The organism is Methylobacterium aquaticum (genome assembly GCF_016804325.1).
Lineage (GTDB): Bacteria > Pseudomonadota > Alphaproteobacteria > Rhizobiales > Beijerinckiaceae > Methylobacterium > Methylobacterium aquaticum_C.
In genome coordinates this window covers 399,465-511,705 of record NZ_CP043627.1, presented here as the reverse complement: position 1 = coordinate 511,705, position 112,241 = coordinate 399,465, and the positions used below count along the sequence as shown (strand labels likewise).

General features: G+C 70.5%; 103 protein-coding genes, 1 tRNA gene and 4 pseudogenes (2 of these 108 cut by a window edge). 56 read left to right on the top strand and 52 right to left on the bottom strand.

Translation table 11 applies throughout. From position 1 onward, the window contains the following. Together F1D61_RS02320 and F1D61_RS02315 are read right to left on the bottom strand one after the other, a co-directional pair. Positions 1-152, bottom strand: the 5' portion of a protein-coding gene (locus F1D61_RS02320; RefSeq protein WP_203156351.1) for a hypothetical protein. 124 nt of this gene lie to the left of the window's left edge; the window shows 152 of its 276 coding nt (coding positions 1-152); its start codon is at positions 150-152; its stop codon lies off the left edge, out of view. Positions 153-359: 207 nt separating this feature from the next. Continuing rightward, positions 360-815 carry a molybdenum cofactor biosynthesis protein MoaE gene (locus tag F1D61_RS02315; protein WP_203156350.1) on the bottom strand — a complete coding sequence of 152 codons (456 nt, stop codon included), beginning with the start codon at positions 813-815 and terminating at the stop codon, positions 360-362. Positions 816-946: 131 nt separating this feature from the next. Here F1D61_RS02315 and F1D61_RS02310 point away from each other — a divergent pair, with 131 nt between their 5' ends. Next, positions 947-1,981 (top strand): gamma carbonic anhydrase family protein, encoded by a 1,035-nt coding sequence (locus F1D61_RS02310; protein WP_203156349.1) that lies wholly within the window; start codon positions 947-949, stop codon positions 1,979-1,981. Positions 1,982-2,012: 31 nt separating this feature from the next. Here the strand turns inward: F1D61_RS02310 and F1D61_RS02305 are convergent, their stop codons facing one another. From F1D61_RS02305 to F1D61_RS02290, 4 genes are all read right to left on the bottom strand, one after another. Continuing rightward, positions 2,013-3,530, bottom strand: a complete 1,518-nt coding sequence (locus tag F1D61_RS02305; RefSeq protein ID WP_203156348.1) for a sensor domain-containing diguanylate cyclase — start codon at positions 3,528-3,530, stop codon at positions 2,013-2,015. Between the two features lie 405 nt (positions 3,531-3,935). After that, positions 3,936-5,615, bottom strand: a complete 1,680-nt coding sequence (locus tag F1D61_RS02300) for a methyl-accepting chemotaxis protein (protein WP_203156347.1) — start codon at positions 5,613-5,615, stop codon at positions 3,936-3,938. Positions 5,616-6,361: 746 nt separating this feature from the next. After that, a complete protein-coding gene (gene msuE / locus F1D61_RS02295; RefSeq protein WP_203156346.1) occupies positions 6,362-6,940 on the bottom strand; it encodes an FMN reductase in 579 nt (192 codons plus the stop codon). Positions 6,941-7,079: 139 nt separating this feature from the next. Further along, positions 7,080-7,793, bottom strand: a complete 714-nt coding sequence (locus tag F1D61_RS02290) for an HAD family hydrolase (protein ID WP_203156345.1) — start codon at positions 7,791-7,793, stop codon at positions 7,080-7,082. A gap of 179 nt (positions 7,794-7,972) precedes the next feature. On the opposite strand from F1D61_RS02290, the gene F1D61_RS02285 reads away from it, so the two are divergent. Both F1D61_RS02285 and F1D61_RS02280 read left to right on the top strand, forming a co-directional pair. Continuing rightward, positions 7,973-8,293 (top strand): PetM family of cytochrome b6f complex subunit 7, encoded by a 321-nt coding sequence (locus tag F1D61_RS02285; protein WP_203156344.1) that lies wholly within the window; start codon positions 7,973-7,975, stop codon positions 8,291-8,293. Between the two features lie 60 nt (positions 8,294-8,353). Beyond that, positions 8,354-9,400, top strand: a complete 1,047-nt coding sequence (locus tag F1D61_RS02280; protein ID WP_203156343.1) for a YeiH family protein — start codon at positions 8,354-8,356, stop codon at positions 9,398-9,400. A 6-nt stretch (positions 9,401-9,406) separates the two neighbouring features. Here F1D61_RS02280 and F1D61_RS02275 read toward each other — a convergent pair whose 3' ends face one another. The 3 genes from F1D61_RS02275 to F1D61_RS02265 form a co-directional block, all read right to left on the bottom strand. Further along, positions 9,407-10,780: a TadE/TadG family type IV pilus assembly protein gene (locus F1D61_RS02275; protein ID WP_203156342.1), complete on the bottom strand. Its 1,374-nt coding sequence runs from the start codon at positions 10,778-10,780 to the stop codon at positions 9,407-9,409. A gap of 640 nt (positions 10,781-11,420) precedes the next feature. Further along, positions 11,421-13,235: a L,D-transpeptidase family protein gene (locus tag F1D61_RS02270; RefSeq protein WP_246775679.1), complete on the bottom strand. Its 1,815-nt coding sequence runs from the start codon at positions 13,233-13,235 to the stop codon at positions 11,421-11,423. Between the two features lie 69 nt (positions 13,236-13,304). Beyond that, on the bottom strand, positions 13,305-13,844 hold the full coding sequence (locus F1D61_RS02265; protein ID WP_203156341.1) for a TetR/AcrR family transcriptional regulator: 540 nt from the start codon (positions 13,842-13,844) through the stop codon (positions 13,305-13,307). Positions 13,845-13,928: 84 nt separating this feature from the next. Between F1D61_RS02265 and F1D61_RS02260 the strand changes: the two genes are divergently transcribed. Both F1D61_RS02260 and F1D61_RS02255 read left to right on the top strand, forming a co-directional pair. Further along, entirely contained in the window at positions 13,929-14,465 is a 537-nt protein-coding gene (locus tag F1D61_RS02260; protein WP_246775678.1) for a PaaI family thioesterase, read from the top strand. Next, positions 14,462-15,160: an SDR family NAD(P)-dependent oxidoreductase gene (locus tag F1D61_RS02255; RefSeq protein WP_203156339.1), complete on the top strand. Its 699-nt coding sequence runs from the start codon at positions 14,462-14,464 to the stop codon at positions 15,158-15,160. The genes F1D61_RS02260 and F1D61_RS02255 overlap by 4 nt, the downstream gene beginning before the upstream one ends. Before the next feature lie 283 nt (positions 15,161-15,443). Here the strand turns inward: F1D61_RS02255 and F1D61_RS02250 are convergent, their stop codons facing one another. The 3 genes from F1D61_RS02250 to F1D61_RS02240 form a co-directional block, all read right to left on the bottom strand. Next, the gene (locus F1D61_RS02250; protein WP_203156338.1) at positions 15,444-16,487 is read right to left on the bottom strand and encodes a hypothetical protein; all 1,044 of its coding nucleotides are present in this window, start codon (positions 16,485-16,487) and stop codon (positions 15,444-15,446) included. A gap of 1,020 nt (positions 16,488-17,507) precedes the next feature. Next, positions 17,508-19,499, bottom strand: a complete 1,992-nt coding sequence (locus F1D61_RS02245; protein WP_203156337.1) for a methyl-accepting chemotaxis protein — start codon at positions 19,497-19,499, stop codon at positions 17,508-17,510. 250 nt (positions 19,500-19,749) lie between these two features. Then, positions 19,750-20,535, bottom strand: a complete 786-nt coding sequence (locus F1D61_RS02240) for an SDR family NAD(P)-dependent oxidoreductase (RefSeq protein WP_203156336.1) — start codon at positions 20,533-20,535, stop codon at positions 19,750-19,752. Positions 20,536-20,735: 200 nt separating this feature from the next. Between F1D61_RS02240 and fliF the strand changes: the two genes are divergently transcribed. The 7 genes from fliF to F1D61_RS02205 all read left to right on the top strand — a co-directional run bounded on the left by fliF (position 20,736) and on the right by F1D61_RS02205 (position 29,567). Continuing rightward, complete coding sequence (gene fliF, locus F1D61_RS02235; RefSeq protein ID WP_203156335.1) at positions 20,736-22,439, top strand: flagellar basal-body MS-ring/collar protein FliF; 1,704 nt, start codon at positions 20,736-20,738, stop codon at positions 22,437-22,439. A gap of 292 nt (positions 22,440-22,731) precedes the next feature. Next, positions 22,732-23,355: a hypothetical protein gene (locus tag F1D61_RS02230; RefSeq protein WP_203156334.1), complete on the top strand. Its 624-nt coding sequence runs from the start codon at positions 22,732-22,734 to the stop codon at positions 23,353-23,355. 1 nt (position 23,356) lies between these two features. Then, the gene (locus tag F1D61_RS02225; protein ID WP_203156333.1) at positions 23,357-24,673 is read left to right on the top strand and encodes a MotB family protein; all 1,317 of its coding nucleotides are present in this window, start codon (positions 23,357-23,359) and stop codon (positions 24,671-24,673) included. Then, complete coding sequence (locus F1D61_RS02220; RefSeq protein WP_203156332.1) at positions 24,670-25,983, top strand: chemotaxis protein MotC; 1,314 nt, start codon at positions 24,670-24,672, stop codon at positions 25,981-25,983. Before F1D61_RS02225 ends, F1D61_RS02220 begins: the two co-directional genes overlap by 4 nt. Then, entirely contained in the window at positions 25,980-27,686 is a 1,707-nt protein-coding gene (locus F1D61_RS34760; protein WP_203156331.1) for a hypothetical protein, read from the top strand. The genes F1D61_RS02220 and F1D61_RS34760 overlap by 4 nt, the downstream gene beginning before the upstream one ends. Positions 27,687-27,844: 158 nt before the next feature. Beyond that, positions 27,845-29,011: a flagellar hook-length control protein FliK gene (locus F1D61_RS02210; protein ID WP_203156330.1), complete on the top strand. Its 1,167-nt coding sequence runs from the start codon at positions 27,845-27,847 to the stop codon at positions 29,009-29,011. Then, entirely contained in the window at positions 28,968-29,567 is a 600-nt protein-coding gene (locus F1D61_RS02205; RefSeq protein ID WP_432443284.1) for a transglycosylase SLT domain-containing protein, read from the top strand. The genes F1D61_RS02210 and F1D61_RS02205 overlap by 44 nt, the downstream gene beginning before the upstream one ends. Before the next feature lie 152 nt (positions 29,568-29,719). On the opposite strand, the gene F1D61_RS02200 is transcribed toward F1D61_RS02205, so the two are convergent. The 9 genes from F1D61_RS02200 to F1D61_RS02160 form a co-directional block, all read right to left on the bottom strand. Continuing rightward, positions 29,720-30,439, bottom strand: a complete 720-nt coding sequence (locus tag F1D61_RS02200; RefSeq protein ID WP_203156328.1) for a response regulator transcription factor — start codon at positions 30,437-30,439, stop codon at positions 29,720-29,722. 442 nt (positions 30,440-30,881) lie between these two features. Further along, entirely contained in the window at positions 30,882-31,322 is a 441-nt protein-coding gene (locus F1D61_RS02195; RefSeq protein WP_203156327.1) for a hypothetical protein, read from the bottom strand. Next, positions 31,319-32,383, bottom strand: coding sequence for an EscU/YscU/HrcU family type III secretion system export apparatus switch protein (locus tag F1D61_RS02190; protein WP_203156326.1), 1,065 nt, complete (start codon positions 32,381-32,383; stop codon positions 31,319-31,321). The genes F1D61_RS02195 and F1D61_RS02190 overlap by 4 nt, the downstream gene beginning before the upstream one ends. An 83-nt stretch (positions 32,384-32,466) precedes the next feature. Then, on the bottom strand, positions 32,467-33,504 hold the full coding sequence (locus F1D61_RS02185) for a flagellar motor switch protein FliG (RefSeq protein WP_203156325.1): 1,038 nt from the start codon (positions 33,502-33,504) through the stop codon (positions 32,467-32,469). A 4-nt stretch (positions 33,505-33,508) separates the two neighbouring features. After that, complete coding sequence (gene fliN, locus F1D61_RS02180; RefSeq protein ID WP_246775677.1) at positions 33,509-33,862, bottom strand: flagellar motor switch protein FliN; 354 nt, start codon at positions 33,860-33,862, stop codon at positions 33,509-33,511. 466 nt (positions 33,863-34,328) lie between these two features. Continuing rightward, a complete protein-coding gene (locus F1D61_RS02175) occupies positions 34,329-34,622 on the bottom strand; it encodes a hypothetical protein (protein ID WP_203156324.1) in 294 nt (97 codons plus the stop codon). Then, positions 34,606-35,553, bottom strand: a complete 948-nt coding sequence (locus F1D61_RS02170) for a flagellar motor switch protein FliM (protein WP_203156323.1) — start codon at positions 35,551-35,553, stop codon at positions 34,606-34,608. Before F1D61_RS02170 ends, F1D61_RS02175 begins: the two co-directional genes overlap by 17 nt. A 45-nt stretch (positions 35,554-35,598) precedes the next feature. Then, the gene (motA, locus tag F1D61_RS02165; protein WP_203156322.1) at positions 35,599-36,471 is read right to left on the bottom strand and encodes a flagellar motor stator protein MotA; all 873 of its coding nucleotides are present in this window, start codon (positions 36,469-36,471) and stop codon (positions 35,599-35,601) included. A 79-nt stretch (positions 36,472-36,550) separates the two neighbouring features. Further along, positions 36,551-36,979: a flagellar biosynthesis repressor FlbT gene (locus tag F1D61_RS02160; RefSeq protein WP_203156321.1), complete on the bottom strand. Its 429-nt coding sequence runs from the start codon at positions 36,977-36,979 to the stop codon at positions 36,551-36,553. 377 nt (positions 36,980-37,356) lie between these two features. Between F1D61_RS02160 and F1D61_RS02155 the strand changes: the two genes are divergently transcribed. The 4 genes from F1D61_RS02155 to F1D61_RS02140 all read left to right on the top strand — a co-directional run bounded on the left by F1D61_RS02155 (position 37,357) and on the right by F1D61_RS02140 (position 44,949). Beyond that, positions 37,357-38,781: a flagellin gene (locus F1D61_RS02155; protein WP_203156320.1), complete on the top strand. Its 1,425-nt coding sequence runs from the start codon at positions 37,357-37,359 to the stop codon at positions 38,779-38,781. Positions 38,782-39,223: 442 nt separating this feature from the next. Continuing rightward, complete coding sequence (locus F1D61_RS02150) at positions 39,224-40,648, top strand: flagellin (protein WP_203156319.1); 1,425 nt, start codon at positions 39,224-39,226, stop codon at positions 40,646-40,648. 559 nt (positions 40,649-41,207) lie between these two features. Next, the gene (locus F1D61_RS02145) at positions 41,208-42,632 is read left to right on the top strand and encodes a flagellin (protein ID WP_203156318.1); all 1,425 of its coding nucleotides are present in this window, start codon (positions 41,208-41,210) and stop codon (positions 42,630-42,632) included. A 538-nt stretch (positions 42,633-43,170) separates the two neighbouring features. Further along, the gene (locus F1D61_RS02140; protein WP_203156317.1) at positions 43,171-44,949 is read left to right on the top strand and encodes a flagellin; all 1,779 of its coding nucleotides are present in this window, start codon (positions 43,171-43,173) and stop codon (positions 44,947-44,949) included. Between the two features lie 107 nt (positions 44,950-45,056). On the opposite strand, the gene F1D61_RS02135 is transcribed toward F1D61_RS02140, so the two are convergent. The 5 genes from F1D61_RS02135 to F1D61_RS02115 all read right to left on the bottom strand — a co-directional run bounded on the left by F1D61_RS02135 (position 45,057) and on the right by F1D61_RS02115 (position 48,620). After that, positions 45,057-45,740, bottom strand: coding sequence for a response regulator transcription factor (locus tag F1D61_RS02135; protein WP_203156316.1), 684 nt, complete (start codon positions 45,738-45,740; stop codon positions 45,057-45,059). A 469-nt stretch (positions 45,741-46,209) separates the two neighbouring features. Beyond that, positions 46,210-46,917, bottom strand: coding sequence for a glutathione S-transferase (locus tag F1D61_RS02130; protein ID WP_203156315.1), 708 nt, complete (start codon positions 46,915-46,917; stop codon positions 46,210-46,212). Positions 46,918-46,969: 52 nt separating this feature from the next. Continuing rightward, positions 46,970-47,566: a YidB family protein gene (locus tag F1D61_RS02125; RefSeq protein WP_348649416.1), complete on the bottom strand. Its 597-nt coding sequence runs from the start codon at positions 47,564-47,566 to the stop codon at positions 46,970-46,972. A gap of 183 nt (positions 47,567-47,749) precedes the next feature. Beyond that, positions 47,750-48,046, bottom strand: a complete 297-nt coding sequence (locus tag F1D61_RS02120) for a hypothetical protein (protein ID WP_203156314.1) — start codon at positions 48,044-48,046, stop codon at positions 47,750-47,752. Between the two features lie 310 nt (positions 48,047-48,356). Beyond that, positions 48,357-48,620, bottom strand: a complete 264-nt coding sequence (locus F1D61_RS02115; protein WP_203156313.1) for a hypothetical protein — start codon at positions 48,618-48,620, stop codon at positions 48,357-48,359. A 311-nt stretch (positions 48,621-48,931) separates the two neighbouring features. Between F1D61_RS02115 and F1D61_RS02110 the strand changes: the two genes are divergently transcribed. The 6 genes from F1D61_RS02110 to F1D61_RS02085 all read left to right on the top strand — a co-directional run bounded on the left by F1D61_RS02110 (position 48,932) and on the right by F1D61_RS02085 (position 53,612). Next, positions 48,932-49,327 (top strand): VOC family protein, encoded by a 396-nt coding sequence (locus F1D61_RS02110; RefSeq protein WP_203156312.1) that lies wholly within the window; start codon positions 48,932-48,934, stop codon positions 49,325-49,327. A gap of 110 nt (positions 49,328-49,437) precedes the next feature. After that, positions 49,438-49,986 (top strand): twin-arginine translocation signal domain-containing protein, encoded by a 549-nt coding sequence (locus F1D61_RS02105; protein WP_203156311.1) that lies wholly within the window; start codon positions 49,438-49,440, stop codon positions 49,984-49,986. A 100-nt stretch (positions 49,987-50,086) separates the two neighbouring features. Then, positions 50,087-51,655, top strand: a complete 1,569-nt coding sequence (locus F1D61_RS02100) for a GMC family oxidoreductase (RefSeq protein WP_203156310.1) — start codon at positions 50,087-50,089, stop codon at positions 51,653-51,655. Continuing rightward, positions 51,655-52,014, top strand: a complete 360-nt coding sequence (locus F1D61_RS02095) for a hypothetical protein (protein ID WP_203156309.1) — start codon at positions 51,655-51,657, stop codon at positions 52,012-52,014. Before F1D61_RS02100 ends, F1D61_RS02095 begins: the two co-directional genes overlap by 1 nt. Before the next feature lie 233 nt (positions 52,015-52,247). After that, a complete protein-coding gene (locus tag F1D61_RS02090; RefSeq protein ID WP_203156308.1) occupies positions 52,248-52,730 on the top strand; it encodes a nucleoside deaminase in 483 nt (160 codons plus the stop codon). 297 nt (positions 52,731-53,027) lie between these two features. Then, positions 53,028-53,612 (top strand): hypothetical protein, encoded by a 585-nt coding sequence (locus tag F1D61_RS02085; RefSeq protein ID WP_203156307.1) that lies wholly within the window; start codon positions 53,028-53,030, stop codon positions 53,610-53,612. Positions 53,613-53,976: 364 nt separating this feature from the next. Here the strand turns inward: F1D61_RS02085 and F1D61_RS02080 are convergent, their stop codons facing one another. Then, complete coding sequence (locus F1D61_RS02080) at positions 53,977-55,545, bottom strand: NAD(P)H-hydrate dehydratase (protein WP_203156306.1); 1,569 nt, start codon at positions 55,543-55,545, stop codon at positions 53,977-53,979. Between the two features lie 202 nt (positions 55,546-55,747). Between F1D61_RS02080 and F1D61_RS02075 the strand changes: the two genes are divergently transcribed. Together F1D61_RS02075 and glnA are read left to right on the top strand one after the other, a co-directional pair. Beyond that, complete coding sequence (locus F1D61_RS02075; RefSeq protein ID WP_048427121.1) at positions 55,748-56,086, top strand: P-II family nitrogen regulator; 339 nt, start codon at positions 55,748-55,750, stop codon at positions 56,084-56,086. A 104-nt stretch (positions 56,087-56,190) separates the two neighbouring features. Next, positions 56,191-57,603 (top strand): type I glutamate--ammonia ligase, encoded by a 1,413-nt coding sequence (glnA, locus tag F1D61_RS02070; protein ID WP_203156305.1) that lies wholly within the window; start codon positions 56,191-56,193, stop codon positions 57,601-57,603. Positions 57,604-57,777: 174 nt separating this feature from the next. Here glnA and F1D61_RS02065 read toward each other — a convergent pair whose 3' ends face one another. Beyond that, positions 57,778-59,328 (bottom strand): FAD-binding oxidoreductase, encoded by a 1,551-nt coding sequence (locus F1D61_RS02065; protein ID WP_203156304.1) that lies wholly within the window; start codon positions 59,326-59,328, stop codon positions 57,778-57,780. A gap of 393 nt (positions 59,329-59,721) precedes the next feature. Here F1D61_RS02065 and rnr point away from each other — a divergent pair, with 393 nt between their 5' ends. From rnr to rpmG, 5 genes are all read left to right on the top strand, one after another. Beyond that, positions 59,722-62,034: a ribonuclease R gene (rnr, locus tag F1D61_RS02060; RefSeq protein ID WP_246775676.1), complete on the top strand. Its 2,313-nt coding sequence runs from the start codon at positions 59,722-59,724 to the stop codon at positions 62,032-62,034. 95 nt (positions 62,035-62,129) lie between these two features. Continuing rightward, positions 62,130-62,561, top strand: coding sequence for a DUF983 domain-containing protein (locus F1D61_RS02055; protein WP_203158885.1), 432 nt, complete (start codon positions 62,130-62,132; stop codon positions 62,559-62,561). After that, positions 62,524-63,255 carry an NUDIX hydrolase gene (locus F1D61_RS02050; protein WP_203156302.1) on the top strand — a complete coding sequence of 244 codons (732 nt, stop codon included), beginning with the start codon at positions 62,524-62,526 and terminating at the stop codon, positions 63,253-63,255. Before F1D61_RS02055 ends, F1D61_RS02050 begins: the two co-directional genes overlap by 38 nt. A gap of 314 nt (positions 63,256-63,569) precedes the next feature. After that, positions 63,570-64,739: an MFS transporter gene (locus F1D61_RS02045; RefSeq protein ID WP_203156301.1), complete on the top strand. Its 1,170-nt coding sequence runs from the start codon at positions 63,570-63,572 to the stop codon at positions 64,737-64,739. A gap of 128 nt (positions 64,740-64,867) precedes the next feature. Beyond that, complete coding sequence (gene rpmG / locus F1D61_RS02040) at positions 64,868-65,035, top strand: 50S ribosomal protein L33 (RefSeq protein WP_048427126.1); 168 nt, start codon at positions 64,868-64,870, stop codon at positions 65,033-65,035. A 72-nt stretch (positions 65,036-65,107) separates the two neighbouring features. Here the strand turns inward: rpmG and F1D61_RS02035 are convergent, their stop codons facing one another. Both F1D61_RS02035 and F1D61_RS02030 read right to left on the bottom strand, forming a co-directional pair. Further along, complete coding sequence (locus tag F1D61_RS02035) at positions 65,108-65,572, bottom strand: hypothetical protein (protein WP_203156300.1); 465 nt, start codon at positions 65,570-65,572, stop codon at positions 65,108-65,110. A gap of 246 nt (positions 65,573-65,818) precedes the next feature. Continuing rightward, a complete protein-coding gene (locus F1D61_RS02030) occupies positions 65,819-67,249 on the bottom strand; it encodes a multicopper oxidase family protein (protein WP_203156299.1) in 1,431 nt (476 codons plus the stop codon). Between the two features lie 175 nt (positions 67,250-67,424). On the opposite strand from F1D61_RS02030, the gene F1D61_RS02025 reads away from it, so the two are divergent. The 7 genes from F1D61_RS02025 to F1D61_RS01995 all read left to right on the top strand — a co-directional run bounded on the left by F1D61_RS02025 (position 67,425) and on the right by F1D61_RS01995 (position 75,574). Continuing rightward, positions 67,425-67,509 (top strand) — tRNA-Leu (locus tag F1D61_RS02025). A 143-nt stretch (positions 67,510-67,652) separates the two neighbouring features. Further along, positions 67,653-69,059, top strand: coding sequence for a trigger factor (gene tig / locus F1D61_RS02020; protein ID WP_203158884.1), 1,407 nt, complete (start codon positions 67,653-67,655; stop codon positions 69,057-69,059). Between the two features lie 113 nt (positions 69,060-69,172). Beyond that, entirely contained in the window at positions 69,173-69,802 is a 630-nt protein-coding gene (locus tag F1D61_RS02015) for an ATP-dependent Clp protease proteolytic subunit (protein ID WP_048427128.1), read from the top strand. A 311-nt stretch (positions 69,803-70,113) separates the two neighbouring features. Further along, positions 70,114-71,385, top strand: a complete 1,272-nt coding sequence (clpX, locus tag F1D61_RS02010; RefSeq protein WP_048445376.1) for an ATP-dependent Clp protease ATP-binding subunit ClpX — start codon at positions 70,114-70,116, stop codon at positions 71,383-71,385. A 270-nt stretch (positions 71,386-71,655) separates the two neighbouring features. After that, positions 71,656-74,079: an endopeptidase La gene (gene lon, locus F1D61_RS02005; protein WP_203156298.1), complete on the top strand. Its 2,424-nt coding sequence runs from the start codon at positions 71,656-71,658 to the stop codon at positions 74,077-74,079. A gap of 819 nt (positions 74,080-74,898) precedes the next feature. Continuing rightward, positions 74,899-75,243 carry a hypothetical protein gene (locus F1D61_RS02000; protein ID WP_203156297.1) on the top strand — a complete coding sequence of 115 codons (345 nt, stop codon included), beginning with the start codon at positions 74,899-74,901 and terminating at the stop codon, positions 75,241-75,243. 166 nt (positions 75,244-75,409) lie between these two features. Beyond that, positions 75,410-75,574: a hypothetical protein gene (locus tag F1D61_RS01995; RefSeq protein WP_203156296.1), complete on the top strand. Its 165-nt coding sequence runs from the start codon at positions 75,410-75,412 to the stop codon at positions 75,572-75,574. A gap of 80 nt (positions 75,575-75,654) precedes the next feature. Here F1D61_RS01995 and F1D61_RS01990 read toward each other — a convergent pair whose 3' ends face one another. Further along, positions 75,655-76,827: an acetate/propionate family kinase gene (locus tag F1D61_RS01990; RefSeq protein ID WP_203156295.1), complete on the bottom strand. Its 1,173-nt coding sequence runs from the start codon at positions 76,825-76,827 to the stop codon at positions 75,655-75,657. A gap of 60 nt (positions 76,828-76,887) precedes the next feature. Further along, complete coding sequence (locus tag F1D61_RS01985) at positions 76,888-77,925, bottom strand: ABC transporter ATP-binding protein (RefSeq protein WP_246775675.1); 1,038 nt, start codon at positions 77,923-77,925, stop codon at positions 76,888-76,890. 186 nt (positions 77,926-78,111) lie between these two features. Between F1D61_RS01985 and F1D61_RS01980 the strand changes: the two genes are divergently transcribed. Beyond that, positions 78,112-78,927 (top strand): universal stress protein, encoded by an 816-nt coding sequence (locus tag F1D61_RS01980; protein ID WP_203156294.1) that lies wholly within the window; start codon positions 78,112-78,114, stop codon positions 78,925-78,927. 114 nt (positions 78,928-79,041) lie between these two features. On the opposite strand, the gene F1D61_RS01975 is transcribed toward F1D61_RS01980, so the two are convergent. Next, positions 79,042-79,359: a phasin family protein gene (locus F1D61_RS01975; RefSeq protein ID WP_203156293.1), complete on the bottom strand. Its 318-nt coding sequence runs from the start codon at positions 79,357-79,359 to the stop codon at positions 79,042-79,044. A gap of 284 nt (positions 79,360-79,643) precedes the next feature. Next, positions 79,644-80,369, bottom strand: a complete 726-nt coding sequence (locus tag F1D61_RS01970) for a CBS domain-containing protein (protein ID WP_203156292.1) — start codon at positions 80,367-80,369, stop codon at positions 79,644-79,646. 177 nt (positions 80,370-80,546) lie between these two features. Between F1D61_RS01970 and F1D61_RS01965 the strand changes: the two genes are divergently transcribed. Then, positions 80,547-82,517 (top strand): heavy metal translocating P-type ATPase, encoded by a 1,971-nt coding sequence (locus F1D61_RS01965; RefSeq protein ID WP_203156291.1) that lies wholly within the window; start codon positions 80,547-80,549, stop codon positions 82,515-82,517. 39 nt (positions 82,518-82,556) lie between these two features. Here the strand turns inward: F1D61_RS01965 and F1D61_RS01960 are convergent, their stop codons facing one another. Further along, on the bottom strand, positions 82,557-82,766 hold the full coding sequence (locus tag F1D61_RS01960; RefSeq protein ID WP_203156290.1) for a hypothetical protein: 210 nt from the start codon (positions 82,764-82,766) through the stop codon (positions 82,557-82,559). Between the two features lie 16 nt (positions 82,767-82,782). Beyond that, positions 82,783-83,643 carry a universal stress protein gene (locus tag F1D61_RS01955; protein WP_203156289.1) on the bottom strand — a complete coding sequence of 287 codons (861 nt, stop codon included), beginning with the start codon at positions 83,641-83,643 and terminating at the stop codon, positions 82,783-82,785. 318 nt (positions 83,644-83,961) lie between these two features. Between F1D61_RS01955 and F1D61_RS01950 the strand changes: the two genes are divergently transcribed. The 5 genes and pseudogenes from F1D61_RS01950 (at position 83,962) to F1D61_RS01930 (ending at position 86,479) form a co-directional block, all read left to right on the top strand. Then, positions 83,962-84,348 carry a response regulator transcription factor gene (locus F1D61_RS01950; protein WP_203156288.1) on the top strand — a complete coding sequence of 129 codons (387 nt, stop codon included), beginning with the start codon at positions 83,962-83,964 and terminating at the stop codon, positions 84,346-84,348. A gap of 277 nt (positions 84,349-84,625) precedes the next feature. Continuing rightward, the gene (locus F1D61_RS01945; protein WP_203156287.1) at positions 84,626-85,318 is read left to right on the top strand and encodes a helix-turn-helix domain-containing protein; all 693 of its coding nucleotides are present in this window, start codon (positions 84,626-84,628) and stop codon (positions 85,316-85,318) included. Between the two features lie 43 nt (positions 85,319-85,361). Next, positions 85,362-85,706, top strand: a complete 345-nt coding sequence (locus F1D61_RS01940) for an ATPase inhibitor subunit zeta (RefSeq protein WP_203156286.1) — start codon at positions 85,362-85,364, stop codon at positions 85,704-85,706. 73 nt (positions 85,707-85,779) lie between these two features. Continuing rightward, a pseudogene (locus F1D61_RS01935) lies at positions 85,780-85,965 on the top strand (BON domain-containing protein); the annotation flags it as partial. A gap of 37 nt (positions 85,966-86,002) precedes the next feature. Further along, positions 86,003-86,479 carry a hypothetical protein gene (locus F1D61_RS01930; RefSeq protein ID WP_203156285.1) on the top strand — a complete coding sequence of 159 codons (477 nt, stop codon included), beginning with the start codon at positions 86,003-86,005 and terminating at the stop codon, positions 86,477-86,479. A gap of 494 nt (positions 86,480-86,973) precedes the next feature. On the opposite strand, the pseudogene F1D61_RS01925 reads toward F1D61_RS01930, so the two are convergent. Next, positions 86,974-89,582 (bottom strand): annotated as a pseudogene (locus F1D61_RS01925) (phosphoketolase family protein). Positions 89,583-89,726: 144 nt separating this feature from the next. On the opposite strand from F1D61_RS01925, the gene F1D61_RS01920 reads away from it, so the two are divergent. From F1D61_RS01920 to F1D61_RS01910, 3 genes are read left to right on the top strand one after another with little or no spacing between them, the layout of a single operon-like run. Continuing rightward, on the top strand, positions 89,727-90,542 hold the full coding sequence (locus F1D61_RS01920) for a universal stress protein (protein WP_203156284.1): 816 nt from the start codon (positions 89,727-89,729) through the stop codon (positions 90,540-90,542). Then, a complete protein-coding gene (locus F1D61_RS01915) occupies positions 90,542-90,868 on the top strand; it encodes a c-type cytochrome (protein ID WP_203156283.1) in 327 nt (108 codons plus the stop codon). Before F1D61_RS01920 ends, F1D61_RS01915 begins: the two co-directional genes overlap by 1 nt. Before the next feature lie 16 nt (positions 90,869-90,884). Further along, positions 90,885-91,745 carry a universal stress protein gene (locus tag F1D61_RS01910; protein ID WP_203156282.1) on the top strand — a complete coding sequence of 287 codons (861 nt, stop codon included), beginning with the start codon at positions 90,885-90,887 and terminating at the stop codon, positions 91,743-91,745. Positions 91,746-92,268: 523 nt separating this feature from the next. Here F1D61_RS01910 and F1D61_RS01905 read toward each other — a convergent pair. Then, the gene (locus tag F1D61_RS01905) at positions 92,269-92,862 is read right to left on the bottom strand and encodes a PepSY domain-containing protein (protein WP_203156281.1); all 594 of its coding nucleotides are present in this window, start codon (positions 92,860-92,862) and stop codon (positions 92,269-92,271) included. A 167-nt stretch (positions 92,863-93,029) separates the two neighbouring features. Between F1D61_RS01905 and F1D61_RS01900 the strand changes: the two are divergent. From F1D61_RS01900 to F1D61_RS01890, 4 genes and pseudogenes are all read left to right on the top strand, one after another. Then, positions 93,030-93,382 (top strand): annotated as a pseudogene (locus tag F1D61_RS01900) (SDR family oxidoreductase); the annotation flags it as partial. Continuing rightward, complete coding sequence (locus F1D61_RS35200; RefSeq protein ID WP_432443334.1) at positions 93,343-93,504, top strand: hypothetical protein; 162 nt, start codon at positions 93,343-93,345, stop codon at positions 93,502-93,504. The pseudogene F1D61_RS01900 and the gene F1D61_RS35200, both read left to right, overlap by 40 nt. Before the next feature lie 73 nt (positions 93,505-93,577). Next, positions 93,578-93,877 (top strand): nucleotidyltransferase family protein, encoded by a 300-nt coding sequence (locus F1D61_RS01895; RefSeq protein ID WP_203156280.1) that lies wholly within the window; start codon positions 93,578-93,580, stop codon positions 93,875-93,877. Then, positions 93,877-94,248, top strand: coding sequence for a HepT-like ribonuclease domain-containing protein (locus tag F1D61_RS01890; protein ID WP_203156279.1), 372 nt, complete (start codon positions 93,877-93,879; stop codon positions 94,246-94,248). The genes F1D61_RS01895 and F1D61_RS01890 overlap by 1 nt, the downstream gene beginning before the upstream one ends. 30 nt (positions 94,249-94,278) lie before the next feature. On the opposite strand, the gene F1D61_RS01885 is transcribed toward F1D61_RS01890, so the two are convergent. Continuing rightward, the gene (locus F1D61_RS01885) at positions 94,279-94,497 is read right to left on the bottom strand and encodes a DUF6894 family protein (RefSeq protein ID WP_203156278.1); all 219 of its coding nucleotides are present in this window, start codon (positions 94,495-94,497) and stop codon (positions 94,279-94,281) included. A 170-nt stretch (positions 94,498-94,667) separates the two neighbouring features. Between F1D61_RS01885 and F1D61_RS01880 the strand changes: the two genes are divergently transcribed. From F1D61_RS01880 to eutC, 3 genes and pseudogenes are all read left to right on the top strand, one after another. Continuing rightward, the gene (locus F1D61_RS01880) at positions 94,668-95,534 is read left to right on the top strand and encodes a transglutaminase-like domain-containing protein (protein WP_203156277.1); all 867 of its coding nucleotides are present in this window, start codon (positions 94,668-94,670) and stop codon (positions 95,532-95,534) included. 21 nt (positions 95,535-95,555) lie between these two features. Then, the gene (locus F1D61_RS01875; RefSeq protein WP_203156276.1) at positions 95,556-96,926 is read left to right on the top strand and encodes an ethanolamine ammonia-lyase subunit EutB; all 1,371 of its coding nucleotides are present in this window, start codon (positions 95,556-95,558) and stop codon (positions 96,924-96,926) included. After that, positions 96,923-97,699, top strand: a pseudogene (gene eutC, locus F1D61_RS01870) (ethanolamine ammonia-lyase subunit EutC); the annotation flags it as partial. The gene F1D61_RS01875 and the pseudogene eutC, both read left to right, overlap by 4 nt. Before the next feature lie 191 nt (positions 97,700-97,890). Here eutC and fliP read toward each other — a convergent pair. From fliP to F1D61_RS01820, 10 genes are all read right to left on the bottom strand, one after another. Next, positions 97,891-98,673, bottom strand: coding sequence for a flagellar type III secretion system pore protein FliP (fliP, locus tag F1D61_RS01865; protein ID WP_203156275.1), 783 nt, complete (start codon positions 98,671-98,673; stop codon positions 97,891-97,893). A 101-nt stretch (positions 98,674-98,774) separates the two neighbouring features. Next, the gene (locus tag F1D61_RS01860; RefSeq protein WP_203156273.1) at positions 98,775-99,266 is read right to left on the bottom strand and encodes a flagellar basal body-associated FliL family protein; all 492 of its coding nucleotides are present in this window, start codon (positions 99,264-99,266) and stop codon (positions 98,775-98,777) included. A 126-nt stretch (positions 99,267-99,392) separates the two neighbouring features. Continuing rightward, positions 99,393-100,100, bottom strand: a complete 708-nt coding sequence (flgH, locus tag F1D61_RS01855; RefSeq protein ID WP_203156272.1) for a flagellar basal body L-ring protein FlgH — start codon at positions 100,098-100,100, stop codon at positions 99,393-99,395. Next, positions 100,100-100,684: a MotE family protein gene (locus tag F1D61_RS01850; protein ID WP_203156270.1), complete on the bottom strand. Its 585-nt coding sequence runs from the start codon at positions 100,682-100,684 to the stop codon at positions 100,100-100,102. Before F1D61_RS01850 ends, flgH begins: the two co-directional genes overlap by 1 nt. Continuing rightward, complete coding sequence (gene flgI / locus F1D61_RS01845) at positions 100,681-101,817, bottom strand: flagellar basal body P-ring protein FlgI (RefSeq protein WP_203156268.1); 1,137 nt, start codon at positions 101,815-101,817, stop codon at positions 100,681-100,683. The genes F1D61_RS01850 and flgI overlap by 4 nt, the downstream gene beginning before the upstream one ends. After that, positions 101,817-102,344, bottom strand: a complete 528-nt coding sequence (gene flgA / locus F1D61_RS01840; protein WP_203156267.1) for a flagellar basal body P-ring formation chaperone FlgA — start codon at positions 102,342-102,344, stop codon at positions 101,817-101,819. Before flgA ends, flgI begins: the two co-directional genes overlap by 1 nt. A 195-nt stretch (positions 102,345-102,539) precedes the next feature. After that, positions 102,540-103,328, bottom strand: a complete 789-nt coding sequence (gene flgG, locus F1D61_RS01835) for a flagellar basal-body rod protein FlgG (protein ID WP_203156265.1) — start codon at positions 103,326-103,328, stop codon at positions 102,540-102,542. A 13-nt stretch (positions 103,329-103,341) separates the two neighbouring features. Next, the gene (locus tag F1D61_RS01830) at positions 103,342-103,695 is read right to left on the bottom strand and encodes a flagellar hook-basal body complex protein FliE (protein WP_203156263.1); all 354 of its coding nucleotides are present in this window, start codon (positions 103,693-103,695) and stop codon (positions 103,342-103,344) included. Between the two features lie 7 nt (positions 103,696-103,702). Then, entirely contained in the window at positions 103,703-104,116 is a 414-nt protein-coding gene (gene flgC / locus F1D61_RS01825) for a flagellar basal body rod protein FlgC (RefSeq protein ID WP_203158883.1), read from the bottom strand. Next, positions 104,116-104,496 (bottom strand): flagellar basal body protein, encoded by a 381-nt coding sequence (locus F1D61_RS01820; RefSeq protein WP_203156261.1) that lies wholly within the window; start codon positions 104,494-104,496, stop codon positions 104,116-104,118. The genes flgC and F1D61_RS01820 overlap by 1 nt, the downstream gene beginning before the upstream one ends. A 233-nt stretch (positions 104,497-104,729) precedes the next feature. Between F1D61_RS01820 and F1D61_RS01815 the strand changes: the two genes are divergently transcribed. Further along, positions 104,730-107,441 (top strand): heparinase II/III domain-containing protein, encoded by a 2,712-nt coding sequence (locus F1D61_RS01815; RefSeq protein ID WP_246775674.1) that lies wholly within the window; start codon positions 104,730-104,732, stop codon positions 107,439-107,441. 312 nt (positions 107,442-107,753) lie between these two features. Here F1D61_RS01815 and F1D61_RS01810 read toward each other — a convergent pair whose 3' ends face one another. Further along, entirely contained in the window at positions 107,754-108,329 is a 576-nt protein-coding gene (locus tag F1D61_RS01810) for an SH3 domain-containing protein (protein ID WP_432443198.1), read from the bottom strand. A gap of 302 nt (positions 108,330-108,631) precedes the next feature. Here F1D61_RS01810 and F1D61_RS01805 point away from each other — a divergent pair, with 302 nt between their 5' ends. After that, positions 108,632-109,636, top strand: coding sequence for a 2-hydroxyacid dehydrogenase (locus F1D61_RS01805; protein ID WP_432443283.1), 1,005 nt, complete (start codon positions 108,632-108,634; stop codon positions 109,634-109,636). A 230-nt stretch (positions 109,637-109,866) separates the two neighbouring features. On the opposite strand, the gene F1D61_RS01800 is transcribed toward F1D61_RS01805, so the two are convergent. Next, the gene (locus F1D61_RS01800) at positions 109,867-110,292 is read right to left on the bottom strand and encodes an OsmC family protein (protein WP_203156258.1); all 426 of its coding nucleotides are present in this window, start codon (positions 110,290-110,292) and stop codon (positions 109,867-109,869) included. Positions 110,293-110,357: 65 nt separating this feature from the next. After that, on the bottom strand, positions 110,358-110,891 hold the full coding sequence (locus tag F1D61_RS01795) for a regulatory protein RecX (protein WP_432443282.1): 534 nt from the start codon (positions 110,889-110,891) through the stop codon (positions 110,358-110,360). Positions 110,892-110,978: 87 nt separating this feature from the next. On the opposite strand from F1D61_RS01795, the gene F1D61_RS01790 reads away from it, so the two are divergent. Next, positions 110,979-112,241: the 5' portion of a TAXI family TRAP transporter solute-binding subunit gene (locus tag F1D61_RS01790; protein ID WP_203156256.1), read on the top strand. 159 nt of this gene lie beyond the right edge of the window; 1,263 of the gene's 1,422 nt are visible here — the first part of the coding sequence; the start codon lies at positions 110,979-110,981; its stop codon lies off the right edge, out of view.

The window sequence follows — 112,241 nt, the reverse complement described above, 5'->3', positions numbered from 1 at the left end:
TCGGGGCGCCGGGGCGCCCATTCCTGGACCTCGACGATCTCGATGACCGGTTCGGGCCGCGGGCGGATCTTGCGGCGCGCCGGCTGCGCCGGGCGGCGGCCGAAGACGCGCAGCAGCACCCAGCCGATCAGGCCGGCCCAGGCGAGGAGCACCCCCCGGGCGTCGGCCGCTCGGAGAGGAGGAGGGTGACGAGCCCGATGAGCGCGCAGGCCATCGCGAGGCTGCGCGCGCTCAGCGGGTCGAACGGCAAAGGGTCGGGGTGTCTGTGGTCGCGGAGCATGACCGCGATCGTGCCGCAGGCCCGTCAGCGATTCCTCTGTCCGATCGCTCGAATTCTCCGTAATCCCCGTTTCACACCCTCACCACCGCGCCGCCGCCGCCGCATCGTGCTCGGTCGCCTCGACCCAGCCGCCGATCGTGCCGTCGGCGTGGTGTTCGCGCTTCCAGAACGGCGCGCGGGTCTTGAGGTAGTCCATCAGGAAGCTCGCGGCCTCGAAGGCGGCCGTCCGATGGGCGGAGGCCGCCAGCACCAGGACGATGCCCTCGCCCGGACGGACGAGGCCGTGGCGGTGGATCGCCAGCACCCCCTGCAGCGGCCAGCGCTCCGCGGCCTGCGCGAGCACGCGGCCGATCTCGGCCTCGGCCATGCCGGGGTAATGCTCGAGCTCCAGGGCGGCGAGCCGGCCGCCCTCGTCGCGGCACAGGCCGGTGAAGCTCACGATGGCGCCCGCCCGCCCGCCGAGCTCCGCCGTGAGGGCGGCGATCTCCGCCGCGACGTCGAAGGGCTCGGACTGGATCGAGAGGCGAGGGGTCATGGCGGGTCCGGACGAAGGAAAGAGTGGGGTTCTAGCATGAAGGATCGGCGCCGGGATCCGGGGCTGGCGGCGGCGGCGGAACGGCGGCAATGTCGCGGGCTCGAGCGACCGGCCCGATGGAGGAACGCCCCATGACCCCCGACCTCCTCCTCCCCTTCGACGACACCGAGCCGACCTTCGCGGCCCGGCCGGTCTGGTGCGGCCGCGGCAGCGCGGTGATCGGGCGGGCGAGCCTCGGCGCGCAGGCCTGGCTCGGCGACGACTCGGTGATCCGCGCCGACGGGCACGACGTGGTGGTGGGCGACCGGTTCTGGCTCGGCGCCCGCTCGACCCTGCACATCGCCGCCGAGATGTACCCGTGCATCGTCGGCGACCGGGTCACGGTCGGGCGCGACGCGGTGGTGCATGCCTGCACGGTCGGCGACGATTGCGTGATCGAGGACGAGTGCGTCGTCCTCGACGGCTCCCTGATCGAGGACGGGGTTCTGCTGGAGGCCGGCAGCACGGTGTTTCCCCGCACGACCCTGCCGTCGGGCTTCGTCTGCGCCGGCAGCCCGGCACGGCCCCTGCGCCGCCTCGAACCGGGCGAGCTGGCCGAGCGCGCCGAGCGCCTGCGCGAGGCGGCGGCGAGCGAGCCGGCCGTCGGGTCCGGCGACGATTTCGCGCCCGATCCCGCGGTCTTCGTCGCCCGCACCGCCCGGCTGCACGGCCGGGTCGCCCTGGCACCGGGGGCGAGCGTGTTCTTCTCCTGCATCCTCGATGCCGCGGTCGGGCCGATCGTGATCGGGGCGAACGTGAACGTGCAGGACAATTGCGCGATCCACGCGAGGGCCGACGGCCTGGTGATCGAGCGCGACACCACGCTCGGCCACAACGTGACCGCGGGCGATGGCCGCATCGGCCCGAACTGCCTCATCGGCATGGGCGCACGGCTGAGCCCCGGCACGGTGGTGGAGGCCGACGTGCTGCTCGCCGCCGGCAGCGCCACCGATCCCGGGCAGGTGCTCGAATCGGGCTGGCTGTGGGGCGGGCGGCCGGCCCGGGCCCTGTCGCGCCTCGATGCGGAGCGGCGGGCGATGATGGCGCGGGTCGTGGCGGGCTACGCGGCTTACGGCCGGGCCTATCGGAGGTTGCAGGCAGGAGGGGAGACGGGAGCGGGCCGCTGAGGAGAGAGATGGGGGCGTGGGCCGCGGGATCCTACGCCGCCAGGCTGCCCCTCGCCGTCATGACCGCGTAGCAGGTCCGGTTGCGCCCGGCCGCCTTGGCCTCGTACAGGGCGGCGTCGGCCATGCAGAACAGGTCGGGGAGCGTGCCGATCTCGCGCGGCAGGCCGAAGGCCAGGCCGACGCTCACCGTGATCCGGCCGACGCTCTCGCCGTCCGCCTCGACGACCAGTCCGGCGACCGCCTCGTGGACGCGCTCCGCGACGTGGGCCGCGCCCTCGGCGTCGGTGCCGGGCAGCAGGACCGCGAATTCCTCGCCGCCGATGCGGGCGACCAGATCGCCCGGCCGGCGCGCGACCGACGACAAGGCCCGCGCGAGCATCTGCAGCACCCGGTCGCCCACGGCGTGACCGTACAGGTCGTTGTAGCGCTTGAAGTGATCGGCATCGATCACCAGCAGGGTGACGGGATCGCCCCGGCGGCAGGCCTCGGTGAAGACCCGTCCGAACGCATCCTCGAAGGCGCGGCGGTTGGGCAGGCCGGTGAGCGCGTCGGTGCGCGAGAGCCGGGCCAGCTCCGCCTCGACGGCGGCGCGCCGGCGCAGCTCCCGCCCGGCCAGCAGCGCCAGCCCGATCGCCACCCCGCACAGGGCGAGCACGAGGAGGCCGATCACCAGGGCCTTCCGGCGCCACTCGGCCTCGATCTCGTCCGTCGAGAGCGCCACCGTCAGGTAGAGCGGCGTGTCGCCGACCTTGGTGAAGGTATAGAGGCGCTCGATCGCGTCGCTCGGGGTGACGCCGATGAAGCTGCCGCGCTCCTCGCGCAGGAAGCGCTGGACGTTGGGCGAGTCGGCGAAGTTCGGGGCGAGGACCGGGTTGGGGACGGGATGGCGCACGATGCGGGTGCCGTCCTGGTGGAACAGGTTGATCGTGCCGTCGCGCCCGAGCTTGATGTGCTGGAACAGGCGGTCGAAATAGGACAGGGACAGGCTGCCGAGGACCACGCCGCCGAACGACCCGTCGGGCTTGTCGATCCGCCGGCTGAGCACGACGATCGGCTTTGCCGTCAGAGTCGAGATCAGCGGCTGGCTGACGTGCAGCCCGAGCGCGGGATCGGCCTTGTGCGCCTGGAAATAGGTGCGCCCGGCATTGTTGAGGCGCCGCGCCGGCCAGTTGGCCGCGTCGTAGGCCGCATCGCCGTTCTCGTCCAGGACCAGCATGACGCCGAGATCCTTGGCGTTGACGGCGCGGTCGAACAGGATGCGCTGGCGATGCTCGGGAGCGATCTGCTCGAGATCGGGCAGCGCGAGGCTCTCGATCACGCTCCTGAGCGCCAGGTCGATGATCTCGACGTTGCGATCGACGTCGCGCTCGATGACCTGGAGCAGGTTCTGCGAGGTCCGCTCGGCCTTGTCCCAGGCGTCGCGGCGCAGATCGAGCAGCATGGCCGCGCAGACCGCGACCATGCCGAGGGGAGCCAGGATCCCGAGCCCGATCCACGCCCGGGTCGAGCGCAGCCGGTCATGCCAGCGGGTGAGGAGGGGCGGGCTCATGGCGTCACTGGCAAACGAGGGACGAGTCCCGCGGCGCGCATGGGCGAGGCGGCCACGCGGACGAGGGTCGAGGCGGGTCGCGACGATATCCCGGATCGCGACGCGGCCGTGCCCGCCGCGATCGAGGTTCTTGATGTTGCCCCAACGTCATTTTGTCGCTTCGTCCGTGAAGAACCGGTATCCGCGTCGTCGAAAAAGACTCCAGAGCATTGTCCTGCGCAATGAATGCCGGTTCGTCGCGGACAATGCGGCAGGATCACAGATCGAGAGAGCGTCGCGATTGCAGCGCGATCGCGACGTGCTCCAAGCAGATTTCGCCGAAGTGGTGGCCGGTTCGGCGCGAAAAATCTGCGACACAACAAAAACCCAAGCGGGCGAAGCGTTGGCCTGCCAACGCAAGTCTGCTCAGGCCGCACGCACGGTCGCGAGAAACCGGCCGACCTCGGAGGTCAGGTGCTCGGAGTGGCGCGACAGCTCCGAGGACGCCGCCAGAACCTGGGCGGCGGCCGCCCCGGTCTCCTCGGCCGCGCCCGCGACGCCCGTGATGTTGCCGGTCACCTCGCTTGCGCCGATCGCCGCCTGGCTCACGTTGCGGGCGATCTCCTGCGTTGCCGCGCCCTGCTGCTCCACCGCCGCGGCGATCGAGGCCGCGACCGCGTCGATCTCGCGGATGCGCGCCGTGATGCCCTGGATCGAGCCGACCGCATGCCCGGTCGAGGCCTGGATCCGCTCGATCTGGCTGGAGATCTCGCTCGTCGCCGTGGCGGTCTGGCCGGCCAGCGCCTTCACCTCGGCCGCCACGACGGCGAATCCCTTTCCGGCCGCTCCCGCCCGCGCCGCCTCGATCGTGGCGTTCAGGGCCAGAAGGTTGGTCTGATCGGCGATGGACGAGATCAGGCCGGCCACGTCGCCGATCCGCGCGACCGCGGCGTTGAGTTCCTGAACCAGGGCGCCGGCCTGGTCGGCCTCCATGACCGCCCGCCGGGCCAGGTCGGCCGAGCCGCCGACCTGCCGGCCGATCTCCTGGACCGAGGCGCCGAGTTCTTCGGCGGCGACCGCCACGGTGCCGACGTTCGAGGCGGCCTGTTCGGCCGCCGCCGCCACGGCCGTCGATTGCACGGCGGTCTCCGTGGCGGTGCCGCTCATCGAGGCGGCGGTGGCCTGCAGCTCGGTCGCGGCGGCGGCGACCATGCCGATGACATCGCCGACCGCAGCCTCGAAGCCGGCGGCCATCTCGCGGATCGCGCGCTTGCGCTGCTCCTCGGCCGAGGCGCGGGCGCGCGCCGCGTCGTCCTCGAGCTGGCGGGTGCGGGCGAGGTTGGTCCTGAACACCTCGACGGCGGCGGCCATCTCGCCGATCTCGCTGCGCTCGCCGGCGCCGGGCACCGATGCGCCGAGGTCGCCCATCGCGATCCGATGCATCACGCCGGCCATGTGCCGGACGGGACGGGATACGGTGGCGATCACCATCCAGGAAATCGCCAGGGTGACGGCAACGACGACCGCGAGCACGACGACGATGGCGGTGCGGGCGTCGTCACCCAGCGCGTTGGCCGTCGCGGCGGCCTTGCGGCCGAAGGCGTCGTTGAACTGAACGTCGGCCCTGATGGCGGCGCGGGCGGCGTTGAGGGCCGGCAGCATGCCGTCGAGGAGGTACTCCGAGCCGCCCTTCTCGTCGCCTGCCTCCAGGCGGCGCAGGTATTCCTCGCCCATCCTGGAATAGGCCGGAACGGTCTTCTGGATCGCCTGCCAGAGCGCCTCCTCGCCGGGGCTGACGAGGGGCGCGTAGTCCTTCAGGTCGATCTCGATGCTCGCCATGGTCTCGCGCAGGCGGCCCAGCGATTGCGGTCGGCGCTGCGGGCTGGAGAGCAGGTAGGCGAGCTGACGGCTGCGCAGGGCCTCGAAGTTGGCGGCGAGCCGGCCGACGATCCTGGACGACGGAAGCGCAGTGTCGCCGAGGTCGCCGACCGCGACGCGCAGCTCGCTCAGGCGGTAGTGGCAAAAGCCGCCGAGGCCGAGCGTCAGGGAGAGCAGGACGAGCAGCGATGCGACGAGCCGGACGCGGACCGAGACGTTGAGGTGCATGTTTCCTGCCCTTGGACTTATGGACGAACCCTTGCTGAGTGAACCTTAAACGAAAGTTTATTTTCCGACTAAATCCGTCAAATGGGCGATTTATATGCCTATCAAACGGGCAAAGGCAGGATGCCGGAGCATGTGTTCCAGGATCGTGGAGACCAGTGTTGATTAAAATGGAAGCGCTACCATCCTAGCTTTCGATATTTTTTAGTTCTGAAAAATCTCCTAAACGCGTAGAATCGATATCCGACCCTGGATCTCGCAAGAAGAGCGCGGATATCTGTGGTGTACTGCGCCGCAGCACCGCATTGTCTGAATGGGTGTCCGGGGACTGTGATTGGTATGTTTATGCAATGAATATTTCTGGAAGTATCGTGTCGGAGAAATCGAGGATGCAAGAAATTTGGCGACGCTGGCGAATGGGCCGGATCGCCTGTCGGATCAAGTCGCGGCAAAATATCCCGGCGGGGCGATCGAACGTCTCGGGATCGCACGCGACGATCCGGGATTGGCCGGCATGGATCCGGGATCTCGGCCGGACATCGCTCACGCGCGTCGATGTGAGGGAATGGCCGAGACCGGCGTGAATCCGGCGCCGACGGGACGGTTGCCGATGGCGTCGACGGCCGGACCCGCGTCGGGCGGCGCGGCGAAGAGGCCTGCGCCGGTTGCGACGCGCGGCGTCAGGCCGCTGTCGTGGGCGGTGGTGCAACGAAGATCGGACAGGGCTCCCGGTCGATCGCGCGGTGATCCTACAACCCCGCCACCGCCCGGCCGCCCCCGGCGCGCCTGGCCGCCTCCGCCACGTCGAGGAGATGGGCGAGTTCGCCCGCCGCCGCCGCGACCCGCTCGGCCACCCGCGGATCGCTGACCGCTCCGTCCGCGATCTCCGCCTCGCCGGCATAGACCGCGGTCGGCGCCACATGGGCGGTGAAGAAACCGAAGAGCGGGCGCAACTGGTGCTCGACCATCAGGGCGTGGCGCGGGCCGCCGCCGGTCGCGGTGATCGCCACCGGCTTGCCGGCGAGCGACGCGGGGTCGAGGAAATCGATCACGTGCTTGAACAGGCCCGAATAGGAGCCGTTATGCACCGGCGAGCCGACGATCAGCCCGTCGGCGCCCTCCATCGCCTCGATCATGTGGCCGATCGGTAGGGGCAGGGCCTGCCGGGATGTGACGCCGAGCCCGGTGCCGATCTCGGCGAGGTCGTAGACCTTCAGGTCGATCGGACGGCGGCGGGCGAGCTCGGCGGCGACGGCCTCCACCAGCACGCGGGTCCGGGACGGGCGGCGGACGTTGCCCGAGAAGGCGACGATGCGGGCTGGTCTCACGGCGGGCTCCGGTTGGCTCGGTCAGGGCGACGGGAATCTGGAACGGTCTTCAGGGCGGATCTCGGCCGGTCGCGTCCGCCCCGCAAGGGCCGGGCGCGCGGCAAGTCGATGCGAAACCGGTGCCAGGGCTCCCCGTCCCTCAACGGGACGCGGCGTCCCCGGTCTCCACCGGATCCCAGTTTTCCAGAAGATGGGGCAGGGTGGCGAATTCGTCGAAGACCCGGAGCGCCCCTGCGGCCAAAAGGTCCGCTCCGGCCCGGTCGTGGGCCCAGTGGCCGCCGCCGCAGAAGCCCAGCACCGGCATGCCGGCGGCCCGCGCCGCGGTGACGCCCGGCACGCTGTCCTCGATCACCACGCAACGCCCGGGCGCCACCCCCATCTGCTCGGCGGCGTAGAGAAAGAGGTCCGGGAACGGCTTGCCCCGCGCCACCATGGTGGCGCTGAACACGTGGCCGTCGAAGTGGTCCAGGAGCCCGGTGAGCGAGAGCGCGTGGCGCAGGCGCTGCGGGTCGCTGCTCGACGCGACGCAGCGCCGGTCGGGCATCGTCGCCAGCACCGCGCTCACGCCGGCGATGGCCTGCAGCTCGGCATCGAAGGCCCGCAGGGTGTCGGCCCGCACCGCGTCGACGAAGCCCTCGGGCGTCGGCACGCCGTAATCGGCGGCGACATGCGCCATGATCGAGGTCATGCTGGTGCCGGTGAAGCGGCGGGCCACCGTGGCGAGGTCGATCGGCACGCCGATGCGCCGAAGGTTCTCCGTCAGGCGCGCGAGGCTGATCGGCTCGCTGTCCACCAGCACGCCGTCGCAATCGAAGATCACCAGTTCCGGCCGTGCGCCCGTCCTGCCGTTCATGCCGATCTCCTCGGACCGCTGACCTTGTCGGTCGTGAGCGCCGTGGCACGCGGGGGCGGCCGGGATCAACCCACCCCGGAACACCCTGCCACGATGCCGCGCTCAAGCTTGCGCGGGCCGGGGGCTCTCTCTACTCAAGGTCGCGTGCGTCCCGCCCGGGGCGCGGTCCGGAGCCCTGGATGATCCGCTTCCTGTGCCGCAGCCTCGGCCTTCTGCTTCTCGCCGCCGGCTTCGTCGGGATCGTCTATGACGGCGCCCGCTCGATCGCCAACAACGCGGTGCTCGTCACCTCGGTCAGCGACGTCGCGGTGGCGTTGATGAAGGACCGGGCCGCGAACCTCCAGGCGATGGCCGAGGGCGGGCAGCCGACCCTGTGGAAGCTCCTCGGCCTGCCCTTCACCCTCTCGCCGGCGGCCCCGATCGCCGTCCTCCTCGGCCTGGTCCTGCTCTGGCTCGGCCAGAGGCCGCGGACCGGCATCGGCACGAGCTTCCGTCCGTGAGACCTCCCGCGACGCGCGGCGGGAGCCCGCGCCCTCCCTCCTTCACGAGCATGCCCGGCGATGCGGCCTGACACGTTGGGGCGGACCGCCGTCGCGGTCCTGCCCGGCCTCACCCTCTGCGTCGTCGTCACGGCGGCGGCGAGCCTGGTCCAGGCGGCGGAGGAGCACCTCGTCCACCACCCCTATGTCGAGGCGCTGGTGATCGCGATCCTCGCCGGCATCGCGATCCGCTCGGTCTGGGAGCCGGGGCCGCGCTGGCGCATCGGCATCGCCTTCAGCGCCAAGCAGCTCCTGGAGGTCGCCGTGATGCTGCTCGGCGCCTCGATCAGTCTCAAGGCCCTCGTCGCCTCGGGGCCGGCCCTGCTCACCGGCATCGTCGCCACCGTGGTGATCGCGCTCGCCGCCAGCTACGGCATCGGCCGCCTGCTCGGGCTGCCGGCCCGGATGTCGATCCTGATCGCCTGCGGCAACGCGATCTGCGGCAACTCGGCCATCGCCGCGGTGGCCCCGGTGATCGGGGCGAAGGGCGACGACGTCGCCTCCTCGATCGCCTTCACGGCGATCCTGGGCGTGCTGGTGGTGCTCGGCCTGCCGCTCCTGATTCCGCTGCTCGGCACCAACCCGACCGAGTACGGCGTGCTCGCCGGCCTCACGGTCTATGCGGTGCCGCAGGTGCTCGCCGCCACCGTGCCGGTGAGCCTCGTCAGCACCCAGGTCGGCACGCTGGTCAAGCTCGTGCGGGTGCTGATGCTCGGGCCCGTGGTGCTCGGCCTGTCGCTGCTCGCCCCGCGCCTGCGCGACGAGCCCGGTGCGGCGGCCGGGGCGCGAAAGAGGCTCGGCTTCTTCAAGCTGGTGCCGTGGTTCATCCTCGGCTTCCTGGTGCTGGCCACCGCCCGCTCGCTCGGCCTCGTTCCCGACGCGGCGCTCGCGCCGCTCACGCGCGTCGCCGGCATCCTCACGGTGATCGCCATGGCGGCTCTGGGGCTGGGCGTCGACGTGCGGGTGGTGGCCCGGGTCGGCGGCCGGGTGACGCTCGCGGTCACCGCCTCCCTGGCGGTGCTCCTCCTCGTCAGCATCGCCCTGGTGCGGGGACTGGGCATCTCCTGACGGCGTTCAGTTCCGGAGCGCCGCCTGGCCCGATCTCGGTCCGACACCGTCCGGGACCGGCACCGAGGTCGCGCCGTAATTGGCGTTGAGAGTCAGGTTCGGCCCCTCGTAGAGGTTGACCTGCCGCGCCACGATCACCGTATAGGCCGATTGGTCGGCGACCGGGCGGCTGCTGTCGATGACGAGCCGGCCCGCCGGCAGGTAGATCGTCCCCAGCATCGTGCGGGCATTGTCGCTGATGATGCGGTATTCCCGCATCGCCTTGGCGCCGCCCGGCGGGGGAGGCGGCGGCGGCGTGATGGCGGTGTCGATCGGGACGGGGACGGGACTGGCGACGGTCCGGCTCTCGGCCATCAGCAGGCCGGCCATCAGGCCGCTCGTCGGCGCGGTGAGGCTGACCGTGGTGTCCTTGTCGAACAGCATCCCGCCCCTGTCGCCGGTGAAGAAGAACCCGACCCCCTCGCCCGACACGCTCGCCTTCTTGTCGACGATCAGCGGGCCGTCCTTCATCACGTAGGTCCCGGCGCGGAGCCGGACATTCGCGGTCTCGGTGATGCGCAGGCCGCCGCAATAGGTGCCGGGATCGAGGGTGACGATCCCCGTCACCACGTTGGGAGGGCCTGGGGGCGCCTTCGCGAGCGGGTTGACCCACGGCCCCAGGATCACGCAGTTCACGTCCGGCGCCGGCAGCGGGCGGTCCTTCAGCGGATCGCCGATCGGCGCGCAATCGGTGATCGGCGCCGGGGTGAACAGGGCCTTCGCCCCGTCGAAGCCGCCCGCCGAGCAGATCGAGAGCGCCCGGGCCGTCGCGCTGTCCCTGCCCTGGATGCCGCTCGGACTGGTGGAGTTCGAGTAGAGCGAACAGCCCTCGGCGGTGATCTGCGCCTTCTTCTCGAGGTCGAAGGCGCCCTTGGCCGAGGGGTCGAGGGCGAGCAGGCACAGCCGGACCGAGCCGACGAGCTGCGCCGTCGCCCGGACGATCAGGGTGGTGGAGGGCAGGCTGAGCAGCTTGCCCATGAGCGAGGGCACCGTCTCCTCGATCACCGTCGATACCGAGCTGCGCCGGTCGCCGACCGTGACCACGATGCCGCTGCTGCGGTCGGCCGGGCTCCGCGCCTGCGCCTCGATCGTCTGCCGGGCGATGCTCGCCACCGAGGCCTCGTCCGCATTGGCGAGCTTGAGCATGTTGGCGCCGGCCAGCACCCCGGCATCGGCGGCGCTCTGCAACTGGCTCTTGCGGTAGAGCAGGCGGCTGTACTCGACGGCTGCGCTCACCGATCCGAGCAGGACCGGCAGGGCGACCGCGAAGGCGACGAGGAAGGTCCCGCTGCTGTCGCGCGCGAAATGGCGAGGCGGGTGGGCGCCGGGAAACGACGTCATCGTCGGGGTGTCGCGCGTCGCGGGACGGGGTGGTGCTGCATGGCTGCTCGACGCCTGGTCGCGGAACGCTGTCGGGCAGGGAGCGCGCACCGGGCGTGCCTCGTGCACCGTCTCGGGCACGAGGTGTCACAGGAATGTCTGAATGATATATACTCAGCTTGTGTATATTGGCGAGGCCACGCAGGGAATCCGCCTCGCGCGCGAGAGCCGGATTCTTTCCCGCCCGCCGTCGGTCCCCGGACATGACGGCTCGACCCAGCCGTGGTCTCGGCCGGCAGGGGCGGCGACGGCTCATCCGCCCGTCGCGGCCCGTCCACGCGGTCGGGCGGCACGGTAACGCGTCAGGTGGAGACCCTGTTCGAGTTGGCCGACGGCTCGACACCGTCGATGTCATACCAATGGCCCAAGATGCTGACGCATCGGGCCATTGAGCCATCTCGAATTGTCTATGCCAAGCCAGAGGCTTGACGAAAATTCGAGAACGGAACCAAAGGTCGTTTCCAATGACCGTTGGTATCATTCCCCGGGCCTCGCGGCGCAACCAGGGATCCGTAACCGCTGACGATGCAGGACGAAGCGGTTGCGTTCCGCCTTGGTCTGGACGGGCAGGGGCTCCGGCTCCGAGCACTGCCGTACCGGGTCAGGTCGGCGAGTCGGCTTTCCGGCTCTCGGCAGCCGGCGCCGGCTTTTCGGCCGGCCGGGCCTTGGCGGCGGGTTTCGGCGCCGGCTGCTCCGTCGCCGGGACCTTCCCGGCCGGCGGAGCCTTGGCGGCCGCGGGCTTGGTTCCGGCGGGCTTCGCGGCCGCGGGCTTGGTCACGGCGGGTTGGGCGGCCGCGGCCCCGGGTTGCCCCGCGGTGCCTGCCGCAGGCTTTGAGGTCCCCGGCTTGGCGGTCCCCGGCTTGGGCAGGGCCCCGGTCACCGCGACATCGGCCGGCTTGCCCGTGTCCTTGCCGGTATCGAGGCCGTAGACGTCGTCGCGAAAATGCACCCGGCCGTCCGGGGTGGCGTAGCCGGTGAGATAGACGAAGGTCACCGGAATGGGCTTCGCCAGCTTGATGTCGCGGCGCTCGCCGGTGGCGATGCCGGTCTCGATCTCCATCGGCCCCCAGGCCGAGCCGGCGCCGTTCGGGCCCGGCGTGCCGTCGAGCAGCCAGCCGACCAGCGCCTTCACGTCGGCGACGCGCACGCAGCCCGAGGAGTGGAAGCGCACGTCGCGGGAGAACAGCCCCTTCGACGGCGTGTCGTGCATGTAGACCGCGTGGCGGTTCGGCATGTCGATCCGCACCTGGCCGAGCGAGTTGTCGAAGCCCGGATCCTGGCGCAGGGTGTAGTTCACCGCCCGCTCGGTCGACCAGTCGACGGCGGTCGGCTGCACCTCCTGGCCCTGGGCGTCGAGCATGCGGATATGCATCTTGGCGAGGTAGCCCGGATCCTTGCGCATGTGCGGGATGATGTCCTTCTTGATGAGGGACACCGGCACGGTCCAGGTCGGGTTGAAGTTGATGTTCGTGATCTTCGTCTCGACCGACGGCGAGGCGCGCTCGGGCTTGCCCACCACCGCGACGTAGCGGCGCGCCACGCTGCCGTGATCCACCGCCTCGACCGCGGCCGAGGGGATGTTGACCACCACGTAGCGCTCGCCGAACGGGAAGCTCGATCCGATCAACCGGTTGGCGGAGGCCGAGAGCTGGCGCTGGCGCACGCCTGCGGGCACGTTGAGGGCGGCCACGGTCTGGCGGCCCAGCAGCCCGGTCTCGGGCAGGTTGTGCCGGGACTGGTAGCGCTTGAGCGCCGCGACGAGGCCGGGATCGAGCTGGTCGGTCTCCGGGCCGCCGGGGGCCAGATCCTCGGTCAGGACGAGATGGCGCCGCAGCAGCGGGATCGCCGGGTTGCGCTCGCCGGGCTTCACCGAGAGGTCGGCCGGCAGGGACGGCCAGCCCCCGGCCTCGACCAGCGCCTGGTAGCGCTCGGCCGCCCGCAGGGTGTCGAGGAAGGTCGCCGGGGTCAGGGTCGGGGTCGTGTCCTGCGACATCCGCGCCACCACCAGCGGCGGCAACTCGCGCGAGACCTTTTTCGGGCTCGGCTTCCCGTCGGCCGGTTTGGGTTCGGCCACCTTGGGCTCGGCGGGTCTGGGCTCGGCCGGCTTTGGTTCGGCCGGCTTGGCATCGCCCGTCTTCGGGGCGGCGCCGGGCTTGATCGGGCCGACCGGCAGCGGCGTCGCGCCGCCCGGCAGGGGATCGGGCGTATTCGTCACCTCGCGCCGGGCGGGCTCGACCTGGGCCGGCGGAACGGGCGGATTCTGAGGTTGGGCGGCCTGGGCCTGGGGAGACTGGCCCGGCACCGACCCGGGCGGCAGCGGGACCGGGGATTCGGCCGCGACGGCGAGCCCGGTGCCGACCATCCAGGCCAGGACCGCCGCCGAGGGCAGGTACGGAAACGCAACACGCAACACCATCACCGGCCTCGGGCAAGGACGCCCCCCAGGATGGTCACGCGAGGGTTACCAAAAGCCTGCCGGCCTGCCTCAAGCTTCCGTGAGCGCTCCCCGCCCGGCCGCCAGGATCTCGTCGGACAGGGCGGGATCGTCCACCGCCCGGGCGAGCATCACGGCGCCGACGAGCTGGGAGATCGCTGCGAGCGCTGCCGCCCGGTCGCGGTCGGGCATGGCCTCCTGCATCCGGGCGAGCCGCGCCTCCACCCCTTCCGTAAAGGCGCGTCGCACGGGGGCCGGCTGGCGCGCCGCCTCGCTGCCGAGCGCCGCCAGCGCGCAGCCGCTGCCCGGCCGGTCGCGGTGCGACGCCGACAGGTAGGCGGCGACGAAACCGGCGAGATCCTGCGCCTTTCCGGGCTCCCGCGGCGCGGGCGCCAGCGCCTGGGCCAGGGCCTGGGCGGCGAGATCCTCCTTCGAGGCGAAGTGGCCGTAGAAGCCGCCATGGGTCAGGCCGGCGGCCTCCATCACCTCGGCCACCGTCACGGCGGCGAACCCCTTCTCGCGAAAGAGGCGGCCGGCCGCCTCGAGGATCCGGCGCCGGTTCTCCTGGACCTGCTCGCGCGTCACCCGCATCCTGCGATCCGCTCCGTTGACTTCATTGAGGACGACGATCATCAATATCGTATCATGATTGATGTCATGTCAGAAGGAGGGAGCATGGAATCCAGCGCGGTTCCGGAAGCGCCTTTGCGGGAGCGCCGCGTGACCTGGTCCGATCCGCGGGCGATCGCCAAGGCCGGGCAGGGGCTCGCCGGGCTCGATTTCCTGCGGGCGCTGATTGCCGGCGCGGTGCCGCCGCCGCCGATCGTGGCGCTGATGGGCATCACGCTGGCCGAGGCCGAGCCCGGCCGGGTGACGATGCGGATGCCGGCGGGCGAATACCTCTACAACCCGATCGGCAGCGTCCATGGCGGCGCGCTGGCGACGTTGCTCGACAGCGTCATGGGCTGCGCCGTCCACAGCACCCTGCCGGCCGGGCGCGGCTACACCACGCTCGAGATCAAGGTGAACTACCTGCGGGCGGTGACGGAGGTCTCCGGCACCGTCACGGCGACCGGCCGGGTGGTCCATGCCGGGCGCCGCCAGGCCGTGGCCGAGGCGAGCCTCACCGACGCGGCCGGCCGGCTCTGCGCCACCGCCAGCACCACCTGCCTGGTCTTCGATCTGCCCCCCGCCCGGGAGGAACGTCCGTGAGCCTGCCCTACCGCACCGCCCTCATCGTCGGCGCCGGCGCCGGCATCAGCGCCGCGCTCGCCCGGCTTCTCGCCGTCGAGGGCTTGCGGGTCGGCCTCGCCGCCCGCGACACCGGAAAACTCGCCGACCTCGCCGCCGAGACCGGGGCCGCGACCTTCGCGACTGACGCCGCCGACCCGGGGGCGGTCGAGCGGCTGTTTTCGGAGGCCGATGCCCGGATCGGCGAGCCCGACGTGGTGATCTACAATGCCAGCGCCCGGGCTCCCGGCCCGCTCGCCACCCTCGATCCGGAGGCCGTGCGGCGGGCCATCGAGGTCACCGCCTTCGGCGCCTTCCTGGTCGCTCAGGCCGCGGCGCGGCGCATGGAGACGCGCGGCCACGGTGCGCTCCTGTTCACCGGCGCCACCGCGGGGGTGAAGGGGTTTGCGAACTCGGCCGCCTTCGCGATGGGCAAGTTCGCCCTGCGCGGCCTCGCCCAGAGCGCGGCGCGCGAACTCGGCCCCAAGGGCATCCACGTCGCCCACATCGTCGTCGACGGCGTGGTCCGCAGCGCCCGCCGCCCCGACCCGGCGGACAAGCCCGACAGCACCCTCACGCCGGGGGGCGTGGCCCGCGCCTATCTCGATCTGCTGCGCCAGCCGCGGGATGCGTGGTCGTTCGAGGTCGATTTGCGGCCGTGGGTGGAGCGGTTTTGAGGGGTGGGGGCCAGCCGGCGCGGCTCCTCGCGGTTCGCTTAAGCAATCGCGAGAATCTTTGAAGCAACATGGTCGGTCTGCTTATCGCGGGCCTCCAACGCATGCGCAGCACGCAGAGTGTGCTCCATGACTTGGCGCAGTTAAAGGCTCTCGACGCTCCTCATCCGCTTTCGACTTCATGCGTTCAATCGGCGTATCAGTCCTCTGCGCGAAAATTATGTGGTTGTCGGCGTCATTCTCGTTCCGAAAGATTGTTTCTGCTCTTCGCATTGCTGGAGCCTCGTCACCGGCATGCTTCCATCGTGGTGCGGTGCCAGCAGCCATCGGCCTGCCGATCCCAGCCCCAGTTATTGGGTGGACGTTCAACATTGCAGATGAATTGTACGGTTTTATTTTTGGAACAGAACGTACCGCCTTTGTATTGATCGAGCTTGGGATTGCTCCACCTTGTTGTACTGATCGTCTTTCCTTGAAGGATTTCGCCAAGATATATTGACGTGATTCGCCAATGCGATAGCTCTGGATCAAGGCGGACGCTGGAACCGGCTCCGACCTTCCGATGGTTGGACTGAATGATTGCCTTCAAGCGCGGCAAGAGCTCAAAATCTACCACGCCCCCCTTCTGCCCGAATACGATGTGGCCAGTGTTCAGATTGCGCACGTCGTCATCCGCGCAGAACTCCTGTGTAGCCCGATCGTCGTAACCGGGGCACCAACCAGGATTGGCCTGTTTTTCGAAAGGCGCATTGCGACCTACGTTGACTTGGTAGAACCATGTCTGCGGCGGATAACCATTTCCTCCGGTCGAGCTGAGAATGAATGAGTATACGTATTGACCATATTGATTTTGACAATCTTTAGAAGTAGAAAAATACTGTGGTTGCAACGTGATCGAGGCAAATAACGAGCCAACTTCGCTGAGTGGAGCGGACGCCTGCAAGCCCTGAAGGTCGTCTGATCCGGCACCCAAGAACATATCACGTTCCACGCCACAGACGTTGCCAGCTTGCGCAAGTTCGTAGACGTTCGTGAAACCGTCCTGCGTCGGTGAAAAAACCACTCGGCCGTAACCGTTGGCAGTGGTCCAGCCCGAGGCTGGTGCATTGACGGCCGGTGCAAGGTTCTTGGGGATACTCCACTGGGCCAGGCTCCAGCGCGGCGGCACGTTGGCAGGACCGCTGATGCCAAGATTGGTGCCAGGCTCGGGTGTCCCTATGATCTTCACGGTCGGCCCGAATGGCTGCAACAGCGGCGACTGCTGAGCAATCGCAACTGTAGAGCTGAGCACAGCAATAGAAATTACTGGAAAGACCAAGAATTTCCGCATGTCTTCTCCTCAAGGTGCGCAGATTCTGGAAAAAGCGCTTTCATATTAAATCGGCAAACTGTTTTTGTGTTCAAATTCAGGAATTTTGACAAATTCGAGATCTCGCATCTGTTAACTCCCTGTAAGCAATTTGCGCGAACCAGAAAATGGTTCCCCCGCTGTGGAAAATAGATAAAACATCGAAAGTGCGGACCCTATAATGGGAATTGCCGTGCAAATTAGCGACACGTTTTTTGTACCGGCTGCGCCCTGTCATACTCCACCGTCATCGCCTTATACCTCTGGCCCGCAAAGGCTCCAGCCTACCGGTGACGATGCGACGACGTGTTCATTTGGGATCCTCCCGGACGGGCGACGCTGACCGCCCAGGCCTGTTTGGAGCCGACCCTTTCTTGACATGGCAGTTCGGCCTGTTCAAATCTAGGGCACTTCACGATGGCGTCGCAATCACGAAGCTCTCTAGATCTTTGGTTTTCATGCATTTTCTGCGACGAAACAGCACTGTTTTGTCGGGATATACTCTGGTTTCCGCGAGTTCCTGACAGGCGGTGAGTTTCGGTCTGGTTTTCGGACAAGTCTGTCTCATGCTGCGCTTCTTGGCCGACCTCCGCGTCTCGACTCCCAGCCAAACCACCAAAACAACTCACCGAGACCCAGGCCGCCGGGTTAATCATCAAGCCGCACCGCCTCGTCACCGGGACGGTTTCGGGGTCCACCGATGTCGGGCAAGCGCCCAGGGTTCTCATGCCTGCTCGACTGGTTCGGCCGCAACGACATGGAGGCGCGCGCGACCGTTGCAAAAGTTCGAGGAGCGCGGCGTGCGGTAATTTGCCCGGCGCTGGGCGGGGCGACCTGGCGAGTTCGCTGGGCAAGCTGACGATTGGGTTTGATCACCGGGGTCGCGGAGTTCGGGCGCCTCTACTGATCGAGCCGACCCGGGCCGGGTTGAGCCGACTGTCGATTTCCATCCAGAGCAGCCCCTCGCACAGCCAACTGACTTTGATCCCAAACGGACAACTCTCACGCCGCCCGCACCGCCTCCAGAAATCCCTGCACCTGGCCACGCAAACGCTCGGCTTGACCCGCGAGTTCCGAGGAGGTCGAGAGCACCTGGGTAGCAGCGTGGCCGGTCTCGCGCGCGGCCTGCGACACGCCCGCGATCGTCGCGGTGACGTCGCCGGTGCGGGTCGAGGCTTGGTCCACCGATGTGACGATCTCCCGGGTCGCGCAGCCCTGCTCGCGCACGGTGCCGGCGATGGCCTCGGCGGTGTCGCTCACCGCGTGGATCGTCGCGGTGATCCCGGCGATCGCCGTCACCGCCCGCCCGGTCGAGGCCTGAATCCAGGCGATCTGCTCGGAAATCTCGGCCGTCGCCTTGGCGGTCTGGCCGGCGAGCTGCTTGACCTCGGCCGCCACCACGGCAAAGCCCCTTCCCGCCTCGCCGGCCCGCGCCGCCTCGATCGTGGCGTTGAGCGCGAGCAGGTTGGTCTGCTGGGCGATGCCTGAGATGAGCGCGAGCACGTCGCCGATCCGGTTGGCCGCGCCAGCGAGGTCGGCCACGATCGTGCCGGCCTGCGCGGCCTCGGCGACGGCGGCCTTCGAGCGCTCAGCCGAGGCCGCGGCCTGGCGGTCGATCTCGGTCACCGAGGCGCCGAGCGTGCCGGCCGCGGCGGACACCATCCGGACGTTCCGGGCCGCATCGCCCGCGGCCTCGGCGACGCAGGCCGAGCGCCGGGCGGATTCGCCCGCGGTGGCGGTGAGCTGGGCTGCGGTCGCCTGCATCTCGGTCGCCGCCGCCGAGACCATGCCGACGACCTCGCCCACCGCCCGGTCGAAGCCCCGCACCAGGTCGTCCACCGCGCCGGCCCGGCGCTCGCGCTCGGCCTGGCCGGTCGCCTCGGCGGCGCGCAGGCGCTCGGCCTCGGCGAGGCCGTCACGGAACAGCCGGACCGAGCGGGCCATGGTGCCGACCTCGTCGCGCCGCTCCGTCGCCGGCACGTCGGCGTCGAGATGGCCCTCGGCGAGGGCCTGCATGGTGCGGTCGAGGGCGGCGAGCGGCCGGCCGATATGCCGGGCCAGCGCCCAGGCGACGGCGAGCGCCGACAGCGCGGCGAGGCTGAGCACCCCGAGCAAGGTCAGCGCGGCCCGGTGCCGGGCGGCGACCAGGTCCGCGATGTCGAGCGCCACCTCGATCGTGCCGATCGCCTGGCCGGCATAGGTGACGAGCGGGCCGGCCGTCACGGCGGTCTCCCGGCCCGAGAGCAGGGTCTCGCGCCAGGCGATCGGCCTGGACGTCGCTTTGGCCGCCGCCTCGGCATGGCCGGCGGGGTCGAGCAGGGTTTTGTCCGAAAACGTCGCCGCCAGGGTCGCGGGCATGCCGTCCTTGACCAGGTGGACGGCGAGATCGACGCCGAGCCGCTGCTTCAGGTCGGCGAGGAAGCCGGCACCGATCGGGCTGCCGACATCGACGATGCCGACCGTCGCGCCGTCCCGCATGACCGGCACCGTCGCGAAGAGCGAGATCGTGTCGCGCCCGGGCTCGAGGCCGGTGGCCGGCCGGCCGCTCTGCAGCACCGCCCGCACGGTGGCGCGGCGGGCGAGCACCGAATCACCGTGGGCGTTCGGCGTGTGCAGCCGCGCCAGCGCGAGCCCGTCCGGGCGGAAGAAGCTGACGAGCCGCAGGTTCAGCCGCTCGGCGAGCGGCGTCCCGAGCGCCGCGTAGCGCGCGAGGATCGCCGGGCGGTCGCCGCTCCGCAGCGCCTCGCCGATCGCCGGATCGTGGGCGAGGCTCGTCGCGGCCGCGAGCGCCCGCTGGCCCTGGTCGGCCATCGCATCCGCCACCGCCCGGTAGCGCTGGTCCAGCGCGGCGGCGATGGCGGCGTCGGCGGCCTGTTGCTGCTGCCGATAGGACATCCAGCCGAGAAGCGCGGTCGCCGTCAGCGAGCAGGCGAGCAGGGCGGCGGTGAGCTTGCCTCCGATGGAGCGCAGAGCGGGCAGGCGTCGCGAGATCATGGCAGGGGCGAGTGGCCTCGACAGGTCGGGGGCGACCGATTCGAACCTGTCGATCCGACGTTAAGGGCGCGTGAAGACTGGATCGTGTCAGGTCATGACCGGCGGACTGACCGTCGGTCGACTGCGTCGGTCATTCCCCGGGGGAAGCCATTGCAGGGCGAAAGCCTGCTTCGCCCGGGCCCAATGCCGAAGCGCGATCCATATCCCGCGCCTCATCTTCCCGCGGGCGGGTCGCGATGCCGCCTCGTCCTCACGCGCGGTAGCGCGCCGCGGCGTGTGCTTGCGCGAAGTTCGGCACCATCGCCCGGCGCGCCGCCTCGAAGGCCTGCCATTGTCCCTCGTCCGGCAGGGACGGGATCGTCACCGCCTCGCGCCGGTCGAACCCCTTGAGCGCGGCATCGACCATCTCTGCGACCTCCATCACGCCCGGCAGGCTCTCCACCGCCCGCCCCGAACGCTCCCAGATCTCGGTGCGGGTCGCGGCCGGCAGCACCGCCTGGACGTAGACGCCGCGCGGCCCGAGCTCCGACTGGAGCGCCTGCGACAGGGTCAGCACGTAGGCCTTGGTCGCCCCGTAGACGCCGGGCAGCCATTCGGGGGCCAGCGCCACCACCGAGCCGATATTGACGATGGCGCCCCCGCCCCGGGCCAGGAAGCCTTGCGCGGCGGCGCCGGCGAGCCGCGTCAGCGCCACCACGTTGAGGTCGACGAGGCGGTATTGCGGCGTGAGGTCGGGGTCGGAAAAGCCCGCCGGCGCCGCCGCGCCGGCATTGTTCACGAGCAGCCCGATCCGGGCATCGTCGCGCAGCCGCGCCTCCACCGCGGCGAGGCCCGACGGATCGGTAAGGTCGGCTGCCATCACGTCGACCGCGACGCCGGTCTCCGCCGTCAGGCGCGCCGCGAGCGCCGCGAGCCGGGCGGCGTCGCGGGCCACCAGCACCAGGGGATGGCCGCGCCGGGCGAGGCGGTCGGCATAGGTCGCGCCGATGCCGGACGAGGCGCCGGTGATCAGGGCGGCGGGCTTGTGGTCGCTCATGGGTCATGCTCCGGATCGGCGGTGTTTCATGATCACCGTCATGAAAATATTGATGACAATCATCATCGAAACCGTCAAGCGACCGGCCCGCGGCCGCGTGCGCCGGCGCACAAGGGTGCCGCAACCTCCGCACAAGGCAGGGGCGGCAAGAGAGCGATGAGGCAGTGTCGCCTGCGCTGGGACGGGATTGGCGAAAACAGATGTCCGGTCGCGAGCAAGCCGAGAGGCTCTGGAGCAACATCGTCGAACTCGGGCCCCGGCGCCTCGCCGCGCTCGGGGTGATCGGCCTCGTGGTGTTCCTGGCGGTGGGCCTGGGGGCCTATTACCTGAGCCGTCCGGCGCAGGAGACGCTCTATACCGGCCTGTCCCGCGAGGACGTGGCGCGCATCGGCGGCGTGCTCAAGGATGCGGGCATCCGCTTCGACGTGAGCGCCGACGGCGCCGCCGTGCTGGTGCCCTACGGCAATACCGCGCAGGCCCGGATGCTGCTCGCCGAGAAGGGCCTGCCGCAGAGCTCGAAGTCGGGCTACGAATTGTTCAACGACCTCGGGTCGCTCGGCATGACCTCGTTCATGCAGGAGGTCACCCGGGTCCGCGCGCTCGAGGGCGAGATCGCCCGCACGATCCAGGGCATGAAGGGCGTGCGCGCGGCGCGGGTCCACATCGTGCTGCCGGAGCGCGGCTCGTTCCGGCGCGACCAGCAGCCGCCATCCGCCTCCGTGGTGGTGCGCACCGAGCCCGCCGACGACCGCAGCGGCGCCCAGGCGATCCGCCAGCTCGTCGCCTCGGCGATTCCCGGCATGAAGCCCGACCGGGTCACGGTGATCGGCTCCGATGGGACGCTGCTCCTGTCGGGCGACGACGGCGCCCAGGCCCCGACCGGCAAGATGGCGAGCCTGGAGAAGGACATGAGCCGCGAGGTGCAGGACCGCATCCGCCGGGCGCTCACGCCCTATCTTGGCCTCGGCAACTTCGAGGTCAGCGTCGCGGCCCAGCTCAACACCGACAAGACCTCGACCAGCGAGACGATCTACAACCCCGACCAGCAGGTCGCCCGCTCGGTCCGCTCGGTGCGCGAGAACGAGAACAGCCAGAACCGCAACTCCCAGCGGCCGACCAGCGCCCAGCAGAACCTGCCCGACCAGCGCACCCGCTCGGACGGCAACGACACCGCCAGCAACGAGACCTCCAAGAAGGAGGACCTCACCAACTACGAGATCGGCCAGAAGGTCGTGCAGACGGTGAGCGACGGCTACGCGCTGAAGCACCTCTCGGTCGCGGTGCTGGTCAACCGCTCGCGCCTCGCGGCGCAGGCCGGCCAGCCGGGCCAGGACGCCGCCACCGTCAACCTCGACAAGCAGATCGCCGAGATCGAGCAGATCGTCGCCTCGGCGGCCGGCGCCAGCAAGGATCGCGGCGACACGGTCAAGGTCGCGGCGGTGGGCTTCATCAACGACGGCCAGTCCATGGAGCCGGTGCCGCCGCTCAGCATCGCCGACGTGATGATGCGCCAGTCCGCGACCCTCATCAACGCGGCCACCATCCTGGTGGTGGCGGGCCTGCTGATCTGGTTCGGCCTGCGCCCGGCGCTCCGCGCCATCCTGGCGGTGCCGGAAGCCGCCCAGACCGAGATCGCCGCCCTGGAGGCCGCGGGGGCCGCCGCCGCGCTGCCGGGCGCCGCGATGGCCGAGGCCGGCGCCCTGCCGGCACCCGGGCAGGCGATCCCCGGCCAGGCGGCGCTCGCCGGCCCCGACGGGGTGCCCGCCATGGCAAGCCTCATCGAGGACATGGCCGAGAAGGCGAAGAACTCGCCGCAGAAGCGCCTGGAGCAGCTGATCGACCTCGACGAGGAGCAGGTCGCCGCCATCCTCAAGCGCTGGCTGATGCGTGAGGAAATGGCGTGATGGATACGCCGATCGCCCGCTACCTGCCGGAATTCCCGCCCGCTCCGGTTCCCTCCCAGGCGGCCGCGGCCCCGGCCTTCGGCGATCCCTGGGCCGGCCTCGCCCGGGCCCCGCGCGCCCCCTGGCGCTCCCGGTCCCGGCCCCCTCGGACGCGATCCTGGTCGAGCCGGTCCAGTCGGACCGCCCGCCCGTCGGGCTGCTCGACGGCCCCCCGGCGGATTGGCAGGACGGCCTGCTGCCGCGTCCGGCCAAGCCGAACGTGACATTGCCGGCCGTGACATCGCCGACCGCGATGTCCCCGATCGTCCTGGCTCCCGCAGCAGTCCCGCCGCCCGTCGCCGAGCCGAGCATCGTCGCCTCGCCCTTCGTCAAGCCGCCGGCTCCCAGGCGCGAGACCCCTGAGGAGCGCGCGGCGCTCCTCGCCGAGGCCGAGGAGCGCGGCCGGCAGCAGGGCCTGGCCGAGGCGCGGGAGGAGGCGGAGATCGCCCGCCGCCGGGCGGCGGAAGCCGCGGAACACCGCCTCGCCGAGGCGCGCCGGCACTGGAGCGAGGCCGAGGCCGAGGCCCTGGCCGACGGCTTCGCGGCGGCTTTGCGCGCCCTCGACGCGACCCTGTCCGACCGGATCGCCCGGCTGCTGGTGCCGGTGCTGACCGACGCCCTGCGCCGGCAGGCGGTGGCGGAGCTGAGCGGCGCGCTGACGCGGCTGCTGGCCGAGCCGCAGGCGGCGACCGTGCGGGTGAGCGGGCCGGAAGACCTGCTCGCGGCGCTCGCCGCCCGCCTCGGGCCGCTCTCGGCCTTCGTCTCGTTCACCGCGGCCGAGACGGCGGACGTGCAGGTGAGCGCCGACCAGACCGTGATCGATACCCAGCTCGGCGCCTGGACGCGCCTCATCGCGGCGGCGGTGGCGGAGACCTGAGATGTCCGAAGGCCATCAGGAAATCATCATCATCAAGCGCCACGGCGACCACGAGGACGGCCATCACGGCGGCGCGTGGAAGATCGCGCTCGCCGACTTCATGACCGCCATGATGGCGCTGTTCCTCGTGATGTGGCTGATCAACTCCACCAGCAAGGAACAGAAGCAGACCATCGCCGAGTATTTCAACCCGGTGAAGCTCGCCGAGGTCACCCACGACAAGAAGGGCCTTCGCGATCCCCACGACACCCCGTCCGAGCCCGGCGCCGAGGGCGGCAAGGCCGAGGGCAAGGGCGGCGAAGGCAAGGGGGACGGCAAGGGCGAGGGGAAGGCCGGCGACAAGGCGAGCGAGGCCGCGCCGGGCAGCCGGTCGCGGGAATCGGCCCTGTTCCAGGACCCCTACGCGGTGCTGGCGCGGCTTGCCGCCGAGGGCGACCGCGGCGACACGGCGAGTTCCGACGCGGCCGCGGTCGAATCCGGCCAGCCCGGCATCAGCGGCGGCGACGCGGCGCGCGATCCGTTCGATCCGCTCTACTGGCAGGTCGAGCCGCTGCCGCGCCACCGCACCGAGCGGCCGGGCAAGGTCGGCACCGCGGTCTCGGCCCCGTCCGAGAACCGCCTCGACGCCGCCGGCCAGATCGCCGCAAGCCAAGTCGCCGCCGCCAAGCCCCGCGACTCGAAGGACGCGCCCACCCGCGTCGCCTCGGCCGAGGACGGGCTGCCGCTCACGCCCAAGGATCCGGCCAAGGACGCCAAGGACGCCGCGAAATCGGCCGCCCTCAAGGCGCCGGCCTCCATCGATGCCCCCAAGGATCAGGTGAAGGATCAGGCGAAGGAGAAGGCCGCCGAGACCGCCGCAGTCGCCGCCATGAAGGCCGAGATCGCCAAGGCGGTGGCGCCGCTCGCCACCGGCACGCCGACCCCGAAGGTCGAGGTGCGCCGCTCGGGCGAGGGCATCCTGATCAGCATCACCGACGAGATCGACTTCAGCATGTTCGGCGTCGGTTCGGCCGAGCCGACCCCGAAGGTCGTGAAGGCGATCGAGAAGATCGCCAAGGTGATCAACAGCCGGCCCGGCCGCATCGTGGTCCGCGGCCATACCGATTCGCGGCCGTTCCGCTCCGACACCTACGACAACTGGCGCCTCTCGACGGCGCGGGCGCAGATGGCCTCCTACATGCTGGTGCGCGGCGGCGTCGACGAGTCCCGGATCGAGCGCATCGAGGGCTATGCCGATCGCCAGCCGCGCAATCCCGCCGATCCGAAGGCGGCGGAGAACCGGCGCATCGAGATCCTGGTCCGGGGGCTGCCCGAATGAGCCGCCGCGTCACGGGCCTCGCGCTGGCCGGGCTCCTCCTCGCGGCCGGCCTCTCGACGGCGCTGCCGGCCCGCGCCGCCGGGGACGGCCATGGCGGCGGCCATGCCGCGCCGGCCGCCGATTCCCACGGCGGGGGAGGGGACGGCCATGGCGGGCCGCCGCCCAAGCCCATCGAGCCGCTGCCGGTGGCACCCCGCGGCCTGCCGGTCGAGATGGTGCGCACGCTCCAGCTCCTCCAGGACCGGATCGCCCGCGGCTCGACCCAGGCCCATCTCGCCCAGCGCCAGCTCCTCGGCCATATCGAGCAGCGCCTGCTCGCCCTCGATCCCGAGGCCTGGGCCAGCCCCGAGAACGTGCGGGCGGCGGTGACCTTCGCGCTCAGCGGCGGCGGTCCGGCGGTCCTGCGGCGGATACGCGAGGCGGCCAAGCCATCGGAGGACGACGCGGCCCTGGTGCGCGGCGCGCTCGCCTATCTGGAGGGCCGCGAGCGCGAGGCCCGGACCCTGCTCGGCCGCTTCGATCCGCGCAGCCAGCCCCCCGGGCTGGCCGGCCAGCTCGCCCTGACGCTTGCCGCGGTCACGGTGCGCGAGGCGCCGCGCAAGGCGATCGAGCTCCTCGACCTCGCCCGGTTGCTGGCACCCGGCACCCTGGTCGAGGAGGGGGCTCTGCGCCGCGAGATCTTCATCCACGCCCAGGGCGGGGATTCCCTGCGCTTCGAGGCTTTGTCGATCCAGTACCTGCGGCGGTTCCGCCGCTCGGTCTATGCCGGCAATTTCCGCCAGCGCTTCGCCACGGCGCTCACCCGCCTCGACTTCGACAGCGACCGCGCCCGCGTCGATCGCCTCGAGCGGATGCTGGACGAGATCGAGCCCGGCGAGCGGCGCGACCTCTATCTCCTGGTCGCCCGGGCCGGGCTCGACCAGGGCCGGCGCGAGACCGCGACCTTCGCGGCCGAGCGGGCGCTCAGCCTCGCGGCGACCGACAGCGAGGCCGCCGCCCGGGCCCGGCTCTACCGCGCCGCCGCCCTGATCGTGGTCGACGGGCGCTACGAGGACGGGCTCGAGGGCTTGCGTGCCGTCGACCCGGCCGGGCTCGACGCGCCCGACCGCACCCTCCTCGACGCCGCGCTCTCCACCGCCCGCCAGATCCGCGGCGGCGCGCCGCCGGCGCCCGCGGCCGCACCCCCGCCGCCGATCGCCGCGGCCGCCCCCGCCGACGGCAAGCGCCAGATTCCCGAGGCCGCGTCGATCGCCCGGGCGCGCGAAGCGCTCGCGCAGGTCGACCGGATGATCGACAGGACCGACCCGTGACTCCCCTCGACGCCATGCTGACGGGCCCGCGGCCGCGCCTCGACGGCGCCCGCAATCCCGGCGACCCGACCCCGCGGGATTCCGGCGGCGGCTTCGATGCCGTGCTCGGGCTCCTCGAGAAGGGCGAGCGCCCCGCGCCCGCGACCCCGCCCGAGGCCGGCACCGACCCGGCCGCCGGGACCGCACCCGCGCGCGCCGAGGCGTCCCCGCCTCCGACGACCCTCGGGACACTCCTTGCCAGTGCGGTCTCGGCCAGTGCGGTCTCGGCCGGCACCCGCGCGAGCGTGACCTCGCGACCGGGTGATGCGGACCTCGCGGCCCTGATGGAGCGGGCCGCCAACCGGGCTCCCGTGCCGGGTCCGGCCGCGACCGTGCCGGCGGGACAGGCCGCTGCCGCGGCGGGAGCGCTCGCCGTCCCGGCCGGGCTGTCGGCTGCCACGGACCTTCGCCCGGAGGCGACGCCTGCCGCCGTTCCCGCTTCCACGCCGGAGATGGTCGCCGCGCCCGTCTCCCCCGCCGCCCCGCCGCCCTCCACCCCGGCGCCGGTGCAGGCCGCGCCGGTCTCTCCGCAGCCTGCGATCCTCCCGAACCCGGCATCGCGGGGGACGCCGATCGCGCGTCCGCAGCGCGAGGCGGCGCTGCCCCACCCGGTGCTCGCGGGCGCCGTGGCGGATGCGCCGGAGCCGGCCTCGCGCCCCGAGACCGCGGCCGTCGTCCCGGACCGGGACGGCGCGGGCCCCGATACGCAGGCCGCCCCGGCACCCGAGCCGGCGGTCGCGGCTCCGCTCGCCGCCCTGCCGTGGCCGGTGCGGACCGATGCGGCGATCCCGGTACCGGTGCAGCCGGTGCCCGCGACCCTGGCCGGTACCCCGGCCCCCGCATTGCCGCAGCGGGCTTTCGACTCCGCCGGCGATTCGGTCGGCAGCTCGGCCGCGTCCGCCGCTGCGGCGCGGCCGGCCATGACCGTGATCGCGCAGGAGACGCATTTCGCTCCCGTCGCGACGCCCGCCCTCGCGGCACGCCCGGCCTTCGCCGCACCGGGAACGGCGTCGTCCCCGGTCGCCGGATCGGCTCCCGCGCCGGCCGCCGGTCCCGTCGTCGCCGCGCCTTCGCCGGCCGCGTCGCCGACCGTGGTCCCGCCTGCCGCCGCGGCCGCGGTGCCGACCAGGCCGGAGGCGGCCGCCGCTGCCACCAATCACCGGGTCGCCGCCGAGGCGGAGCAGGCCGCTGCGCTCCCCGCCCCGGCCCCGCGCGGGACGGCAAGCTCCGCTTCCGCGCCGGGAGGCCCGGCCTCCCGGGAGACCGTGGCGGCCGCCTCGCCGCAACCCGCCATGCCGCTGCCCGGATCGGTCGGCGGCCCGGTTCCGGCCGGCCAGGCAGCGGCGCCGGAGCCTGCTTCCGTCGACCAGATCCCCGCCGGCCAAACTCCTACGAGCCGAGCCCCCGTCGACCAAGCCCCCGCCGCGGTGCCGAACGCCTCTCGCCCGCCGCGCGACGCCCTGATGCCGCCTTCCGTGGGTGTAGCGGGATCGCCGGCCCCGGCCGAGCGCGTGGCGACGATGGCGCCCCGACCCGAGCCAAGCGCGCCGGCCATCGGCCACCCGGCTGCGATGCCCACCGCGGCGGGCGGCGCGCCGGCGACCACCATCGGGGCCGCCGGGCCGACGGGTGGAGCGGTCGCCCCCCGCAGACACCTGGCATGACCGGGATCGCGGAACCGCCGCGTCGAACGGAAGCCGAGCCCGCCGCGCCGGCATCCGAGGCCACACCTCCGCAGGAGTCGACGTCTCCGCTGGCGTCGATGCCGTCGCAGCCGCCGAAATCCGCGCAGGACGCTCAGATTTCCCAGAACGCGACGCCCGTGCAGGAAGCCAAGCCTGCGCCGGAGGCCAAGCCTGCGCCGGAGGCCAAACCCGCGCCGGAGGCCAAGCCCGCGCAGGAGGCCAAGCCTGCGCCGGAAGCCAAGCCTGCGCCGGAGGCCAAGCCCGCGCCGGAGGCGAAGCTCGCGCCGGAGGCCAAGCCTGCGCCGGAGGCCAAGCCTGCGCCGGAGGCCAAGCCTGCGCCGGAGGCCAAGCCCGCGCCGGAGGCGAAGCTCGCGCCGGAGGCCAAGCCTGCGCCGGAGGCCAAGCCTGCGCCGGAGGCCAAGCCTGCGCCGGAGGCCAAGCCTGCGCCGGAGGCCAAGCCCGCGCCGGAGGCCAAGCCCGCGCCGGAGGCCAAGCCTGCGCCGGAGGCCAAGCCCGCGCAGGAGGCCAAGCCTGCGCCGGAGGCCAAACCCGCGCCGGAGGCCAAACCCGCGCAGGAGGCCAAACCCGCGCAGGAGGCGAAGCCGCATCAGGAGACCAAGTCCGTCTCCGAGACCAGGATCGCCGCCCCGGCCACGCCCGGCGAGCGCCGGGCCGAGGAGGCGGCGGCGAGCGTGTCCGCTCCCGTCGCCGCGGCGGAACCCGCTCCGGCTCCGGCGGCCTTGCCCCTCGCCACCCTGCGCCAGATCGCCGATGCGGTGGCGACCGGGGCCGCCTCCCTGCCCGATCCCACCTCGGTCCGGGCCGGGGCGGTCGCGGCGGCCTGGAGCGCCGCCGCCCAGGCGGATGGACCGGTCCGGCTCCTGACGCTGCAGCTGCGTCCGGCCGAGCTCGGCCAGGTCATGGTCCGGATGCGGCTTCAGGACGGGCGCCTGGAGATGGACCTGCGCGCCGAGCGCGAGGAGACCGCGGATCTCCTGCGGCGTGACGGCGGCCTCCTGAGCGCCCTGGTGCGCGAGGCCGGCTACCAGCCCGATCTCGTCACGGTCCAGGCCGGCCGCCTGCCGGGCCAGCCCGACGCGCTGCCGCAAGGCGCGCCGCAAGGGAGCGGCCAAGGCGGCCAATCCCCGCCGTCCTTCGCGGGCGGGCAACAGCATGGCGGCGCGAGCCCGGACCAGCCGGCCCGCCGCACCCCGGACGCGCCCGAGGAAGGCGGACGCCGGACCATGGAGCAGAGAGATGATGCGCATTCCGGCAATCGCGACCGCGGCGCTCTTTACCTTTAGCGCCGTCTCGGGCGCGCAGGCCGCCGCCACGGTCTCCGGTGCCGCCAAGGCGCCGCTGCCGGCGACCGGTAACGTCTGCGAGCAGCAGATGGCGCAGGCCGCGGCGCGCCACGGCGTGCCGCTCGGCATGCTCTACGCCGTCGGGCTGACCGAGAGCGGCAACCGCGGCTCGCTGCAACCCTATGCGATGAATATCGGCGGCAAGGCCTATTTCGGCGCGAGCGCCGCCGACGTGATCCGGCGCCTGGGCGAGGCGCAGGCCAGCGGCGTGCGCCTGGTCGATCTCGGCTGCATGCAGATCAACCATCACTATCACCGGGCGAAGTTCGCCTCGCTCGAGGCGATGATCGACCCGCGCCAGAACGTCGAATACGCGACGATCTTCCTCAAGGAGCTGAAGGCCCGGGAGGGCAGCTGGACCCTGGCGGTGGCGCGCTACCACGCCGGCCCGAACAACAACCCGGCCCAGAAGCAGTATGTCTGCCGGGTGATCGCCAACATGGTGGCCTCAGGCTTCGGCCAGTGGACCCCGGGTGCCAAGACTTTCTGCAAGTAAGGCCGTTCTGCAAGTAAGGCCGTTTTGCAAGTCGTGCATTCGGGCGACGAGGTCGCGGCCCGTCGGTATTTCGTGCGTATGCCCGGGAGGAGCGCCGTCCGCTCCGTCAGGCCGGAACCCCGCGGGATCCGGGACGGCGTGGCGGCCGGCCCTCACCCCACATAGGTGTAGCCGATGTAGCGCTTGGCCTCGATCGGGTCGTGGCCGAGGGCCTGGGCCAGCTTCTTGCGCAGCTTGCTGACATGGCCTTCGACCACGCTCTCCTCGACGCCGTCGCTGTAGACGCCGTAGACGCCGTTGAAGAGCTGGGTCTTGGTCACCCGCCGGCCACGGTTGCGGACCAGGAATTCCAGGATGTGCCGCTCCCGCCGCGGCAGGGTGAGGGGTACGCCGTCGATCTCGGGGTCGCGCCCGTCGAAGAACACCTTCAGCCGCTCCGCTCGCGGGGCCGGCGCCGCCGGCATGTCGTCCGGGGCGACGGTGGTCGGTGGGTGGTCTTGCGCCGCCTCCCCGTTGACCCGGCGCCAGATCGCCTCGGCCCGGGCCAGGATCTCGCGGACATGGACGGGCTTGGGCAGCACGTCGTCGATGCCGGCATCGAACAGCACCAGGGTCTGCTCCAACGACCGCGAATCGGCCAGCGCGATGATCGGGGCGCGGGATTGCCGGCGGATCGCGCTGGCGCAGCGGGCCCGCTCGTCGAAATCGCCCAGCAGGAAGCCCTGCACCGCGTCGAGGTCGCTGCGGGACGCCGATTCGATCCAGCTCGTGAACTCCTCCGGGGAAAGAGAAAAGGACGATACTCCTTCCCGGTCGAATCCGGCCTTGAAGCCCGCATTCACCGATTTCCTGGCATCAACCAAGAAATACATCTGTCGTACCCTCATCGACCCCGGTCGAATCGCGCCGCATCGACCTGTGCCCCGTCCTGCCGAGCCGTGCGAACCTTGGGTCGCTCCGGGCCCGGCAGTGCCGGCGCCGGTCCGAATTGCCTGCGGTCCGCGATTTGCCTCGGACGAATTCATGTCTGGGTGGTCGCGGCCGGTCAATGACCGCCGCGCCGCAGCAAGCCCGCTTCGCAGGACTTTTTTTAGGAAACCCGGGGGGTGTGTACTGGGGGGCGCGTTACGGCCAGGTTAGTTCGACCGGGGGCGGGCACCGCCGATTCGGTCGCAAACCATTAATCTATCGATGAATTCTATGGTCGAGCCCGATCCCGGACGGGGTCGCGGACGCTCTCGGCAATGTGGCGAAATCAAGGGGATGGCGCAAAAATCTTCGCGGTCCGGTCCCGTCGTGACGGGACCCGATCTCTCAGGACAGCCGGGCCTCCGAGAGGGCGCGGGCGAAGGTGTCGAGGCGCAGGGGCGGGCCGTCCTCGGCCAGGATGCGCTGGATCGCGACCCCGACGAAGCAGCCGTCGAGGACGAGCTTGAAGAACACCGTCACGGGCTTGGCCGCGAATTCCATGTCGAGCACCACCTGCATCGACCGGCCCCAGTCGAGGCAGACGTCGGCCGCATCGGCATAGGTGAGGGTCGCGTCCTTGAAGAACGGCTCGGCCGAGGAGGCGACGAGGTCGGCGATGTTGCCGTGGCGCTCGCCCCGCACCCAGCCGATCAGCACGCTGCCGTCGAGCAGGCAGAACTCGGAGATGAAGTCGCGGAGCGCCGTCGCGAAGACCTCCTCGGCCGCCGCGATCACGTCCCGGGTGATCGGCCGGGCCTGCGCGAGATCGTGGTCGTGAGGGATCATCGTTGTCTCGCGAACAGGAAGAACAGGATCTGCGCGACCGCGCGGTAGAACTCCGCGGGAATCATCTGGTCGACCTGGACAGCATCGTACAGCGACCTTGCGAGAGGCTTGTCTTCGATCACCGGGATGCCCTTCTGCTCGGCGATCTCGCGGATGCGCAGGGCGATGAGGTCCTGGCCCTTGGCGAGCACGATCGGCGCCGGGCCCTCGGAGGGCTCGTAGCGGAGCGCGATCGCGAAGTGGGTCGGGTTGGCGATCACCACGGTGGCGCGGTCGACCTGTCCCAGCATCCGCTTGCGGTTGCGGTCCTGGGCGAGCGAGCGCAGGCGCGCCTTGACGGTCGGATCGCCCTCGATCTGCTTGTGTTCGTCCTTGATCTCCTGGCGCGACATCTTGAGCGAGCGCTGCCAGCGCAGGCGCGCCCAGACGAGATCGCCGGCGACGATCACGATGGTGGCGATGCTGACGGCCGAGACCAGGCGGATCGCGGTCGTGAGGATCAGCTCGGGGAGCTGGCTCGGGTCGACGAACATGGCACTCACGGCTTTGGCCTGTTCCGAGCGCAGGAGCAGGAGGACGACGAGACTGACCGAAGAGACTTTAAGGACGGCTTTCAGGAACTCGACCTGGCCGGAGCGGCCGAAGATCCGTCCCCAGCCCGAGGCCGGCGAGACGCGGTTCCATTTCGGGGCGATCCGGTCGGAAACGAGGCTCGGGACGTTCTGGGCGAGGGAGGCGACGAGCCCGAAGCCGGTGAGGACCAGCAGGATCGGCGTGAGGAAACGGGCGAGCGCGAAGCCGGTTGCGTGCATCAGGGTCAGGGCGTCCTCGGCCGAGGCCAGGGAGAAGCCCCCCGGATGGTCGAGGAACGACGAGAGGTCCCGGGCGAGCGCCGCCGCCTGGCCCCGCACCACCAGGCTCAGGCAGACCAGGAGGCCGAGGATCGAGGCGAAGACCGGGGCCTCGCGGGAGAACGGCACGTCGCCCTTCTCGATCGCGTCGCGCACCTTCCGCTCGGTGGCGGCCTCGGTCTTGCTCTCCTGGTCGGTCTCGTCAGACATGCGCGGCCGCGCGGGGCGCGAACCCCGCCCCGGCCGGAGCGACGGGCCGTGGGCCCGGCATCGCCCCGCTCAGCGCGCGCCGTTCAGCGGATGAGGGCTTCATCCTCGCCTCCCGGGTTGATCTCGATCTCGCCGCGGCCCGCCATGTCCATGGCGAGGTCGGTGATGCTGCGGCGCGCCTCCATGACGTCGCGCTGGGCGGCCGGGTCGCCGCCGTTGAGCTCGTGCTCGACCATGCGGCGGACGCGGGCCGACAGCGCGCTCAGCACCACCGTGCGGAACTCGGCGTCGGTGCCCTTGAGGGCCAGCACCAGGCGGTCGTTGGGCACCGCGTCGAACAGGGTGGTGCGCGCGCGCGGCGCCAGCTTGACGATGTCGTCGAAGGTGAAGAGCAGGCCCTTGAGGATCTCGACCGATTTCGGCAGCGTGTCGGACAGGCTGGACAGCGCCTCGTCCATCTGCTGGCGGTCCATCTTGTTGATGATGTCGGCCATCTTGGCGTGGGTGTCGGCGCCGGAATTGCGCGACCCGTTGATCAGGAAGTCCTCGTGCAGGGCACGCTCGACCGCCTGCATCACGTCGTCGGTCACCGGTTTGACGTTCAGCATCCGCCGCATCACGGTGTTGCGCACCGGCAGCGGCAGGTGCCCCATCACCTTGGCGGCGATGGCGGGCTTGACCTTCGACAGGATCAGGGCGGCGGTCTGCGGGTGCTCCTTGACGAGGTAGCTCGCCAGCGAGCTCTCCGACACCGTCGCCATCCGCTCCCAGACCGAGCGGTTGGCGTTGCCGCGCAGGTCGGCCAGGATGTCGGCGACCTGGTCGGCCGGGAGCAGGCCGGTGAGGAGCTTCTCGACCTCGTTCACCGTGCCGACGAGGCTCGAGCCGCTGGCGAATTCCTCCGCGAAGCTCTCGACCACGGTGTCGAGCAGGTCGGGGCTCACCGCGCCGAGCCGCGACGCCGACTGGGTGATCCGCTTGATCTCGTCCGGCTCGAAGTACTTCAGCAGGCGTCCCGCCGCGGGCTTGCCCATGGCCAGGAGCAAGGTCGCGACCTGGTCGACGGGCGCGAGCTGGCGGGAGCCGCTGCGCAGGGCCGGGGGGGACGCCGCAAAGTTCACGCGATCAGCCGTTCTGTGCGGCGTCGGCCGGGCCGACCACCTCGGTCAGGGACACGCCGAAGCGGGAATTCTCCTCCTCGACGATGACGATCTCGCCCCGGGCGATCACCCGGCCGTTGACCATCACGTCGACGGGCTCGCCGACCCGGTGGTCGAGGGAGACGATCGCGCCGCGGCCGAGCTTCATCAGGTTGGCCACCGGCATGGTGGCCGAGCCGAGCACCACCTGCACCAGGACCGGGATGCGCAGGATCGAGTCGAGGTTGCGCCCGTCCTCCGCCGGCTGGGCTCCGGTCGAGGGGCCCTGGCTCGGGAAGGCGGGGCTGGCGCCGGCATCGGGGAAGGGGCTGGTGCTCATCGCGGGCTCGCGTGCAGGTCTCGACGTGTTCCTGACAGTCGTAAAGGCTCAAGCTGATCCGAGGCTTGCGGCGCGACCAGCTTGTCCCCGACGGGCCGGGGCGTGGCGCCGCCGGGAGACACGGGGCCTTCCGGTGCGGGCCGGGCGTCGTCCCGCTTCGCCACGGCCCGGGCGGGACGCGACGGAGCGGACCGTCACTATCCGACGAAAACGATACCGATTCGTGCAGGCGATGCGGCAAAGTCGAAGATGGACGAGAGCATGAACCCTCCCCGGGCCGTGCGGGGAGAGGTGTTGCGCGCGCTCTTCCCTCTCCCGCGGGCGGGGAGAGGGGAAGCCCGCGCCTTTTCCTCATCTCCGGACAGCCTTGACGCAGAGGGGGAGGGGGCACGCTCTCGGCCGTCGCTGCCTTGCCTACGCAGCCATCTTTGTCGTGGACCGTGTGGCACCGCGATCGGGCGCCGCCCTAGCGGCCCGCCCGCTCCGGCGCCGCGTCGCGCCGGCCGGCCTCGAGGGCGTCGAGCGTCGCCCGCGCCTCCTCGATCTTGGCGCTCAGGGCCTCGAGGATCTCCCGGCCCTCGCCGGCAAAGCTGCGCACCGCCTCGCCGGCGCTCGCGAGCGCGTGGCCGGATGCCGCGACCGCCCGTCCGTACTCGGCCTGGGCGCGGTCGAGGCGCTTGAGCTTCAGGTAGAGCGGCAGCACGCAGGCATTGGTGCCCACCAGGGCGGCGAGCAGCACTCCGTCAACCAGCGAGACCATGCTCCGCCCCTTCCTTGTCATGGATGGCCTCGTCGATGCGAAGGACGTAGGCCCCCTGCGACTGTCCGGCATGGCACCAGAACAGCGGCTTGTCGTTGCCCTCGAGCTTGATGCGCGTCGCCGGCGTGGCGTCGAGGGCGATCACCTGGCCGACCTTCAGCCCGGCGATCTCGCCCAGGCTCAGGTGGCGCTCCTCCAGCACGGCGCGCAGGTGCACCGTGGTCTTCTGCACCTCGGCGGCGATCTGGCTCGTCCAGCGCGGGTCGCGGCGGGTGCTCGTCTCGCCGGTCAGCACCTTGGCGAGGCTCGGGCGCAGCGGGTTGAGCACCGATTGCGGGATGATGATGAACATCTCGCCGCCGCGGCTGAGCGCCTGGATGGAGAACTTGGCCTGGATCGCCTTGTTGGTGCGCCGGCCGATCACCGCGAACTCCATCCGGGTCTCGGTGCGCTCCAGGGTGAAGGCGGTCTTCGAGACGAGGCCGAAGGAGGCTTCGAGCGCCCGGCCGACCTGCTCGAAAATCATCTGGGCGATGCGCAGCTCGATCGCCGAGAAGGCGCGCTCGTCGTCGACCGGCTGCTCCGAGCCGTCGGCGCCGAACAGCACCTCGACCATGGTGAAGATGAAGTCGCGGTCGAGGCCGACCAGGATGTGGCCGTCCCAGGCCGGGGCCTGGAAGATGCCCACCACGGCCTTCGAATCGTAGGCGTCGAGGAACTCGCCGAAGCGTCCGGTCTCGACGCCGCCCAGCGCGTAGAGGATCGACGAGGAGGCGAGGTGCTTGAGCCCGTCGCCGCAGGCGGTGGCCAGGCGGTCGAAGATGAGCTGCAGCATCGGCAGCCGGTCCAGGGAGAGGCCGGCGGCCTCCTGGATGCGGGCGCGGATGTCGGCGGGGTTCTTGAGGATCGCCGGTTCCGAGGGGCTGGTCATGGGTTGGATGTCCCGGCTCTCAGGCCGCTTCGCGGTTCATCGTGATCAGGCCGCTTCGCGGTTCTGGGCGCCCGGCACGGTCGCGGCCTCGACCTCGTCGATGGTCGGGCGGTCGGCGGCGGCGATGCCCTTGCGGCCGTGCTCGATCGCCACCTGCGGCAGGGCGCCGTTCATGTAGGCGATCAGGCTCTGCTTCACGATGGTGTAGACCGAGCACTGCTTCTCGCGCACGCCCTTCACCTTGATGGCGAGCGGCGCCAGCACGCCGTAGGAGGCGAACACCCCGAAGAAGGTGCCGACCAGCGCCGCGCCGATCAGGCCGCCGAGGATCTGCGGCGACTGGTCGAGGGCGCCCATCGCCTTCACGATGCCGAGCACCGCCGCGACGATCCCGAGCGCCGGCAGCGCCTCCGCCACCGTGTTGATCGCCCCGTAGGGCTTCAGCGCGTACTTCTTGTGGGTGCCGATCTCCTCCTCCATCAGCGCCTCGATCTCGTGCGAGCGGGCGCCGCCGATCAGGATCAGCCGGCAGTAGTCGCAGATGAACAGGACCAGGCCCTGGTCCTTGGTCACGTCCGGATAGTTCTTGAAGATCTCGGAATTCGAGGGGTCGTCGAAATGGGTCTCGACCTCGTTGCGCGGCTTGGTCTTGATCTCGCGCAGCAGGGCGTGGAGCAGGCCGAGCAGGGACAGGAAGTCCTTGCGCTTCGGGCCCTTGCCGCTGAACGCCTCCATGGTCGCCTTACCGGAATCGACCACCGTCTTCATCGGGTTGGCGATCACGAAGGTGCCGGCCGCCATGCCGCCGATGATGACGAATTCCCAGGGCTGCCAGATCACGATCAGGTGGCCGCCCATGGCCACGAAGCCGCCGAGCATGCAGCCGATGGCGATGACCAGGCCGACGATGATCCCCATGTCCTGCGATGCTCCGTCTTGATGCGTGACTGCTGTAAGGCCGGTGGCTTGCGTGGGGCTTTTTCGGCCCCCGTCCCGGTCAGGCCGCCGGGCCGGCCTTGATCGCCCGGCGCAGGGCCGACAGGGCCTCGATCAGGCGCCCGGCCTCGACCAGGGCGGCGACCCGCTCCAGGCTGTCGCGCTGGACCGGCCCGACCTCCGAGTGAGGGTCGAGCAGCGGCGGCAGGCTCGCGGCGAATGCCGCCCGCCACGCCGGTGCCGCCTCCGGCTCGATCAGGGCCTGCTGCACGCAGTAATAGAGCCGCTGCAGCGGCGTGCGCGCCGTCTCGGCCGAGAGGATCTGGCTCGGCAGCAGCAGCGCCTCGGCGAGGTGGATCTCCGCGCCGAAGGCGTCGTGCGCCCGGATCAGGGCGCCGTTGAGGAAGAACGTGCCGCCCTTCTTGAGGACGATGCGCGTCGGTGTCGTATCGGCCTTGCCGCGAGGGGTGGGCCCGGGATGTCCGCTCATGCCCCCGGATAGCCGCGCTGCCTTGCCCGGGCCTGTCCGACGGCAATTCCTGCCGAGCGCCGAGGGGACATTCCTGCCGGGCGGCGGGTGTGTGGATAGCGGGTATTACCGAGGGCTTAATCGCTTGCTAAGGGGCGCCCCCCGATAGTGCCCCTGTCGGCGGCGCCCCAGCAGGGCCGTCCGGCAGGCGCAGCGGATGGGCTCTCCCCGGGCCCAGAGACATGATGTCGAGCCGCTGCCCCCGGTGAGAATCCGGATGTGTCGAAGCGCAGTCGGCCGGACCCTGGCGTCCGAGGGCATGAAGCCGTTCCGCTGCACCGGTGTGAGCCCGGAACCTTGCACATTCCCGCCACGCTCGAAAACCGGAACCCCTCGCCGTGACCAGCCTGCTCACCAACAACGCCGCGATGACGGCGCTGACCACGCTCAAGAACATCAACCAGAGCCTCGACACGACCAGCAACCGGGTCTCGACCGGCCAGCGCGTCTCGGCCGCATCCGACAACGCCGCCTACTGGTCGATCGCCACCACGGTGCGCACCGACAACGCCTCGCTCGGCGCGGTCAAGGACTCGCTCGGCCTCGGCTCGTCGTCGGTGGACACGGCCTATAACGGCCTGAACTCGATCCTGTCCGACCTGCAGAACATGCGCGCCAAGCTGCAGACGGCGCTGACCCCGGGCGTTGACCGCACCAAGGTGCAGGTCGAGATCGCCGCGATCCAGTCGAAGATGAAGGCGACCGCCGATTCCTCGAACTCGAGCGGCCAGAACTGGCTCTCGGTCAATTCCGCGACCAGCAACACCGCCTACCAGGCGACCCAGAGCGTGGTCGGCGGCTTTGCCCGGGCGGCGAACGGCAACATCACGTTCTCGCAGATCGGCGTCAACGTCCAGAGCATCAAGCTCTACGACACCAACTCCACCAGCGTGAACACCGCGGCCACCAGCGCCCAGTTCACGGCCACGACCGCGCTCACCGGCACGGCCGGCTTCCGTCCGGGCGCCGCCGCGGGGACCGCCGGCACGGCGGATTTCAGCGGCAACAACGAGGTGTCGTTCAGCCTCGCGGTGGCCGACGGCACCTCGACGACCGCCGGGATCGTTATCAACAAGGCCGCCCTGCAATCGGCCGCCAAGGACCTGACCAAGGTCACCACCGACGAGTTCCTGTCGGCGATCAACAACCAGATCACGGCGAGCGCCATCGGCGCCAACCGAGTGCAGGCCTCGCTCGACACGTCCGGGCGCCTGACCTTCCAGACGGTAGCCACCGGTTCGGCCGTGACGCTGTCCCTGACCAACGTCACCGCCTCGACCGGCAAGACTCTGATCGACGTCGGCTTCTCCACCACGGTGCCGAGTTCGGGCAGCAACGCCAACGGCGTGGGCACCGCGGCCGGGACCACGATGGCCCAGGGTATCCTGGATACGGCGAACAACACCTACACCAACACCGGCGGCGGGTCGTACTCGATCGCCAACTTCAACATCTCGACGCTGGTCGGCACCAACGGCGACCTCGACCTCGGGCTGATCATCTCGGCGGTCGACAAGGCGATCGGCAAGGTGACGGATGCGGGCACGAAGCTGGGTGCGAACAAGACGCAGATCGACGGCCAGAAGACCTTCGTCGATACGCTGATGAAGGCGAACGACCGCACGATCGGTATCCTGGTGGATGCGGACGTAGAGGAGGAGTCGACGAAGCTGAAGGCGCTGCAGACCCAGCAGCAGCTAGCGGTGCAGGCGCTCTCGATCGCCAACTCGGCCAGCCAGAACGTCCTCTCGCTCTTCCGTTAAGCGGGGGAGGCCGGCGGACCGCGGAGCGGTCCGTCGGCCAGCGCGACGGAACCAGGCCACGTCCCCGAGGGCGTGGCCTTTTTTGTTCGTCGTCGCGGCATGATTAATGGTTGTTGGATATCGTAGTGATTTGTTTATCAAAAACCGGTTATTCCTCAAGGTCATTACGCGGTTTAAAATTGAGCAATCTTCTGTCTGTAGACAGAAACAATCGATGAGGGCGACGGCGAAGTCGGCGCCGCGTCGGTGTCGGCGCAGCGGATGGGCTCTCCCCTAGTCCAGAGACATGATGTCGAGCCGCTGCCCCCGGTGAGAATCCGGATGTGTCGAAGCGCAGTCGGTCGGACCCTGGCGTCCGAGGGCATGAAGCCGTTCCGCTGCACCGGTGTGAGCCCGGAACCTTGCACATTCCCGCCACGCTCGAAAACCGGAACCCCTCGCCGTGACCAGCCTGCTCACCAACAACGCCGCGATGACGGCGCTGACCACGCTCAAGAACATCAACCAGAGCCTCGACACGACCAGCAACCGGGTCTCGACCGGCCAGCGCGTCTCGGCCGCGTCCGACAACGCCGCCTACTGGTCGATCGCCACCACGGTGCGCACCGACAACGCCTCGCTCGGCGCGGTCAAGGACTCGCTCGGCCTCGGCTCGTCGTCGGTGGACACGGCCTATAACGGCCTGAACTCGATCCTGTCCGACCTGCAGAACATGCGCGCCAAGCTGCAGACGGCGCTGACCCCGGGCGTTGACCGCACCAAGGTGCAGGTCGAGATCGCCGCGATCCAGTCGAAGATGAAGGCGACCGCCGATTCCTCGAACTCGAGCGGCCAGAACTGGCTCTCGGTCAATTCCGCGACCAGCAACACCGCCTACCAGGCGACCCAGAGCGTGGTCGGCGGCTTTGCCCGGGCGGCGAACGGCAACATCACGTTCTCGCAGATCGGCGTCAACGTCCAGAGCATCAAGCTCTACGACACCAACTCCACCAGCGTGAACACCGCGGCCACCAGCGCCCAGTTCACGGCCACGACCGCGCTCACCGGCACGACCGGGTTCCGCCCGGGCGCCGCCGCGGGGACCGCCGGCACGGCGGATTTCAGCGGCACCAACGAGGTATCGTTCAGCCTCGCGGTGGCCGACGGCACCTCGACGACCGCCTCGATCGTGGTCAACAAGGCCGCCTTGCAATCGGCCGCCAAGAACCTGGCCAAGGTCACCACCGACGAGTTCCTGTCGGCGATCAACAACCAGATCACGGCGAGCGCCATCGGCGCCAACCGGGTGCAGGCCTCGCTCGACACGTCCGGCCGCCTGACCTTCAAGACGGTGGCCACCGGTTCGGCCGTGACGCTGTCCCTGACCAACGCCACCGCTTCGACCGGCAACACGCTGATCGACGTCGGCTTCTCCACCACGGTGCCGAGTTCGGGCAGCAACGCCAACGGCGTGGGCACCGCGGCCGGGACCACGATGGCCCAGGGTATCCTGGATACGGCGAACAACACCTACACCAACACCGGCGGCGGGTCGTACTCGATCGCCAACTTCAACATCTCGACGCTGGTCGGCACCAACGGCGACCTCGACCTCGGGCTGATCATCTCGGCGGTCGACAAGGCGATCGGCAAGGTGACGGATGCGGGCACGAAGCTGGGTGCGAACAAGACGCAGATCGACGGCCAGAAGACCTTCGTCGATACGCTGATGAAGGCGAACGACCGCACGATCGGTATCCTGGTGGATGCGGATGTGGAGGAGGAATCGACGAAGCTGAAGGCGCTGCAGACCCAGCAGCAGCTGGCGGTGCAGGCGCTCTCGATCGCCAACTCGGCCAGCCAGAACGTCCTCTCGCTCTTCCGCTGAGGCGAAGACGGACCTTCCGGACGGAAGCGGCGGCCTTCCGCCGCCGCTTCCCGAAAGACCACAAGGCCACGCCTCGCCGGCGTGGCCTTTTTCATGTTTGCGATCGGGCATGGTGAGCATTATTATTATGGTTAACGATTCATTGCTGTGTCATTCATAGGCATTGCCTCGAATCGGGGCCGGTTTCCAAAAATCTTAAGCTTAATCGTTGAATAACCTATTCGGGCGCATGATGTTTCCATCGACGGGACGGGCGGAGGCGCCGGTCCAGGTCGGTGCAGGCGCAGCGGGTGGGCTCGACCGAGCCCAAGACATGACGTCGAACCGCTGCCCCCGGTGAGAGTCCGGATGTGTAACGCGCAGCGAGTCGGGTTCAACATGGGTCCGGACGGGACGAAGTCCTTGGCCGGGACCTTGATCACCAGACGACGATCAGGCGGGTCTCGTATCGCCGATCCCGTGGGCGATCGACCCGACGGCATGAGGCCGTTCAGCTGTGCCGGTGTGAGCCCGGATTCATGATCGCCCCAGCCAGTAACGTGTAACCAGGACGATTGCCGTGACCAGCCTGCTGACCAACAACGCCGCGATGACGGCGCTGACCACGCTCAAGAACATCAACCAGAGCCTCGACACCACCAGCAACCGGGTCTCGACCGGCCAGCGCGTCTCGGCCGCGTCCGACAACGCCGCCTACTGGTCGATCGCCACCACGGTGCGCACCGACAATGCCTCGCTCGGCGCGGTCAAGGACTCGCTCGGCCTCGGCTCGTCGTCGGTGGACACGGCCTATAACGGCCTGAACTCGATCCTGTCCGACCTGCAGAACATGCGTGCCAAGCTGCAGACGGCGCTGACCCCGGGCGTCGACCGCACCAAGGTGCAGGTCGAGATCGCCGCGATCCAGTCGAAGATGAAGGCGACCGCCGATTCCTCGAATTCGAGCGGCCAGAACTGGCTCTCGGTCAACTCGTCGGCCAGCAACACCGCCTACCAGGGTGTTCAGAACGTCGTCGGCGGCTTTGCCCGGGCGGCGAACGGCAACATCACGTTCTCGCAGATCAACGTCAACGTGCAGAGCATCAAGCTCTACGACACCAACTCCACCAGCGTGAACACCGCGGCCACCAGCGCCCAGTTCACCGGCTCGACCGCGCTCACCGGCACGGCCGGCTTCCGTCCGGGCGCCGCCGCGGGGACCGCCGGCACGGCGGATTTCAGCGGCACCAACGAGGTATCGTTCAACCTCGCCGTGGCCGACGGCACCTCGACGACCGCCTCGATCGTGATCAACAAGGCCGCCCTGAAATCGGCCGCCAAGGACCTGAGCAAGGTCACGACCGACGAGTTCCTGTCGGCGATCAACAACCAGATCACGGCGAGCGCCATCGGCGCCAACCGGGTGCAGGCCTCGCTCGACAGCGCCGGTCGCCTGACCTTCCAGACCGTGGCCACCGGTTCGGCCGTGACGCTGTCCCTGACCAACGCCACGGCCTCGACCGGCAACACGCTGATCGACGTCGGCTTCACCGCGACGGTGCCGGGTTCGGGCAGCAACGCGAGCGGCGCGGGCACCGCGGCGGGCACCACCATGGCCCAGGGCATCCTGGATACGGCGAGCAACACCTACACCAACACCAGCGGCGGGTCGTACTCGATCGCCAACTTCAACATCTCGACGCTGGTCGGCACCAACGGCGACCTCGACCTGGGTCTGATCATCTCGGCGGTCGACAAGGCGATCGCCAAGGTGACGGATGCCGGCACGAAGCTGGGCGCCAACAAGACGCAGATCGACGGCCAGAAGACCTTCGTCGATACGCTGATGAAGGCGAACGACCGCACGATCGGCATCCTGGTGGATGCGGACGTGGAGGAGGAGTCGACGAAGCTGAAGGCGCTGCAGACCCAGCAGCAGCTGGCGGTGCAGGCGCTCTCGATCGCCAACTCGGCGAGCCAGAACATCCTCTCGCTCTTCCGCTGAGGCAGGCCTCCGAGACCGGGTGGCGGCCTTCCGGCCGCCGCTCCCCGAAAGACCACAAGGCCACGTCTCCCCGGCGTGGCCTTTTCGCTGCGCGCATGAGCGATCATGGTTGATGATTGGTTATGATATTCTCGGACCAAATCCATCGAAATACGGATTTTTCGTCCGGCGGGCTTTAAGATTAATCTTTGAACAACCTGACGGGTGCAATCTTTCCAGACCGACGGGAAGGACGGCGATGCCGGTCTCGGGTCGGTGCAGGCGCAGCGGGTGGGCTCGACCGAGCCCAAGACATGATGTCGAACCGCTGTCCCCGGTGAGAGTCCGGATGTGTAACGCGCAGCGAGTCGGGTTCGACGACGGTTCGGTGGGACGACGTCCTCGCCCGGGCCTTCGGTCACCGCACGACGATCCGGCGGATCTCGTATCGCCGATCCCGTGGGCGATCGACCCGACGGCATGAGGCCGTTCAGCTGTGCCGGTGTGAGCCCGGATTCATGATCGCCCCAGCCAGTAACGTGTAACCAGGACGATTGCCGTGACCAGCCTGCTGACCAACAACGCCGCGATGACGGCGCTGACCACGCTCAAGAACATCAACCAGAGCCTCGACACCACCAGCAACCGGGTCTCGACCGGCCAGCGCGTCTCGGCCGCGTCCGACAACGCCGCCTACTGGTCGATCGCCACCACGGTGCGCACCGACAATGCCTCGCTCGGCGCGGTCAAGGACTCGCTCGGCCTCGGCTCGTCGTCGGTGGACACGGCCTATAACGGCCTGAACTCGATCCTGTCCGACCTGCAGAACATGCGCGCCAAGCTGCAGACGGCGCTGACCCCGGGCGTTGACCGCACCAAGGTGCAGGTCGAGATCGCCGCGATCCAGTCGAAGATGAAGGCGACCGCCGATTCCTCGAATTCGAGCGGCCAGAACTGGCTCTCGGTCAATTCCGCGACCAGCAACACCGCCTACCAGGCGACCCAGAGCGTGGTCGGCGGCTTTGCCCGGGCGGCGAACGGCAACATCACGTTCTCGCAGATCGGCATCAACGTCCAGAGCATCAAGCTCTACGACACCAACTCCACCAGCGTGAACACCGCGGCCACGACGGCGCAGATCGTCTCCACGACCTCGCTCACCGGCACGGCCGGGTTCGGCTCCGGCGCGGGCACGGCCGATTTCTCGGGCCCGAACGAGGTCAACCTCTCGGTGACCGTCGCCGGCCTGTCCGGCACCCTGACGCTCAACGCCGCCACCCTGAAGTCGGCGGCTAAGGATCTGAACAGGGTCACGACCGACGAGTTCCTCGGCGCCCTCAACAACCAGATCGCCGCCAACGCCAACCTCAGCGGCAAGGTGGCGGCCTCCCTCGATACGGCCGGGCGTCTGATCTTCTCCACCACCGGGACCGGCACGGCGGCGACGCTCAACGTGCAGCTCGCCGACGCCTCGTCGGCCAGCAAGAAGGTGATCGATGTCGGCTTCGGTACCGTGACGGCGGCGGCCCAGCCGGCCATCGTCACCGGTACCCCCGTGGCGGCCCCCTTCGACCTGTCGGGCAGCAACTCGAAGACGATCACGATCAACGACGGCGCGGTCACGAAGACCGTCACCCTGAACGCCGCGACGTACACGGCTTTGGCCGGTTCGGCGACCTCGGGGAGCAACGCGACCGTCAACGCCACCGACATCGTGGCGATGATCAACGCGGAACTGGCCAAGACCACCCCCACCGCGGCCAGCACGGTGAGCGCGACGCTCGCCGGCGGCAAGATCACGCTGACCAACTCGGTCGCGGCTAACGTAATCACCCTCGGCGGCGCTGACGTGGCGAGCTACGGCTTCACGAACGGCACCACCAACCCCGCGGCGGCCGGAACGGTGGTGGCGCGGACCGCCTCTGGCACCAATGCCGGCACCACGACGGCCCAGGGCATCCTGGATACGGCGAGCAACACCTACACCAACACCAGCGGCGGGTCGTACTCGATCGCCAACTTCAACATCTCGACGCTGGTCGGCACCAACGGCGACCTCGACCTCGGGCTGATCATCTCGGCGGTCGACAAGGCGATCGGCAAGGTGACGGATGCGGGCACGAAGCTGGGCGCCAACAAGACGCAGATCGACGGCCAGAAGACCTTCGTCGATACGCTGATGAAGGCGAACGACCGCACGATCGGCATCCTGGTGGACGCGGACGTGGAGGAGGAGTCGACGAAGCTGAAGGCGCTGCAGACCCAGCAGCAGCTAGCAGTGCAGGCGCTCTCGATCGCCAACTCGTCGAGCCAGAACGTCCTCTCGCTCTTCCGCTAAGGCGACCGACCGCCGCCCTCGCGGGCGGCGGTCACCCCGAGAACGACGAAGCCCCGGGCGGTCGACCGCTCGGGGCTTTCGTATGAATGAAAAAGAGGGGAGGGGGATCAGCCGACGAAGGTGTACCCGGCCATGCGCTTGGCCTCGATCGGGTCGTAGCCCAGCCGCATCCGCAGCTTCTTGCGCAGCTTGCTGATGTGCCCCTCGACCACGCTCTCGTCGACGGCGGTGTCGAGATCGCCGTAGACCGCCTTGAAGATCTGGCCCTTGGTCACCGGCCGGCCGCGGTTGCGGGCGAGGTAATCCAGGATGTCGCGCTCGCGGCGCGGCAGCAGCAGGCTCTCGCCGTCGATCTCGGGATCGCGCCCGTCGGTGTGGACGGTCAGGCGGCCGTTCTTGTCCGGGGTGCTCGCGGGCTTGACCTCGCTGCGGTTGGTCCGGCGGCGGATCGCCCCGGCCCGGGCGATGATCTCGCGGACATGGACCGGCTTGCGCACCACGTCGTCGATGCCGGCGGTGAACAGCGCGAGGGTCTGCTCGAGGGAGCGGGTCTCGTTCAGCGCTATGATCGGCGCGCCCGACAGGCTGCGCAACAGGCCGGTGAAGGTCGCGCGGTCGGCGCAATCGCCGATGACGAAGCCCTGGACCGCCGCGAGGTCCTGGGCCGGCGTGGCGTCGATCCAGGTCTGGACGTCCCGCACGTCCAGCCCCCGGGCCACCACGCCCTCCACGCCGAAGCCTTCCACGTAGTGCGCAGCCACGCTTTCCCGCTCGTCGACCACGATGTACACGCCAGCCCCCAAGATTCTTTGACGAGTTTTTCTGTTCCGCTGCCGTTAAAGGCAGCGGGGTTGCTTGGTTCTATATTGTCGAAGTCTGCCGGGTTTTCGCGGTGGACTTGCGATATCGGCCGGCATGCGCGTCGAGGCGCGATTTGGTTAACGATTTGTTGAGCCGACCTTCGCGCCGAAATAGTTAATTTTTTGTTAACCGCCGGCCCTGCTTGTCCACCTGCGGCCACACCCCGTGGCGTGACGGCAACGTGCGATTACGAAGATCGTTTGAAATCAAAGACTTAGAGGCGAGCATGCCGCATCGGGAGTCTGTGGCGCTTTCGCCACGCCGCCGACTTCCGTTGCGGAAACCCGCCTACCCCCCGATTTCGTAGCCCGAGGGACACCGGAGCGGGTTGCCCGGAGGCGGACTGATTCGCGCCTCGCGATCCGGGCGGACCGCTTCCCGCCCTCCGTGCCGGACCGCCTACCCGTCCAGTTCCGGGTAACGGCGGAAGATCCCGTCCTCGTTGAAGGGCACGCGCCGGTCGCTCGCCAGATAGGCGACGATGCGCGGGCGGGCGGCCACGAGCCGGTGCAGGGCGACGACCTTCGGGGTGGAGCCGAGCGCCCGCTCGGCCGCCTGCGGGAAGGCGTAGGCCAGGCCCTCGACGAGCTGGAACAGCGAGAGATCGGCGTAGCTCAGGCGGGTGCCGACGAGGTGGCGCGGGCCGGCGGGGTTGGCGGACAGCACCCGCTCGAACCAGTTCAGGAATTTCGGGATCCGGTTCTCGCGGAAATCTGCGGCCCGGCGGGCGGCCTCCGTCGCCTGCTCCTCGTAATAGAGGGCCGAGGCGACCGGGTGATGGCTGTCATGGGCCTCGGCCACCGCATCCGCGATGGTGAGCTGGATCTGGTGGGTCCAGATCCGGTCGGCCTCGCTCTCGCCGACGAGGCCGAGGCGCGGCCCGAGATGGAGCAGGATCGCGGCGGTCTGGCCGATCACCAGGTCGCCGTCGCGCAGGTAGGGCGGCGCGAAGGGCGGGCGCGGCGGGGCGTCGAGCCCGGCCACCAGGCCGTCGATGCCGTCCTCGCGGGCGACGTCGACATACGCGGCGCCGGCTTCTTCGAGGGCGAGGCGCACGAACTCGCCCCGGCCCTGGATCAACGGCCAGTCATGCAGCTCGTAGGCCATCGGCGTCACCCCTGGCGGAAGACGGCGCCCGGATCGGGCGCCGCGTGGCGAATCACCAGCCGCGCATCTCGTCGTGGTTCGGGCGCCTTCCCTGCGGCGTCAACCCGTCGATCACGCCGGGCAGCACCTGGGCGAGCTGGGCCAGCAGGTCGTCCCGGCCCATCCCGGTCTGGCGGCTCAGGGTCTCGACCGTATCGGGGCCGAGCGCCTGGGCGAGCTGCTGCGGCTGGATCGGCCGGTTGTGGCCCGGGCCGATCCACGATTCGATCATCTCGCCGAGGCCGCCGCGGCGGAAGCGGTCGATGAGCTGGTCCAGGCCACCCCCCGCGGCATCCTCCGGCTGCTCCCGGTCGAGGCGCGAATACGGGCCGGCACCCTGGTCGAACGGGTTCTGCATCCCGGCCCCGCCGGGGGAGGGCGATTCGGTCCCGCCGCCGGGACCGTCGAGCATCCCGGCGAGGTCGGAATAGGGGTTGTTCGGGTCCTCGCCGCGCCGGCCGCGGGGCGCCGCGTCCCGCGGCTCCGGCGGATCGTAGCCGCGGGGGTCGGGGGCATAGCCGTCGTCGGGCCCGCCCTGCGGCACCGGCCTGCGACCGCCGCCGAAGATGTCGCCGAAGCCGCCCTGCATCGCCTTGGCGGCGAGCAACATCAAAAGCGCCTTGACCAGGGGCGACATCGCCCCGGAGCCGCCATCGCGGCCTCCCTCGTGCCGGCCCCCGCCCCGAGGACGTTGCCGAGCACCGAACCGATGACCTGATCGAGCAGACCCATGGGCAACTCCCCTCGCATGCCTGTGCGAACGGTTAACCCCGGTGGCCGCCGGGCGGTTGCCTCAGCGCCGGTCGCCGGCCCCGTCGCCGCCGCCGGTGGCGCGCCGGTCCTTCGGCTCGAGCTGATCGAGGGGGTTGGTCCGCGCGCGGGCATTGCCGTCCAGGCCCGTATCGCCGGGCATCACCTTGGTGTCGGGCTTGATCGCCTGGGGCGGGGCGATTCCCGAGGCGTCGCCCCGCCGGCCGTCGGGGATGTCGGCCTGGGTCGGCTGGTCGCGCCGGTCCGAGATCGCGAGGGCCGGGGCGGCGCTCGCAGCCAGGACGAGGAGGACGGGGAGCAGGCGGGCGAGCGGGGGCATGGCTGTCTCCTGCGCAAATCTCGCTGAGCAAGGTTCGCTGAACAAGTCTTGCAGGGGCAAAGCGGAGGCAAGCTCTGCGGTTCCGGGGCGACTTGCGGGAAAACCGGCCGGCTCCGCCCACGAGCGAAGGGCCGCCCCTTAGGGGACGGCCCTTCGCCGACGTCACATGTTCATCAGGGCGCTGGCGGTGCCGACCACCGTCATGGCGAGACCGCCGGCCAGAACACCGATCATGCCGTAGGATACGGCGCGTAGAAGCTTCATGTCACTCATGTCCCGTCTCCTGTCGGATCAGCGGCGATGTCCCGGATCAGCAGCGGTGCCCGCCGGAGGTCTGGCCGTATTGCTTGACCGGGAAGTTCTGCTGGTTGGCGTTGCCCTCCGAGGCCGAGCTCATCGGGCAGGCGCCGTAGAACGGCACGCTGGTGTTGGCGGAGCCGATCGAGCCGGTGGTCTCGACGTCGCGAGGGCCGAACGGGGTGGCGGGAGAGGTCGGGCCGAATGCCATGGCGGACGAGATCGGAGCGGCGCCAAGGACAATCGCGGTGACGACGGCGGCGATACGGGTCTTCATCTGGTATTCAGGCTCCTTGTTCGCAGTGCAGGCCCGGGTTGGTGGCTGCTTCCGTTGCGATGATTGGAAGATAGGGGGGCGATCGCCGTTGCGATGTGTCCCCGCGCACGCGGCGGAGCGGAACAGGAACTGGCCGGTGACCGTGGCGGGGCGTCGCTCATCGTGCGCCGTCGCTTGCGGAAGGGCGCGCGCGGATGCCCCGATCAGCCTGCCGGCGTCACAGCCCGCTACCACCCCGGCCGGTTTCCTGGAGCTACTCTAAGCCGCGACACCCGAGCGGTGGCTCACGCGAAACGAGGTTCCTGCTGCCGATGGCCAAGCCCGTCCACTCGATGATCCGCGTCCTCGACGAGGAGCGCTCCCGCGCCTACTACGCCCGCGCCTTCGGGCTCGAACTCGCCGAGCGGATCGGCTTCGACGGGTTCGCCCTCGTCTACCTGCGCCATCCCTCGTCGCCGTTCGAGCTGGAACTGACGGTCAATTTCGACCGCACCGAGCCCTACGACCTCGGCAACGGCTACGGCCATCTCGCGGTGGTGGTGGACGACGTCGATGCCGAGCATGCCCGCTTCACGCAGGAGGGGCTGCCCGCCACCCCGGTCAAGGACTTCCAGCACCAGGGCAAGACGCTCGCCCGCTTCTTCTTCGCCACCGATCCGGACGGCTACAAGATCGAGGTGATCCAGAAGGGCGGCCGCTTCGGCTGACACGAACGGCGGGTGCGGGAGCGCGCGAAGACGCGCCCCGCGCCGGCCCAGCGCGCACGGCCTTGATGCGCGCACGGCCTTCGAACAACGACATCAGAGGAGACACGCCCATGAGAGAAGTCGATCCGCGCGTGCGGTTCAGCCGCCGCGGCTTCCTGCAGAGCGCCGCCGCCGCGGCACCCGCCGCGGCGCTTGCCAGCGCCGCCGGGCTCCAGGTCTCGGAGGCCTGGGCCGAGAACGGCGCCGCCCTGTCGCCGGCCGAGCTGAAGACCCTGGTGAAGATGGCGCGGGACATCTACCCGCACGACTTCCTCGGCGACGTCTACTACGTCACGGCGATCAAGCCCTGGGACGGCAAGGCCGCCGCCGATCCGGGCGTGAAGGCGCTGCTGACCTCCGGCGTCCGCCGCCTCGACGAGGATGCGCGGGCCCGCCACAAGGTCGATTACGCCCAGATCGGCTGGGAGGCCGACCGGGTCGCGGTGCTGGAAGGCATCAGCCACACCGACTTCTTCAAGAAGATCCGCTCGGACCTCGTCGTCTCGCTCTACAACCAGCAAGAGATCTGGCCGAAATTCGGCTACGAGGGATCATCTGCCGACAAGGGCGGCTACATCAACCGCGGCTTCAACGACATCGACTGGCTGCCGAAGGTCTGAGCGACGGCGCAGGCCGGTTCCACTGACTGTCCATCAAAGAACAATCAATGAACGACCGCGCCGGACCGGCCGCGACCGGCCGCGCGGACCGGAGGAAACCATGGCCACATTCGACCTGAACGACGACGGGCTCGTCGTCATCGTCGGCTCGGGCGCCGGCGGCGGCACGCTCGGCACCGAACTGGCGCTCAAGGGCATCCGCTGCGTCATCCTCGAGGCGGGCGCCCGCCACAACATGGAGGATTTCGTCAACGACGAATGGGCGAGCTTCGCCCAGCTCGCCTGGACCGACATGCGCACCACCTCCGGCTCGTGGCGGGTGGCGCGGGACTTCCCCAACCTGCCGGCCTGGATCGTCAAGGCGGTGGGCGGCTCCACCGTGCATTGGGCCGGCGCCTCGTTGCGCTTCGAGGAGCACGAGTTCCGCATCCGCGACCATTACGGCGCACTGCCCGGCGCCAACCTCCTCGACTGGCCGATCACCCGGGCCGAGCTCGATCCCTGGTACACCAAGGCCGAGGACCGGATGGGGGTGACCCGCACCAACGCCATCCCGGGCCTGCCGGGCAACAACAACTTCAAGGTGATGGAGGCCGGCGCCCGCCGCGTCGGCTACAAGGAGGTCCATACCGGCCGGATGGCGATCAACAGCCAGGAGCGGCACGACCGCGGCGCGTGCCAGCAGATCGGCTTCTGCTTCCAGGGCTGCAAGTCGGGGGCGAAGTGGTCGACCCTCATCGCCGAGATCCCCCGCGGCGAGGAGACCGGCAACCTCGAGGTGCGCCCGAACTGCATGGCGCTCCGCATCGAGCACGACGCCTCCGGCAAGGTGACCGGCGTGGTCTATGCCGATGCCGACGGCAAGCTCCAGCGCCAGAAGGCCCGCATCGTCGCGGTGGCCGGCAACTCGATCGAGAGCCCGCGGCTCCTCCTCAACAGCGCGTCCTCGATGTTCCCGGACGGGCTCGCCAATTCCTCGGGCCAGGTCGGCCGCAACTACATGCGGCACATGACCGGCAGCGTCTACGGCGTGTTCGAGAAGTCGGTCCACATGTACCGCGGCACCACCATGGCGGGCATCATCCGCGACGAGGCGCATCACGACCCCAAGCGCGGCTTCTCCGGCGGCTACGAGATGGAGACGGTCTCGCTCGGCGTGCCGTTCATGGCCGCCTTCCTCAATCCCGGCGCCTGGGGCCGCTCCTTCACCAGCGCCATGGAGCAGTATCCGCGCATGGCCGGGATGTGGCTCGTCGGCGAGGACATGCCGCAGGAAACGAATCGCATCACCCTCGATCCCGCCGTCAAGGACAAGCACGGGATGCCGGTGGCGAGCGTGCATTACGACGACCACCCCAACGACGTCGCGATGCGCAACCACGCCTACAAGCAGGGCGCCGCGATCTACGAGGCGGTCGGCGCCACCGTCACCTACCCGGTCACGCCCTATCCGAGCACCCACAACATGGGCACCAACCGGATGAGCGCGAAGCCGCGGGACGGGGTGCTGAACAAGTTCGGCCAGACCCACGACGTGAAGAACCTGTTCGTCTCCGACGGCAGCCAGTTCACGAGCGGCGCGGCCTGCAACCCGACCCTGACCATCGTCGCCCTGGCGCTGCGCCAGGCCGACCACATCGCCGGCGCGATGCAGCGGCGGGACATCTGATGCGCGGCCTCATCCTCGCCCTGCTCGCGTCCCTCGCTACGGGCCCCGCGCTCGCGCAAGGCTCGCCGACCCCCGCCGCCCCCTCGCGCCAGCCCGGCGGGGCGGCGGCCTATCCCGACAGCCCCGGCGGCCAGCCGGCGGCCGAGCGGGGCGGCCGGCCGGTCGCGACCGATCACGGCGCCTGTCCGTCCGGCGGCCCGTGCCCGGCGGCGCCCGGCCCCTCGGGGGCGGCGGATGCGAGCCGCACCGCGGTGCCGAGCAGCTCGGTCGGACAGCCCGGGCCCGTTCCGAGCACCGCCTACCCGGATGCCCCGGGCGGCATGCCGTCGAACCGCCATGACGGCGCCGCGCCGCGCTGACGCGGCCTTTCGATCCCGGGCGCGGCGGCGCGTCCGGGATCGGCCGTTCGGCCAGGAGTGAAAACCCCTTCGACGTGCTCGACGGTCCTGCCGCCCTCTCCCTGAGGGCCGGCGACGTGCCGGTGGATTGAGTTTCCCGGCGCCTGCGTCATGCTGGGACTCGATGCGGCCGAGATCGCGCTGTTCATCCGGCTGCCCCAGCGCTCCCGCACCACAGGCACGAGGACATCACGATGACGGACGACCACGAGACGTTCATGGCCCGCGCCATCGAACTGTCGGAGCAGACCGCGCTCGTCGAGAGCGCCGGCGGGGTGTTCGGCTGCGTGATCGTGCAGGACGGCAAGATCCTGGCCGAGGGCGCCAACCGCGTCGTCGCCGAGAACGACCCGACCTGGCATGCCGAGATGGCGGCGATCCGCAACGCCTGCAAGGCGCAAGGCAGCTTCAAGCTCCGCGACGCGACGCTCTATACCAGCGCCGAGCCGTGCCCGATGTGCATGGCGGCGGCCTACTGGGCCGGTATCAAGGCGATCTACTACGCCTCGGCGAACGAGGACGCGCTGCGCTACGGCAACTTCGACGACAGCATGATCTACGGCGAGGTAAAGAAGCCCGTACACGAGCGCTCGATCCCAACCCGCCAGATCATGCGCGCCGAGGCCGTCGAGGTCTGGAAGAAGTACGAGGACAAGGCCGACCGCGTGCCGTACTGAGCACGTCCGAACGGCTTCACCGTTCTCGCATCCCCCGCGTCATCCCGGGTTCCTCTTTCGCGGGCCCGGGATGACGCGCAGGGTATCGATGTCCACGATCGCCTGGTCCACGGCCTCTCGCGGTTCCGATCGCGAGCGCTCAAGGCCTGTTCGAGCGCTTCTGGCGTCTGTCCCCCCTGCCTTGTCGGATCGACCTGGGATCCGCCTGGTTGAGCGGAGGCAAGAGCCGATGTGGACGGAGTGTGATCGGACGCGTCACGAGGCGCGCCTGAAACCGATCATTGTATCGAGAAGGGGGTGTTCGAGATCCTGATGCGGGCTCTGGCTCGCCGCCGGCCACGGCGCCGTGGTCGCCGTCCGCGGCTGGCGATCGTCGACACCCGGAGCGTCAAGTGTATCCGCGTACGCGGACCACGGGGCTGCGACGCAGCCGACAAGTCGGTCGGATGCAAGCGTGTGCCGATGGTCGATGCCGAGGGGCGCATCGGGCCCTCGATCGTGCCGGCGAACGTCCAGGATCGCGACGTGCTGCCGGCCTTGGAGGCCGGCCAGGAGCACTGGCCGAGCTTGCGCCTGGCGATCGTCGACGGCGTGGTCCGGGACAAGCGCTGCGAGGAGTGCTGCAGCCTGCACGGCATGCACCGCGAGGTCGTGCCGAAGGAGCCCGATCAATCGGGCTTCGTCGTGCTCGAGCGGCGCTGGGTGGTCGAGCGCATCTCGGGCCGGTTCAGCCGCTGGGGCGGCCCGATGCGCGAGCGGGCCGGTCGCCTCGACGTTGCCCCCGGCCACCTCACCTTCGGCGCTTGCCTCATGGCACTCACCGCTCTCGTTCAATCCAGACTGATACCGATGGCCCAAGATGCTGACGCATCGGGCCATTGAACCATCTCGAATTTTCTGTGCCAAGCCAGAGGCTTGACGAAAATTCCAGAACGGAACCATAGGTCGTTTCCAACGACCGTTGGTATGACACAAGCCGCTCAGAGCCTGTTTGAGCAGGATTTCTACCTAATATTTGAGGAAGACGGGATCATCCTACCCGCTAACCTCATCCTGAGGTGCGAACGAAGTGAGCCTCGAAGGAGGGCTCCAGGGATCGCAGAGGCTTCTGGAGCCCTCCTGCGAGGTCAGTCGATCTGCGATCGCGTGCGATCTCTGATCGCCAACACCTCAGGATGAGGTGGAATGGTAGGATATCTCCTGATTTTTCTCAGTTTTTGTCAAATCACGCTGCTCAAACAGGCTCTCAGACAGGCTCCGAGGTGACTGGATAGGGTGTCCCGCGCTCGCCTTGAGCGTCCAGCGCCGCCCCTCGAACCCTCCCGATCTCCTCCAGCACGTCCCCCAGCACCCCCGGCATCATCTCCGGCAGGTCCTCCGAGATCAGGCCCGGCCCGTGCCGGCGCGCCGCCGCCGCGTGGAGCCAGACCGCGGCGCATGCCGCGTCGAAGGGTGCCATGCCCTGGGCGAGCAACCCGCCGATGAAACCGCACAGCACGTCGCCGCTGCCGGCGGTGCCGAGCCAGGGCGTGCCGTTGGCATTGATCGCCGCGCGGCCGTCGGGGGCGGCGATCACCGTATCGGGCCCCTTGAGCACCACGACGGCGCCGAGGAACGTCGCGGCGGCCCGGGCGCGTACGAGCTTCGAGCCCTTCAGCGGCACCGCCGCGACGCCCTTGAACAGGCGCGCGAACTCGCCCTCGTGCGGGGTCGCCACGGCCTGCGCGTCGCCCGCCGCGATCATCTCCGCCAGTTCGTCGGCCTTGGCCGAGAAGCTCGTCAGGGCATCGGCGTCGAGGACGAGGCCGCGGCCGGCTTCCGTGGCGACCCGCACGAGGTCCCGGGTCGGCGCCCCGGAGCCGAGGCCCGGGCCGGCGACGATCGCGTTCAGGCGCTCGTCGGTGAGGGTGTCGTCGAGGTCGTCGGCGTCGTCGCACGGTTTGAGCATGATCGCCGTGAGCTGGGCGGCGTTCTCGGCAAGAGCCGGCGTCGGCGACAGAACGGTCACGAGGCCGGCGCCGATCCGCAGGGCGCCGCGGGCGGCGAGCCGCGCCGCGCCGGTCCGGTGCGCCGGGCCCGACAGTACCACGGCGTGGCCGCGGGTGTATTTGTGGCTCTCCTCCGCGAGGCGCGGAAAGGCGGTGCCCCAGAGATCCGGCCCGTTGACGTGAGCCTGCGCCCCGAGGCCCGCCACGATGGCGTCCGGAATGCCGATCCCGGCGACCGTCACCGGGCCGCAGAGCCGCCGGCCGGGCAGGAGCAGGTGGCCGGGTTTGCGCCGCAGGAACGTCACCGTCTCGGTCGCCGCCACCACGGCACCGTCCGCCATCCCGGTATCGCCGTCGAGGCCCGAGGGCACGTCGACCGCGAGGACCGGCACGCCGGCCGCATTGACCCGTTCGACCAGGGAGGCCGCCGCGCCGTCGAGCGGCCGGGACAGGCCGGCCCCGAACAGGGCATCGATCACCAGGGCGGAGCCGGCCGGATCGGCCTGCGAGGCGTCGGTGACCGGGCCGGTCCACTCGGCCGCCGCCGCGGCGGCGTCGCCCTTCAGGGCATCGCGCCCGCCCAGCAGCGCGACCGCCACCTCGCGTCCCGCCTCGGCGAGGATCCTGGCGGCGACGAACCCGTCGCCGCCGTTGTTGCCCGGCCCGCACAGGACCAGGATCCGGCCCTCTCCGGCGAGCGCCCGGGCGCGCTCCGCCACGGCTTCGCCGGCCCGGTGCATCAGGGTCAGGCCCGGCGTGCCGGCGCGGATCGCCGCGGCATCGGCGCGTCGCATCTCGTCGGTGGTGATGAGCTCGGTCCCGACCATCGCGTCAGACTCCCAGAGGCACCCGGACGCGGCAGCCTTGCCGCGGCACCAGGCGCGAGATCGGCGGATTGCGCAACAAACGCGCAGCGATTGCTTATTTATTAGGCATTCCCGGTCCGGTCCGGGGAAATCCCCCGTGGTTTTCGGCGCGGCGCGATGCTAGGAATGCCGCCGGAACCGTTGCAGACCAGGCCCGCCCGGCATGAAGAAGATCGAAGCGATCATCAAGCCCTTCAAGCTCGACGAGGTGAAGGAGGCCCTGCAAGAGGTCGGCCTCCAGGGCATCACGGTGATCGAGGCCAAGGGCTTCGGCCGCCAGAAGGGCCACACCGAGCTCTATCGGGGCGCCGAGTACGTGGTCGACTTCCTGCCCAAGGTGAAGCTCGAGATCGTGCTGCCCGACACGCTGGTGGATGGTGCCGTCGAGGCGATCCGCAAGTCGGCCCAGACCGGCCGCATCGGCGACGGCAAGATCTTCGTCTCCTCGATCGAGGAAGCGATCCGCATCCGCACCGGCGAGACCGGCTCGGACGCGATCTGACCGGGCGCACGCCTCTCTCTGCGACGACGAAAACCGCGGCCTGACCCCCAGGACCGCGGCTTCATGGCGGCCGGAACGCCGTTCTAGGAAGGGATCAGACGAGAATGTCTAAGACCGCGACGGACGTGCTCAAGGAAATCAAGGAAAACGACGTCAAGTACGTCGATTTCCGCTTCACCGATCCGCGGGGCAAGTGGCAGCACGTCACGTTCGACGTGTCGCTGGTCGACGAGGACATCTTCGCCGAAGGCACGATGTTCGACGGCTCGTCGATTGCCGGCTGGAAGGCGATCAACGAATCCGACATGCTGCTGATGCCGGACCCGGCGACCGCCTGCATGGATCCGTTCTTCTCGGCCTCGACCATGTCGATCGTCTGCGACGTGCTCGAGCCCTCGACCGGCGAGCCCTACAGCCGCGACCCGCGCGGCATCGCCAAGAAGGCCGAGGCCTTCGTGAAGGCCAGCGGCATCGGCGACACCATCTTCGTCGGCCCCGAGGCCGAGTTCTTCGTCTTCGACGACGTCCGCTTCTCCGCCGATCCGTACCATACCGGCTTCAAGCTGGACTCCGTCGAGCTGCCGATCAACGGCCAGACCGAGTACGAGGGCGGCAACCTCGGCCACCGCGTCCAGATCAAGGGTGGCTACTTCCCGGTTCCGCCGCAGGATTCGGCCCAGGACATGCGCGGCGAGATGCTGGCCGCGATGCAGTCGATGGGCGTCAAGGTCGAGAAGCACCATCACGAGGTCGCCTCGGCCCAGCACGAGCTGGGCATGAAGTTCGACACGCTGACCCTGATGGCCGACCACCTGCAGATCTACAAGTACTGCATCCACAACGTCGCCCAGAGCTACGGCAAGACCGCGACCTTCATGCCGAAGCCGGTCTACGGCGACAACGGCTCGGGCATGCACGTCCACCAGTCGATCTGGAAGGAAGGCAAGCCGGTCTTCGCCGGCAACAAGTACGCCGACCTGTCCCAGGAGTGCCTGTGGTACATCGGCGGCATCATCAAGCACGCCAAGGCGCTCAACGCCTTCACCAACCCGTCGACCAACTCCTACAAGCGCCTGGTCCCGGGCTACGAGGCCCCGGTGCTGCTGGCCTACTCGGCCCGCAACCGCTCGGCCTCCTGCCGGATTCCGTGGACGACCTCGCCGAAGGCCAAGCGCGTCGAGGTCCGCTTCCCCGACCCGATGGCGAACCCCTACCTCGCCTTCGCGGCCCTGCTGATGGCCGGCCTCGACGGCATCGTGAACAAGATCGATCCCGGTCCGGCCATGGACAAGGACCTCTACGACCTGCCCCCGGCGGAGCTCAAGGAGATCCCGACCGTGTGCGGCTCGCTCCGTGAGGCGCTCAACAGCCTCGACGCCGACCGCGAGTTCCTCAAGGCCGGCGGCGTGTTCAACGACGACTTCATCGATTCGTTCATCGAGCTGAAGATGACCGAGGTGATCCGCTACGAGATGACCCCGCACCCGATCGAGTTCGTGAACTACTACTCGCTCTGAGCCGATCGCGGTTTTGACGTGAGAATGGAGGGGCCGGAGCGATCCGGCCCCTTTTTTCATCAGCGTCGCGATCTCTCAAATGTCGACACCTCTCCTCGTCATCCCGGGTTCCGTCACGCGGCCCCGGGATGACGATGGAGGGTGTGAGGTTAGTCGGCCCAATCAAACCGGCTCTTACGCCGGCGGCGTGAGCGGAATGCTCTGCGGGAACTTGAACACGTTGTCCGGGTCGTATTGGCGCTTCACCGCGCAGAGCTTGTCGACGTTCTCGCCGTAATAGGCCTTGAGCCAGTTCGGCAGGTCGCGGCTCGGGAAGTTGACGTAGGATTGCGGGCGTACGTAAGCCTGCATCGCCGCGAAGTACTCGGTGAGCCAGGCCAGCTGGCGCCTGACGGTGTCGGGCGTGTCGAGCGGGCTCCACGACGCCTCCATCTCCAGGATGAAGTCGGAATCGCGGTGGACGTAGGCCGTGTCGGTCGGCTTGATGTCCTTCACCTTGCCGCCGGCCGCGAACAGGATGCCCATGTTCTGCTGCAGCAACGAGCCGCCGGGCCACTTCTCCATCCACGCCATCATCGTGTCGATCGCGTCGCCGCGAAGGTGGCCCGCGACGTAGCTCGACCGGATGTCGTAGAGGCCGATCGGATCGTCGGTGACGAGGTAGTCCCGCGCGCTCCAGTAATTCATGCCGTTGATCTCGGCGACGATCGGCTTCGACCGGGACAGGGGGCGGTCGAGCAGCGCCCTCAGCTGGGCGGGCGGGCCGAAGAACTGGCCGAGGGTCTGAACCCCGAGCCTGTCGCGCGTCACCTTGCCGCCGGTCGTCGGCACGAGCTTGCTGCGGGTCGAGATCAGGTGCGGATGGTTGAGCTGGATGTCCTGCAGGTCCAGCATCAGCTCGATCTGGTGCCTGGCCGGCCAGACGATGTTGAACACCGTCACGTCGTAGACCGGGTGCGGCTCGTAGGTGAACGAGGTGTGCACGGCGAAGTTGCCGCCGCCGCCGCCGCGGGCGGCCCAGAACAGGAGTTGGTCGTCGCCGGTCGCGGCGATGCCCCGGTGCAGCTTGCCGTCCGCCGTCACCGCGTCGGTCGCCCGCAGCGCGTCGCAGGTCAGGCCGTTGCGCGTCGCCGAGAAGCCCCAGCCGCCGCCGAGCGTGAGCCCGCTGATGCCCACGGTCGGGCAGCGGCCGGAGGGGACGGCGAGGCCGGTGGCCCGGAAGGCGTCGGCCATGTCCTGGTTGCTGGCGCCGGCCCCGATCGTGACGAGGCCGTCGGTGCGGAAGTCGATCGTGGCCATCGGCTTCACGTCGATGAGCAGGCCGGGCGTGGTCGAGAAACCGGCATAGTTGTGCCCGCCGCAGCGCACCGCGAAGGGCTTGGTCTCCTGCCGCGCCCAGTCGATGCACTTGCGGACGTCGTGATCGTCGACGCACATCGCGATCGCCAGGGGGGTGACGTCGGCCCAGCGGCCGTTATTCGGCCAGGCGGCGACGAGGAAGCCCGGCTCGCCCGGGCGGATCAGCCGCCCGTGCAGGTCGCGCCCCAGGGCATCGAGCCCGCACGGCGGCGATCCCGGCTGCGGTCCCTCCAGGGCCATCGCGCCGGGAATCCGGCTGCCGAGGGCGGCGCCCGCCAGCACGGCGCCCGACTGGAACAGCCGGCGCCGGCTCACGCGGGGAGAGGGCAGGGTGGAGACCATCTTGGTCGGCGAAGTCTCTGTCATGGCGTCTGATCGATCCCGGCCGATTCGGCCTGTCCGATCAGCCGATGCGCGTGCCACGCCGTCAACACGGCGTTGATGAGAAAATATTTTCCATGTTCCGAGATTGACTTCGATCTTCTGTGCTTGATCGGCCCGCCAGTCGATTCGTTCGTCGACTCGTCATGCGGCGGCCCGAGGCTCGTCTTCGGCGATTGGCTTTCCGACGCAGAGAGATGTCCATCCTGCACGGGCGGCGGCCCGGCGCGCCGCGCGCACCGGCGGTACCCGGTGGAGCGGCGGGGGACCGCCCGAACCCCGGCGTTGCCCCGCAGCCGCACTCATCCCATATTTGAGACTTGCGGCTGCGGCTTGCCCGCCGGGGAGCCGTCGCGTCACGCCGCCTGGATCGACCTGTTGGCCAAGAGAATTCATCCCAAGGGACCTCACCCGAAGCCGGCGCATGCCGTCCTGCCGACCCGCGAGGCCGTGCTCGCCTTCATCGAGGAGGCGCCGCAGAAGGTCGGCAAGCGCGAGATCGCCCAGGCCTTCGGCATCAAGGGGTCGGACAAGATCGAGCTGAAGCGCCTGATCAAGGAGATGCAGGAGGACGGCACGATCGAGAAGGACCGGGCCGGCCTGCGCAAGGCCGGAAGCCTGCCGCCGGTCGTCGTCGCCGATATCGACAGCCGCCGCGACCGCGACGGCGAGCTGGTCGCGCGGCCCGCGCAGTGGGACCCGGAGGCCGGGCCCGCGCCCCTCATCACCGTGCTGATGCCGCGGGCGGGGCGCCGCACCACCGGGCCGGCGCCGGGCACCGGCGACCGGGCGCTCCTGAAGATCGAGCCCGACGGCGACACGCCGGGGCGCTATATCGGCCGGGTCATCAAGGTGATCGGCCGCAACAAGGCCGAGACCCTCGGCGTGTTCCGGGCGCTCCCGACCGGGGGCGGGCGGATCGTGCCCGTCGACAAGAAGGCGCAAGGGCGCGAAATCGCGGTGCCGCCGGGCGGGGAGGGCGATGCCCTCGACGGCGACCTCGTCACCGTGACGCTGGGCCGCGAGGACCGGTTCGGGCTGACGCAGGGCCGCGTCAAGGAGCGCCTCGGCAGCCTCGGCTCGGAGAAGGCGGTCAGCCTGATCGCGATCCACGCCCACGGCATCCCGCACGTCTTCCCGCGCGAGGTGCTGGCGGAGGCCGAGTCCGCCCGCGAGGTCGGGATGGAGGGCCGCGAGGACTGGCGTGAGCTGCCCCTCGTCACCATCGACCCGCCCGACGCCAAGGACCACGACGACGCCGTGATGGCGGTCCCCGATCCCGATCCGGCCAATCCGGGCGGCTTCGTGGTCACGGTGGCGATCGCCGATGTGGCGGCCTATGTCCGGCCCGGCAGCGCCCTCGACCGCGAGGCGCTGCTACGTGGCAACTCGGTCTATTTCCCCGACCGGGTCGTGCCGATGCTGCCGGAGCGGATCTCGAACGACCTCTGCTCGCTTCGCCCCGGCCAGGACCGGCCGGCGCTCGCCGTCCGCATGATCGTGACGGCGGAGGGCAGGAAGCTCCGCCACAGCTTCCACCGGGTGATGATGCGCTCGCGGGCCAAGCTCGCCTACGCGCAGGCGCAGGCCGCCATCGACGGCCGGCCCGACGAGATCACCGGCCCGCTCCTCGACGGCATCTTGCGCCCGCTCTGGGCCGCCTACGAGGTTCTTGCGGCGGCCCGCGACGCCCGCGGGCCCCTGGCGCTCGACCTGCCCGAGCGCAAGGTGATCCTGAACGCCGAGGGCGGGGTCGACCGGGTGATCGTGCCGGAACGCCTCGCCGCGCACCGGCTGATCGAGGAGTTCATGATCCAGGCCAACGTCGCGGCGGCCGAGGCCCTGGAAGCCGTGCACCAAGCGCTGATCTACCGCGTCCACGAGGAGCCCTCGCTGGAGAAGATGCGGGCGCTCGGTGAGGTCATGGCCTCGATCGGCCTGAAGCTGCCGAAGGAGGCGAACCTTCGGCCCGCCCTGTTCAACCGCATCCTCGGCATGGTGGAGGGCAGCGAGCACCAGCTCTTCCTCAACGAGGTGGTGCTGCGCTCGCAGGCCCAGGCCGTCTACGCCGCCGAGAATGCGGGGCATTTCGGGCTCGCCTTACGCCGCTACGCCCACTTCACCTCGCCGATCCGGCGCTACGCCGACCTCATCGTGCATCGCGCCCTGATCCGCGCCTTCCGCTTCGGTTCCGACGGGCTGCCGGCGGGCACCGAGACCGGCGAACTCGCCGAGATCGGCCAGCAGATCTCGGCCGCCGAACGCCGCGCCATGGCGGCGGAGCGCGAGACCATCGACCGCCTGATCGCCCACCATCTCGCCGACCGGGTCGGCGCGACCTTCTCGGGCCAGATCTCGGGCGTGACCCGCTCGGGGCTGTTCATCAAGCTCGACGAGACCGGGGCCGACGGCTTCGTGCCGATCTCGACCCTCGGCGCCGATTACTTCCGCCACGAGGAGGGCCGGCACGCCCTCGTCGGCGAGCGCACCCGCCAGACCTTCCGCCTCGGCGACAAGGTCGAGGTGCAGCTGATGGAGGCCGCGCCGGTGGCCGGCGCCCTTCGCTTCGAGATCGCCGGCAGCGGCGGGCGGGTCGGCACCGTGGCTCCGGCCCGTGGTGGCCCGCGCAAGGGCCGGCCGGCGCCGGCGAACCGGGACAGCCTCACCAAGCGCCGCGGGAGACGCGCATGATCGAGATCCACGCCGGCCCCGCCGCCGAGCCGGTCGGCACCGGGCGCCCGCCCGCGGTGGCGCAATCGCCGGAGCAGCCGTCCTGGGCGCTGGCCATGTGGCGCGGCTTTCGCAACCGCTGCCCGCATTGCGGCGAGGGGCGGCTGTTCCATCGTTTCCTCAAGGTGCGGCATTCCTGCGAGGCCTGCGGGACCGAGCTGCACCACCACCGCGCCGACGACCTGCCGCCCTACCTCGTCATCTTCGTCGTCGGCCATCTCGCCGGAATCGGCATCCTCGAGAGCGAGATGCGCCTCGACGTGCCGCTGTGGTTCCAGATGACGTTCTGGCCCGGCCTCGCCCTCATCGCCTCGCTGCTCCTGCTCCAGCCGACCAAAGGGGCGGTGGTCGGGCTGCAATACGCCCTTGGCATGCACGGCTTTTCCGCGATACGCCGCGCCGGGGCCCGGGCGACGGATCGTTCGGGCCGGCACGAGACGGAGACGCGGGATGGCGGCAGGACCGACGGACGGGGCACCGGCTCCTGAGCGGAAGGCGCGGCCCCTGCGGATCCGCAACGCCGCGACGCTGATCATCCTCGACCGCTCCGGCGACCAGCCGAAGGTGCTGATGGGCAAGCGCCATGCCGGCCACAAGTTCATGCCCGGGCTGTTCGTCTTTCCGGGCGGGCGGATCGAGCTCGGCGACCGCTCGATGCCGGTCGCCGGCACCCTCAACGACCGGGCCGAACAGGCGCTCGCCGAGAAGGTCCACCCGCCGCTGTTCCATCTCGGCCGGGTCCTGGCGCTCGCGGCCATCCGCGAGACCTACGAGGAGACCGGGCTGATGATCGGCTCCCTCGATTACGGCCCGCCCGAGACCACGCCGCCCGGCGCCTGGAGCGCGTTTCGCGAGGCCGGGGTGATGCCCGACCTCGAACTGCTCCAGTTCGTCGCCCGGGCGATCACGCCGCCGTCCCGGCCCAAGCGCTTCGACACCCGGTTCTTCGCCGTCGACCGCGAGGCGGTGGTGGCCGAGACCCCCGGCATCGTCGGCCCCGATTCCGAGCTGACCGAGCTCGCCTGGGTCGATCTCGCGGCGGCGCGCCAGCTGGACCTGCCGCGCATCACGGCAATCGTGCTCGACGAGCTGGAGGCGCGGCTCGCAGCGGGGTTCGGCCCGATGCTGCCGGTGCCGTTCTTCCAGGACGTCGACGGCGAGCATACGCGGGAAGAGCTGTGATACGACCTCTGTGTGATGTGTTCGAGTAAAGGTGGGGCGCATCTCCCCTCTCCCGTGCGGGAGAGGGGCCGGGGGTGAGGGTGACACGCTTCAGTGTAGAGCACTGGGCGTGGTGTTGGCAGCGTGACGCCTTACGTTTTACTCGGCACCGTCTCCACCCTCACCCCTGCCCCTCTCCCACACGGGAGAGGGGATCCCGCGCTCGACTGGTTTTTGCGCGGATCAGGCGAACCTTATTTTCATGGGGTTTCGAGCCGGGCTGGCCTTCGTGAGCCCGGTGGTCCATATGGGCCGGCCCTGACGGCCGACTCATCATGACCCGCCTCACCCTCGCTTCCGAGTTCGACGCCGCGCGCCTCGCGGCCATCGCCGCCGCCATCACCTGCGTGGCGGTGGTCGGCATCGGGCTCAGCCTGTCGATCCCGCTCCTCTCGCTCGAGATGGAGCGGATGGGCCTGTCCAACACCTGGATCGGCATCAACACGGCGATCGCCGGCGTCGCGAGCATCGTCGTCCTGCCCTTCGTGCCGCGGGTGGCGGCGCGGCTCGGGGTGATGCCGCTGCTGCTCGGCGCCATCGCGGTCGCCGCGCTCGCGCTCCTCGGCTTCCGGGCGGTCTACGACTTCGCCTGGTGGTTCCCGCTCCGCTTCGTGTTCTCGGCGGCGTTGGGCGTGCTGTTCGTCCTCTCCGAGTTCTGGATCAACCAGGCGGCGCCGCCGGCCCGGCGCGGCCTGGTGATGGGGGTCTACGCCACGGTGCTGGCGCTCGGCTTCGCCATCGGACCGACGCTGCTGCGCGTTCTCGGCACCAGCGGCTGGGCGCCGTACCTCGCAGGCGCCGCCCTGTTCTGCGCCGGCACGCTGCCCCTGATGCTGGCCCGCAACCTCTCGCCGGAGATCCCGCACAAGGGCGGGCGGGGCTTCCTCGGCTACCTGCGGGTCGCCCCCTCGGCGACGCTGGCGGCCCTCGTCTACGGCGCGGTCGAGACCGGGGGCTTCGCGATCCTGCCGATCTACGGGTTGCGCCTCGGCCTCACCGCCGAGCAGGCCGCGGGCCTCGTCAGCATCGCGGCGCTCGGCAACGTGCTGTTCCAGATCCCCGTCGGTCTGCTCGCCGACAGGATCGACAAGCGCCGGGTGCTGCTCGCCGCCGCGTTCCTCGGCGCGGTCGGGGCCGCGTGCCTCCCGCTCGGGGCCGAGGATCCGTGGCTGCTGGCCGTGATCCTGTTCGCCTGGGGCGGCATCGCCGGCACGCTCTACACTGTCGGGCTCGCCCATCTCGGCGCCCGCTTCGACGGCGCGGCTTTGGCCGGGGCCAACGCGGCCTTCCTGGTGCTCTACAATATCGGCCTGGTGCTGGGGCCGCCGCTCGTCGGCGGCGGCATGGACCTCGCCTCGCCGCACGGCTTCGCCTGGTCGCTCGCGCTTCTCTTCGTCGCCTACCTCGCGGTGGTGGGCGGGCGGATGATCCGCGCCGCGCCCTGACGTCGCGCCGGGCTTGACGCCTCACGGGCGATGGGGCAGGAAGGCGCCGCGTTCTGGCCGGGCCTGCCCGGCCGTTTTGCGTTTCGGTCCTCCGGGCGCAACACCCATCACTCACAAGAGGTCGCGCCATGGCCAAGGCCGTCACCATCAAGATCAAGCTGCTCTCGACCGCCGATACCGGCTATTTCTACGTGACCAAGAAGAACTCGCGTACCAAGACCGACAAGCTGTCGTTCAAGAAGTACGACCCGATCGCGCGCAAGCACGTCGAGTTCAAGGAAACCAAGATCAAGTAAGGGTGTGGCTGCCTCGCGCAGCGTGAAAAAGGCCGCCCGCGAGGGCGGCCTTTTTCCGTTCGGGGCCCTGCCTCAACCGAACAGGTAGAGCGCGCCCGGGAGCGCCATGAGGCCGGCGGCGCAGCCATAGGCGAGCCACAGGCCGGGCTTGCGGGCGGCCAGCCGGCGCAGGCGCTTGGCGGTCGGCCCGGCCTTGACGGTGCGCCCGTTGACGCACGAGCAGAGCAGGGTGTGGGCCTCGCCGGTGCTCAGCTCGAAGAAGCGGCGAGCCTCCCCGAAGGTGTCGCCGGCAAGTCCGCTCGCCCGCAGCACCGGGTCGGCATAGGCGAAGGCGAGGGGGGAGTTGTCGGCCCGGATCCCGCCCCGCATCGCGCGGGGTACGAACTCGATCTCCTCCAGGGTGATGAAGCTGCGGCCCGGATCGCGTTCGAGGATTTCGGCGAACCGTTCGAGCCGGGCCCGGCGGCCTTCCAGGAGGCCCGGGACGGTCTCGACGTCGGCGATGTCACGGATGTGGCGAAGCGGCTGATGTTCCATGCTGGGCACCTCGTCGATGCGCGGCAGCTCCTTGGGCGCTGCTGGTGTGCCAGCATGCGCCAAGCATCCGTCCGATGCATTGGCCCACGTTAACACATTCTCTCGATCGATCGACTGCCGAGCTTGAAGCAAGGGCCGCTAAAACGCTCGCTGACGAGGGCTTGAATACATCGCTTCACGCGCCGTCTTGGTTCGTCCGGCGATCGGGCTGCGACCGCCGGACGCATGATCGATGCGAGAGCAGCCTTACGTCACCTCGAACCAGCCCCACAGGCCGGTATCGAATCGCTCCAGGGCGGTAGCGCTCACCAGCCAGCGGCCGGGATTGTCGGCGAGGAACGCGATGCGGGCGGTGCGGCCCTCCAGCAGCTGGAACGTGTCGAGCCAGTAGGGCTCCCAGCCGTCGTCGAGGGGGTGGAGCAGCCGGAAGACGTGGCCGTGCAGGTGCAGCGATTGCGGGAAGGCGGTCGCGTTGGTGAGCGCCAGCACCACGGCGGTGTTGCGCTTGACCGAGAACAGGGGCGGGTTCTCGGCCCGGCCGGCCGCCCCGTTCAGCGTCCAGATCCGCGTCGGGTCGCCGGTAAAGCTCGGGGCCGCCTCCGGCTTGCCCTTGTCGACCACCGCGCCGCCCGCGATGGCGATGTCGCGCCGGAAGGCGTTCTGCAGCTTGATCTCCGGCGGCAGCAGCTTGTTCTCGCCGATCGGCGCCACGGGCGGCCGGGCCGCGACCGGCTCGCCCTTCGGGACGATGCGGGCGAGCGGCATGCCCTGGCCGATCAGCGCCACCACGGCGCCCGCGGGCTCGGAGGCTGCCGGCACGTCGAGCAGGATGTCGTAGCGGGTGCCGGGCTGGAACGGCAGCGTGGCGCGCAAGGGCTCGAACGTGTCGGTCGGCTGCCCGTCCACCGCCGCCACCCAGGCCTTGAGGCCGTCGAAGCGGATCCGGGTCGCCCGGGCGTTGCAGGCATTGGCGAGCCGCAGGCGAAGCCGGGTGCCGGGCGCCGCCTCGATCGTTTCGGGCGCGGGCCGTCCGTTGATCGTGAGCGCATTGCCGAGCCGACCGGAACTCGCCGCGAAGGCCGTCTGCCCGAACGGCGCCGGCGTCCCGTCGGGCTCCAGGCGCCAGTCCTGGAGGAGCAGCGGCACGTCGCGGTCGACGACCGGGGGCTTCGCCTCCTCGACCACCAGCATCCCGGCGAGCCCGCGCCCGGACGGCTCGCTCGACCCGCCGACCACGAGCGGCCGGATCAGGAAGGTGCCGGCATCCGGCGGCGTGAACTCGTAGAGGAAGCTCGCGCCGGGGGCGACCGGCGCCTGCGTGACCCCGCCGACCCCGTCCATCGCGTTGCGGTTGCGCACCCCGTGCCAGTGCAGCGACAGGGGCTTCTCGGTCTTGTTCTCGAGGCGCAGGCGGACGGCTTCGCCGAGCTTGACCCGCAGGACCGGCGGCGTTCCCTTGCCGTCGAAGGCCCAGACCGGGGTCTCGGGCGCGGGCTCCGGCTTGATCCGCGCCTTGGCGGGCGCCGCGATCAGGGCCTTCGCCTCCGCCGCGCCGGGCGCCGGCTGCGACGAGGGCGTCGCGGACGGGCCGCCTTGCGCCCGGACGAGGGTCGGGGCGAGGGAGAGGGCGGCGCCGGCGAGCAGCGCGCGGCGCGAGGGCGGCAGGGACGACGGCATGGCACCTCGCTGGATGGGGTTTTTCTCGCGCGGGAAGGGCGGTCCCTCGCGGCGATCCGCCTTGTAGCGGCGGCGCGGGCCCGGGGCGAGGCGCGGGTTAAAATTCTTGCTGCGTGACCGATCGACCATGCTATAGAGCCGCGCCCGGGTGCGTCAGGCCTCGGGCGCGAGCGTCGCGGGCGTGGCGGAATTGGTAGACGCGCTGGATTTAGGTTCCAGTGACGAGAGTCGTGGGGGTTCGAGCCCCTCCGCCCGCACCACCTCCGCCAGGCGACACGACGGATTGGGTTCAAGCAGCAGTGCCGGCCCCTTGTCCTGACGGTCCCGTCGCACGGCGTCGATACCAGCGCCGTCCGGGTCCGCAGCCAGGCCGGATTCGAAGGTGCAAGGCGGAATGACGACGATGCAGGTGACCGAGACCAAGTCCGACGGGCTCAAGCGCGAGTTCCAGGTGGTCCTGCCCGCGGCCGAGCTGGAGAGCCGGCTCGCGACGGAGCTCGACGGGATCAAGGGCAAGGTGCAGCTCAAGGGCTTCCGCCCGGGCAAGGTGCCGGTCGCCCACCTGCGCAAGGTCTACGGCCGCTCCGTGATGGCCGACGTCGTCCAGAACGCCGTCAACGAGGCCAACCAGAAGATCGTCGAGGACAACAAGCTCAAGCTCGCCCTCGAGCCTCAGGTGCAGATGCCCGAGGACAAGGATGAGATCGAGAAGGCGCTCGACGCCAAGGCCGACCTCTCGTTCAAGATCGCCCTCGAGGTGATGCCGAGCTTCGACCTCGTCGACCTGTCGGACGTGAGCCTGACCAAGCAGGTCGTCACCCCCTCCGACGAGGAGATCAACGCGACGATCGAGCGGATGGCCTCGGCCAACCGCCCGTTCCACGACCGGATGGAAGGCCAGTACGCCGAGACCGGCGACCGGGTCGTCATCAACTTCACCGGCCGGATCGACGGCACCCCGTTCGAGGGCGGCACCGGCGAGGACATCAACCTCGACCTCGGCTCCGGCACCTTCATCCCCGGCTTCGAGGACCAGCTGCTCGGCGTCCACGTCGGCGACGAGCGCCTCGTCAAGGTCACCTTCCCGGAGAGCTACGGTGCCGAGCACCTCGCCGGCAAGGAAGCCGAGTTCGACGTCACCGTGAAGGCCATCAAGTACCCGGGTGAGCTCGCGATCGACGACGAGCTCGCCAAGACCTTCGGCATGGACTCGCTCGACGCCCTCAAGGACGCTGTGCGCGACACCATGGGCCGCGAATACGAGGCGGCCTCGCGCCAGAAGCTGAAGAAGGGCCTGCTCGACGCCCTCGACAGCCGCTACTCCTTCGAGCTGCCCCCGAGCCTCGTCCACCAGGAATTCGCCGCCGTGTGGGCCCAGGTCGAGCAGGACCTGAAGAACCGCGGCAAGACCTTCGAGGACGAGGACACCACGGAGGAGAAGGCCCGCCAGGAGTACCGCCGGATCGCCGAGCGCCGCGTGCGCCTCGGCCTGGTGCTTGCGCAGGCCGGCGAGAGCGCCGATATCAAGGTCTCGGACGACGAGGTGAATCAGGCCCTGATCGCCCGCGTCCGCCAGTTCCCCGGCCAGGAGCAGCAGGTCTGGGATTTCTACCGCAAGACCCCGCAGGCGCTGGCCGAGCTGCGCGCCCCGCTGTTCGAGGAGAAGGTGGTTGACCACGTCCTCGGGCAGGTCAAACTGGTCGAGGAGCCCGTCTCCAAGGAGGCGCTGTTCGCCGACGAGGACGACGCCGAGGAGACCAAGGCTGATTCGGCCGAGGCCGCTCCCGCGGGTGAGTCCAACCCGGCCTGATCCTCGCCACGGCCCCGAACGGGCGGCGGGGACGGGGCCTGCGAGGTCATGCGTTTCCGCCGCTACCCCCGGCCGCCTCGAGGCGGCCGGGTTCCGTTCAGAGGGCCAGTGAGATGAGAGATCCGGTCGATTATTACAACAGCGCGCTCGTGCCCATGGTGGTCGAGCAGTCGAGCCGCGGCGAGCGCGCCTTCGACATCTATTCGCGCCTGCTGCGCGAGCGCATCATCTTCCTGACGGGCCCGGTCGAGGATTATTCCGCGTCGCTCATCGTGGCGCAGCTGCTGTTCCTCGAGGCGGAGAACCCGAAGAAGGAAATCTCCTTCTACATCAACTCGCCGGGCGGCGTCGTCACCTCCGGCCTGTCGATCTACGACACGATGCAGTTCATCCGCTGCCCGGTCGCCACGCTCTGCGTCGGCCAGGCCGCCTCGATGGGCTCGCTGCTGCTGGCCGCCGGCGAGGCGGGCCACCGCTTCGCCCTGCCGAATGCCCGGATCATGGTCCACCAGCCCTCCGGCGGCTTCCAGGGCCAGGCCACCGACATCCTGATCCATGCCCGCGAGATCGAGGCCCTGAAGCGGCGCCTCAACGAGATCTACGTGAAGCATACCGGTCGCGAGTACGAGGCGATCGAGCAGGGCCTGGAGCGCGACAACTTCATGACCGCCGACGCGGCCAAGGAGTGGGGCCTCATCGACGAGGTGCTGCAGAAGCGCGCCGAGGCGCCGGCCCAGGCGTAAGCGACACCAAGCGTCACCAAAAAAAGCTCGGCGGCAGGCCCGCGCGCCCGGGGAGCGTTCCCCGGAATGCGGGCCTGCCCCAAAAGGACAGGGGCCACTCTCGAAGGCAGGCCCGACGATGCGGCCATTTGGCGGGAGCCTGTCGCATCGATGGGATTGATCCCGGGGTGGCTGCGTGTTTGCATCGCGGTTCTGCACCGGGCGCCCGGCGGCGCGGGAGGCGGTGACTGTTTCTTTAGCCGGGCGCCACTATCTAAAAGCGATGCGGTCGCGTCCCCGGGGCGGGGCCGGTCGGGGACTTGGAGACCCATATGAGCAAGGCTGGCGGCAACGACTCGAAGAGCACGCTGTACTGCTCGTTCTGCGGCAAGAGCCAGCACGAGGTTCGCAAGCTGATCGCGGGCCCGACCGTCTTCATCTGCGATGAGTGCGTCGAGCTGTGCATGGACATCATTCGCGAGGAATCGAAGTCCTCGCTGGTGAAGTCGCGGGACGGCGTACCCACCCCGAAGGAGATTCGGCGGGTCCTCGATGACTATGTCATCGGCCAGGACTTTGCCAAGAAGGTCCTGTCGGTGGCTGTGCACAACCACTACAAGCGCCTGGCGCACGCGACCAAGCACAACGACGTCGAGCTGGCGAAGTCCAACATCCTGCTGATCGGCCCGACAGGGTCGGGCAAGACGCTGTTGGCCCAGACCCTGGCGCGCATCCTCGATGTGCCGTTCACGATGGCCGACGCGACGACGCTGACCGAGGCCGGTTACGTCGGCGAGGACGTCGAGAACATCATCCTCAAGCTGCTCCAGGCGTCGGACTACAACGTCGAGCGGGCGCAGCGCGGCATCGTCTACATCGACGAGATCGACAAGATCTCGCGCAAGTCGGACAACCCCTCGATCACCCGCGACGTGTCGGGCGAGGGCGTGCAGCAGGCGCTCCTGAAGATCATGGAGGGCACGGTCGCCAGCGTTCCGCCGCAGGGCGGCCGCAAGCACCCGCAGCAGGAATTCCTCCAGGTCGACACGACCAACATCCTGTTCATCTGCGGCGGCGCCTTCGCGGGGCTGGAGCGGATCATCTCGGCCCGCGGCAAGGGGACCTCGATCGGCTTCGGCGCCACCGTCCAGGCTCCGGACGACCGCCGCACCGGCGAGATCTTCCGCAACGTCGAGCCCGAGGACCTGCTGAAGTTCGGCCTCATCCCCGAATTCGTCGGCCGTCTCCCGGTCCTGGCGACCCTCGAGGATCTCGACGAGACCGCCCTGAAGCGCATCCTCCAGGAGCCGAAGAACGCGCTGGTGAAGCAGTACCAGCGCCTGTTCGAGATGGAGAACGTCGACCTGACGTTCCAGGAAGAGGCGCTGAGCCTCGTCGCCCGCAAGGCGATCGAGCGCAAGACCGGCGCCCGCGGCCTGCGCTCGATCCTGGAGAGCATCCTGCTCGAGACGATGTACGACCTGCCCGGCCTCGATTCGGTCGAGCAGGTGGTGATCGGGCCGGAGGTCGTCGACGGCAAGTCGCGGCCGCTCTACATCCACGGCGACCGCGGCAAGGACGCACCGGCGAGCGCCAGCGCCTGACCGTGACCTGAGAGGCCGCCGCGAAAACGGCGGCCTCTTGCTTGAGAGGTGGCCGGATGCGGCCGGGTGGCACGGTGCTTGAAAGCGGCGCCCCAAGGAGCCACCTGAGACTCAACGCGGCGGCCGCATGCTCACCCGACGAGGTGCGGTGCCGCGACCCGGCCGCTCTCCTCGTTTCCGACCCCCGCGGCCCGGTCGGCCCCCATCGTTCCTCCTGCTTGTCCCCATGAGGGGAGGGACCTGGGCGTCACCACACAAGGAAGTCAGTCAATGACCCAGCCGAAATCGCGCCAGCCCGTCGTCCCCGGTTCGACCGGGACCTACGCGGTCCTGCCGTTGCGCGACATCGTGGTCTTCCCGCACATGATCGTGCCGCTCTTCGTCGGCCGCGAGAAGTCGATCCGTGCGCTCGAGGAGGCGGTCCGCACCGACCGGCACATCCTGCTCGCCACCCAGGTCAACGCCACCGACGACGACCCGGCCACCGACGCGATCTACACCATCGGCACGCTCGCCAGCGTGCTCCAGCTGCTCAAGCTTCCCGACGGCACCGTGAAGGTGCTGGTGGAGGGCGGCGGCCGCGCCAAGATCCAGGATTTCACCCGCTCGGACGAGTACTACGCCGCCGACGCCGAGGTGCTGCCGAACGATCTCGGCGACAAGATCGAGGCCGAGGCGCTCGCCCGCTCGGTGATCTCGGAGTTCGAGAACTACGTCAAGCTCAACAAGAAGATCTCGCCCGAGGTGGTCTCGGCGGTGATCCAGATCGACGAGCCCTCGAAGCTCGCCGACACGGTCGCCTCGCACCTCGCGGTCAAGATCTCCGACAAGCAGGCGATCCTCGAGATCCCGACCGTCGCCCAACGGCTGGAGCGCGTGCTCTCGCTGATGGAGAGCGAGATCTCGGTGCTGCAGGTCGAGAAGCGCATCCGCACCCGCGTCAAGCGGCAGATGGAGAAGACCCAGCGCGAGTACTACCTGAATGAGCAGATGAAGGCCATTCAGAAGGAACTCGGCGACGAGGACGGCCGCGACGAGCTGGCCGAGCTCGAGGACAAGATCGAGAAGACCAAGCTGTCCAAGGAGGCGCGGGACAAGGCGCTGGCCGAGCTGAAGAAGCTGCGCCAGATGTCACCGATGTCGGCCGAGGCGACGGTCGTGCGCAACTACCTCGACTGGATGCTCGGCATCCCGTGGGGCAAGCGCTCGAAGATCAAGAAGGACCTGCCCGGCGCCCAGGCCATGCTCGATTCCGATCACTTCGGTCTCGACAAGGTCAAGGAGCGGATCGTCGAGTACCTGGCGGTGCAGCAGCGCGCCAACAAGCTCACCGGCCCGATCCTCTGCCTCGTCGGCCCCCCCGGCGTCGGCAAGACCTCGCTCGGCAAGTCGATCGCCAAGGCCACGGGCCGCGAGTTCGTGCGCATGTCGCTCGGCGGCGTGCGTGACGAGGCCGAGATCCGCGGTCACCGCCGGACCTATATCGGCTCGATGCCCGGCAAGATCGTGCAGTCGATGCGCAAGGCCAAGACCTCGAACCCGCTCATCCTGCTCGACGAGATCGACAAGATGGGCATGGACTTCCGCGGCGACCCGTCGGCGGCGCTCCTCGAGGTGCTGGATCCGGAGCAGAACGCGACCTTCAACGACCATTACCTCGAGGTCGACTACGACCTGTCGAACGTGATGTTCGTGACGACCGCCAACACCCTCAACATCCCGCCGGCCCTCTTGGACCGGATGGAGGTGATCCGCATCGCCGGCTACACCGAGGAGGAGAAGGTCGAGATCGCGCGCAAGCACCTGATGCCCGGCGCCCTCAAGAAGCACGGCCTCGAGCCCAAGGAATGGTCGATCACCGATGACGGCCTGATGCTCCTGATTCGCCGCTACACCCGCGAGGCGGGCGTGCGTAACCTGGAGCGCGAGATCTCGAACCTGATCCGCAAGGCGGTGAAGGAGATCCTGATCTCGGGGGTGAAGAGCGTGACGGTCTCGGCCGAGAACCTCGACACCTTCCTGGGCCCGGCGAAGTTCCGTTACGGCGAGATCGAGGCCGACGACCAGGTCGGTGCGGTCACCGGGCTGGCCTGGACCGAGGTCGGGGGCGAGCTGCTCACGATCGAAGGCATCATGATGCCCGGCAAGGGCAAGATGACGGTCACCGGCAACCTGCGCGACGTGATGAAGGAGTCGATCTCGGCGGCGGCGTCCTACGTCCGTTCGCGGGCCGTCGATTTCGGTGTCGAGCCGCCGCTGTTCGAGCGCCGCGACATCCACGTCCACGTGCCGGAGGGGGCGACCCCGAAGGACGGTCCCTCGGCCGGCATCGCCATGGCGACCGCCATCGTCTCGGTCATCACCGGCATCCCGGTGCGCCGCGACATCGCCATGACCGGCGAGGTCACCCTGCGCGGCCGGGTGCTGCCGATCGGCGGCCTCAAGGAGAAGCTGCTGGCGGCTCTGCGGGGCGGCATCAAGATCGTGCTGATCCCGGAGGAGAATGCCAAGGATCTGGCGGAGATCCCCGACAGCGTGAAGAACGGGCTCGAGATCGTCCCCGTCTCGCGCATGGATCAGGTTCTCGAGCGGGCGCTCATCCGCATGCCGGAGGCGATCGACTGGGACGAGCCGCTGCCGAAGGCCTCGCCCGCCCGCTCGGACGACGACGCGTCCGGACTGGTGGCGCACTGACCGCCTCGATCCTGTGCTGACATGAAAAGGCCCCCGGATCCGTGATCCGGGGGCCTTTTCCGTGGTGCGCCCAGCATGGGGGCGTTTCTAAGGGTGTGAGTTCCTCCGTGAGCTGGTCACCGCGAGCGAAGCGCGGCTGCGGCAGGGCGATCGACCGCGGGGAGGAAGCGTGGAGCGTGCCTGCGGGCCGATGAACGAGAATCGGGCAGAAGGCGCTGCCGAGCAGGGCGAGCGGGCCATGGACCGCGAAGCTCGCGTGACCAAGGCGAGGCGGCGTCGATCCGGCGGTCGTACATAGACCGCGGGCTACCGCCTCGCGCACCTCCGGGCGGGGCGGATCGCGCAGGCCGATCAGGCCGAGGAAGACGAGGTCCTGCTCGACGCCGTCCGCCGGAGTGGTGCGGCTCGCCTCCGGCCTCCGCCGGTGGACGACGCCCGGCATCCGCAAGCCGCTACCGGCAAGGCCCGCATTGTCCGCGACGTTCGCCTCGCGGCGCGCCGAGGCGAGCGGGCCCGACGAGACCCCGTCGAGCGCGCTCGCCTACGGCCTGTCCCTGGCGGAGCACGCGCAGGCCAAGGTGACCGTCCAGGCGGTCTCGGTCCGGCTGGTCCTGCCGCATGCCTGGATCTCCCGCTTCGTCGGCATGGTCGTTGCGGCCGAGAACCGGCGGCTGCGGGAGCTGGCCGAGGAAGCGGCCGAACGGGCCCGGGGCGATGCCTCCGCCGCCGGCATCCTGTGCACGGCGCAGGCCGAGCACCTGTCCGAACGACCGCCTGCTCGCGCGCTTCGCGGCCCAGGCCCGATTGCACGATCTCGCGGTGATCGACGCCGAGCCGCGGATGCTGACGGGCGATCGCGGCCTGATCAAGACCCTGCTGTTCGAGAGCGGCCGCCCGCTGATCGTCGTCCCGCCGGGCTGCGGGACGGCCGCGACGCGCCGCATCCTCGTCGCCTGGGATTGCAGCGCCCAGGCGGCCCGCGCCCTGCACGACGCCCTGCCGTTCCTCGTCCAAGCCGAGCGCGTCGAGATCGTCGTGGTGACGGGCGCGTGCGGGTGGCGTTCGGGCGCCCGGTCGTCGAGTCCCTGCTCTTCGCGGTGGCGCTGGCGGTCGGCCTCACCCCGAATTACTGCCGATGATCACCACCGTGACCCGCGATCCTGATCGCCGTCGCGGCGATCACGGTCCTTTCCCTCGCGGTGGCCGAGGCGGTGAAGCCTTGGGCCATGCCGACGCCAGCGATGGCCCCCCGGGAGACCGGCGAACCGCGCCGGCCGCTCGCGACGCCACGAGACCCCGCTCGTCGCGCGGGAACGGAGGGATGGTGGCGGTGAGCATGCAGACCTGCAACGCGATCGAGCCTCCCGGCGAGCCCGATTCCGAGATCCGTGCCTTCCTGGTGCAGCTTCTGGCCGGGGAGGGGCCTGTCGAGCGGATCGATACCCACGTCTCCACGATCCTGCTGGGCGTCGTTCGCGATCACGCAACGGCGTGATGCGAGGCGCCCTCGCCGCGGTGCTCGTGTTCCGGAAGGCGATCGACGGGGGGCGGTTCGTGGGGTGGCGAGCTGACCGGCTATCCCCGGCTGGCGGCCTCGGCGAGGCAGCGAACCACCGCCCGGGCGATCGGCAGTTCCTCGTTCGCCGGCACGACGTAGACCGCGACCCGCGATCCGGCCCTGCCGATGCACCGCTCGCCGCCCGCGTTGCGGGCCGGATCGAGCGCGACGCCGAACGCCGCGAGACCGGACGCGATCGCCGCCCGCATCCGCGGCGCGTTCTCGCCGATGCCCGCGGTGAAGACCAGGGCGTCGAGCCCGCCGAGCGCCGCCACCAGGGAGCCGGCCTCGCGCACCGCCCGATAGGCGAAGAGGTCGAGGGCCTCCGCCGCCCGCGGATCGTCGGAGTCCTGCAGCACCCGCACGTCGTCGCTGATGCCCGAGACCCCGAGCAGCCCCGAGCGCGTGGTGAGGAGATCCGCCACCGCGCCCGGCGACAGGCCCCGCTCGCGGATCAGGTGGAGCACGAGGCCGGGATCGACCGACCCTGACCGGGTGCCCATCATCAAGCCGTCGAGGGCGGTCAGGCCCATCGTCGAGGCGATGCTGCGCCGGTTGCGCAGGGCGCAGAGGCTGGCGCCGTGGCCGAGATGCGCGACGATCACCCGACCCTCCGCCCGCGGTCCCGCCACCTCCGGCAGGACCGTGGCGACGTGCTCGTAGGACAGGCCGTGGAAGCCGTAGCGCAGAAGCCCCTCGTCCGAGAGCGCCCGCGGGATCGGGAAGAGCTGGGCGAGGCGCGGCTGGCCGCGGTGGAAGGCGGTATCGAAGCAGGCGATCTGGGGCAGGCCCGGCCAGACCTCCGCCACCGCCCGGAGTCCCGCGAGGGCGAGGGGCTGGTGGCCCGGGGCGAGCGGCACCAGCCGGTCGAGGCGGGCGAGAACCGCGTCGTCGATCCGCACCGGCGCCGAGAAGTCCCGTCCGCCATGCACGACCCGGTGCCCCGCCGCCCGCACGGCGAGGCCCGGCACGCGCCGGAGCGCGTCGAGGAGCCAGGCGACGGCGCCGGCATGGTCGCAGGCCGTCGGCGGGGCGCCGGTGAGCGCCAGGGGGCCGGAGATCTCGAGCCGGGGAGACGCGCCGAGACCCGAGACCCCGCCGCGGCACAGGAGAGCGAGCGACTCCGCTGCGTAGAGGGCGAATTTCAGGCTCGAGGAGCCGGCGTTGATCGCCAGGATCGCGTCGGTCATGTCGGGTCTCCAGCGCCGATCCGTCGTAACCGGGCCCGGGCCCGCGCCCCTTGATCCAGATCACGCCCGTTCGGCGGCCGGACCCGACGTCGCCCGGACGATCAGGTCGTACTTCGTGCGCGTCACGCTCACGTCCCGGAACCAGCCGACGAGGTCGCCCCAGGGGTCGTTCATGTGGGCGAGCCCCGACACGAAGGCGACCACGGTGCCGATCTCCGCCTCGCCCGCCGCGACGGCGTAGCCGCCGACCGCCAGGATGCCGGCGACGCCGAGGTGGTAGGACAGGTTCATCAGGACGTTCATCGAGAACTTGAAGCCGAAGATGCCCATGTTCAGGCGGAAGACGCCGCCCAGGCGGTCCAGCTCCGCCGGCGTCGGCCCCGGCAGCGCCGCCGGCCGCTCGACCAGTCCGCCGCTGATCCGGCGCAGGAGGCCGACCCGGGCGGCGACGCGGCGGTTGATCGCCCGCTGCATCAGCGGCACGAAGACGAGCTGGGGCGAGAACACCGCGAGCGTCACCAGCGCCATCGGCGGATGGAGGAACGCCAGGTAGGCGAGGGTGGAGACGAGCACGCCGGCCTGCAGCAGCGGCTCCGACAGGCACACCCCGACGAAGCTGCCGACCGGCTCGGCCTCGTCCAGCACCATCGCGATCGCGATCCCCCGCTCCGGGCCGGAGGCGGCGTGGAGATCGGCCATGATGGCGGCGCGCAGGCGCCGGACGGCGCGCTCGCCGACAAAGCCGCGGCCGAGATTGAGCGCCAGCTTGAGCCCGCCGAGGCCGGCAGCGGCCAGCATGTAGAGCAGGGCGAGCCCGAGGAGCGGATGCGGATCGGCGCCGCGCACGGCCAAGCCCGTGGCCAAGCTCACGGCGCGGCGCTGGAGTTCGATGGGCGCGAGGCCGGCCAGGAACACCGCGACCGCCAGCAGCGCCAGCCCGACCTGCGCCAGCGCGCTCTCGCGCCAGATGAAGGCGAGGAGGGAAGGCGCCATGTGATTTCGCGCGGCGCGGCGCGGGACCGGGCCGGCGGCCTCGGGCGGGTCCTGCCGGCGGGGTCGGGCGAGGTCGGCCGTGTCCGGGTGCAGGCTCGTCGGCATGCCGTCGCCCCTGGGGAGCGGGGGCGAATCCTCGACGAGAGCCGCCCCCATCAGCGTTCGCTAGCCCAACCTGTCCATTGCCGCCTTGAGGCGGGTCAAGTCCCACGGCGCCCGCTTGCGCTGGATCAAGGTGGCGCCTCCCCGTCGGGCGGATCCTCACCGGGTTCCCGCAGCGGGAGACCGGCCGTGATCAAGGATCTGACGATCGTCGTCGACGGGGTGGGCCGGCGCGCCGCGCCCTACGGGATCACGCTCGCGGCGATGCTCGAGGCGACCGTCTCGGCTGTGAGCGTCCTGCCGCTCGTGCCGTTCCAGACCTTCGCGCAATCGGAAATTCGCTACGACCTCGTCGTGGCCGCCGAGCAGGATGCCCGCGAGCAGGCCGCCGCGGCGGTCGAGGCCGTGGCCAAAGCGGCGCGGGAAGCCGGAATCCCGTGCGAGACGAGCGCGATCTGCACCTCGGCGCCGCTCGCGCCGTTGCGCCTCGCCGGCTTCGTGCATCTGAGCGACCTCGCGGTGATCGAGCAGGCCGACGAGGCCGCGCCCAAGCCGGCCGACGCCTATCTCGACACCCTGCTGTTCCAGGGCGCGCGACCGGTGCTGATGGTGCCGTATAACCAGCTGGCGCCGCCCCGATTCTCCTGTGCGGTCGTCGCCTGGGACGGCAGCGCGCCCGCGGCGCGCGCTCTCGGCGACGCGCTGCCGCTCCTGCGCCGTATGGCGCGGGTCGAGCTCGTCAGCGTGACCGACGAGCCGGTGCCGGAGGCGACGCGCAGGCGTGCGATCCGCCATCTCGCCCGGCACGGGATCGAGGCGACGGTCGAGGTCATCCCCGGCGGTGTCCCGGTGGGCGAGGCGCTGCTCTCGCACGTGTCCGATCGCGGCGCCGATCTCCTGGTGATGGGCGCCTACGGCCATTCGCGGCTGCGCGAGGCGATCCTCGGCGGGACCAGCCGGACGATCCTCGCTTCGATGACGGTCCCGGTGCTGATGTCGCGCTGACGAAAGCGCCCTCGATGCACCTCAACGTGGGTTCATCGCGACGGTGGCCTCCCTCCCGTCCTGCCGACCGTTCCCAGGCCGAATCCCGGGCCGAGGGCGGCGTGAGGCCGATGCTCACCCTGGCACGGCGATGTCGACGACATCGCGGGAGAGCGCATCCGCCTCGCGCTGGTAGTCGGTGAAGGTCTTCATCAGGAAGTCCGTCTGGAGCTCGATCGTCTCGGCGGGGGAGCCGCAGCGGCCGAGCGCCGCGACGTGCTCGGCCTGGGCCTGCAGGCGACGGCTGCCGAAGGTCAGGATCTCGGCGGCGAGCCGCAGCGGCAGGTCGATGCCGAAGCTGCGCCAGAGCTTGGATTCCGTGGTCGGCAGCGCGGCCATGTCGCCGAAGCCGGAGACCGGCGGTGTCTCGGAGCCTGTGGTCCTGGACGTCATGATCGTCTCCTGTTCGCATCCGATGTTGCCGTGGCGGCAGGGTGATCGTCGAGAATGGCCGTCACGCCGGGCGGGGTGGACGCATCGCCGCCGCATGGGGAAACGTCAGGCGCTGACGCCCTCGGAGGTTTCTGGAGCCCTCCTTCGAGGCTCCCCGCGGTCGAATGCGATCTTCGATCGCCAGCACCTCAGGACGAGGTCGCCGATGGGAAGCACCGGAGCCGCACACGAGCCGTCCTGTCGCGGACCGTGTGCAACGCGATCGTGACGCTCTCGAGCGGGCGTCAGAGCATGATCGGGTCGGCGCCCCAGGAGGCGACGAAGGTGTGATCGCGCACCGCGACGACCCCCGGGATGCCCTCCGCCGCGGTCACCAGCGCCCTCGCCTCGGCCTCGTTCGTCACGGGACCCCAGAGATGGACGACGCCGTCGAGCACCGTGACGTTGCCCTCGGCCTTGTCGGTCCAGGGCTGGCGGGCGAGTTCGGCCAGCAGCATGTCGCGGATGCGCCGGTCGGTGAGGGCCCGATCGGTGGTCGGGGCGGGGGAGGCCGGGACCAGGGTCGCGAGCGCCCGCACGAGGTCGCCGCGGGTCACGATCCCGACGAGTCGCTCGCTCCCGTCGGGCTTGGCCTCGACGATCGGGACCCGGCGGATGCGCCGGCGCTCCATCACTTCGACGATCTCGGCGAGGGAGGCGTCGGGGCTGGCAGTCACGACGGAGCGGGCCATCACGTCGCGCGCGAGCTGGCCGTGAGCGCTCCGATAGGCGTTCGCGAGCGTCTCAATCGACGCGAAAGCGTCGATCCAGCGGTTGCGCCGCCGCTCGGTGCCGAGTTCCTCGCGGTGGAGCAGGTCGGCCTCGCTCACGATCCCCACGAGGATCCCGGTCTCGTCCGTGACCGGCACGGCGCCGAACCGCCTCTTGACCAGCAGCCGGGCGATCGCGCCCAGCGGCGTCTCCGGCGTCACCGTGACGACGTCGCGGTGCATGATGTCGCGTGCCAGCATGGAATCCCCCCTCCGTTCGGTCATGCTGATCCTCCGTCCGATGGCGTCGCCCGACATTGATCCTGCTCAAGGATCGATCGCCTCCGCCGCACCGGCCCGCGCTTGATCCAGCGCAAGGCCCCGCTCCTGTCTTCGGTGCGTGTCTGGACGGGCAGAGCCAGGGAGGAGAGGACGGCCATGGAGCACTCACCCGCAACAGGAGGAGCCGTCGGCAAGGCTGACACCGACAAGGTGGCCACCGGCGACGCTCCTGCCAGGAGGCCCACGCTCGCATGGGCGGCGGCCCTGCCGGCCGGGCTCGTGGCGCTGCCGCTCCTCGGCTTGAGCGCCGGTCTCGTGGCCCGAACCCTCGGCCACGCCGATGCCGCCGCCCTGGCCTGGAGCCTCGCCACCCTGGCGGTTCTCGCATTCCTGCTGGTCCAGGTGGCGACGAGCCTGGCGCGGGGCGATGTCGGGCTCGACCTCGTCGCCGTCCTGTCAATGGGTGGGGCGCTCGCCCTGTCGCAACCCCTGGCCGGTGCCGTCATCGCGCTGATGTTCGCCGGCGGCCAGTCGCTGGAGGCCTACGTCGCCGGACGGGCGAGCCGGGCGATGACCGCGCTGATCGCGCGCCAGCCGCGCACCGCCCTTCGTGAGGAGGGGAACGGCGCCGACGCGCCTCGCATGCGGGAGGTTCCCCTGGCGGATCTCGCCCCGGGCGACCGCATCCTGGTGCGGGCCGGCGACGTCCTGCCGGTCGACGGGCGCGTCGCCGCGGGCCGCGCCGTCCTCGACCTGTCGAGCCTCACCGGCGAATCGCTGCCCGCCGCCTTCGCGGCGAACGCGGCGGTGCTCAGCGGCAGCCTCAATGTCGGCCAGGCCTTCACGCTCGTGGCCGAGCGGCGGGCGGACGAGAGCACCTATGCCGGCATCGTGCGCCTCGTCGAGGCGGCGCGGGCGGCGAAAGCCCCTATGGCGCGGCTCGCCGACCGCTACGCGATCGTCTTCCTCCTCGTCACGCTCGTCCTCGCCGGCGGGGCCTGGGCCGCGTCGGGCGATGCCGTGCGGGCGCTGGCCGTGCTGGTGGTGGCGACACCCTGCCCGCTGATCCTGGCGGTGCCGGTCGCCCTGGTCTCGGGCCTGTCGCGGGCGGCGCGGTGCGGGGTCCTCGTCAAGGGCGGGGGCGCGCTCGAAGCCATGGCCAGGGCGGAGATCCTGGTGGTCGACAAGACCGGCACCCTGACCCACGGCCGGGCGCGCCTGAGGGCCGTCGCGGCGCTGCCGCCCTTCGGCGAGGCGGAAGCCCTGCGGCTGGCGGCCTCCCTCGATCAGGCCTCGGCCCACCCGATCGCCCGGGCCCTGGTCGAGGAGGCGAAGGCGCAGGGCTTGAGTCTCGCCTCGCCGTCGGCGGTGACCGAGGTTCCGGGCGACGGCGTGACCGGGCTGGTCGAGGGCCGTCGCGTCGGCGCGGGCGGGCCGCGCCTGATGCGCGCGCAAGGGATCGCCTTTCCGCCCGCCGGATCGGACGTGGACGGGCCGGTCGCGTCGGCCACAATCCTGGTGGCGGTCGACGGCCGGCCGGCGGCGATCCTGTCCTTCGCCGATCCGCTGCGCCGCGACGGGGCCGCCATCCTGGCCTCCTTGAGGGAATGCGGCATCGCCCGGGTGGTGCTCGCGACGGGGGACCGGCGTAACCTCGCCGAGGCGCTCACGGCGGGGCTGCCGATCGATGCGGTCGCCGCCGATCTCGACCCGGCGGACAAGACGAAGGTCGTCCTTGAGGAACGGCGGCGCGGGCCGGTGATGATGGTCGGCGACGGGATCAACGACGCGCCGGCACTCGCGGCGGCGGATCTCGGCGTGGCGTTGGGCGCCCGGGGCGCCGCCGCCGCCGCGGAGGCCGCCGACGTGGTCCTCCTCGTCGACAGCCTGGCGCCGCTGCCGGAGGCCATCCGCATCGCGAAGGCCTCCCGCGCCATCGCGCTCCAGAGCGTGCTCGTCGGGCTCGGGCTCTCGCTTGCCGGGATGGTCGCGGCGGCGCTCGGCGCGCTCACGCCGGTGCAGGGCGCGCTCTTGCAGGAGGCGATCGACGTCGCGGTGATCCTGAACGCCATGCGGGCCCTCGCGGGGCCCGATCGTGGCTCTCGCCCCGGATTGCCGGCGGCCTGATGCCGATCCCGGCGACGAGGCTGGCGACCCGATCGCGGGTTACTCCACGAAGTGCCAGCCGGATCTCAGGGCGTGCAGGTCGCTCTCGTCGAACGGCGCGAGGTCGTCCGCCGCGACCGGCGGGATCGGCGCCTCGTCCTCGGGGGGCGACCGCGTCGGTGCGACGGCGGGCCTGAGCGTCTGCCGAATGGCCTTGCGCCGGCGCGCCGTCCGGACCGATGCCGCAGGGGTCGGGTGCTTCCGGATCATGACGAACCTCCTTGGTTCAATGCGCGAGGAACAGCGGGACCGGCGCGTCCATGAGGAGCGAGCGGGTCACGCCGCCGAAGACGAATTCCCGTGCGCGGGAATGCCGGTAGGCTCCCATCACCATCAGGTCGGCCCGCACCAGGCCGGCATGGCTGCGGAGCGTGTCGGCGATGCTGCCGTTCTGCGGCAGGTCGCTGACCGTGACGGCGGCGCCGTGCCGCGCGAGGTGGCGGGCGAACTCGGCCCCCGGCACCGAGGTCAGCAGGTCGTCCGCGTCGCCGACCGAGACGATCTCGACCGCGTCCGCGGCGCGCAGGAGCGGCAGGGCGTCGTTGGCAGCGCGGGCCGCCTGCAGGCTGCCGTCCCAGGCCACGAGGATCCGCTGCCCGGCGAAGGCCGGGTGCGAGCGCGGCACGGCGAGAACCGGCCGGCCGCTGCCGATCAGCGCCGCCTCGACCGTCTCGCGCGAGAGAATCTCGCCGCGCGGACCGAGGTCGAGGACCGTCAGGTCGTGCAGCCGCGCCTCGGCCGCCAGCCGGTGGACCACCTCGGGATAGGGCAGGCGCGGCGTCTCCCAGGTGCAGACGAGGCCCGCCTGCGCCGCCGCGCCGGCCGCGTTCTCGGCATAGGCCCGGGCCAGGGCGTCGAGGCGGCGGTCGACGACCCCGATGCCCGGGTCGGCGGTCCCCTGGAGCCAGGCGTCGGTTCCGACGAGGCACCACGAGGACGACAGGATCGTCACGTGGGCGCCCGCCGCCTCCGCCAGCGAGAGCCCGTACCCGACGGCCGGGGAGACCCGGTCGCGCTCGTCCTCCACGATGGTGCCGACGAGGATGTCGCGGAAGGCGGCGAGCGGGGAGGGAGCGGGCATCGACATGGATCGTCTCCGGGCTGGGCTCGACGCCATGGTTCGCCCTGCCGGGAACGGGCGGCCTTGATCCAGCTCAAGCGGGCTCACACCCCGTCGAGCAATTGGTCGAGACCGAACGACGAGCGCCGGCCCGGATCCCGGACCGTGGAAATCTGCCGGGCGACGCTGATGGCCGGGACGCAGGCCCCCACCCTCCAGGACCTGATGCGCCGGTCGGTCCTGGCCGGCCTCGCCTGACCCGCTTGAGGCAGGTCAAGGCGGGAAGCCACGCGGCCAGCCACGGTCGTATCTCGCATCCGCGCCTCGATCGACACGGCCGGTCCCATGGTGAGCGCTCCCCCCATTTACGTCGTCGACGACGACCCGGCTGTCCTGCATTCGACCCGCTTCCTGTTCGAGAGCGAAGGGCACCGCGTCGAGACCTTCGCCAGCGGGTTCGAGCTCCTCTCGGTCTTTCCGGGACCCTGTCCGCTCTGCGTGCTCCTCGACCACGTGATGCCGGGGATGGACGGGCTCGAGGTCTGTCGGCGCCTGCGCGACCTCGATGCCCGCGTTCCGGTCATCCTGATCACCGGCCATCCCAACCCGCGCATCCGCATCCGCGCGCGCGAGGCCGGCGTGCCCCTCGTCGACAAGCCGCTCGCCTTCGAGGCGCTCGTCGACCTTCTCGCGGCCTGTCGTCCCGCACCGGCCCCCCGAGGATCGACGTGATCGCGAGCGGTCGTGGCGATCCCGGTTCGCGAACGGCCCTCGTACCCGGCCTGCCCCGGCCGGGCAGGCCGCCGCGGGATTTCGCCAGCGCTGCGGCTCTTCGCGGGGCGGGCCCGGGCGGGCGAGACCCGCTTTCCCCGCTCCGGCCGGAGGCCGCGCCTCTTCGCGCCTCCGTAAGAGCCCTTAAGCAAGTCCGCTTAAGCGACCGACCGGACTGTCTTCAGGACAATAGTCCGGCCACTCTCGCCCTCGTTCCACGCGATGAGGAGCGAAAAAGATGTCGCGAGAGACGGTCCTGCCTCCTGCCTCACGTCCGTTCGCAGGCTCCCGCGCGCCGGTGGCGGCCGGCGACGGCCCCGGCCTCTTCGCCGCCTGCCCCGAACTCATCGGCACTCCTGCGGCCTACGACCGCGAGGAGGAGATCTTCGGCGAGGGCGAGGAGGCCGAGAGCGTCTACCGGGTGATGCAGGGCGCGGTCCGCACCCACAAGGTCCTGAGCGACGGCCGGCGCCAGATCACCGGCTTCCACCTGCCCGGCGACCTGTTCGGCTTCGAGCCGGGCGAGGCCCATCGGCACAGCGCCGAGGCCCTGTCCGGGACCCGGGTCCTGATCTTCAAGCGGCGCCAGGTCGAGCGGATCGCCACCCATCGCGCGGAGGTCGCCTGCCAGCTCTGGAACCTGACGAGCCGTTCCTTACGCCAAGCCCAGGACCACATGCTGCTGCTCGGGCGGCGCTCGGCGCTGGAGCGCGTCGCCGCCTTCCTGCTCGACGTCGACCTGCGGCTGGGTGGGACCGGCACCTTCGACCTGCCGATGACCCGCCGCGACATCGCCGATTACCTCGGGCTGACCATCGAGACCGTGTCACGCACGATCTCCCAGCTGGAAGCCGAGGGGGCACTCCTGCGCACCGGTGGGCGCAAGGTCAGCCTGCGCCGAGGCCGGATGCACCGGCTCGTCGAGGATTGAGCGGCGCAGCCATCAGACGGATGAGATGAGAGGGGAGGTCGTCATGACGACGTTCGACGAACGCGAGCAGGCCTTCGAGCGCCAGTTCGCGCACGAGGAAGACAAGCGCTTCCAGGAGCGCGCCCGGCGCAACCGGCTCCTGGCGCGCTGGGCCTGCGAGCGGATGGCGCTCGGCCCCGACGCGGCTTCGCACTTCACCGATACCTTCGTTGCCCAGACCGTGCCCCTCGACGACGAGGCGCTCCTGGCGCGCCTGGTCGTGGAACTCGCCGCGGCGGGGAGTGACGAGCCGGTCTCCGTGCTGCGCCGGGAGATGCAGCGTTGCGCCGGGCTCGCCCGGGCGGAGAGCCGCGTCGGCCTTGCGCTGGATCAAGGCTCGTCCCCGTAGCTCGTCCAAGGTCTCGAAGAAACTCCGGCGAGCACAGCCGAACTCCCGGGAGCCATGCCAGAGGAGCTTTGCGATGACCGACAAGGATCTGCGCCGCGACGTCCTCGACAAACTCGACTTCGATCCCAGCCTCGACGCGGCCGAGATCGGCGTCGCCGTCTCGGAGGGCGTCGTCACCCTGACCGGCCATGTCGGCAGCGACGCCGAGCAGGTCGCGGCGGAGCGGGCGGCCTGGTCGGTCCCGGGCGTCCGCGCCGTCGACGACCGGACCGTCGCCCTGACCTGAGGAGGCGATCATGGCTCATGGAACGCACGCACCCGGAAGGCGGGCGCAAGACCCCGGCCCCACCGCTTCCGACCCAGGCGCGTCGGCCGAGCTGCACCGTGTGACCCTGACCCTGGCGCGCTGCCCCGGGCATCCCGACGGCAGCGCCGGGCGCGGCTACGACTTCGTCGCCCCGCTCGGGCCGGACGGCCGTCTCGACGCCGCCCTCTGGCGCGAGACTCGCGACTATTGCCGCGTCCGCCGCTTCTGGACCGGCGAGCCGGACCGCCACGGCCGGCTCGTCCATCGGGCGGGCGGGGAGGGCGGGGCGACCTGGCTCATCGACTACGACGACCGCACGACGGACGACGACGAGGCAGGCTACCGCCTTGGGACGCACGCCTTCGTGGTCGGCGAGTACGTCTCGATCCGCGACGCCGGCGGCGGGGATTTTCGCACCTTCATGGTCGCCTACGTGAGCGAGGTAGTGCCGGACCGGGAACCGTAACCGTCCGGCGTTCCCCGTCGCCGGACCTGCGACCCATCACGGCTTTTGGGCTCCGCCGCCATACGGATCAGGCGGGCCTGTGCGCTCCGGTTCGAGCGCGCGGCTCGTCGTTCGAGTCTGCCCGGCGTCGATCCGCGGTGCCACCTCAGCCTCACAAAGCCCGTTTGACCTGATCAACAGTACTCGTACCCACCGCGTCATTCCAGGGCCGCGCAGCGGAGCCCGGAATGACGCGGTGGGTTTGAAATCCTGTTTGCTTGACTCAATCACTTACTCCCACACACGACCTCATCCTGAGGTGTCAGTCGATTGAAAATCGACTGACCTCGAAGGAGGGTTCCAGGGATCGCGAAGACTTCTGGAGCCCTCCTTCGAGGCTCCTTTCAGTCGCACCTCAGGATGAGGTCGCGAGAGGGATGGGAAAAGGTCGTTGCGGCTAAATTTTCGCAAGTCGAATAGGATCTGATATTTATAGAGATCAATCGAGCAGGTTCTTACACCTTCGGCGCTACGGTCCACCCGTCGATCGCATCATCCAAGGCGGATCCGCCCGGCGCCGTCGCTTCGGAATGCCGGTCCCCGATCTCTCCATCCCCCTGCATGATGTCGCCCTCGACCCGGCGCGGATCGACCTGCGCCGAACCATGCCGCTCGGGCCAGGCCCAGTTGCGGATCTCCGGCAGGTCCTCGCCGGTCCGGCAGACATGGGCGTGGTGGGCGGCGAGCGCGTCCCGCAGGGCCTGCTCGGCATGGTCGCCCCGGGTGCCGAGGCGGCGCGGAACGGTGCGCAGGGCCGCCTGCGCGAGGTGGTAGCGGTCGAGCCGGTTCAGCACGCACATGTCGAAGGGCGTCGTCGTGGTGCCCTCCTCGATGAAGCCGTGCACGTGGAGACTGTCGTGGTTCCTGCGCCGGTAGGTCAGCCGGTGGATGAGCCACGGATAGCCGTGATAGGCGAAGATCACCGGGCGGTCGCGGGTGAACAGGCTGTCGAAGGTGGCGTCGTCCAGCCCGTGCGGATGCATCTCGGGCGAGGCCAGCGTCATCAGGTCGACGACGTTGACGACGCGCAGGCGCAGATCCGGCACGTGCCGGCGCAGCCACTCGACCGCCGCCAGGGTCTCCTGGGTCGGCACGTCGCCGGCGCAGGCCATCACCACGTCGGGCTCGACCTCGCCCTCGTTCGAGGCCCACCCCCAGATCCCGGCGCCCGCCGCGCAATGGGCCGCCGCCGCCTCGAGGTCGAGCCATTGCGGGGCCGGCTGCTTGCCGGCCACCACCACGTTGATGCGGTCGTGCGTGCGCAGGCAATGGTCCATGACGCAGAGCAGGGTGTTGGCGTCCGGCGGCAGGTAGATGCGGGCGGTGTCGCCGCGCTTGTTGGCGAGGAAGTCGATGAAGCCCGGATCCTGGTGGCTGAAGCCGTTGTGGTCCTGGCGCCAGACGTGGGACGACAACAGGATGTTGAGCGAGGGCACCGGCCGGCGCCAGGGCAGGGCGCGCGACCCCTTGAGCCACTTGGCGTGCTGGTTCACCATCGAATCGACCACGTGCACGAAGGCCTCGTAGGTCGCGAACAGGCCGTGGCGGCCGGTCAGGACGTAGCCCTCGAGCCAGCCCTCACAGAGATGCTCGCTCAGGACTTCCATCACCCGGCCGTCCCGGCTCAGGTGATCGTCGCCCGGCTGGATCGGGCCCTGCCAGGCGCGGCCCGTGACGGAAAACACCGCGTCGAGGCGGTTCGAGGCGGTCTCGTCGGGGCCCATGATGCGGAAGTTGCCGGCCTCCCGGTTCAGCACCAGGATCTCGCGGAGGTAGGCGCCGAGCGCGCGCGTCGCCTCCGCCGTCACGCGGCCCGGCGCCGGCACCTCGACCGCGAGGGGGCCAGGTCCGGCAGGCGCAGGGGCCGCGACCCGTGACCGTTGGCGTGCGGGTTGGCCGAGAGGCGCCGCTTCCCCGTCGGCGGCAGTCCTGCGAGATCCGCGGCAAGCGCGCCGTCGGCCGTGAACAGCTCCTCCGGACGGTAGGAGCGCATCCAGCCCTCCAGGATCGCGAGGTGCTCCGGGTTCTCGCGCACCGACGCGACCGGGACCTGATGCGCGCGCCACGTCCCCTCGACCGGCTTGCCGTCGACCGTTCGCGGCCCGGTCCAGCCCTTCGGGCTCTGCAGCACGATCATCGGCCAGCGTGGGCGTTCCGTCTCGCCGCGCCGCGCCCGCTCGCGGATCGCCGCGATGGCGTCCAGCGCGCCGTCGAGGGCGGCCGCCATCGCCTGGTGCATCGGGCCGGGCAAGGGAGGGGATTCTTGCCCCTCGACGAAGACCGGAGCGTAGCCGTAGCCGACGAGCAGGCTCTCCAGTTCGTCCCGTTCCAATCGGGCGAGCAGCGTCGGGTTGGCGATCTTGTAGCCGTTGAGGTGCAGGATCGGCAGGACCGTGCCGTCGCGCAGGGGATCGAGGAACTTGTTGGAGTGCCAGGAGGCGGCGAGCGGGCCCGTCTCCGCCTCGCCGTCGCCGATGACGCAGGCGACGGTCAGGCCAGGATTGTCGAGGGCGGCGCCGAAGGCGTGAGCGAGCGCATAGCCGAGTTCCCCGCCCTCGTGGATCGAGCCCGGCAGCTCCGGCGAGGCGTGGCTCGGGATGCCGCCCGGGAACGAGAACTGCCGGAACAGGCGCGCCATCCCGTCGGCGTCGCGCGAGACGTCCGGATAGATCTCGCCGTAGGTTCCCTCGAGCCAGGCATTCGCGACGAGGCCGGGAGCGCCGTGGCCGGGACCCCAGACCGCCATCATGTCGAGGTCGCGCTCGCGGATCACCCGGTTCAGGTGGGCGTAGATGAAGTTCAATCCCGGCGTGGTGCCCCAATGCCCGAGGAGCCGCGGCTTGACGTGCTGGGGCGCCAGCGTCCGGCGCAGCAGCTGGTTATCCATCAGGTAGATCTGCCCGACCGACAGGTAGTTGGCGGCGCGCCAATAGGCGTCGATCTCGCGCAAGCCTTGCGGCCCGAGCGGACCGGGCACGAAGGCGAGGCCGTGCTCTTGGGCGAGGCCGGTCCCGTCGTTTCGTTCGTCGCCGGGCCGCGCCGCGCCCGCGCTCGTCTCCCGCATGTCCGCCTCCCGATGCCGCAGATCTCGGGCGAGCCTGCCGGCGGGGCGCGATCCCGTCCTTGAGGTGCATCAAAGCGCCGGACCCGGCCGCGCGGGAGAGTGATCCCGACACGAACGATCACGCTCCGGCACGGAAAGACGGTCATGACGCTCTCCTCCATCCTGGTGTCCGTCGATCTCGGGCCCAACGCCGCGGATCGCATCCAGCTCGCGGCCGGGCTCGCCGCGGCGCATGCCGCGCGGCTCGTCGGCGTCGCCGCCTGCCCGGTCCCCGTCGTCGTTCCGGCCCGCGACGGGACCGTGGCCAAGGACGTCTACGACGCCGAGGAGGAGCGGGCCCGCGAGCGGCTGGCGGCCGCCGAGGCGCTGTTCGAGCGCGAGGCCGGATCCGTGACGAAGCGCGCCTGGCGCAGCAGCCTGTCCACGCCCCTGTCCACCACCGCCGAACAGGCCCGCGCCGCCGATCTCGTGATCGTCGGGCGGCACGGGCCCGGCGACGGGGATCCGGGGCCGATGGGCGTCGCCCCCGGTGCCCTGCTGATGGAGGCCGGCCGCCCCGTCCTGGTGGTGCCCCCGGGCCTGGAGCGCCTCGTGCCCAAGCGGGTGGTGATCGCCTGGAAGGACACGCGCGAGGCCCGTCGCGCCGTCCACGACGCCCTGCCGCTCATCGCCGGCGCCGAGCGGGTCTGCGTCGTCGCCGCGGGGCCGGACGCGCATCACGGGGGCGCGGAGGCGACGGCCCGGTACCTGTCCGGGCACGGCCTCGCCGCCACCACCCATCTGCTGCCGCACCCGACCCTGTCGGTGGCGGACGAGGTGCTGCGCTTCGGCGAACGCGAAGGCGCGGACCTGCTGGTGATGGGAGCCTACGGCCATTCGCGCCTGCGCGAATGGGTGTTCGGCGGCGTCACCCGCGACGTCCTGCGCACGACCCCCTTCTGCTGCCTGATGAGCCACTGATGCGCGCCCGCTTCCTCCTCGCGGCGGGCGCCGCCGCGCTCCTGTCCCCGTCGATCCCCGCCCGGGCCTGGGACCGGCAGGTCGAGCAGGGCCGGACGCTGGCCCGCGCGCATTGCGCCCGCTGCCACGCCGTCGGGCGCTCGGGCGTCAGCCCGCTCCCCGCCGCGCCGCCGTTCCGGGACCTGTACGCCCGCTATCCCGTCGAGGATCTGGCGGAGGCCCTCACCGAGGGCATCCGCACCGGCCATCCGAGCATGCCCGAGTTCCGGTTCGACCCGGACCAGGCGCAGTCCCTCATCGTCTACCTCGAGTCCCTCGAACGTTGAGCCGGAGGATCGTTCCATGTTCCTGCGCTGCCTCCTCGTCCCGACCGCACCCGGCCTCGACCCGACCCGCCGGCTCGACGCCGCCTTGCGCCTCGGCCGGCGCCTCCACGCCCATATCGGTGTCGGCTTCATCGCCCCGGGACCGGAGAATGTGCTGGCGGCGCTGGCCGGCACGGCGCCGGTGAGCAGCGCCACCATCGCGGCCATCAAGGAGGGGACGCGCGCCGCCGCCGCCGAGGGCAAGGCGGCGCTCCAGGCCTGGTGCGCGCGCGAGGGCGTGCCGTTCATGCCCGCAGTCGAGCGGCTGGACGCCACCTTCGCCACCTGGACCGAGTGGTCGGGCGAGGTCGAGCGCATGCTGACGCTGGCCGGCCGGGTCGCCGACCTCGTGATCGTCGACCGGCCCGATCCCGCACAGCCCTTCACCGGCCGGGCTCTCGACACCGCGCTGTTCTCGGTCGGGCGGCCCGCCCTGATGGTGGGCGAGGTCGTTCCCCACGACCTCCTGGCGCACGTGGTGATCGCCTGGAACGGCAGCCTGGAGGGAACCCGCCTCGTCGCCCAGTCGATCGCGCTGCTGCACGCGGCGAGCCGGGTCACGGTGGTGCAGGCGCGCACCGACCGCGCCGAGGAGGCGAGAGCCGCGGACCTGTGCGCCTATCTGCGCTGGCACGGCATCGTGGCCCATGCGAACAATCTGACGGTCGGGGAGGGGGTATCGGTGGGCGCCGCCATCCTCGATGCCGCCGGGAGGATGGACGCCACCCTGCTGGCGCTCGGCGCCTATACCCACAGCCGGGTGCGCGAGTTCCTGCTCGGCGGCGTCACCCGCCAGGTGATCGAGACCGCGCGCATGCCGGTGCTGATGGCCCATTGAGGCCGGCGGCATCGGTGTCCCGATCCGGCGTCGTGCAGCGTCGGCGGCCGTGGCCGTCGGCGACGCATCCGCGATGCGGGATCAGCGGCGGCGCCTCTTCCTCGCCGCCGTCGCGTGCGAGACCTGACGCAGCCTGCGCCATTGGCGCGGTATGCTTGCGGCATGTTCCAGTCGGCGTGGCTCGCGCACGATCCGAATGCCGCAACTCCAGGCAGACCAGCCACGCTGGTCGATGTCGTGGAACGCAGGGCTGACGGCTACGGAAGCGTCGGTACCCGCTGACGCAATCGGGTAGGATTTCGCCCGTCAGTTCCGTGGGACAAGCACAGGATTTATCGGCGGGCCCATCGGTGAGGAGGTGGCGTATTGGCGAAGCATCTCCTCGCCCTCCTCAGATCACACGGCGACAGCGACGGGGAAAAGTTCCTCCCCTCTCCCGATCGGGAGAGGGGAGGGTGCCGCTTCCTTTCACCGGTCAGCCCTGCTCAGCGAGGGAAAACCGCCGAAAGAATCGTCGCCGACCTCAATCCTTCATCACCTGCCCGTCCGGCCCGACCTTCACTTCCTGCTCCTTGTCCGCCAGCGCCACCTTGATCTCGTAGGCGACCGCCGAGCCCTCGCGCTCGACCTCGGCCTCGTAGGCCTTGCCGCCGCCGGCCTGCTTCTCGGCGATGGCGAGGGCGTCCTTCAGCGAGACCTTCGCGTTGTTGAAGTCGGCGACCTTCAGGCGGGTGAAGTAGCGCTCGATCGGCTGGTTCTCGCTCTTGTAGAGCGCACCGGTCTCGGCGTTGATGCCGTGCTCGACCAGCTTGCCGTCCGGATAGACGACCTTGATCGCCCAATGGGTCGGGTTCTTGCCGTCGGCCTTCTCGAAATCGGCGTCGATGGCGCGGCCGTTGCCGTCCTTCTTCTCGGCGGTCGCGATGGCGTCGGCCAGGCTGATCTTGGCGAGCTTGGCGGCCTGCCACTCCTTCATGTCCTTCATGTCGCTCGTCGCGACGGGGGCGGCAGGGGCCGTGCCCGGAGCGGTCGGAGCGGTCGGGGCCGTGGTCTGGGCGAGGGCGAGGCCGGTGGTGAGGGCGAGGACACCGGCAGTGGCGAGGAAGCGGGTCAGCATCGTGGTCTCCGTGGGCGTGTGAGGCCGCCAATCAGGACACCGGAAACGCCGATCTTCCGACTTGGTTGCCCATTGGGCAGCATGCTCACGCATGAGGCGGGGTCCGGGTCGGAGCGCACATACTCCCTGCCAGTTATCAGGGCATCACCGGGCCCAGGAGCCCGCCGATCACCGATTGTCCGGAGCCCCCGTTCGAGCGCCAGACCCTGATTCCGATGCCGGGCCGCGACGCCGAGAGGGACCCCCGGCCCGATGACGGCGAGACGCGCGACAAGGGCTCGGGTCGGTTGGCCGGCCGCACGGCGATCGTCACGGGTGGCGACAGCGGCATCGGCAAGGCGGTGGCGCTCGCCTTCGCCCGCGAGGGCGCCGACGTGCTGATTGCCTATGACGACGAGCACGACGATGCCCGCGAGGCGGCCCGGCTGGCCGAATCCGCCGGCCGTCGCTGGTTCCCGGCGACATCAAGGACCCGGCCCATTGCCGCGCCATCGTCGAGAAGGCGGTGGCGGCGTTCGGGCGGGGAAGCGCCCCGGCCAGCCGGTCGAACTCAGTCCGGTCTACGTGATGCTGGCGAGCGAGGAGGTGAGCTACGTCTCGGGCACCACCGTGGCGGTGACCGGCGGCAAGCCGATGATCTGATGGCTGGGCCGGTCGCATCCTGATAGACTCGTGCCGGTTCCTCCCGGGGCCTGCCGATCTGGAGGATGCTGCGATGGACCGCGACGAAGCCCTCGCTCACCTGAAGGCGATCGAGCCTGATCTGCGGGCCCTCGGCGTGGGCGGCCTGTCGATCTACGGCTCGGTCGCCCGCGACGAAGCCCGGCCGGATTCGGACCTCGACATCCTTGTCGAGCCCGGCAGCGACACGTTCTACGACCTGCGCAACTACATGGGCGCCTATGAGCGGCTGGCGGCGGCCTTTCCGGGCCTCGCGATCGGCTACTCGACGCGTGCCGGGCTCTCGGCACATCTCCGCGCGCGGGTGGACCGCGAAGCGGTGCGGGTGTTCTGATGGCAGCGAGCCGAAACCCGCTGCTTCGACTGGAGCATGTTCGGGATGAAATTCGCGCGCTCACCACGGCAACAGCCGGTGTCAGCCGTGAGTCTTTCCTGGAATCCTATGTTTTGCGACGCACCACCGAACACGCGGTTCTGATCATCTCCGAAGCCGTCAAGTCCGTTCCGATCGAGTTGACGGATCGTCATCCGGGGCCGCCCTGGGCTGACATTCGCGGCATCGGCAACATCCTGCGGCACGACTATTACGCTGTTGATCCCCTCGTTCTGTGGAATATCCTGACGGTGCATCTCCCGATCCTGGCACCCGTCATCGACAGGATGATTGCCGATATCCAGAACCTGACCGGCCGAGATCAGGGGTGACGGGTTGGCCATTACCCCATCGTCACCCTGTTACTGCGCCGCCAGCGACACCCGGAACACCGTCCGCCCGGTCTCGTCGCGGACGTTCATGGCGAGGATCGCGCCCGCCGACCGGGCCGGATCGAGGGCGCAGGAGCGCAGGGCCTGCACGGCCTCGGCATGGGCGGCGCCGGCATCGGTGAGCACCACCCCGATCGTGTCGCGGGCATCCCAGGTTCCGGCATCGAGATCGAAGAAGTAGCGGTGCATGGCACATCCTCCCTGCTCACCCCGGTCTCGCCGGGCCCGACGACCTGCGCCTTAACGCAAGCTAAACCTTATACGCAAAGATCGGGCCGCTTCCGCACGAGTCGTCCCGTACGCCGAATCGGCGCGGCTCTTGCGTCACCCTAGCCCGCCGACGGAAGGGGTCTCAAGCCGTGCGCTACACTTTAGGTTGCCATCTCGCCTACGAGGTCGAGACCGAGACGGTGTTCATCTTCAACCTGGAGGTCGCCCGGCTCGAACGCCACCGCGACCTGCGCGAGACGTTCCGCCTGACGCCCGACCTGCCCGTGCGCCGGCACGAGGCGCCGGAGACCGGCAACCGCTACGTCGCCGTCACGGTGCCGCCCGGGCCGTTCAGCCTCGATTACGCGGCGGAGGTGACCCTCGCGCCCCACCGGGCCGATCCGGACGATATCGGCGAGACGCCGGTGAAGGACCTGCCCCTCGACATCCTGCCCTACCTGCTGCCGAGCCGCTTCGTCTCCTCCGACCGTCTCACGCCCTTCGCGCAGGCCGAGTTCGGCGATGCGCCCCCCGGCTTCGAGCGGGTGAGCCGGATCTGCAACTGGATCCACGACCACATCGCCTATGTCCGCGGCGCCAGCGACGAGGAGACCACCGCCGACGAGACGCTCCTGAAACGGGCGGGGGTGTGCCGCGATTTCGCGCATCTCGGCGCCGCGTTCTGCCGGGCGCTCGGCATCCCGGCCCGCTTCGTCAGCTGCTACGCCTACGGCCTGGTCCCGCCCGACTTCCACGCCGTGTTCGAGGCCTATCTCGACGGCCGCTGGTGGCTGTTCGACGCGACGCGGCAGGCCAATCTCGACGGGCTGGTGCGGATCGGGGTCGGGCGCGACGCGGCCGAGATCGCGTTCTCGACCCCTTTCGGCGAGATGAACCCGACCGGCATGGAGATCCGCATCGACCGGGCCGACGGCGCGCCGGAAGCGGGCGAGCGCACCGTCGCGGCGATCGCGACTGCGGACGATGGCCCTGACGCGGGGGCCGGCCTGCGCTAGGTTTTCCTGCGGAGGCCTCGCATGAGCTACCGTCACGTCGTCGGACCCCGGACCTTCGTCTTCTCCGACCTCGCCGAGCTGATGGCGAAGGCGAGCCCGCCGCGTTCCGGCGACCGGCTCGCCGGCCTGGCGGCGGAGAGCGCCGAGGAAGGCGTGGCGGCGCGCTGGTGCCTCGCCGAGGTGCCGCTGTCCGAGATCCTGGCCCGGCCGCTCATCCCGTACGAAGCCGACGACGTCACCCGGCTGATCCTCGACGCCCACGATGCGGCGGCCTTCGGGCGGGTCGGTCATCTGACCGTCGGCGACTTTCGCGAGTTCCTGCTCACCGCCTCCTCCGGGACCCTGGCGGCGATCGCCCCCGGGGTGACGCCGGAGATGGCCGCGGCGGTGTCGAAGATCATGCGCAACCAGGACCTGATCCTGGTCGCCCGCAAGGCCCGGGTGGTCACGCGGCTGCGCAACACGATCGGGCTGCCCGGCACGCTGGCGGTGCGGCTCCAGCCGAACCACCCGAGCGACGATCCGGCCGGCATCACCGCCTCGATCCTCGACGGGCTCGCCTATGGCTGCGGCGACGCCTGCATCGGCATCAACCCGGTCTCGGATTCGGTGCAGAGGCTGACAGGCCTTCTGCACCTGCTGGCCGAGACGATCGACCGCTTCGACATCCCGACGCAAGGCTGCGTCCTCACCCACGTCACCACGACCCTGGAGGCGATGAACCGCGGCGTGCCGGTCGACCTCGTCTTCCAGTCGATCGCCGGCACGCAAGCCGCCAACGCCTCGTTCGGCGTCACGCTCGCGCTGCTGAAGGAGGCGCACGAGGCGGCCCTGGCGCAGAAGCGCGGGAGCTTGGGCGACAACGTGATGTATTTCGAGACCGGGCAGGGCTCGGCCCTCTCGGCAAACGCCCATCACGGCATCGACCAGCAGACCCTCGAGGCCCGGGCCTACGCGGTGGCCCGCGCCTTCCGGCCGCTCCTCGTCAACACGGTGGTGGGATTCATCGGCCCGGAATACCTCTACGACGGCAAGGAGATCATCCGGGCCGGGCTGGAGGATCATTTCTGCGGCAAGCTGATGGGCGTGCCGCTCGGGGTCGACATCTGCTACACCAACCACGCCGAGGCCGATCAGGACGACATGGACACGCTGCTGACGCTGCTGGGAGCGGCCGGCGTGACCTACGTCATGGGCGTTCCCGGCGCCGACGACGTGATGCTGAACTATCAATCGACCTCGTTCCACGACCAGCTCTACCTGCGCGAGGTGATGGGCTTGCGGCGGGCGCCGGAATTCGCCGGGTGGCTCGCCCGGATGGGGCTGACCGATGCCGACGGGGCCTTGCGGGCGGGCGGGGGAGCGCCGCTCCTCGCAGGGCTCGCCGCATGAGCGCCGACGATCCGGCCGCGGTCTGGCGACGCCTCGCCGGCCTGACCCCGGCCCGCATCGCGCTCGGCCGTGCCGGATCCGGCCTGCCGACCCGGGAAGTGCTGCGCTTCGGCCTCGCCCATGCCCAGGCCCGCGACGCGGTGCATACGCCCCTCGACGCGGACGCCGTGCGAGCCGGCATCCAGGCCCTCGGCTTCGAGACCCTGGCGGCGGCCTCGGCGGCACCCGACCGGGCGACCTACCTGCGCCGGCCCGATCTCGGACGCCGGCTCGACGAGGCCTCCACGGCGGCGCTGGCGGCGGCGGCCGGCGATCCGGTCGACCTCGCGCTCGTGGTGGCGGACGGTCTCTCGGCCCGCGCCGTCCACGAGGGCGCGGTGCCGCTTCTCGCGGCCTTGAAGCCGGCGCTCACCGGATCCGGCTGGCGCCTCGCGCCGGTGGTGGTGGCGACGCAAGGCCGGGTGGCGCTCGGCGACGCGGTCGGGGCTCTGCTCAAGGCCCGCGCCGTCGCGGTGCTGATCGGCGAGCGGCCCGGCCTGTCCTCGCCCGACAGCCTCGGAATCTACCTCACCTTCGACCCACGGCCCGGCCGCACGGATGCGGAGCGCAATTGCCTGTCGAACGTGCGGGTGGCGGGGCTGAAAGCCGATCTGGCGGCGTTCAAGCTGCACTGGCTGATCGACCAGGCCCTGAGCCGGAGGTTGACGGGCGTGGCGCTGAAGGACGAGAGCGACCGGCTGCTGGCGGGGCCCGGGGAGAACCCGATCGGCGGCGCGCGCCTGAACCCTCCCCCGCTGCGGGGGAGGGTGCCCCGCGGAGCGGGGCGGGAGAGGGGAACCACGCTTCCGGATGAGGCGGAACCGTTCTGGAGCGCACCGCTGGGTCAGCGTCGCGCTGCCCCTTTCCCGGCCCCCTTCCCCCGCAGAGGGGGGAGGGTTCAAGGGCGCGCTATCGTGAGACGATTCTAGAAGAACGACCGCACCAGCCCGCTCACCAAAAGGTTCCATCCGTCGATCAGGATGAAGAACAGCACCTTGAACGGCAGCGAGATCACCGTCGGCGGCAGCATCATCATGCCCATCGACATCACGATCGTGGAGACGATCATGTCGATGACGAGGAAGGGCAGGGCGATCAGGAAGCCGATCTCGAAGCCGCGGCGCAGCTCGGAGATCATGAAGGCCGGGATCAGGATGCGCAGGTCGATCTTCTCGCCTTCCTGGGCCTTCGGGAAGGTGCGGGTGGCGAGATCCTGGAAGGTCTGCAGGTCCTTCGGCCGCACCTGGGTCGACATGAACTCGCGGAACGGGTCGGTGATGCGGGTGAAGGCCTCCTCCTCGGTGATCCGGTTCTCCTGGAGCGGGCGCACGCCCTCGCTCCAGGCCCGGTCGAAGGTCGGCGCCATGACGTAGAAGGTCATGAACAGCGACAGGCTGACGAGGAAGAGGTTGGCCGGCGTGCTCTGGAGGCCGAGGCCCGAGCGCAGGAACGAGAACGCGATGGCGAAGCGCGTGAAGCTCGTCATCATCACGAGCAGCCCCGGCGCCAGCGACAGCACCGTGAGGAGCGCCACCATCTGGATGATGCGCCCGCTCGCCGCGCCGTTGCCCGGCGGCAGCAGCGCGTCGAGGCCCGGGATGCCGGTGACGCTGCCCGCAGCCCCGCCCGCGCCCTGCGCCAGGGCGGCGCCGGCGGGCAGGAGCAGAAGGACGAGCGTCCCGAGAACGAGGGCGGTACGCCGGCTCATACGATTTCCGGACGATCCGTCCGGAAATCGTATGAGCGAGCCTGCGCGGCGCTTGAGCGAAGGCGAAATCCGCATCGCGAAGCGATCGATCGGATTTCGTATCACTGGACCACCAGAGCTTCGACGATCAGCTCGCGGATCGCCCCCTTGGTGCGCAGGGCGACCCGCTCGTTGAGGTCCTCGCGCAGGTGCTGGAGGCCGCTCGCCCCCTCGATCTGCGCCGTCGAGAGCGTGCGCAGGTAGGCGATGATGTCGGCCTTGATCTCCGCCACGGTGATGTCGGGGGTCGGCAGGCTGCCGGTCTTGAACACCACCGAGGATTCGAGCCGGATCCAGGAATCGGCCGGCTCGGCGAGGTTCGTCACCACCGAGCCGACGCTGCGCAGGGTCAGCTCGCCGGAATAGTTCAGGACCTTGGCGGCCTTCTCGTGCTCCTTCGCCTCGCGGGTCTTCTGGTCGACCGCCTTCTCGACGCTGGTCATCAGGTACAGGCCGAGACCCGCGCCGGTGCCGACCGCCACCAGGGTGCAGAGGGCGAGCGCGCCGATCCAGGCCTTGCCCCCGCCCTTCTTCTCGTCCGTCTTGTCCGCCATCGCGCGCTCCCAGAGCATTTTCCGACGAAGTGGACGCCGGTTCGTCGAAGAAAATGCGGCAAAATCCAAAGACCAGAAGCACCATCCGATCGCGCTGCGATCGGATGGTGCTTCTGGATCGGGCCGTCAGAACGGCGCGACAGTCTCGAAGATCTGCTGGCCGAGGGTCGGCCCCTGCACGTCGGTCAGCCGGCCGCGGCCGCCATAGGAGACCCGGGCCTCGGCGATCTTGTCGTAGTCGATGGTGTTCCTGCGCGAGATGTCGCGCGGCCGCACGATGCCGGCGACGTTGAGCACCCGCACCTCGTTGTTGACCCGGATCTCCTGCGAGCCGCTGATCAGGAGGTTGCCGTTCGGCAGCACCTCGGTGATCACGGCGGCCACCGACAGGCTCAGGTTCTCCTTGCGGTCGATGGTGCCCTGGCCCTTGGTCTCGGTGCCCGACCGGATGCCGGTATCGGCGGTGGCCGAGTCCTTCAGCCCCGAGACGCCGTAGCCGAAATCGAAGCCGAGGCTCGATTTCTGGCTGCGCGAGCGGTCGCTGGCATTGTCGAACTGCGCCTTGTCGTTGATCAGGATGCTGACCGTCAGCACGTCGCCGATGTTGCGGGCGCGGGGATCCTGGAACAGGTCGGCGCTCGCCGGCGTCCAGGTCGAGTGGTAGCTGTGCCGGCTCTGGAACGAGCCGAAGGTCGAGGGCAGGGCCTCGCGCGGGGCGGACAGCCCGGTGCCGATCGGGGTCAGGACCGGCGGGCGGCCGAATTCGTCGAGCTTGCTCTGGCAGCCGGCGAGGGAGAGGCCGGCGAGGGCGAGGATCAGGAGGCGGGTCGTCATCACGATTTCGCGTTGTCCTTGCGGCGGCCGGCCTCGGCCATCTTGCGGGCCAGCGACGCGGCGCGGGAGGCCTCCATTTCGGCGAGCACCGCGCTCGCCGTGCGGGCGTTGAGCTTCACCAGGATCGCCGCGGCGTTGTCCTCCGGCATGTTGGTGAGCTGGAGCGCCGCCGCGTCGGCCCGCATCTTGGCGTAGACCGCCACCACGCTCTCGTCGGCCTTGGCCAGGAACTCCTTGCGGCGCTGGACCACGGCCTCGTACTCGGCACGCTTCTCCTCAAGGCGGCGGATGCGCTCCTCGACCTGCTTCTCGAGCGCGGCGAGCTGCTCCTTCTGCCAGGCGAAGCGGGCATCGGCCGCAGCATCCGCGATGGTGGCGCAGTAGCCGGTCTTGGAAGGGTCCTTGCCCGCCGCACCGGCGGCGAAGTCCTGCGCCGTCGGCTCCTTGGGGGCGTCGCGGGCGGCGATGGCCCGCATCGCCGCGTCCTTGGCCGGGTCGGGCGCCGGCCCGCCATGGCCGTCGCCGGCGGCCAGAGCGGGGCCAGCCAGCGCCAGCAGGAGGGCCGCGAGGAGGATCCGGGTCATTGGACGACGAGCTCCGCCTGGAGGGCGCCGGCGGTCTTCACCGCCTGGAGGATCGCGATGATGTCGGTGGGCTTGAGGCCGACCTGGTTGAGGCCGCGCACCAGGGTCTGGAGGTCGGAGCCGCCGAGCACCGCGAGCCGGCCCTGCTCCTCGCGGGCCGCCACCTCGGTCCGCGGCACCACCGTGGTCTGGCCGTTGGAGAAGGGTGCGGGCTGCGACACCTCCGGCGTCTCGGTGACCCGCACCGTGAGGTTGCCGTGGGTGACCGCCACCGTGGAGATCTGGACGTTGCGGCCGATCACCACCGTGCCGGTGCGCTGGTCGACCACGACCCGGGCGGGCACGTCGGGCTGGATCGTCAGGTCGCCGATCTCGGCGACGAGGCGCGGCAGGACCATGTCGCGGGGGCGCTGGAGCACCACCGAGCGCTGGTCGCGCGGGCTCGCGATGCGGCGGCGGAAGCGGCCGATCGCGTAGGCGTTGATGGCGTCGGCGACCATCGTGGCGGTTTTGAAGTCGGGGTTCTTCAGCTCGAAGATCAGCTCGGGCAGGTCGCGGAACGCGCCCGGCACCTCGCGCTCGATGAGCGCGCCGTTCGGGATGCGGCCGGCGGTTGGCACGCCCTGCGTCAGCTGCTCGGCTTGGCCCTGCGCCGAGAAGCCCGAGACGGCGAGCGGCCCCTGGGCTGCGGCGTAGACGTTGCCGTCGCCGCCGGACAGGGGCGTCATCAGCAGGGTGCCGCCGCGCAAGGAGGTCGCGTCGCCGAGCGAGGTCACCGTGACGTCGATGCGCGAGCCGGCGCCGACATAGGGAGGCAGGTCGGCCGTCACCATCACGGCGGCGACGTTGCGGGTACGCAGCCGCGCGTCGCGCACGTTGATGCCCATCCGGTCGAGCATCGATTGCAGCGACTGCTCGGTGAACTGGGCGTTGCGCAGGGTGTCGCCGGTGCCCTGGAGGCCGGTGACGAGGCCGTAGCCGACGATCTGGTTGTCGCGCACGCCCTTGAGGCTGGCGACGTCCTTGATCCGGGCGTAGCCGCCGGTGGCGATGACCGGTGCGGCGGCGCGCGTCGGAACCGCCGGGACCAGGGCGACGGCGAGCGCGAGGGCGACGCGGAGCGGGGCCCGCATCAGAACCCGCCGATCTTGATGCGGCCGTCGGCCATCACCGTGCCGAGCACGATGCGGTTGGTGTCGGTGTTGCGCACCCGGATGGTTTCGCCCAGCCCGCCATTCTGCAACGGCGACCCGACCGCCGTGATGACGAGGCCGTTCTCCTCGAAGATCATCTGGGTCGGCGTGCCGCGGCTGACGAGGCGGGGATCGTCGACGGCGTTGACCGGCACCGGCTCGCCCGGCAGCAGCATCCGGCGGGCGGTGCGCCCGACGATGGCCAAAGGCGCGTCGATCACCGCGGCCCGGGCCCGGTAGGTCGTCGGGTAGGCCTGGAGCCGCAGCATCGTCTCCTTGATCGTGTCGCCCGGGTAGATCGTCACCGTCGGCACCGGCAGCATCATCTCGGTGAGGGCCGAGGACGTGTCGGCGGGCGACGACGGGACGGGCGCCGCCACGCCGAAGGCGGCCGGAAGGCACAGGCCGACCAGGGCCGGGAGGACCAGCGCCAGGAGCAGACGGGAGTACCGGGGAAGGGAACGCATGGGGGTGTCGCGCCGGGAGGAGGGGCGCCGCCGGGTCCGGCGGCGTGGCAGTCTCACCGAAAGATCGGCTTATACCAATGGCCCAAGATGCTGACGCATCGGGCCATTGAGCCATCTCGAATTTTCCATGCCAAGCCAGAGGCTTGATGAAAATTCGAGAACGGAACCAAAGGTCGTTTCCAACGACCGTTGGTATTACCGGATGCCCTTGGAGATCGTGCCCGCCATCTCGTCGACGGCCTGGATCACCTTGGAGTTCATCTCGAACGAGCGCTGGGCGGTGATCAGGCTGGTGATCTCCTTGACCGGGTCGACGTTCGAGCCTTCGAGGTAGCCCTGCTGCAGCTTGCCGTAGCTGGCATCGCCCGGATTGCCGATCACCGCCGCGCCCGAGGCCGGCGTCTCGCGGTAGAGGCCGTTGCCGAGGGGCTCGAGGCCCGACTCGTTGGCGAAGTTGGCGATGGTGATCGTGCCGATGTTCTGCTGCGCCACCTGGCCGTCGATCTTGGCGAAGACCTGGCCCGACTGGTTGATGGTGATCTCGGTCGCGGTCGGCGGGATCAGGATCGCCGGATCGACGGTGTAGCCTTCGAGCGTGACGAGCTGGCCGGTGGCGTTCTTGTTGAAGGCGCCGGCGCGGGTATAGTTGATCTCGCCGCTCGGGCTCGTGATCTGGAAGTAGCCGCGGCCGTTGATGGCGAGATCGAGCTGGTTGGCGGTGTTCGTCAGCTGGCCCTGGCGGTGCAGGTTGCGGATCGCCGCGGCGCGCACGCCGAGACCGAGCATCGCGCCCTCGGGGATCGCCTCCTGGCCGGACTGGTTGGGCACGCCCTGCTGCCGCTCGGCCTGGTAGAGCAGGTCGGTGAACTCGGCGCGCGCCCCCTTGAACCCGGTGGTGTTCAGGTTGGCGATGTTGTTGGCGATGACCTCGAGGTTGAGCTGCTGGGCGGACATGCCCGTGGCGGCGACGGCGAGCGCTCTCATCTGCGTAACGTCCTCAGATCGCCATGCGGCTCAGTTCGAGATAGGCGGACACGACCTTGTCGCGGATGGCGACCGCGGTCTGCAGGCTCTGCTCGGCGGACATCACCGCCTCGACGACCTGCTGGGTCGAGAGCTTGCCCTGGATGCCGGCGATCGACGCGGCCTCGCCGGTGCGCAGGTCGTTGCGCACGCCGCTGGCGAAGCTCGCCATGATCTGCCCGAAATCGGCCGGCGCGGCGCCCTCGATGCCCGGCATCGCGGCGCCGGTCATCGGGGGCAGCGCGGCGCGCTGGACGGAAGCCGCCGCCTCGGGGCGGGCGGATGCCGCGGCCCGGTCGAAGGCCGAGAGGGTGAGGGCCTCGATCATCGGATGCTCATGTCCTCAGGAGGTCGATCACGCTGGCCACCATCGCGCGGGCCTGCTTGATCACCTGCAGATTGGCTTCGTAGGAGCGGTTGGCCTCGCGCATGTCGGCCATCTCGATCAGGGCGTTGACGTTCGGCAGCTTGACGTTGCCGTTCTGGTCCGCCGCCGGGTTGCTCGGGTCGTGCTCGACCCGGAACGGGGCCCGGTCGGTGTCGATGTCGCGCACGCGCACCGAGGCGGCGCCGACCGCCCGGTCGAGCTCGGCCTTGAAGGTGACGGTCTTGCGCGAATAGGGATCGGCGCCCGGCGCGTCGCCCGTCGACTGGGCGTTGGCGAGGTTCTCCGACACCACGCGCATGCGCAGGGACTGGGCTTCCAGGCCCGCGCTCGCGAGGCGGGAGGCGGCCAGCAGGGGGTCGATCACGATGCGCCCCTCACGGCCAGCTTCAGCATGCGGTCGAAGCTGCGGACCACGCCGATATCGAGGTTGTGCTGGCGCGACACGTCGGCCGCCTTCAGCATCTCCTGCTCCAGGCTGACCGAACTCGAGGTCTCGAGCACGTCCCAGCCGGCCTTGTCCTTGCGCGTCGGCACGCCGAGGCCCGGGGCGCTCAGATGCGCCTGCGCGGTGGCGGCCATGTCGGCGCCGGTGCGGGCCAGCACCTGGGCGAAGGGCACGGTGTCCCGGGCCTGGTAGCCCTGGGTGTTGGCATTCGCCACGTTGCCGGCGATCGCCGCCTGGCGCACCGACAGGTAGGTGCCGTGCAGCGAGGCGAGTTCGAACAGGTAGATCCCCGTCACGCGAACGCCCCCATGTCCGTCACTCCTTCGCCCTGTGCCGAAACGACCCTACGCCCGGGCCCTGCCGCGTAACGGAGGGTTTAGAAGCGCTACCTTGCCCGAGGCTGGCGCAAGCTTGCGGGGCGGCCGGTCGAGGATCTGCGCCCCGGGGCGCTGCCGCGCCTTGACAGGGGCGGCCGCTCCCCGTCACTGCCGCGGGGCACTCCGCCCGCACGCGTTCCCCTCTTCCGCACATGCTTCCGGCCCTGCTGCCCACCGAGCCGGTCTTCCTCCCGGTCCAGGCCCGCTACGCGGGCGGGGCGGGACCGGGCACGCGCGAGGGCGAGCACGCGATCACCGCCAACAACCGCTGGTCCCGGGTGCAGCTGACCTTCCGCCACCTGCCGGCGGAGGCCTGGTGCTGCCTGGAGGCGACGCTCGCCTGGACGGACGCGGAGGAGGGCGGGCAGGTCCTCGACTTCCTCCTCGCGGGCTTCGACTTCCTGGCCGCCGACGGGTCGAGCCTCGACGTCGAGCAGGTGCCCGGCCTCGTCCGCACCCTGCTCGATCCGCACAGCGCCTGGATCGCCGGGCCCGCCTGCCAGCCCGCCGGCAGCGAGCTGATGCGGGCCGCGCCCGTCCGGGTGGCCTTCGGGGTGCCGCCCCAGGCCCGCGGCCTCGCCCTCACGCTCCGCTCCTGGCGCAACACCGAAACGATGACGATCGCCGAGCCGCGCCTGCGCCCCGGCGGACCGTTGCGGGCGGGCGCGTTCCGGCGCCGCCGCCTCGGGCCGCAGCCGGAGCCCCTGCGCCACGGCCTCGTGCCGGGCCTCGGCCTCGTGGTGCGCGGGCAGATCCATGCCGCCCGCTCGACCGAGCACGCCGCGCGGGTGAGCCTCGTCTACCGCGACCGCGACGGGGCGGAGATCCCGCCGCCCTATCCGGGCACCGTCGCGGTGCCGGGCCTGGGCGCAAAGCCGGGCGAGGAGGAGACGGGACTGGGTGCGGCGATCAACCTGCCGGCCCGGCCGCAGGCGCGCCGCTTCACCCTCGGCCTGGAGCCGCCGCCGGGCGCCGTCTCCCTCGATCTCGGCTTCTGCACCTGGGAGGAGGAGGGCGAGCGGCTGCCCGCCGTGGACCTGCTCGGGCCGCCGGAAGTGGCGCTCGAGGACAGGTTCCGGCTCGAGAGCCTGTGCGGCGACGACCTTCTCGACGCGCCCGGCTTCCTCGCCCGCCTCTCGTCCCGGCTCGGGCGCGATCCCGGCGCCGAGGCCGCCTGGATCCCGGGCCCCGGCGAGGCGGGCGCCGCCGCCCTGCCGCTCGCCCGCGCCCGGGCCCTGCGGTCCGAGGCCGAGCGCCCGGTGGCCCTGCGGCCCGATGGCGGCCTGTCCCTGCGGCTTGCCGGCTGCCCGGACTGGACCCTGCCGGATCTCCCGGACTTCCGCGAGGATCCGTTCCGCGCCGTGCCCTCCCGGGCGGTCCCCTGGCGCCTCGCCTACCAGTCGCTGACCTGGCTGCCGGCTCTCGCCGAGGCGGCCCCGGCCCGGGCGCTCGCGCTCGCGCTCGCCTGGTCGCGGGCCAACCCCTGGGGCCAGCCGGCCGATCCGTTGAGCCTGCATCCCGGCGCGCTCCCGGCCCGGGCCGAGGTGTGGATCGGGCTCCTCGCGCTTCCGGGCGCCGGGGCGGCGGCGCCGGTCCTGACCGGGGAGGCCGTGCGGCACGGCTTCGCTCTGGCGGAGATCGTCGGGCAGAACACCTTCGGGCGCAGCCTGCACCAGCTCCAGGCCGCCGCCGCCCTGCTGGCGCTTGCCCGCGCCCTGCCGCGCCTGCCGTTCTCAGGCTACTGGGACGGGCTCGCCCGCGAGTCCTTGCGCGACGGTGTGCCGGCCCTCCTGCCGGCGGACGGGCATTTTCCGGATTCCTCGCTCCACCGCCGCCTCGACCTCGTCACCCTCGGGCGGGCCCTGCGCGAACCCCTCGGCGCGGCGGCGCCCGGCCCCCTCGTCGCCGCCCGGACGGAGGCGGCCCTGTTGGAGCTCTCCGGCCTCGTCGATCCGGGCGGGCGGCTGCCGCCCTTCGGCGAGGTGGTCCCGGGCATCGACGATGCCGGCTGGATCGCCCGGCTGCGCGGCACGGCCGGGCTGGTGGCGCAGCGGCCGGCCGCGCAGCCCGCCGCGGCCTCGTCCTCGACGCTCCTGCCCGACGGGCTGTCTGCCCGCCACGAGACCGCCGGGCGCGGCTGGAGCCACTTCGCCTGCACCTTCGCCGACACCGCGCCGCAGGGCCACGCCGATTGCACGTCCTTCGTCTACGCGGCCGGCGCGACGCGCTGGATCGTCGAGGCCGGCGGCTCGGAGCAGACCGAGATCGGGGCGGCGCGCCACTACCTGCTCTCGGCCCGCGCCCACAACGTCGCGGTGATCGAGGGCACCGAGCCGGTGGCCGGGCGCGGCCTCCATCGCGGCAGCCTGGCGCTGCCGGGTGCGGTCGCCCACGCGATCGAGACCGACGTGCACGGGCCGGGCTTTCGCCACCTGCGGATCTTCGTGCTGCCGCACGACCTGTCGGGCCTCGCCGTGATCGACCGCTTCGTCGCGCGGGACGGCGCCCCCCTGACCTTCCGGGCCTCCGCGCAGCTCGCGCCCGACACGCTGGTCGCCGTCGAGGGGCCGCGCCGGGTCCAGGCCCGCCAGGGCGGCCGGCGCCTCGGCCTGGTGCCGTTCGCGGTCGCCGGCCGGGTGGCGGGTCTCGAGACCGTGATCGGCCGCAGCGACCGGCCCGGCACCATGCAGGGCTTCGTCGTCCGGCCCGGCGTGCTCGAACCCGCCTGCGCCCTGCGCTACGCGGTGACCGGCCGCGGCATGGTCTGCGGCGGCCTGCTGATGGCTCTGGACGGCCCGGCGGAGGATTCCCTCGCGCGGGTGCTGGCGCGGGAGGAGCTGGCGCAGTTCCTCATGCAGGCGTGACGGGCGTCTCCCGGAGCGGCCTCGATCGAGGAACCCGATCTCCGTCTCATCCCCGGCATGTCGGGGCGAGGGGGTGGACCGGAGAAAGCCGGCAGGCCTTCGCGAGGAAAGGCCCCTTGCGTCATCCGGTCTTCGATCGATCGCTTCGTGATACGGGGTCCGGACGATCGCGTCCGGCACCGGTATCATGCCAATGGCTCAAGATGCTGGACGCATCGGGCCATCGAGCCATCTCGAATTGCTTATGCCATGCCAGAGGCTTGACGAAGATTCGAGAACGGAACCAAAGGTCGTTTCCGACGACCGTTGGTATCACTCGACCTTTTCGTCCGGATAGACGCCCCAGAGCCGGTCCTGGCGCATGTAGCCGTCGACGTCGCCGCGCTTCTGCGGCAGGGCCACGACGAGGCGGCACCAGGTCTTGTCGCAGGTCTTGACGCTGCCGATCACCCCGGCCTGCAACTGAGCCACCACGCCGCTCGTCGCATCGGCCCGGTCGTAGAGCGGCACCGGCGCGCCCTTGTCGGCGCCGCGGCTCAGCACCACGGCGGTGCGCCGGCCCGACAGAAGCGAGTGCAGCACCCAGCCCTCGGTGCCCTCGGAATCGCGGATGCGGCGCCAGGTCTCGAATTCCGCGATGATCTCCACCGGCAGGCCCGCGCGCTGGAACACCCACAGGGTGCGGTGGTCCTTGGAGGGCCCCTCGCGCAGGTTCACCCGGTCGGTCTTCAGGCTGACGTAGCGCGGCAGAGGGAGCTTCGTCGCCGGGCCGATGGTGACGCCGATCTCGCCGGGAGCGGGATTGGCGGCCGGCGTCGGCGGGGCCGCGGCGGCGGGCATGCCGAAGGCGCCGAAGAGCAGGGCGGCGAGGAGGCGCAGGTGGAGCATCGGCGGTCGGTCTCCCATCGGTCGGTCTCCCTCGGGTTGGTCTCCCTTGGGGAAGCGGCGCGGATTGTCTTCCGGGTCACCTCTGCTAGAGAGGCCCCGGGCGTCGAGCCCCGGCCGGATCGAGGGGCGCAAACGCCCCTATCGCCGGAGCGTGGTTAACGGGGCGTAACGACGCCTGTGGCCCGCACCAAGGCGGGGCTTTTCGCCGGGCAAACGTGTCGCATATCGTATGAGGCACGCGCCCACATCGCGTGTCGGGGCCGCGCGGGCGGGCCGGGAGGCCGGCCCGGGGCAGGGGAGGGATCATGTCGTTGAAGCGCAAGCCGCTCGTGGTGGTCACCCGGCGCCTGCCGGACGTCGTGGAGACGCGGATGCGCGAGTTGTTCGACGCGCGTCTCAACCACGAGGATACGCCGCTGACGGGCGCCGCCCTGGCACAGGCCCTCCAGGAGGCCGACGTGCTGGTGCCGACGGTGACGGACGAGATCGACGCCTCGCTCCTCGCCCAGGCCGGGCCGAACCTGCGCCTGATCGCCAATTTCGGCAACGGCGTCGACCATATCGACGTCGGCGTGGCGCTCCAGCGCGGCATCACGGTCACCAACACGCCGGGCGTGCTGACCGAGGACACCGCCGACATGACCATGGCGCTGATCCTCTCGGTGGCGCGCCGGGTCACCGAGGGCGCCCGGATCATCCCGGACGACGCCTGGTCCGGCGGCTGGTCGCCGACCTGGATGCTCGGCCGGCGCATCACCGGCAAGCGCCTCGGCATCGTCGGCATGGGGCGCATCGGCCAGGCGCTGGCCCGCCGCGCCAAGGCCTTCGGCCTGTCGATCCACTACCACAACCGCCGCCGGGTCGGCGCCCGGATCGAGAGCGACCTCGAGGCGACATACTGGGAATCCCTCGACCAGATGCTGGCGCGGGTCGACATCGTGTCGGTCAATTGCCCGCACACGCCGGCCACCTACCACCTGCTCTCGGCTCGGCGCCTGAAGCTGCTCAAGCCCGAGGCGGTGGTGGTCAACACCGCCCGCGGCGAGGTGATCGACGAGACCGCGCTCGCCCGCCTGATCGAGGTCGGCGACATCGCGGGCGCCGGGCTCGACGTGTTCGAGCAGGAGCCGGCGGTGAGCCCGCGCCTCGTCAAGCTCGCGCGTGCCGGCAAGGTGGTGCTGCTGCCCCATATGGGCTCGGCCACCCACGAGAGCCGCGTCGACATGGGCGAGAAGGTCATCATCAACATCAAGACCTTCCTCGACGGCCACCGGCCGCCGGACCGCATCCTGCCCAGCATGCTGTGAGGGGTGGTCGGGACTGCCGGTCGCTCCCCGGTCCCGACGCCCTCCATCGTCGCTCCGAGGCCGCGCAGCGGAGCCCGGAATCCAGAACCGCAGGCGGGTGAGAATGGAGCGGAACACCGTCCGCTTCTTCCTGGTCCATCAGCGGTTCTGGATCCCGGGTTCCGCTGCGCGGCCCCGGGATGACGCGGAGGGTATGATTGCCGGAGGCGCCCGGCCGATGCCCTGGTGCCTTATCCCTGCAGCGTCGCCTTCAGGCTGATCTTGGCGTTGAGCACCTTCGAGACCGGGCAGTTCTTCTCGGCGATGCCGGCGAGCTCGTCGAACTTCTGCTGGTCGATGCCCGGGATCTTCGCGGTCAGGGTCAGGGCCGAGGCCGTGATGGTGAAGCCGTCGCCGTCCTTCTCCAGGGTCACGACCGATTCGGTGCGCAGCTCGTCGGCGGTGAAGCCCGCGCCCTGGAGCTGGAAGGCCAGCGCCATGGTGAAGCAGCCGGCATGCGCGGCGGCGATCAGCTCCTCCGGGTTGGTGCCCGGCTCGTTCTCGAAGCGGGTGTTGAAGCCGTAGGGGTTCTCCGACAGCACACCCGACTGGGTGGTCAGCTGGCCCTTGCCGTCCTTGCCGCTGCCCTGCCAAACGGCGCTCGCCTTGCGGTTCATGCTCGTCTCCCGTGGATTGAAACGCGGCGGAGCCGTTCCGGCGCCCGCTCACGCCCACAGGTAGGTCACCGGGCCGCGAGGTCATCCTCTTCGGGATCCGCATCGACCACCCGCCGGGCCAGGGAAAGGGCGAATCCCGCCCGCGCCATCGCGGCGAGGTCGCGCTCGCGGGCGGCGGCCCGGGCGGAGGGCTGCCGGAACGGCCCGAGGCGCCGCCGCCTGGCATAGGCGAAGGCGGCCTCGTCCTCGCTGCCGTCCTCCTGCTCGGCGAGCACCGCCCCCACCGTCTCGCGGTCGACCCCCTTGGCGGCGAGCTTGGCGCCGATCGCCCGGGCCGAGCCGCCGCGGCGGCGCAAGGAACGCACCTTGGCGGCCGCGAAGGCGGCATCGTCGACGAGGCCGGCGCCCAGAGCCCGGGCCACCACCGCCTCGACCATCTCGGAAAAATCGTCCGGCGCCTCGCCGCGCAGGCGGCAGCGCGTCTCGACCCGGCGCCTGAGCACCCGGCGCAGCATCTCCGCCGAGGCGCCGTAGCGCTCCAGGTAGTAGAGCGCCGCCCGTTCGAGGTAGGCCGGGGTGATCGGCCGCGCCGCCCTCAATCCGCCATCGCGGCCGGGTTCATCGGCCCCGGCCCGGATCGCCTCCGTCCCGGCGGGGGCCTCCGTCCCGGGCCCGCGCGAGGGGTGATGCCGGCGTTTCTGCACAAGCGTGAATCCTTCTTCCTCCTGGTCGCCCTCGCCCTGGGGGCGGTGGCCGGCGTGGTGCTCTACCTGTCGCGGCCGACCACCCTGCGGGTCGCGGTCGGCCCCCGCGACCGGGTCGAGACCCACCTGATCCAGGCCTATGCCGACGCGCTTGCCCGCGCCCGCGAGGATATACGCCTCGAGGTCGTTTCGTACGACGACGTGCGCGACAGCGCCGCGGCGCTCCAGAGCGGCCGGGCCGACCTCGCGGTGGTGCGGCCCGACGTGCGCCTGCCGGAGAACGGCCTGACGCTGGCGGTTCTGCACGACGAGGCGCTGATCGTGGCCGCCCCGCCGGATTCCGGCATCCAGACGTTTTCCGATCTCGCCGGCAAGCGGCTCGGCCTCGTCGCCCATCACGGCGCCGACCAGCCTCTGGTCACGAGCCTGCTCGCCTATTACGCCCTGACGCCGGCCCCCGCCGGTTCGGCGCCGGCTCCGGCCGATCCGGCAGGTGCGCTTCCGGCCGCCGCCGGCAGCGTCGCGGTGGTGCCGATGCGGGCCTCCGAGGTGGCCGCCGCGCTCGCCGAGCACCGGATCGACGCCGCCGCGGTGATCGCGGCCCCGTCCTCCAAGCCCGCCGGCCGGGTGGTGCAGGCGGTGGAGGCGGCCTCGGCCAGTCACGGCGCGACGATCGTGGCGATTCCCGACGGCGAGGCGATCGTGCAGCGCCTGCCGGAATTGCAGGCCGTGACCATCGCGGCCGGCACCTTCGGGGGCCGCCCGAAGCGGCCGGACGACGAGGTGAAGACCGTCGGCGCCTCCTACCGCCTGATGGCCCGCGCGTCCTTGAGCCGGGATACCGCCGCCAGCGTGACCCAGCACCTGTTCGAGCTGCGCTCGCGGCTCGCCGCGATGGTACCGACCGCCAACCTGATGAAGGCACCGGATTTTGACAGCGCCGCCGAGGCGACCAGCGCCCGCCTGCCGATCCATCCCGGCGCGGTCGACTATTACGAGCGCGAGCAGCAGACGTTCCTGCAACGCTACGAGGACTGGGTCTACCTGGTGGCGTTCTTCGGCGGCGGCCTCGGCTCGGCAGTGGCCTGGCTCGGCCAGCGCTTCGCCCGCGAGCAGCGCGCCCGCATCGACGCCGTCCTCGACCGGCTGCTCGCCATCCTGATCGAGGCGCGGGCGACGCAGGATCCGGCCGCCCTGGAGGCCCTGGCGGTCGAGATCGACGGCCTCGTCATCGACGTGGTGCGC

Excerpts from the sequence above, each read along its gene's own strand:
- F1D61_RS02315 (WP_203156350.1), bottom strand. The coding sequence starts at position 815 with ATGACCCCTCGCCTCTCGATCCAGTCCGAGCCCTTCGACGTCGCGGCG.
- F1D61_RS02310 (WP_203156349.1), top strand. The coding sequence starts at position 947 with ATGACCCCCGACCTCCTCCTCCCCTTCGACGACACCGAGCCGACCTTC.
- F1D61_RS02305 (WP_203156348.1), bottom strand. The coding sequence starts at position 3,530 with ATGAGCCCGCCCCTCCTCACCCGCTGGCATGACCGGCTGCGCTCGACC.
- F1D61_RS02300 (WP_203156347.1), bottom strand. The coding sequence starts at position 5,615 with ATGCACCTCAACGTCTCGGTCCGCGTCCGGCTCGTCGCATCGCTGCTC.
- F1D61_RS02290 (WP_203156345.1), bottom strand. The coding sequence starts at position 7,793 with ATGAACGGCAGGACGGGCGCACGGCCGGAACTGGTGATCTTCGATTGC.
- F1D61_RS02285 (WP_203156344.1), top strand. The coding sequence starts at position 7,973 with ATGATCCGCTTCCTGTGCCGCAGCCTCGGCCTTCTGCTTCTCGCCGCC.
- F1D61_RS02280 (WP_203156343.1), top strand. The coding sequence starts at position 8,354 with ATGCGGCCTGACACGTTGGGGCGGACCGCCGTCGCGGTCCTGCCCGGC.
- F1D61_RS02275 (WP_203156342.1), bottom strand. The coding sequence starts at position 10,780 with ATGACGTCGTTTCCCGGCGCCCACCCGCCTCGCCATTTCGCGCGCGAC.
- F1D61_RS02270 (WP_246775679.1), bottom strand. The coding sequence starts at position 13,235 with ATGGTGTTGCGTGTTGCGTTTCCGTACCTGCCCTCGGCGGCGGTCCTG.
- F1D61_RS02265 (WP_203156341.1), bottom strand. The coding sequence starts at position 13,844 with ATGCGGGTGACGCGCGAGCAGGTCCAGGAGAACCGGCGCCGGATCCTC.
- F1D61_RS02260 (WP_246775678.1), top strand. The coding sequence starts at position 13,929 with ATGGAATCCAGCGCGGTTCCGGAAGCGCCTTTGCGGGAGCGCCGCGTG.
- F1D61_RS02250 (WP_203156338.1), bottom strand. The coding sequence starts at position 16,487 with ATGCGGAAATTCTTGGTCTTTCCAGTAATTTCTATTGCTGTGCTCAGC.
- F1D61_RS02245 (WP_203156337.1), bottom strand. The coding sequence starts at position 19,499 with ATGATCTCGCGACGCCTGCCCGCTCTGCGCTCCATCGGAGGCAAGCTC.
- F1D61_RS02240 (WP_203156336.1), bottom strand. The coding sequence starts at position 20,535 with ATGAGCGACCACAAGCCCGCCGCCCTGATCACCGGCGCCTCGTCCGGC.
- fliF (WP_203156335.1), top strand. The coding sequence starts at position 20,736 with ATGTCCGGTCGCGAGCAAGCCGAGAGGCTCTGGAGCAACATCGTCGAA.
- F1D61_RS02230 (WP_203156334.1), top strand. The coding sequence starts at position 22,732 with ATGTCCCCGATCGTCCTGGCTCCCGCAGCAGTCCCGCCGCCCGTCGCC.
- F1D61_RS02225 (WP_203156333.1), top strand. The coding sequence starts at position 23,357 with ATGTCCGAAGGCCATCAGGAAATCATCATCATCAAGCGCCACGGCGAC.
- F1D61_RS02220 (WP_203156332.1), top strand. The coding sequence starts at position 24,670 with ATGAGCCGCCGCGTCACGGGCCTCGCGCTGGCCGGGCTCCTCCTCGCG.
- F1D61_RS02205 (WP_432443284.1), top strand. The coding sequence starts at position 28,968 with ATGCGCATTCCGGCAATCGCGACCGCGGCGCTCTTTACCTTTAGCGCC.
- F1D61_RS02200 (WP_203156328.1), bottom strand. The coding sequence starts at position 30,439 with ATGTATTTCTTGGTTGATGCCAGGAAATCGGTGAATGCGGGCTTCAAG.
- F1D61_RS02195 (WP_203156327.1), bottom strand. The coding sequence starts at position 31,322 with ATGATCCCTCACGACCACGATCTCGCGCAGGCCCGGCCGATCACCCGG.
- F1D61_RS02190 (WP_203156326.1), bottom strand. The coding sequence starts at position 32,383 with ATGTCTGACGAGACCGACCAGGAGAGCAAGACCGAGGCCGCCACCGAG.
- fliN (WP_246775677.1), bottom strand. The coding sequence starts at position 33,862 with ATGAGCACCAGCCCCTTCCCCGATGCCGGCGCCAGCCCCGCCTTCCCG.
- F1D61_RS02175 (WP_203156324.1), bottom strand. The coding sequence starts at position 34,622 with ATGGTCTCGCTGGTTGACGGAGTGCTGCTCGCCGCCCTGGTGGGCACC.
- F1D61_RS02170 (WP_203156323.1), bottom strand. The coding sequence starts at position 35,553 with ATGACCAGCCCCTCGGAACCGGCGATCCTCAAGAACCCCGCCGACATC.
- motA (WP_203156322.1), bottom strand. The coding sequence starts at position 36,471 with ATGGGGATCATCGTCGGCCTGGTCATCGCCATCGGCTGCATGCTCGGC.
- F1D61_RS02160 (WP_203156321.1), bottom strand. The coding sequence starts at position 36,979 with ATGAGCGGACATCCCGGGCCCACCCCTCGCGGCAAGGCCGATACGACA.
- F1D61_RS02130 (WP_203156315.1), bottom strand. The coding sequence starts at position 46,917 with ATGGCCTACGAGCTGCATGACTGGCCGTTGATCCAGGGCCGGGGCGAG.
- F1D61_RS02125 (WP_348649416.1), bottom strand. The coding sequence starts at position 47,566 with ATGTTGCTCGCCGCCAAGGCGATGCAGGGCGGCTTCGGCGACATCTTC.
- F1D61_RS02120 (WP_203156314.1), bottom strand. The coding sequence starts at position 48,046 with ATGCCCCCGCTCGCCCGCCTGCTCCCCGTCCTCCTCGTCCTGGCTGCG.
- F1D61_RS02115 (WP_203156313.1), bottom strand. The coding sequence starts at position 48,620 with ATGAAGACCCGTATCGCCGCCGTCGTCACCGCGATTGTCCTTGGCGCC.
- F1D61_RS02110 (WP_203156312.1), top strand. The coding sequence starts at position 48,932 with ATGGCCAAGCCCGTCCACTCGATGATCCGCGTCCTCGACGAGGAGCGC.
- F1D61_RS02105 (WP_203156311.1), top strand. The coding sequence starts at position 49,438 with ATGAGAGAAGTCGATCCGCGCGTGCGGTTCAGCCGCCGCGGCTTCCTG.
- F1D61_RS02100 (WP_203156310.1), top strand. The coding sequence starts at position 50,087 with ATGGCCACATTCGACCTGAACGACGACGGGCTCGTCGTCATCGTCGGC.
- F1D61_RS02095 (WP_203156309.1), top strand. The coding sequence starts at position 51,655 with ATGCGCGGCCTCATCCTCGCCCTGCTCGCGTCCCTCGCTACGGGCCCC.
- F1D61_RS02090 (WP_203156308.1), top strand. The coding sequence starts at position 52,248 with ATGACGGACGACCACGAGACGTTCATGGCCCGCGCCATCGAACTGTCG.
- F1D61_RS02080 (WP_203156306.1), bottom strand. The coding sequence starts at position 55,545 with ATGGTCGGGACCGAGCTCATCACCACCGACGAGATGCGACGCGCCGAT.
- F1D61_RS02075 (WP_048427121.1), top strand. The coding sequence starts at position 55,748 with ATGAAGAAGATCGAAGCGATCATCAAGCCCTTCAAGCTCGACGAGGTG.
- glnA (WP_203156305.1), top strand. The coding sequence starts at position 56,191 with ATGTCTAAGACCGCGACGGACGTGCTCAAGGAAATCAAGGAAAACGAC.
- F1D61_RS02065 (WP_203156304.1), bottom strand. The coding sequence starts at position 59,328 with ATGACAGAGACTTCGCCGACCAAGATGGTCTCCACCCTGCCCTCTCCC.
- F1D61_RS02055 (WP_203158885.1), top strand. The coding sequence starts at position 62,130 with ATGTGGCGCGGCTTTCGCAACCGCTGCCCGCATTGCGGCGAGGGGCGG.
- F1D61_RS02050 (WP_203156302.1), top strand. The coding sequence starts at position 62,524 with ATGGCGGCAGGACCGACGGACGGGGCACCGGCTCCTGAGCGGAAGGCG.
- F1D61_RS02045 (WP_203156301.1), top strand. The coding sequence starts at position 63,570 with ATGACCCGCCTCACCCTCGCTTCCGAGTTCGACGCCGCGCGCCTCGCG.
- rpmG (WP_048427126.1), top strand. The coding sequence starts at position 64,868 with ATGGCCAAGGCCGTCACCATCAAGATCAAGCTGCTCTCGACCGCCGAT.
- F1D61_RS02035 (WP_203156300.1), bottom strand. The coding sequence starts at position 65,572 with ATGGAACATCAGCCGCTTCGCCACATCCGTGACATCGCCGACGTCGAG.
- F1D61_RS02030 (WP_203156299.1), bottom strand. The coding sequence starts at position 67,249 with ATGCCGTCGTCCCTGCCGCCCTCGCGCCGCGCGCTGCTCGCCGGCGCC.
- tig (WP_203158884.1), top strand. The coding sequence starts at position 67,653 with ATGCAGGTGACCGAGACCAAGTCCGACGGGCTCAAGCGCGAGTTCCAG.
- F1D61_RS02015 (WP_048427128.1), top strand. The coding sequence starts at position 69,173 with ATGAGAGATCCGGTCGATTATTACAACAGCGCGCTCGTGCCCATGGTG.
- clpX (WP_048445376.1), top strand. The coding sequence starts at position 70,114 with ATGAGCAAGGCTGGCGGCAACGACTCGAAGAGCACGCTGTACTGCTCG.
- lon (WP_203156298.1), top strand. The coding sequence starts at position 71,656 with ATGACCCAGCCGAAATCGCGCCAGCCCGTCGTCCCCGGTTCGACCGGG.
- F1D61_RS01990 (WP_203156295.1), bottom strand. The coding sequence starts at position 76,827 with ATGACCGACGCGATCCTGGCGATCAACGCCGGCTCCTCGAGCCTGAAA.
- F1D61_RS01985 (WP_246775675.1), bottom strand. The coding sequence starts at position 77,925 with ATGCCGACGAGCCTGCACCCGGACACGGCCGACCTCGCCCGACCCCGC.
- F1D61_RS01975 (WP_203156293.1), bottom strand. The coding sequence starts at position 79,359 with ATGACGTCCAGGACCACAGGCTCCGAGACACCGCCGGTCTCCGGCTTC.
- F1D61_RS01970 (WP_203156292.1), bottom strand. The coding sequence starts at position 80,369 with ATGCTGGCACGCGACATCATGCACCGCGACGTCGTCACGGTGACGCCG.
- F1D61_RS01965 (WP_203156291.1), top strand. The coding sequence starts at position 80,547 with ATGGAGCACTCACCCGCAACAGGAGGAGCCGTCGGCAAGGCTGACACC.
- F1D61_RS01960 (WP_203156290.1), bottom strand. The coding sequence starts at position 82,766 with ATGATCCGGAAGCACCCGACCCCTGCGGCATCGGTCCGGACGGCGCGC.
- F1D61_RS01955 (WP_203156289.1), bottom strand. The coding sequence starts at position 83,643 with ATGTCGATGCCCGCTCCCTCCCCGCTCGCCGCCTTCCGCGACATCCTC.
- F1D61_RS01950 (WP_203156288.1), top strand. The coding sequence starts at position 83,962 with ATGGTGAGCGCTCCCCCCATTTACGTCGTCGACGACGACCCGGCTGTC.
- F1D61_RS01945 (WP_203156287.1), top strand. The coding sequence starts at position 84,626 with ATGTCGCGAGAGACGGTCCTGCCTCCTGCCTCACGTCCGTTCGCAGGC.
- F1D61_RS01940 (WP_203156286.1), top strand. The coding sequence starts at position 85,362 with ATGACGACGTTCGACGAACGCGAGCAGGCCTTCGAGCGCCAGTTCGCG.
- F1D61_RS01930 (WP_203156285.1), top strand. The coding sequence starts at position 86,003 with ATGGCTCATGGAACGCACGCACCCGGAAGGCGGGCGCAAGACCCCGGC.
- F1D61_RS01920 (WP_203156284.1), top strand. The coding sequence starts at position 89,727 with ATGACGCTCTCCTCCATCCTGGTGTCCGTCGATCTCGGGCCCAACGCC.
- F1D61_RS01915 (WP_203156283.1), top strand. The coding sequence starts at position 90,542 with ATGCGCGCCCGCTTCCTCCTCGCGGCGGGCGCCGCCGCGCTCCTGTCC.
- F1D61_RS01910 (WP_203156282.1), top strand. The coding sequence starts at position 90,885 with ATGTTCCTGCGCTGCCTCCTCGTCCCGACCGCACCCGGCCTCGACCCG.
- F1D61_RS01905 (WP_203156281.1), bottom strand. The coding sequence starts at position 92,862 with ATGCTGACCCGCTTCCTCGCCACTGCCGGTGTCCTCGCCCTCACCACC.
- F1D61_RS01895 (WP_203156280.1), top strand. The coding sequence starts at position 93,578 with ATGGACCGCGACGAAGCCCTCGCTCACCTGAAGGCGATCGAGCCTGAT.
- F1D61_RS01890 (WP_203156279.1), top strand. The coding sequence starts at position 93,877 with ATGGCAGCGAGCCGAAACCCGCTGCTTCGACTGGAGCATGTTCGGGAT.
- F1D61_RS01885 (WP_203156278.1), bottom strand. The coding sequence starts at position 94,497 with ATGCACCGCTACTTCTTCGATCTCGATGCCGGAACCTGGGATGCCCGC.
- F1D61_RS01875 (WP_203156276.1), top strand. The coding sequence starts at position 95,556 with ATGAGCTACCGTCACGTCGTCGGACCCCGGACCTTCGTCTTCTCCGAC.
- fliP (WP_203156275.1), bottom strand. The coding sequence starts at position 98,673 with ATGAGCCGGCGTACCGCCCTCGTTCTCGGGACGCTCGTCCTTCTGCTC.
- F1D61_RS01860 (WP_203156273.1), bottom strand. The coding sequence starts at position 99,266 with ATGGCGGACAAGACGGACGAGAAGAAGGGCGGGGGCAAGGCCTGGATC.
- flgH (WP_203156272.1), bottom strand. The coding sequence starts at position 100,100 with ATGACGACCCGCCTCCTGATCCTCGCCCTCGCCGGCCTCTCCCTCGCC.
- F1D61_RS01850 (WP_203156270.1), bottom strand. The coding sequence starts at position 100,684 with ATGACCCGGATCCTCCTCGCGGCCCTCCTGCTGGCGCTGGCTGGCCCC.
- flgI (WP_203156268.1), bottom strand. The coding sequence starts at position 101,817 with ATGCGGGCCCCGCTCCGCGTCGCCCTCGCGCTCGCCGTCGCCCTGGTC.
- flgA (WP_203156267.1), bottom strand. The coding sequence starts at position 102,344 with ATGCGTTCCCTTCCCCGGTACTCCCGTCTGCTCCTGGCGCTGGTCCTC.
- flgG (WP_203156265.1), bottom strand. The coding sequence starts at position 103,328 with ATGAGAGCGCTCGCCGTCGCCGCCACGGGCATGTCCGCCCAGCAGCTC.
- F1D61_RS01830 (WP_203156263.1), bottom strand. The coding sequence starts at position 103,695 with ATGATCGAGGCCCTCACCCTCTCGGCCTTCGACCGGGCCGCGGCATCC.
- F1D61_RS01815 (WP_246775674.1), top strand. The coding sequence starts at position 104,730 with ATGCTTCCGGCCCTGCTGCCCACCGAGCCGGTCTTCCTCCCGGTCCAG.
- F1D61_RS01810 (WP_432443198.1), bottom strand. The coding sequence starts at position 108,329 with ATGCTCCACCTGCGCCTCCTCGCCGCCCTGCTCTTCGGCGCCTTCGGC.
- F1D61_RS01800 (WP_203156258.1), bottom strand. The coding sequence starts at position 110,292 with ATGAACCGCAAGGCGAGCGCCGTTTGGCAGGGCAGCGGCAAGGACGGC.